The organism is Clostridium sp. JN-9 (assembly GCF_004103695.1).
Taxonomy (GTDB): domain Bacteria; phylum Bacillota; class Clostridia; order Clostridiales; family Clostridiaceae; genus JN-9.
Map to the genome: position 1 here is coordinate 2,364,524 of NZ_CP035280.1, position 114,982 is coordinate 2,479,505.

Genomic DNA, 114,982 nt, shown 5'->3' on the forward strand with positions numbered 1-114,982 from the left:
CTTTCAATCCTAATTTTATGCTTCCCTTTTTAAATTCTCCAACTTTAGGTCCTTTACTTCTTGTGCCTTCAGGAAAAATTAAAAGACTGCTGCCGTTTTTTAAGTACTCAACGCCCTGGTCTATAGACTTTACTGCCTCTCTTATGTTCTCTCTATCCATAAAAACACAGTTCATTTCTTTACACCAGTAAGACAGAAATTTATATTTTAACAGCTCTTTCTTTGCAATAAATCCAATAGTCCTATCAGAATTTGCCAGAATTATAGGTATATCCAGTGCTCCCTGATGATTTGACACAAATAAACATGCTTCCTTAGGAATGTTTTCTTTTCCTTTTATCTCAACTTCAGCTCCAACACTTTTTAAAATGGCCTTAGCCCAGTCTCTGACTTTAAAATACAGATACTGTTTTGCTTCTTCTTCCTTCCCCTGATCTTTAAGTTTCTCCAGCTTGCTTCTCTTAAACATACTTAGCAGCATATATATTCCGAAACCTATGTATTTAATGATTGATCTCATGGCGACTCCCCCTTAATAAAAGCTCCAATTTATTTAAAATTAATATATTGTTTATTTAATAATTATATTGTAATATTTATGTATATTCAAATCAATGACAAATCTATTTGTTACAGGAGGAATAAAATTTGGAAAAGATAAATTCATATTTTATGAAGTACTATAAAAATGTATTATTTATCATTCTTGGAAGCTTTATATCAGCAATTGGAATTAATGTTTTTATTGTAAATGCTAATTTGCTAAGCGGCGGCGTATCCGGTATTTCCTTGATTCTTCAGTACCTGTTAAAGATACCAGCAGGATATACGGTACTTATTATAAATATTCCACTGCTTTTTGTAAGTTATTTTAAAATTAATAAGCGTTTTTCATTTTTAACCTTAGTAGGTACCTTATCCATATCCTTATTCCTTATAATCACTTCACCATTAAAGCAGTATATCCACTTAAATGATACACTTCTGCTATGCTTATATGGAGGAATAATCAATGGTATAGGCCTTGGAATAGTATTCAGCAATCATGGTTCTACAGGAGGCCTTGATATTGTTTCAGCCTTAATAAAATTAAAACGTGAAGATTTTAATATAGGCACCATTTCATTTGCCTTCAATTTAATAATTGTAGCCGTTGGAGCTGTGTTTTTTGGACTTGCCGTGGCACTTTACACCCTTGTATCCATGTACATGACATCTTTTGTTATGGACAAAGTAATTAATGGTCTTAATAGAAGAAAGATGATTTTAATTATAACAAGTAAAGAAAGTGAGGTAAGCAAGGCTTTAATGGATAAATTAAAAAGAGGTGTTACTTTTCTATATGGAGAAGGCGCCTATACTGGTCATAACAAAAAAATACTTTACTGTGTAGTTTCATTGGCACAGCTGCCTTCACTTAAACAGATAGTACGCGAAATTGATGAAAAATCATTTATTTCCATTTTGGATGTTTCAGAAGTTGAAGGCAAAGGATTCTACTCCAGCTTATTTTAGAAAGTTAAGAGCTTCTACAGCTTCTACAGCTAAGAGTTAAGAGTTAAAAGTTAAGAGTTGAGAGTTAAGGTGAGTTTTCCTCCTTACGTCAGAAAACTAATTTATTTTTTAGGCTCGTTTTGCTGAAGCAAAACCTGGCTAAACTTATATAAATTAAAGATTTTACGCAGTGTAACGGAGAAAAATCATCCATAACTTTGAACTTAACACTTACAACTCTTAACTGTAAAAGTTCTGAATTAGATTGATTTCATTTTTAAAACAAGATTATTAATAATTTCAATATTAGTTTGTCCATCATGTGGAAATGAGACAAAAGCCACATTTAGTTTATAATTTGCATACTTGCTGTCACGGGCTTTCAGCATATTAAATTCCTTTTGCATGGAGTTTAACAAAAACCTGGTCTGACTTTCATTGAAATTAGGCAGTACTCCAAGAAAACTGAAAATACCATATTTAACAAATAGCTGATCTTTATCAAATAAACTTTTAAGTTTGACAAACAGGTGATCAGATAATAAAAAATAAGTTTCTTTTAATTCAACCTTTGCTCTTCCTGTACCTGTCCTTGCCAAATTCAGCATAAATACCGAAACTTCCGTATTCTGTGCCTTTGCAATTTCAATTTGTTTTTCCAGATAATTATTAAAATCAGATGGCATTTTTTCCATTACTGTCTTAATATTATTTGTCTTAGGTTTAGGTTTTTCCTCCACCTTTTCTTCTTTCTTTTCTGCTGGTTTGTATCTTGTAATTAAACTTTCTACCCTTTCAAGAAAAAACTTATTGTCAAAGGGCTTCAAAATATATTCTACAGCACCAGCTTTAATACCTTTTATAAAATCATTTCTGGTATTAAGTGAAGTAACTATCATTATTGGAATATTGATGTCTTTACTTTTTATTTTTTTAATTATTTCAAATCCATCTTCTTTGTTCAATCCAACTTCCAATATTATTACTTCAATTTCATCTTTTTTTTCTGCAAGAATATTAAAAAAATCAATGGAATTTGCAGTATCAAAAGCTTCAATACGTTTACTTTCCAGTAGATCTCTTATTCTATATCTTACATAGGCCTTATCATCTAAAATTAATACGCTCATAGTTCACCTTAGTTAAATTATTTAATATTATCTTTATTTAATTCAAATTATACCACCAATTCATTATTTTGTCATTAGGATAGTAAATTTATATAAATCCGCCATCTATTGTAATAATTTGTCCAGTTATATAACCTGAGTCATCCTGTGCTAAAAATGCTGCTAAGTTTGCAACATCACAGGCCTCACCAAATTTCATAAGAGGTATGGAATCCAGCAGATCACTTTTTTCTTCTTCTGTAAGCCATTTATTCATTCTTGTGTTTATGACTCCTGGTGAAATTGCATTAACTCTTATATTGGATGGCCCCAGCTCCTTGGCAAGAGCTTTTGTAAAGGAATTTACGGCACCCTTTGTAGCTGAATATACAGCTTCACAGGAGGCTCCTGAATTTCCCCACATGGATGACATGTTTATGATAACTCCCTTTTTATTATGTATCATATTTGGAATAACAGCATGGCAGCAGTTAAATACTCCCTTTATATTCACATTTATAAGACTGTCCCACTGCTTCTCATTAAAGTCTAAAAATAAGCCTACCTTTGAAATACCTGCATTGTTTACAAGTATATCCACCTTCCCATATGTATCTATGGCAAACTTAATCATACCTTGTACCTGATTATAATTGCTTACATCTGCTTTGTAAATTTCACCATAACCGTGGTTTTTTTTGATTATATTCAAAGTTTCCTCTGCAGACTGTACATCACTGTTATAATTAATTACTATATAGGCTCCTTCCTCTGCAAGCTTTAAAGCTATGCTTCTGCCTATGCCCCTTGATGCTCCTGTTACAATAGCACATTTCCCGCTTAAACTACTCATAATATATAACCTCTTTCATATTTTATCTATTTGATTATATATCTTTGAATGCTTAAAATCAAAGTTCCATACACTTGTTGAACTTTAATAAAATATGGTATAATTAATAGATAATAATTGTTAATTAACTTTAACTTTCTACGAGGTGTTTTCATATGATTAAATTTCAAAAACTACAGCTAGGTGATAAGGCATTATTTGAAAAATTTTTAAAACCTTATAATTTTAAAACCTGTGAATATTCATTTACTAATTTATTTATCTGGAGGGAAGCCTGTTCCATTGAGTATGCATTAATGGACAATTGTTTAATAATAAAAAAGAAGGATTTCAATGGTAAAGAACATTTTATGCAGCCATTAGGTTATACAAAGGATAATCTGGAGTGTATCATAAATTCCCTAAAGGAGTATAGATCAGAACATGATATGATGTATTTATTTAAAGATACTGAAGAAGATTTTGTTCAGGAACTTAAAACCCTTAAAAATATGGATTTTCAAATTACTGAGGACAGAGATAATTTTGATTATGTATACAGCAGTGAAAAGCTTATTAGTTTATCAGGTAAGATTCTTCACAAGAAAAAGAATCATTATAATTACTTTGTAAAAAACTATGAATATGAAACAGAGGCTCTCACTAAGGATTTAGTTCCTGCATGCATAGAAGCCTCTAAAAGATGGTGCAGAATTAAACACTGCACAGGATATCTTCTTTATGAGCTGCAGGCTATTGAAGAAATATTAAAAAATGGCTCAAAACTTGATTTTGAAGGCATGGTAGTGCTGGTGGATGATGTTATCCAGGGCTTTACCATTGGAGAAAAAATGAATGACGAAATGGCCATTATCCATATAGAAAAGGCAAATCCTGAAATAAATGGCTTGTATAACTTTATAAACAGAACTTTTGTGCAGAATTACTACAGTGATGTTCCTTTAATTAACAGGGAACAGGACTTAGGACTGGATGGACTAAGGCAGGCAAAGGAAAGTTATCAGCCTTTAAAATTAGAAAAAAAGTTTATAGTATCTTAATTTTTAAAAGTGTAAACTTTTTTTACAATTATCATTGCATTTAAATTTCTATAGTGTTATTATTAGTTCAAGGGATAATTGATATCAAATAATAATAAATGTTAGGAGAGATAATTGTGAAAGTAAATTTTAATAACAGTCCTGTTACTTTAGTTGGAAATGAGGTAAAAGCTGGAGACACAGCTCCAGATTTTACTGCCTTAGATAAATCCATGCAGCCTGTGAAATTCAGCAGCAATAAAGGAGTAAAAATTTTATTAACAGTTCCTTCACTTGATACACCAGTATGCGATCTGGAAACCAGAACATTTAATGAAAAAGCTACTGAATTAAATAATGTTACAATTTACACAATATCAATGGATTTACCTTTTGCTCAATCCAGATGGTGCGGTGCTCATGGTATAAAAAATGTTATAACATTATCAGATTTTAAGGATAGAATAGTTGGTAAAAACTATGGCACATATATTGAAGAGCTTGGATTATTAACAAGAGCAGCATTTGTTATTGACAGTAATAATAAAGTCGTATATGTGGATTATTTAAAAGAAGTTACAAATTATCCAAATTATGATGAAATATTAGAAGCTGCAAAAAAAGCAAAATAAAGCATACTATTGTTTAAGAGCTGCATCATGGGAAGTTTAAAACTTCTTATGATGCAGCTCCTTATTTTCATATAAAAATTAATTTAAATTTATATATCAGCTGTTTAATTTGGCAATTAAAAACATTGTTTTCATTCCCATGCTTTGGAACTTTTCTTCATACTCTGTTTCAATGTTTTCCTTAAAACCGCTATTATGCAGATCATATGTTATATACTGAATTTTGAAGCCGCTTTCCTTAAAGTACTCCTGTGAATCCATGAATAGTCCTGCATCATCTGTTTTAAACCATATTTCAGTATTTGGTTTAATAAACTTTTTATATTCTGTAAGAAACTTACTATGGGTAAGTCTTCTTTTATTATGCCTTAATTTAGGCCATGGATTGCAGAAATTAATATATATCCTTGAAATTTCATTTTCATCAAATATTTCAGCAATCTGTGCTATATTCATAGTCACAAGTCTTACATTTTCAGTTTCAGCCTGCTGAAGCTTTTTTAAGGCATATATTATTACTTCATCCTTTAAATCAATTCCTATAAAATTTATATCATGATTATTTAAAGCATTTTCTGTTATGAACTTTCCTCTTCCGCAGCCTAATTCCAGATAAATATCATTATTGTTATTAAAAATTTCATTCCATTTTCCTTTATAATCCTCAGCCCTGTTTATAACCAGCTTACTTGCATCAAGCTCTGGTCTTGCCCACCACTTTTTTCTAAGCCTCACAATTGTCCTCCTCCTGTGTTTATGGATTTATTATTGAACCTCTTTATGCTATATTATTGTAACTGCCAGATGCATTATAGCACTATAAAGCATTCTAGTAGGTATTCTAACTATATATCCTGCAAAAAACACTACAAATACTATTAAAATAATTAATTGATACTGATACATAAATCCTGAAATTTTATAAAATGCCTTTGGATACAAATCCCTTAAAATATGGAATCCATCAAGACCAGGTATAGGTATAAGATTGAAAATAACCAGCATACAGTTAATTTGAACAATGCCGTCAAAAATATTCCAAACTACCCATTGTAAATTACTGCCATTGTAAGGTGAAGCTAATCCAATTTTATAAAGCAGAACTGTAACAAATGCAAATACTACAGCTGCAATTAAATTGCCTATAACTCCTGCTGCTGACACCTTTATGTCATCCTTATATCCCCTTTTGTATGCTGATGGATTTGTCTCAATTGGCTTTGCCCAGCCAAATCCAACCAGTATGATCATTAAAAATCCAACAGGGTCTATATGTGCAAAGGGGTTTAAGGTAAGTCTTCCCTGAAATTTAGGAGTCTTGTCTCCCAGTCTGTCAGCTACATAAGCATGAGCATATTCATGAACTGTAAAGGCAATTAATATTGCCGGAATTATTAAAATTTTTCCCAATATGGCTTGTAGAGTCAAAAAAATCATCCCTTCATTTACTCATTTACTATTAATTCAGTGAAATTATAAGTATCTATAATTATACCAAACCAACCTTTAAAAAGAAAGAATAAAGATTAAAGAATAAAGAACAAATAATGTAGATTTTCTGCTTTGGCAGAAAATCTTAAAATTCAATTGATCGAGTGAATCATAAGTTTTGAGAACCAAGGATGATGCTAAATATAAGAAAGGGGCTGTCGCACTAATTAACTTACATGCAATATATTTTGGTATTTATTTTTAATTTTTTTGGTGTAGCTCTATTCCTCTCCGATACTGTTAACTATATAGAAAGTAATAAATATCTTCACCGTGGCTGTCACAAAATATCCAATCCTCAAAGATTTTTGGGACTGCTACGGTGTTTAGATATTTACTTTCTATAGACACCTATGGCTCTTTTAAATAATAATGTTGATGTGAATAGGACTTCATCAAAAGAACAAAGATTAAAGAACAAAGATTAAATAAGGTAGTTTTTCTTTGCAGAAAAACCAAAAACTCAATTGATTAAGTGGATTATAGGTTTTAATAACTAAAAATGGTTTCAATTATAGTTTTATTAGATGATAAAAAAAGATTTGCAAAAATCCTATGCCGGCAGGCAGCCAATTAAAATAAAGAACGTAAATGGATTGCCGAAAACATTGAAGGTTTCTTTTTCAAAAGCAACTATTCAAAACTGCATTGTACATCAAATTAGAAATTCTTTTTTAGTATTACCCATAACCATTATAAATTAGCAGATTTTCTGCCAAAGCAGAAAATCTACATTATTTGTTATTTGTTATTTGTTATTTAATCTTTAGTTTTGCGGCAGCTAGAGAAATTGGCGTTTCTTATGTAACACTATTTTACTGGAGGCATAAGCTGCTTTCTGCCTTGAAAATGGTTAAACAAAATAAAATGCAGGGAAATTTTGAACTTGAGAACTTCTTCTTAAAATTCTCCCGGAGGGGACGGAAAGGCATTGAACATGATGAAAAGAGAGTTCATGATCAAAGCGTAAGTTACATTAATATCAGCAATAGTAAAGTCTGCGTTATTACGGCACTGGATTCACATAAAAATATTTATTCCAGGGCAGTGGGCACATGACGTATGAATGCAATGGATATGGAAAATCATATTGGAAAAATATTAAATAAAAATAAACATGTAATCTCAAGACCGAAAAGCTTTTTTGCCATGTTCTTTAAGAGAAAGAAAATAAGGGAGATCAATAAATATCTTGATAATAGCTCTGAAGCAGTAAAATATAGATGTGACTGCATGGAATGGATGTACCGTTTTAGAGGAGTAGCAACAAAGTATTTAAATAATTATCTGAGCTTATTCAAATTCTTAAAGAGTTCTAATTTTAATAATATCTCATTTGCAATAAATAAATTTATAGAAGCAATAAGTAAAATTAATATTGAAAATACATATACAAATATGAGAAATGCTAAAATATGTTTTAATTAGCCTGTCCCTAACGGGAACTTGTTACTTTATCAACACTATTTAATAAAAGAGCCATATATCTAAAGCAGGAAAGATTAAAGAACAGAAGTTTCAGCCTTCAATAAAAAATGAGCCTTGCATCAGCAGTTTTAACTGCTAATGCGACAGCCCCTTTTATATAATTAATATTTACTTTTATCATTAATTAATATCAACATCATCTGGTTCAGAATTTACAAGTCCTAAAATTCTAAGTTTTTCTGAAAGAAAAACCTCATTATTTAATCTTTAATCTTTAATCTTTGTTATTTATCATTAGGCTGTTTTCTTCTTTTTCTTCTCTTCTCTGTCCCAGATTATGAATACTGCTCCAAGAATAGCTGCTGCTGCACCTATGTCTATTAGCATGTTCATGTCTACCATGGATCCTGTCTTAGGCAGATTACCTTTAGTATTGGTGGTAATGCTTGTGCCATTACCAGTAGTATTTGTGCTATTACCATCTGCAGCTGGTGTTTGTTCTTCTTTTGTCACTGCAGTAGTTGAAAGCTTCCAGTTATCAGCAACTGTAGGTGAAATAGTCTTATTGTCCTGAATGTATTTGAACATCATATTTCTAACCTGTCCGTCGTCTCCTAAAGACTTAGCTGAATCAAAAACAACAATTGAAGGATCTCCGTTTTGTAACCCTGCTGCCTTCATAAATCCTCCTCCGCCGTTAAATCTATAGTTATTTATAGCCACTGTAAACACATCAGTATCTTTAACAAGTTTTCCATTTACCTTTAAGTTAACAATTCTGTCTCCAGATATAACCTTGCCTGTGGAATCCACTGTACATGCAGGTTTGGTCAAATCAACATCATAGGTAGCTCCATACAATTGATCCAGATTATAATCAGGAATGTTTAATACAGGGTCCTTAACTATAGCATCACTGCTGTTTGAAACCTGCTTATAATATCTTACTGACCATTCCATCCATGCCTTTAACTGAGCTCCTGTCATCTTTACACCATATAGGAAGTTTTCAAATACATATACACTCATAATATCCTGTATAGTCACATTGCCCTTTGGAATATATGCTGATGAGCTTAAAGGAGCAGCAATAGACAATTGAGTACCTGCACCCTGCATTTGAACTTTATTTATTAAGTCCATTATGGCTGTAGGTTTTATAGTCTGATTTGCACCTGTAAATTCTCCAGTAGATTGTCCAAGTATAGTTTGTGTATATTTTAAAGTAGCATCTTCATAGGGCTGTGCTAAATTAAGAATAGCCTGATCTGCTGCTATGGTGCTGTCCATAGGTACAGTTTTTGAAGCTATTGTTCCAATGGTTCCATCAGCATTTACAGCTATATCAATCTGTGAAACATTCTGAGCCCATTTCCCTGGTTCAGTTACAACAACATTTTTACCGCTTGGATTTTTATAATTATGCTGAGCAAAAAGTGAATGTGCATGTCCAGCTATTATAGCATCAATTCCATTTACATTTTGTGCCACTGATTTAATCTGATTTTCTGGAATTGTGTCTGTAGCGCCTTCTTCTCCACTGTGGATTGTAGCTACAACTATATCAGCTTTTTCAGTATTCTTTAAAATTGGCACCCACTTATTAGCCTCTTCTACCAAATCATTAAATTTTAATCCACTGTAATTAGAAGTATTCTCCCAGTTTGGAATACATTTTGTAGTTAATCCTAGTATACCAACTTTTATTGTTTTTCCGTTGATATTAAATGATTTAACTATATATGGCTTTACAAAGTTGGTGTTATCTGTTGTATTATAGGTATTAGCTGATAAAACAGCTATTCCCTCAGTCTTTGCATCTTTAATAACTCTGTTTAAAACATCCAGTCCATAATTGAATTCATGGTTTCCAAGAGTCCATGTATCATAGCCCATAGCTCCCATAACCTTCATTAATGGATACTCTGAAGTTGTATCTATCTTGTCAAAATAATAGGATAATGGTGTTCCCTGAATAGTATCTCCTGAATCCACAAGCATAGTATTGGAATTTGATTTTCTAACACTGTTTACATAGGTTGATACCTTTGCAAGGCCCTGATTATAAGGTTTCCCTGTGTTGTAATCTATTGGATATACATTTCCATGTACATCTGATGTACCAATAATAGAAATATATTTAACGCTGTTTTCAATTCTACTGTCCATAGTAGTTATTATGCCGCTGTTTGCCTTTACATTGTCTATAAGAATGTCTCTTACTAAAACATGACTGTCTGTAAATGATGACTTCACTGCGGGGTCTATGAATTCAGCAAATCCATCTCCACCTGTTCCAACGAAGTCATTTGTTGCCACCTTCAAGGTTTCTGTATCAGATATAGCTGTACCGTCTGACCTTGTCAGGCTTACCACTCTGCTTCCGGATGGCTTGGACATATCATATTTAACTTTAATTCCAGACATTTGAATCCCTTTACCGCCTTCTGCAAATGCCTGCTCAAGAGCTTTGGTCAGCTGAGCTTTATTCATATTAACAGTAACTACAGTATTGTCAAAAGGTATCATATAATATATGGTGCCTACAGTAATATCTCCTGCTGGGATATCTATTCTTATGCCGCCATTATTCTGGAATGCCACATCTGCTTTTGCATTTTGCCTTATTACATCTGTGGTCCAGTTTCCAAGATAAGATTCTCCATAAGGTGTTCCATGCTGTGTTCTTGTAAGGTTTTTGTCTGCTGTTCCTATTTTCACATTAAACACTGGTCCTATTTCATCATTGGCAGCTTTAACTATAGCCATAACACCAGCATCAGTAACGGGATTTGCAGCTTTGTAGCCGTTTGCAGCTGTTGTATCTATAGCTGTGTAGCTTGATGATGTATTGAGAAAACTTACCTTATTTGATGAATCTACAGACATCTTTAAATCTATAAATCCCTTTCCTGCGTTGTTAGCAATTACTACGGGAATTCCATTGGCAGCTGTAGCTTGTACCTTTGTGTGTGAATGTCCGCCTAATACAGCATTAACATTTACAAGTTTATCAGCTATATCAAATACAGGACCTGTTGTTAAATCATAGTTGCTTCCTTCGTGAATAACTGCAATAATAACATCAGCTTTATTATTGTCTTTAATATCCTTTGCAGCTGCATTTATTTCTGCAGCAGGATCTGTAAATTTATAATTCTCTACATTTGCAGGAAGCACTATTGATGGTGTTTCTGTAGATATGGCACCAACTAAAGCTATTCTTACACCATCTTTTGTTATAATTTTATATGGGTCAAATGCCCTGGTTCCATCAGATTTTTTATAAACATTGGAACATATTATAGAATAAGAAGCATCTTTCATTGTAGTATTTATTATTTTGTCTAATGTCCAGTCAAATTCATGATTTCCAAGTGCAGTAGCTTCCATTCCAATGCTGCTCATAACCTTTTGAACAGGAACTCCAAATAAAACATTTGAAACTGGCGACCCCTGATATAAGTCTCCTCCGCCTATTACAAGGGTTCTGTTTGGATTGGAAGCCTTGATGTCATTTATATTCTTAGCTAAAACCCCTGCAACTGGATTATTACTGGAGTCCATCAAAGCTCCATGGAAGTCTGTAATTTCAATGAGATCAAATACCTTTGAAGTATCAGCACTTACATTAATGGGCGTAATAAAACTGAAAGTTAAAAGAAATGTAGTAACCAGAGCTGTCAGTTTCTTAAATTTCAAAGACTTAAACAAAGTACCCCCTCCTAAAATTATAATTTAGCAGCACAATTTTATTTGTAATTATTGTTGCATAATTATGTACTGTAATATAAATTATACCTACACTTCTTTTATTTGTAAATCAGTTTTCAGTTGTAACTATTCAGCTATTAAAATAATTTAAATTTACTGTTATTATTAATTTATTGAAAAAAAGCCTTCCATTTATCATTATTTTTTGGTATCATAAAGCCTGTCTTGCAAAAACTAATGATAAGGTGGTGACACATCGTGAGTGAAGGCCAAATCATCGAGATTTACAATCAAGGTGTATCTCAGGTTATAGGTGTTATTAAAGAATTATCAAATCAAATTAAAGAACTACAATCTCAAGTAGAAACACTTTCTAAAGAGAATAAGGCTCTAAACGAGCGTGTAAAATCATTAGAAAGCCAAGTCAACAAAAACAGTAGTAATAGCAGTAAACCTCCATCGTCAGATGGCTTTAAAAAGAAGACTAAAAGTTTAAGAACAAAATCAGGTAAAAAACCTGGCGGTCAAAGGGGTCATGAGGGAACAACATTGTGTTTACATGATACTCCTGATGAAATTGAAATTCACAATGTTGAATTCTGTACTGAATGCGGAGCATCCCTAAAGGATGTACCTCCTGAAAGATATATTGTTCGTCAAATTATAGATATACCAGATGTAAAAGTTAAAATTGTAGAGCATAGAGCAGAAGTTAAAATATGTCCTCATTGTAAAAGTAAAAATACAGCTGCTTTCCCAGAAGAAATAAAGAATACAGTTCAATATGGAGAACGCCTAAAAGCGATAGCTGTTTACTTAACTCAATATCAGTTGATTCCGTATAAACGTGCTGTTGAACTCATTGAGGATTTATTTAACCATCATTTAAGTCAAGGTAGTATGGTAACCTTCAATCAAGACTGTCATGATAATTTACAAGCTATAACAAATAGGATTAGAAATAGCCTTACCTCATCTACAGGAGCAGTTCATTTTGATGAAACTGGTATTTATATAGATAAAAAACGCCAGTGGCTTCATGTTGCTTCTAATAAAAATCTTACATATTATGAATGCCATGAAAAGCGTGGTAAAAAGGCTATTGATGATATTACAATACTTCCAAACTTTACTGGGACGGCAGTCCATGATGGTTTTAAAACTTATTTTAAGTATACTAACTGCAATCATGCTCTATGTAATGCTCATATATTAAGAGAACTTAATGGTATAACTGAATTACAAGGTCAAAACTGGGCAAAGCCAATGAAAAATCTATTGTTAGATATAAAAAAAGAAGTAGATTTAGCTAATAACAAACAAAATGCTTTACCTTTAGATAAAATTCAGGATTTTGAATCTAAGTATGATAAAATACTTAAAGCTGGCATTGACGAAGACTATGCTAAAAACATTGAATTATATTCTAAAAAGAAGGTAAAGAAAAGTGCCAGTCTTAATTTACTCAATAGATTAAATGGCTATAAGGAACAAATACTTGCTTTCATGTATGACTTTGATATACCTTTTGATAATAACTTAGCAGAACGTGATTTACGTATGGCTAAAGTTAAGCAAAAGATTTCAGGCACCTTTAGAAGTTCTGCTGGAGCTAACGCTTTTACTAGAATCCGTGGATATGTATCTACTGTAAGAAAACAAGGCAAAAATGCCTTGGATTGCATAAAATCAACATTTACAGTGAATCAATTTGATCCAACTTTGACGTAAAAGCTCCGCTTAAAAAGGAACGAAGTACCTCTTTTTGGTGAACCTAAAATTAATATTAACACCTTACTGTCAGATGCATAAGAATTTGAAAGTAAGGTGCTTTTTTATATACTTTTTAGGGTAACTGAATAGTTACTTTCAGTTAATTTTTCACTATAAATAATAATTTTGTAATAAAAAAGAACTCCTATTTAAGGAATTCTTAAATTGCACTTATAGTGTTCTAATTAAACAACTGTTTCTGCAGTTTTCCACCACTGGTTGATATTACTCCGTCTGTATACATCTGCATAAAGTTTCCATTATAATTCGTTTCTTTGCCTGAGCCTAATTCAGTGACCACACCGCGCAGATTATCATTTACATGTATTTTGCCATTAGGTGATATATATATATCACTTTGGTTAGCCGGTTCTGTCATATTTTCGCTTTTCCATGAGGAAGTATTTTCAGAAAGGTCTCCGTAATAAACCTTTGTTACCTTATTATCCTCCAGCTGACCTATATATACCTTATCCTCATCATCAACACCTATTAAGCATGTGTCGCTTACTCCCGGAATGGTTATCTGATGGCTGTTTCCTGTTACATATACTCTTTTATGTGTTAAATCCTCATATAGAAGTTTATCCTTATGTGGTAATAAATTTATTTTTCCAATTACATAAGCATTGGTGTCAACTTTTTTCATTTCCTTCATAATGTTTATCCAGTAAATGCTGCTTCTTTTGCCTCCCAGTGCCACCTTAACGTATATTACATTTGTTAAAGGTGAAGCCTGTATATCCACAACCTCTGCATTTTTATCCGCCCAGGCCAGATCTTTAATCTGCTCCTTAACATCCTTATCCACATCGTAATAGGAAAGCTTAAAACTGTTGCCATTACTTGTTGAATGTTTCTCACCAATGAGCATTCTGTTTCTGTCCGGAAGCCACTTGAAATAAGACACTTTAACTCCATCATTAAAATCTACATTATTAACTTTTCCTGTTTTAGTATTAACAACTTTTAAGCTGTCATTATCGTAATAAGCCAGATATTTAGCATCAAAAGACACCTGTGCATTTTTTGCATTGGCAGGTATGCTTATTATAGCATCTTTAACATTTTTGTCGGTTTTCTCCACCTTCTGTATTTTAATTTTAGACTGGGATGCCAATAAATAGTTATTCACATAAATCAATCCTGCAAACTGTAATGCCAGCGATATGGATACCCAGACTAATATTCTCCTGAAAACTTTCATGTTCCACTCTCCCTATTAGGATAAACCTATTTTACATAAATTATAGAAGGTACTGATCTTTCACCTAATGGATCACAAGGATTGTTTATTAATTCTCCATCGTAGTACATTGTTGAAGATGAACCTCCATCAAGATTTGTTGCATTAACTGCTCCATACTGGATCATAATATCCTGTACATCCTTTAATGAAGCTCCCAGGCTGGATGCCTGTCTTCCATCTATTACAAGGAGTATTATGGATCCGTCTTTTTTCTGGCCTACAGCTGTTCTAGGTGCAATACCCCAGCCGCCGTCTCCGGATTTAATAGTACCATGCCCATTTACAACAAGTGCAGGGCCAAAGGAGATGATTTCTGTTACTCCCTTATCCTTCATCTCATTCATGCTGTGAGGCCCTACCAGTAATAGTCCCTTGTTTGTAAGTGCAAGTACATCTACCTTTTTATCATCATCTTTAACATCATTATGTTTTATAGTTCCATTACTCATTATTATTCCCACAGGAGTTCCGCCGGTTCCTGTCCAGTTGCCGCTGCCATCTGCTTTATCTGTAAAGCCGCCGCCGTTTACTGCTGCAATGGCGCCGTTTTCTTTGGCAATCTGGCTTGTCATCTGTCCCTCTGTACCAAGCTTTGCACTGTATCCAACCTTAACCCTTGTTGCATCATGTATAATAAGTACATATCCTTTGTATTTTGTACTCTTAACGTCATATCTTTCTATGCTGTCATCATGACTGCTGTTTAAGTTTATCTCAGCAGAACTGCTGTCCTGAACAGCTGCTTCAACGCTGTTGCTGCTAAGTATTTTGTTTATTTCTGCATCAGATAAGAACATTTTTGCAATATACTGATGTTTCAGAGTTGTCATTGCAGCTCCAACTACAGTTCTCTTAACATTTTCGAAAGGACCGTGAAAAACTATAAGAGGTGCAGTTACCCCTGTAAAAATAATCTCAAATATAATAAATGAAAGAAGAAGCTTCCATGAAAACTTTTTCTTTTTAACTTTCCTTCTTTTTTTAGGCATATGTTTCTTTCCTTTCTCAAAAAATAATTTCCTGACTATTTTACTACAGATAATTAAAAACTTAAATAGAAATGTAATGTCAATACTGTAATATAAATAATAATTTACAAAATATTAATTATTGCTTTTACAGATTATTTTATCATTTTATAATATATTACACAAACCTATTTTATTATAATCAATAAAAGAAAGGTTTACAATTTGGTTAATAATAATAAAAGTACAGAACTTAATGTCTGTACTTTTATTATTACAGCATTTTTGATGCTTCCTGAGACAGTGGTGACCTCTCACATTCATCATATTTTAGTGTTATCTGGAAGCATAGGCTGCTGCCTTTCATTTTTTCTGAAGCATAGCATAATCCATTGGATCTTGAATCTAAAAATGGCTGATCTATCTGGTCAGGGTCACCTATTAATATAAGCTTTGTTCCCTCACCCACTCTGGTTATAACCGATTTCACCTGCTTTGGTGTAAGATTTTGAGCTTCATCAATAATCATCCAGTTCTTAACTATTGATCTGCCTCTTAAATATGCCACAGCCTCTGTGGTTATTATTCTTCTATCAAACAGTTCTTTTATTTTATCTGCCAGTTCCTTTTCATTTTTATACCTTTCCTTTTCATCTGAATCCACTAATATTTCCAGGTTATCAAAAACAGGTCTCATAAATGGAAATATCTTTTCCTCCTCAGTACCAGGAAGAAAGCCTATGTCCTCATCCATAGTAACATTTGGCCTGCACACCAGAATTCTTCTATATTCATCATTTCCTTCTTCTATTATTTTACTTAAACCAACAGCAAGAGAAAATAAGGTTTTTGCTGTGCCCGCAGGTCCTTTAACAATAACTAAGGGAGCCTTTTCAGGACTGGTAAACAGCGCTTCCATCATAAATTTCTGTCCCACATTTCTAGGCACCAGGCCAAGTGGATTTGCTTCTTTAAAAATAAGGGGCACAATATTCCTGCCATCAAACCTGCCTAGTGCTGTTTTCCTGGGATTTTCCAGAGAATGAATTATAACAAACTGATTAATATACAAATTGGGTATGGAATACTCCTCTAACTCACTAGAGTAAATCAAAAGAGAATTAATATTTAAGCTTTTGGTTTGATAGTATTCATCCAGTTTATCAGAAGATGCATATACCTCCATTCTGCCTGTGTACTGGCTTTCATGTTCCGGAACAACCTTTTCATAAAAGTCTTCTACCTCTATATTAATGGTATCGGCTTTTATTCTTTCAAATGTATCCTTAGTAATAAGGCATACATCTTCCCCTTGCTCCTTAATGCCTTTACATACCTGAATTATTCTGTTATCCGGCTTGGTTTTGTCCCATGAAGGAGGTATTTCAGTATCATAATGGTTCATTTCAACTCTGAGTTTTCCTCCTCCAGGCAGCTGCACACCCAAATTGAGCTTTCCTGACTTTCTTAGTTTATCAATCATCCTTGCAGAATATCTGGCATTAGCACCTAAATCACTTTTATCCTTTTTAAAACTGTCTAATTCCTCTAATACCACCTCTGGAATGACTACATCATTATCAGCAAAAGAAAAGATAGCTCCAGGAGAATACAGAATAACATTAGTATCTAAAACATAGGTCTTCTTCAAAACTATTCCTCCTCTCTCTATTACTAATATAATATGCTGGAACATAATAAATGTATTAATTAAAGTATTTTAAAAATTTTTTTATAAACTAGTGTCAATAATTTAAGTTGTGCATACTATAATAACAGAGGTAAATACTATTTGGAGGTTCCTAATGAGTTATAAAGACAACATACAAGATTCCGACAATGTAATGAATAAAAATGTAAGCGAGGAAATTTCAGAGAACCGCAGTAAACATCACGATAAGCACTACAAAGAAATGCCGTACCAAACCTATTCCTGCCCATGGATGTATTCATGTCCTATGATGTACAACTGTCCCATGATGTGCGGGCACAAAACTTCAGACATGGAATATCGTGACATTGACGATGATGATGATTTATATGATGACAGCGAATACAGGCAGCGTCCTAATTACAGGCCTGGCCGCCCTGGTCGCCCTGGTCGCCCTTATCGTCCATACAGACCATATTATAGACCATATTATCGTCCTTACAGGCCATACTATTATCCAATGATCTATCCTATTTATCCTTATTCATATCCATCTTATTATGAGGATTATGAAGAAGATTAAATAACTTTTATCGTATTGCCAGGTTACGCACTTTTTGCGTTTTCATAAGACTGTTTCATGGGTTCATGGAACAGTCTTTCATTTTATAAAAAATTTTTAGAAATATTGCAAGAACACTTGCATTTTATATATACTTAGAGTTATAATTATTCATGAAGAGAAGATACAAGATAATAAATGAATAATTTCAGTTTATATATTATAGCATTTTAATTCTTACAAATCATTTATTTTAAAATAATAAAGTTATGAGCGGGGTGTTAATTATGATGAGTATAATGTTAGTTTTAGCTGGTTTAATAGCTTTATCAATTGCTATTGATCCATCTGAGAAAAGATTTCCAACAGTAAAGGATATTAGTTTAATAGTACCATGCAGATAAAAAAGTCTCAGTACAATATCTTCGAACATTCTAAATTATGACGGATTATGCAAGTAATCTGTCACTTTTTTTATTTTATATTTTTTACATTACATTTTTTCTGTCATACATTGATTCATGATAGAAATATATGTATTAATCAATGTGGGAAAAGTGCAGAGAATTATAAAATAAAAAGCTGTAATCTATTATAATTAATAGATTACAGCTTTTTTGGTAGCCCCTAGGGGACTCGAACCCCTGTTTCTAAAATTATAGGAAAGTACTTCCCTGTCCCCTACTAAAAATGTGATTATATCATTATTTACAAGCTAAAAGTGTACAAGCACCCCTATATAAAAATATAATTAATGTGTTAAAAGTGTGTTAAAATTAATATCTAAGAAAGCCTACGAATTGGCTGCGGTAAATGAGTTATTCCCGCCCAATACCCATCCTCATACGCTAATAAATTAAGCGCAGTAAATCTTTTTAAATGTAATAAATCTTCAAGGGTATATCCCTTATCTTCAAATTCTTCTTTCATTGCTTGAAAATTCTTTTTGTTAGATCCGGCAATAAATGTGTAACTACACATAGCAGATCTTAATTCTTCCTGTATAGTTGGTATTTGAGCTAGATGATGGCATGAAAGCATTAGCTTAGTTCTGTATTTAGGCATTTGACTTAATATCATAGTAAGATACTTCTCACAATTCTTAGTTTGATATAATTCATCTATGAGTATTACAACTTGTTTTAATTTATCCTCTGGAATGTCACAAAACCTTTTTTGCAAGGATCCCCATACTTTAGTCATCCAATAACATACATATATATCTTTCTGCTGCTGAGTTGCAAACATACTGTCATACATACGAATACATATTAGTTTTCCTTTCTGCATTTCGTTTAATAAATTTATATTATTATCAGTAGATTTTTTTAACATCATCTCAATGTAAGTATTCTCTTTGAGCCTATGAACCCTACTTAGTATTGCACTAATATGCCCCTGCTTAGTACCTATTATTTGTGCTGGGCTATCTTTAGTTGCTTTTGACCATTCATCTATTTCCAACAATTCCTCTATATATTCACTCATTAGTTCTTTTAATTCAGCTGGAATGCTATCAATATATTTATGCCTAATAACATGGTTTTTAATTACATTAAAAACATCATTTACGGATCCGTTGCATACAAAAACTACAAGTGAAGCATATTCAAGGTATCGCTCCATTCTTCCTTCAAGGTCACTTTCACCATCATTTACTAAATTTATTAGTTCCTTTAGTTTAGCTGCTTTCATTTTGGCACAATTATAAAGTTCAAAAATAGAATTATCCTTTGGTATAATTTCGTTATAGCCAAACCCTTGTAAGGTATCCCAGACATCACATTTTATATCCAGTATTTTTTCTTTTGGTATTACAGCAGCCAATTCATCTGATAGTTTGCAATTACCGCAGAAATCGGGAAGAATCACGGTCCTGTTATTATTAATAACATCATAAGTAATATTTGCGATCAATGTACTTTTCCCGCTTCTATTTGGTCCGCAAATACATATTGAAGTGTTTTTAAGTTCTTTATCTTCAGTTTGATATACTTTGGTAGACTTACCTTTGTAAGTATTCTCGCCAGCTCTTATCACGCCATTTTGTAGCTGAAATGGCACCTCACTTTCCAACACATTTATATTGCTTATAATTTTATGCTTTTGCAAAAGTTCTCTACCAGGAAGTTCAAGAAAGTTTTGGCATTCATCAACACTCATTTTATTATTAACTGTCCCAATATTGTAATTTGTGTAATTTATATTTTTAGCTTTTAATTCATTATAGATTAATTCATTATCGGCATTTAGTTGATAAAAGGACTGTGCCACTGCATTCGCATTATTAATCTTTCTATTATTATCATTACTATCAGAAAGTACAATCATTTGAGTATTTAAGACTATGCTGTCTTTCTTTTTTATAGTAGCAGTATTGAGTTCTTTCTTAGTATTTCCCATTAAATTAGTTATAGCTATTTCAACTAAGTTTATATCTTTTTTTTCCTTTTTAAATAATTCCTGAAAAGCTTCAAATATTCCATCTAATATTTCTGCAAAAGTTAAAGCAAGAATTTTAATAATATATTTTTTATTTAACACTTCTTTATCCAACGGTTCATTATTTTTAAATCTATTGAATGTGGAATTACATTGATTGGCCCATCTTCTTTGGCTAACAGGTTTAAAATTATAAAATATTGCGACCCTATCTCCTTCTTCTATAATATCTAAAACACTTAAAATGCTTGCAAGAGGTTCGTTACATCTTTTATCCAATGATAAACTTAAAGGATCTTCAGATTTATATTGTACTTGATACTTTAATGCATCATTTGAAAAATTCTCTATTTTATCAATTATGTTTATGGTTATTCTGGGCCATACTTCAAAAATCTTTTCTCTAAAAAGTTTTTCATAAGTTTCAGGTACTAGGAAATAAAAGTCTACACTCGATTTTCTTATATCTATCATAAAACTACATTTAGATGGCGTTTCTATTTTCCAATACTTTGATTCCTTATAAATTCTTTGATTTATACTTTTACCCAAATGATTAATGGTTCTTGCAATATTAGAACTATTGTAATTACGAATTGATGTGTCTGGAATGAGCTTAAGTATTACATATTTTGGCTTCACTAATTTAAAATAATCAGATAACTTTATACTTTTCATAAAAGTCCGCCAAATATAACTATTACTGCATATATTGTTAAGGTCAAAATAGAAGCCTTAAGTCCTTTTCTCCATCCAATAATCCATAGAATTATAAATATTGTTCCTAAAATTAAAGCTACAGAATAAGAGCAACCAACCAATGATTTTATTATATTACCTATAAAATCTAAAATTGATTTTTTAATCACGCTATAGCCCTCCTATTTCCCGAATGATCTTATTAAATCCAGAAAATCTACGAAGAAAAAAATACAAGCGTATCCAATTAAGTACTTAACCCCAGTCTTAACAACTTCTTTTACATCAGAATTGCTCATATCTGCGATCATATCTTTTGTTGCATAAATTGCTGCTGCCCAATAACCAATTGACAATAATATTTTCCAAATGGTTCTTCCCATTTTATCTGCTTTAGCTATACTTACATCTATTGCACTTGGATCAGCTGCTAATACATGAGTACATCCAAATGTTATGCATAAGCCTATTGTTATTGATGTAATATCTCTTAAAATTCTTACATTCTTTCGTGTACAATATCTTTTCTTAAGATTATTAAGTTTATTGTTACAGCATATTATTTCTATTTTCATAAATGCTCCTCCTGTATATTATTAAATTAATTGGCTATAATACTTAAAAAATGGAAAGGATGATTATTATGTTTATAGTTATAGCTGGATTAACTCTTGCGGCAGTAAGTGAATTTGCTTTATTTGTATTATATTAAATGTTAATAATTTGTAAATAAATGTTATAAATGCATGTGTACTAGCATTTTCTCAAATTAACATGCATAAGCTGTAGTGTAGCTATGAAGCGAAGCAAGTAGTTCACTAGAGCGTTTTGGTTAAGTCTATGCATTCAGCACGGGCTTATTTTTTATCCTAAAATGTCCATAAATTCACTTTTATTAAGTGATTTTTCTTCTAATATATTGGTGCTTTGCTCTATTTTCTTTTCTATAATTCCTTTCAAAACATCTTTAACATAGGCAGATTTATCGGAATGCTTTTGTATCTCTTCATATAATTTATTGTCTTCAGGAGTATTCTTAAAACTAATAATTAATCTTCTTGCCATAAACTCACCCCAACATTCTTAAAGCCTAAACAATTATTGAATTGACAATTCCCCATTATTTTTGTCCCAGGCATCTTATTTTGTATTGCCTGGCCGTAGAGATATGTCCCCCCACCAGTAAGATATAATCTTGAAGTCTTTATCGGATAGTTCATAATAAGCTCATTAATGATATTATTTAGATGTGATTCAATAATAGGTTTTAAAAAAGATAGGTTTTGTTTTTCTCCATAGATTGATAAGCCTTTGTTTAATATATTTTCTCCTTCTTCTATTCTTAGGTCCGTTTCAAACTTTTGATTTATTTCCTTTACAACATCAGCGTATAGTGAAAGTGTACCTTCTAAGATAGTAGAATACTTTGTAAGCTTTCTTTTGCCTTCAAAGTATTGAAACAGGCATACATCAAAAGTTCTTCCCCCTATGTCACCAATAATATAATTTTCCATAGGATTAATCGTGTACCCGGCCCCTGCAGCTTGTGGAAATATCTCCACATTGTTTATTATTATGGTTCTTTCTTTTCCATTTATATTGGTTCTATTAAATTTATTGCTTAAAAGTAATTCCTTAAGTTGATTTCTCTGACTTTTATATTGCCCTATTGGAAGGCCAGTAACAACATTAAACTCAACTTCATCATTCAAACTAAGTGCATAAAGTAAACACGCTTTAGTAAGTTCGCAATTGATTTTATTTAATGCTATTGCATTTTCTCCATCACCTATATAGTATTTTATTTTATTCATCTCAATGTAATTGCTTTTGCCAATAAGGCTTTCTTTTGTGGTTACCTTTGCTGGGAATATATGCCCTTCTGAATCCTTAATATAGGTATACCCACCATCATAACCAATTATCATATTTTCACTCCCTTTTTAATACTTATGAGGCTAACAAATGTATTCATTTTTTATCTCTTTTACTATAATGTATGCTCTATTACTTAAAATGTTTCCTAATTTTAGGATTTATTTTAAAAATTAATTTTTATTCCTACTTTTAATATCTACAGACATAAAAAAGCACCTAATCTTCTAGGTACCATATATCTTCTACCTCTCGATTAAGTGCTTTTGAAATTCTTAATAATGTTTCTGCATTCCCCTGCACCTTATTAAGTTCTATAGTATTATAAGTTGTATTACTAATGCCTAACATTTTTGAAAATTCTTTTTGATCCATCATGTATTCACGCATTCTGATTTCTTTTAATTTATTTTTTACCCCAAGCTTATCACCTACTTAACATTAGTTTATGTTAATATTCTACAAATGTTAAATAATTCCTCTAAAAGAATAGCCCCGAAGGACTATAAGATGAAAATATTTAAAAGGAAACATTATGAATAATGAATAAGCTTAGCTTAATTATAGCCATGAATATTTTATTTATACAAAAAATAAAAAAAGTCCCTGGATTTCTCCAGGGTTAAATTTTATTATTGAGCAACTGATGTTGCTGCTACTGTAGACTGGACTGTATTTATTGTCTGCTTTAATTGGGCATTTTCTTGTACTAAGGCATCATTCTTAGCTTGGATAGCTTTTGCTGCTTCCTGTTGTTCTTTTACATCCACCGGTTTATGACCCAATAATAATACTTCCGATTCAATTGTATCCTTAATTAATTGATCAATTTCAGGGGTTACGGTTATTCCTGCAATTTCTAAAGCATTATAAACTGTATCTTTAGCTTTATCACTTCTGGCCTCACCATCTAATTTGGAAGTTAAATATAGTTGTTCAGCGCAACCGGCACCCTTTTTAGCATATGTTTCAATTACATCCAGGGTTTTAACTACTGGATTATTAGGAACTATCTTGTCCGCTACCTGTAAAACGCTATCTGCCATATTCATAGCCTTATCAACTTTGCCAGCAATTTCTTCAACTTTTACGCCCTTTTTCTTTAATAATGGTAAAAGTACCAAAGCTGAGGCACCTACACCGACTGTTATCCCAAAAACGAATAATAAAGTAACATTTACATACATAATACATTCCTCCAAAAATTTATTTTTAATATAAAAAAGTGCCTACATTATAAATAGACACTTAGTTATTTTATTTGGGGCTTTCCATTCCAGGCTCCATCAGGCCCAACTACCCAACCATCTACTATTGTATTGGCTGTCATAATTCCATCAGGCCCTATATAGTAAGATTTGTTATTCCATTTAATCCATTGGTTTGTAGCCATAGCACCATCTGATTTTAAGAAGTACCAATAGCCATTGTTTGATTTAATCCAACGACTTGTCACCATAGCACCATCACCACCGAGGAAGTACCACAAGCCTTTTGAGTCTTTCCTCCAGCCATTAATGACTTTCTTTTTATTCTCAAAGTAGAACCATATTCCATTTATTAAATGCCATCCGTCACATAATGCTTGTACCCCCTTCATAACTGCTTGTTTAATCTCCTGTAGAGGATAGTTAGTTCCAGGACATTCTGTAGCCATTAACTCCCTATGACCATAAACAGCCCTAATTGGATATATACTTTTCAAATATTGGCCTAATTCGACTAAAGCCTGTTTTTGCACCTCAGGCATGTGCTCTATCATATAATTACCCTCTGCACAAATTCCCAAGGTATTTGTATTATGGTGCAAACAATGGCTGCCTATAGCATTATTAGGTCTACCTTTATATATGCTTCCATCCTTTCTAACAAAATAATGATATCCTATGCCTGCCCATCCATTTTCTTTATGCCATTGATGTACGTCATACACTGAGCATTTTGAGGCTTCAGCGTGATGATATACAAGTGCATTAGGCAAATTACCATATGACATAGATCCAAAACTTAAATTTGTTTGAATAATATTCATAAATTATTCCTCCTATTTAAATAAATTGTGTTGGATTCCATAAAAAAAGAAGGTTGCAAACCCTCCTATAATCAGCCCTATAAACCAACGTAGCGTTGTTGTAAGACTAGATAATTGTTGGCAAAGGTTATCTATCTTTACATCTACACTAGCCCCCCTTTGCTCTAATCTATCAAGCCTGCCACTATGATCATTTAGCCTTCTTTCATGAGTATTCAATTTGTCTTTTATTAACTCATCATTCATAAAGCATCTCCTAAAAATTTAATTTTTCCCAAAATAAAAAGACCTCCTACGGTCTCTTATTTTTTAAATGCTTATCTTTATTGGGAATATATTCCAATAGGTCACTTATGTCACACTCTAAAACTTCACATATTTTATCTAATTGTTCCAAACTCACTCTATCTACCAGTTCATTATATAACTCTGAAATAGTATTAGGTCTTATGTTTGTTTTCCTAGCCAAATCAGCTTGTGTCCACCTTTTTTCACCTAAAAGCCTAGATAAATGTATTTTAATCATCATTACAACCCCCTTGTATCGTATTTCAAGGGCATTGTAACGCCTTTCGGGATTTTCAGGCTTAATTTGATATTTAATATCAAAAATTCGATATGTTGTATCACATTTATGATATAAGATAGTAGTTTTATTATTTAAGCTGTAACTTGGCTTCTTTTATCAAGTTCTGCTTTAACTGCATCCCTAAGAAATGCAGGCACCGCAATTTTACCTGTTTCAGGTTCTAATACTCTTAATCCTAATTGGATTAAGTCTGCATATAATTCAACCATTAATATCGCCTCCTTTCATTAAGATGGATTAATTTTTTCAATTAGTTCAGCCAAAGCTAATTGAAGATCAATTTTATCTTGTGCCTGTTTCTCAATACTTTCAGCTAATGCTAATTGCAATTGAAGCTTTTCATCTCCTAGCCTTTTTATTTTTTCCTCATCTGTTTCAGGTGTATTTTTTAATATTTTTCTAGACATTTAGCTCACCCCCACACCAATAGCGTCTACACTAATTTCCCCAGCTGCATCATTTGCAGATATTTGATATTTAACTGCTACTGCCCATTGATTCCCTGTTTTAGTTGTATTCGTAAATACATATGCTTCATTGTAATTATATTGAGTAGTAATATTTTCCCATGTTGGAGCCACATCTAAGGCATTATTACATGCAAATACTTTTATTGTTGCTTTAGAATCTACAGTTTTTTTATCTATTACATTTAATCTTGTAGGCATAAAATCTAATGCGCTTGGAAGCGTAGTGAACTCTAATTTATTGCCAACCTTTATTTGAATAGCAGCACTCCAGGAAGTTGTATTGCTACCTGCGGTATCAATGGATCCAACACGGATATATTTTGTTGTATTAACTGTTAAACCAGTTATGTTAAACTTAAAGCTCTTGCCACTATCAGAATTTGTTGCATTGCTAACATCATCCCAAACTTTAGTTGAACTATTATATCTTTTCAGGCCAGATGTTATTGTTCGAACTCCTGTTGTAAATGCACTATCATCTGCTAATTGTACACATAATGTTTGGGCATCTCCTTCAGCATCTGTTGAAACTGTAAATGCTGCATCAAAACCAGCTGTATCAACCCTTGTTAAATTTACTGGTGAGATTATAATTGGTGCTCTAGGAGCACTATTTGTTTTGGTAAATGTCCAAGTCCTCGTTGCTCCAGCTAATCCCTTTGAGTCAGTTACTCCGATTGTAATTGTATGGCTTGCCAAACTTAAACTTGGCCATTGCGTAGTTAAATCTACGGTCAAGCTCGTTCCACTCGCTTGATTATTTAATGTTCTGATTACACTTCCATCTAATTTTTCAACTACAGTTATTGTGTCGCCTTCAGCATCTGTTACAGTATAAGTTTTTTTCAAAGCTGCAGCATAATTTCCAAGGTTCGCATCAGTATCAGAGACCAGCGGGGCAGTGTTCAGAACTTCAAGGACGGGGCGCCACCCAACGTTACTGTAGTATTACCACTATTGTAGTTATTGAAAAAGCGGGCAGACGAGGACCCACGAAAAACACGAGAGGAAGAATTTCCCTGATATGTCTCTTTGCACCAACTATAATCCCCCCACCAATTCCATAATTGATTATGTGCCCCATCTAAGTCATTGTAATCAAGTGAGGAATCTAAATCATTAGTAGTAGGTTTAGGCAATCCACTAATATTATCTTCATTAACTATAAACCTGTCCCATTCGTTGTTCGTAGGAGTCCCTCCAGAATAACTGTCACTTCCATTTCTATAGTTCTCTCCACCACTGAGTACTCTGCAAAGATACTCCTGACCATCTATAGTTATTTTTTTCCCTGTAATATATCCTGCTTCATTTAATGTATCCCAACTAATAGAATTTAGAATAACCCTATCACAAATCAATAGTGTCTTATTACCATCTTTAATTTTTATCCATTTTAACTTTTTAGAGTCATCTGAAGAACTGTTCCCTATAATCCAATCACTCATATTCCCTGAAAATTGAGATGTGTCTCCATTACCTCTACCTGATAGTGACCCTGGATAATTACCTGAATACCAAGGTCGTTGTGGTAACGATAATGGAGAATTATTATGATAAAACGTACCTAATTTAACTACTCCTAAAAATTCTGCCACTTAAATCACTCCTTAAATTTTGTATTAAAAAAACACCCATTACTGAGTGCTTAAATTCCCAAACTTAAATTTAGGATTTTCTACTTCTATATAATTGTATTTTGAAAATATTTTTTTACTAAGATTGTAGCTATTAGAATGCCTTGCATGTCCCAACCATGAATTTACACTTTGCTGAACTTCTTTTGTAGTCATTTCGCCCCTTTGAACTTTCTTATCCATAGCTTTGATTCTTCTTTTCATTGCAGCTTTCGATGAATCTCTTACTAACTTATGAGTTGTAAATATCTTAAATCCATAAGCATTAACACCCTGGCTTAAAGGGAAAATTTTAGTTTTAGAATTGGTTTCTAAATCAAGCCTTTCTTTTAAAAAACTTGTTATATTTTCCTTAGCTTTCTGTGCTTCTTCTTTTGTCTTTAAGATTACTATAATATCATCCATATATCTTACATAGTATTTAAGGCCTAGATATCTTGTAGCATATTGGTCTACTTCATTCATATAAATATTTGCGAAGTCCTGGCTAGTTACATTACCAAGAGGAATTCCTTTTTCTCCTTCAGGAGAACTGTCTATAATTTTATCTAAAAGATTTAAAAATTTATCATCCTTAATCTTTTTCCTTAGGATCTGCTTAAGTATATCCCTGTTTATAGAATAGAAAAACTTTCTAACATCCATCTTAAGTATCCAGCCATCACCATACTTCCATTTAACATACTTCATATCATGTTGAACCTTCTGTACAGCTTTATGAGTTCCTCTTCCAACTAAGCAAGCATAAGAAGAATCTATAAACTTATTATAATAAACCTCCTGCAGTACTGTATGTGCTGCAAATTGCACTATTTTATCTCTAATCCTTGGTGCGTGAATAACTCTCTCTTTAGGTTCATATACCTTAAATTCTATATAATCACTTGGCATATATGTTTCATTCTTTAATTCTCTCCAAAGCTTAACTAAATTCTTTTCTCTGGCCATATCAAAAATAATAGCCTCTTTCCTATATTTCCTTTGGGCCTGTTGAGTTCTTTTATAACTCCCTTTTAAGTTTTTATAATCCATAGCCTTTTCATATAGAGGATTCGGCATTTTGGCATCTCCTTTCAAAGCTTGGCAAAATACCATTATTCATGTGTTTACACTAAAAGTGAAGGATTAATTCTCCCCTGAAGTTCAAACTTAAGTCCGACTGAACTTAAGGGTCATGTCAATGAAACCGTAATCGCATTGATCTAAAGTCTTACAGGGCGGGGCGCCACCCAACGTTATTGTTAGTATTATTACTATTGTTGTTATTGAAATAGCGGGCAGACGAGTACCCACGATAAACACGATAGGAAGCCCATACAGAATTAACCCTATATTAAATTATTTAACTGCTGCTTTCATTAAGCCTCCAGTTATCCTTCCCAATTCACTTACCCTCTCTTGGAGCTGTAAGCATTTTCTTTCTGTTATATACTTTTGTTCTCGTGAAATTGAGAATAAAACAAGTAATAACTTAAGGTCTGCATCTACTCCCTGAAGATAATGAATTCTATATCTTTTAATATTATTAGCAAGCATGGTATTTCTGATTACTCTATAAAAGGCTTGCTTAATCTCCTGACATAATGCAAACTTTTCACTTTTAGGATATTTTTTTAATACAGGATATACTTCTTTATTTAGAAGTACTTCTGTTTTCTTTTGTAAAATTAATGGCTCCACATGCTGTCACCTTTTCATTTAAATTTCAACTGCTTTAGTTTATCATAAATAGTTAGTTTTAATTAACATTTTGTTATAAAATAACCATATTAGATATAAACTTTACTATTAGCATACATACCTGATATTAAACTCACATCTGCAGAGCTTTCTATTTTATCAACAAATATATGTTTTATATTAGATATATTTATTAAATCTTGTACTGCAAGTTGAAAAATGAGCTGTGTAATATCTTCTAAATGTAATGCAGACTCTTGCTGTAAATTTGCTATTGCAACTGCATTACCTTTTATAGTTTCATTATTCCATCCATTACCTGTTATACTACTAACCTTATTGTCAGCATATGTTTGCGCTGAATTTTGAGCAATAGTAACTTCCGTTTTTAAAGCTCTTTTGCCTATTTCAGTGTCGATTAATAAATTGTCATCTACGAAGTCCTGTCTTTTAGGATATTCGTTGCCCTGCCATTGATTAAGACCAATATTATGAGTTTTATTTACACTTGGCATTTAATCACCTCTATTCTTTATAAGTTTCAAATTTATCCCAAGACAAATTAAGTGTGTCCCAATCATCAAAACTCTTATTATAATTATTAAACTCATCCCAAGTTAAATAAATAAAAATATATTGAAGTATTTTATATGCAGGCTTAATTTGTTCTACTACATCCTTTAAATCATTTAAATTTGGAGGTATACCTCTTATTGCATTAAACTTAACAGTAATTATCCCGTTATAAGTAACTTCTACATTCCCGTTTGTAAAGCTATCACATACAAGCTTTAGCATTACAGAATTAAATTTACCTGTTCCACGATCTTTAGACTTTATTACACTTCTACGATAATCTAGTTCTTTGGTATGATTCGTAACTATTCCTAAGCTCTTCTCATATATATCAAGTGCCCAAGTGGCTGTATCAATATTAAACTGTAACATTAAGTCAGCCATACATTCATCTAATGTATCAAATTCATTTCCCTGGCTGCTGTATATTTCAGTATATGTCCTTGTATTTGATATAAAAGGCGGTACATAGTTTTTTAATTTATCACTATGCAATAGTCACCACTCCTTTTATTGGGACTTCTGTAAGGATTCCAGTATAACTTAATTGTATATTTGCAATACCACCATTTACCTTTAAATTGCTGTAATCTAAAAAACCAGGTGTGCTTATTATCAAAGCTCCTAGTCTTGTATAACTCACTGATGCCTCTTTAAATGCTAGAGATTTTAAATATTCATTTAAGGCATTCTCAAAATTAGTTTGCCGCTGTTCGTCACTATAATTGGTATCCTTAATGGCAGTAAAACTTATATCTATTGATTTTCCAACAGCTCCTTCTATAGTTGTAAAAGCACCGAAAGGAGCAACTCCATAACCTTGCCCCCAATTATCGCCTAAAGGGTCCATATAAGTTTGGACTTTATTAATAAATTCTGAACTTGGCGGTTGCTTATTTGCATCTATAATAATAAGCTTTATAGTATCATTGCCATTCCAAGTGGGATATACTTTAACATCTCCTACTCCAGGATAATCTTTTACTAATTTAATAAATTGTGAAATATTCCCCTGAGTTGATGGAGCTTGTATTGCTTCATAATATCTTCCAAGCAATGACTCGTCACTCTCCTCATCAAATCCATCTTGAGTAGGGCTTCCATTTGTAATTGCAGTTATACCAGGTATGCCAACAGGAAGAGCAGTTATTTGGTTAGCTGGAACCATTCCACTGGATCCTGCTATAACTGCTGTGACATTTGCAGTTCCAGTTCCATTAATAGTTTTATCCTCCGTAAATTTAAATTGTATTCCTCCTGATGTTTGTGCTATATCCCCAATGCTTATATTCCCTGTTCCAGTTAAGGTTATTACAGTATGAGCATAAGTAGCAGGTTTTTTAGTAATACCTGTCTTTTGATATACTCTAGTCGCTAGTTCATCACCTATAAGCTTACTGATATCAAATTTATTGGATACTTCATCTAATTTTACATATATTTGTTCAAACTCATTAGATGCTGGTGAAAGTGCGTCATATGTCAGACTGCCCTCCGATTTATCTACATCAGCAGATGTAGTTTGTAACATTCTATTTAAAATTTCTTTCTGTGAATTATTGTTGCTATACACTCATATTCGCCTCCCCATAGATGGTAGCCACCGTAAATTCTATATTTAATTTACTTTCATCAATAGTTACAGTAACATTTTGTATATCAATTATATAATTATTCATTAATAGGGCTTCTTTTAAATATCTTTCTACTTCGCTTCGTATAAATTCTATACTTAATCCTTTGCCTACTAACTCATTTAACTCATTACCATAGCTCCACGAATATGCTAAATATCTATACCTTTCTGTTTTTAACGCTTTCCATATCCATACTTTTATAGCTTCAATTCCTTCAACTATCTTGGGTTTTCCATTCTCCAATAGTAAATCATTGTTAATGAAATCCCAGCAATATTCCTTTGCCAAAGGCAATCCCTCCTTGCTAGTTGAATGAAAATTCGTTATATCATCAATCTTTGCATCTGCAGGCAGTATGCTCATGGCCTCACCACCCTTGCCAGAACTACATATTCTTGCCTGTCCATCACTGCCAAACAAGCTATGCTATCACCTATCTTAAGTCCTTCAGTAAATTCCAATTCACCGTTAGGTATCCCTATCGATGTTATTCCTTCTTCAGTTGTAGAGCCTGTAGCTTTCGTAGAAGGTATACTCATTTTCCTTTTATATTTCGACAATAAAAAATCTGCAACCCAGATGTCATCTTTCGTGAGTTGAAGATCACCTATTTTAATTGTCAATGGCTCAGCATTTATTACTACACCTATTTCAATAGCTGGAGGATTGAATTTGGTTCCTTGTTTTTGCATGTGCTTAATCAATTCAATGTACTGGTTTTTCATCTTTACCCTCCTAACATGTGGCTAAATTAAGCTGCATTGTATATTTGTTCGTACCAACATCCCATGTATGCGTGTCCCCGTCAATAAGCAGCTTTGCCTCCATTTCTTCGTCCATATAAAATATTTTTACACCAACGAGTGAACCTGTCCTACATTCCCAGTTTCCAAGCGTTTCAACTGACCAAGTGTGCTCAATGCCCTTCAGCAACTTTTGAGCTTCAGTGGCAGGATTCTTGCCATCCTCCATAACATAGTTGTCCTGTAATGTGCCATACTTGTTCTGCCACTCAGTGTTTTCAACCTTGTTATGGTAATTGTTGTCACTATCAAATATCTGCACCTTGTTAACCATACTGTCAAGTGATTCTCCATAACTTACAGATATTGCATTGTTTCCTATACCATTCTTATTAATGGTCACTATATAGTTTGCAACCAACTGGGCTTTCTTTATCACGTTCAGTTTGGTTCCTTGCATTGTCAATATGAAGCCATTTGCTTGAACTTGGTCATACATTTCCAGTATTGCTTCACAACCTGTCTTTTGGGCAATGAGTCTACTGGTCCTTGTCCCCGTACTTGCTATTTCTCCGGTTTCTATCCCTAGGTCACTGCAAACTTTTCTAGTCGCATCTTCAGGTGTAATATTCGTGAAGTTATATGTCACCTTAGACTTGTTAACGTATATAAGATAGTCAAATGCTTTTATTGTCAGTTCCTGTTCGGAAGAACTATCTACAGTCCACACGACACCCCTGAATATCTCTTCTCCATCAAGGATCATCCATATTTTAGAGCCAACCTTTACATCAATTCTTGGTTGATTGGTGTCCCAAATTGGGTACGCAAGTGTTATACTGAGCGCCCTTGCAAATGTCGAACTGTCACCACTATTGCTTACAGATTTCACCAGATTGGTTATGTCCAGAGGAATTATATCAACCATGCAATATATTTTTATCATAATTCCTGCCTCCTACTTCACTTTCGGCTTTCCATCCCAAGCACCATCTGAGCCAACCCACCAGCCATTAATATAAGTGCTAACTGGCATGGACCCATCTGATTTTAGGTAATACCATTTTCCATTCCATAATATCCATTTACTTGCTGCCATTTCGCCCTTAACTGGATCTAAAAAATACCACACTCCACCATACATAACCCAGCCTGTTGCCATAGCTCCATTTTCTTTTAAGTAGTACCATTTACCAGAATCTAATAACCAACCAGTCTTTCTTACACCATTACCGTAAAAATAATACCAAATGCCCCCAGAGTATACCCATCCTTCCTTTGCTACATTGGCTATTCTCTTGTATTCTTTTAACTGCAAGCTAAAATATATATCGCCTGTTCCGTCTCTCTCTCCATATTCAAAACTTTCTATTGTGCACTCCATATTAAGTTTCGTGCCGGTTACCAAGTACCTTATCACGGTACCTTCATTCCTCCATTTTTCTATCATTTCAACACATTTGTTGGGCATTGGGAACGTGCTATACTGACAAAAACTGTATGGATGGTTGGGGAAAAAGCTTTCTATTGCGGGTATTTCAGCAAGCTTGGGAGTGCCAATAAAGCTTATTTCTCCCAATCCAAGAACAGTAACCGTACTGCTGTCATTTGATTTTTTTATTGAATAATTTGGTGGAGGCACCGGCAACTGCAGTCTTTCGTCATTGTTAATCAACCAGAATTCCATATGTGCACCTCCTATCATGCTACATTGGGTTCTATTTCATTTAATTTCTTAACCAGTTTAGTGACTATCTTATCTATATCGGCATCTTCTCTAACTACTATCTGATCTGCTAACTTTGCTATTACTACGCCACCTAACATACTGTTACTATCTCTATTTGAATAAATAGAACTTCCTTTAGATAAGTTTACAAGTTCAGGTCCGTGCTCTCCTACCCAAGTAAGCCCACCTTTCCAATAGTTTGTACCAAGTGCGTTCTTCCCTGGGTCTTTGCCTGATATTTTATCAGATATATTTTTCACAATATCTACTGTGCCCTTTATTGGATGTGCAAAGAATGTTTTTATATTATCCCAATACTCACATATTTTTTCTTTAAATTCTTTACATTTTTCTTTTACTGAATCAAATGTTTCTTTAATACTTTCTATCTTAGTTTTACAAAAATCTATAACTGCCTTAGTCTTGTCCTGTATTCCACCCCAATTATGTTTCCAGGCTTCATACAAAAGAATTACTACTGCTATAATACCCATTATTATTAATACAACTGGGTTAGCCGCTAAGAATGCAAACACAGGTTTTACTACATTTATTATCCCTTTAGCCACATTTTTTACTGTTTTTAATAAGTTATTTTTAAGCACATTTCCTATAACTCCAACCCATGACTTTATAGTCCCAACAACTTTACTTAAGCCTTTTGGAATTGACTTCACAAAGGTTAATATACCTTTTCCAGCAGTTTTAAATACTTTCGCAACACTTTTAAGTGGCCCCGAAGCAATACTTACAATATTTTTAAATACTCCTTTGAACCCGCTTTTAAATGTTCTTGCTGATGTAAGCAATGCCCCAATTTCTTTTTTTATATCTTTAAAATTTTTTTTGATACTAGAAACACCTTTTCCAGCTTCAAACCCAGCAAATAATCCTACGAATAACTTAGGATGTGCTGCTACTGTTTTTATTAAAGGCTCCAAGGTTTTAGCAACTCCAGCTATTGCACTTCCAAATTCTTTAGCTATTCCCCATCCTGCCTTAACATCCTCCATAAATTGCTTAAATGCAGCCTTATATTCTTTTATTTTATTAGGGTTTTCAAAACCTTTTAAAAACTCTGTTAGTTTATTTCCTCCTTCAGTAGCTAAATTGCCTATCTCCTTTTGTAATTGGCTAAATGCACCAGAGGCTTTTATTTTATCAAGTAATGGCATAATTACAGCAAGTTGTTTTTTAAAGTTATCAAATAATCCACCTTTCATAATTTGCCCATTATCATCTATACCGGCAAGACCTCTACCCATTGAAGCAAAAGTATCACCTATGTTTGAAATCATACCTCCAGCAGTATTACTCTTTTCATTCATTAATCCACCATATTTTGAATTAATAATGTTTGTAACCATATCAACTGCTTTTTGTGGATCGCTTACTTGTAATTCACCATTTTTTGAGAACGTGGCACCAGCTTTCATCCAATCTTGATTGCTTACTCCAAAATCTCTAAACATATCAACGCCCATGCCAAGCTGACCACTTTTTAATTTAGACATAGCAAATATTGCCTGCTCCAGTGGTTTATTCATAGCTGCGGCAGCATCACCTAATGGATTTAAATATTTTGTATAATCTAATCCACTTGTAGCTAATTGAGTAACACCTGAAACTACTTGTCCAGCATCAAATGGGGTTTTAGCAGCGTCATTATAGGCCCACTTTAAAGCTTCAGTTCCTTTTTGCTTACTGTGCAAAACTGTATTTAATGTAGCTGAATAATCTTCATTCTTCATAGCGTTACCAATTGTCCAGTCATAAGTTTTTTTGCACCAGCTCCAAATACGATTCCTGCTGCAAGTGTTTTAAGATTGAATATGCTATTTGTAATACTTTGTATGACAGATTTTGTCTTATCTATTGCATTTACAATAACCCTATAAGGTTTATCTACTAAAAGTCTTACATGACCTTTTATTCTCTGCATACTTTCTGTAGCTGTGTCTTTAGCTGCAATCATAATAGCTACATTGGTTTTTATATCATTCAAGGCTCTTTTAGTTTTTGTTATCTGTTCGGTGGCTTCATCTTTAGCTTTTATTGTAGCTTCATATTTCTGTTTGCTCATGTTTTGTAATTCGTTTTTAGCTTTTAATACTGCTTGCTGGAAGCTATCTGTGCTGCTTATAGCTGACTTGATTTGAGTTGAAAAGTCATCCTCTAAATTAATGACTGCTTTTAATTCTGCCAAGCTCTCACCTCCTTTTATAATTCACTGCATAAAAAAAGAACCACCAAAGTGATTCTCTTCATTATGGAGTAACTATTAATTTTCCATCCAATTCATCATTACCATCAGGAGATTGATAGTACACAAACCCATTATATTCCCCAAATGTAATGACAGTTTCATATTCTCCCGGTTCATTAGCAGAGGCTATAATATTAAAAGTTCTCTTTTCTTTTGGTGGAATCTCAATATTCCAGTTTATATCTCTGCCATTTTTTGTACCACCATTCATTATATTAGTAATTACTAAACCTTTTTCTAATAAATCTTTATTACTAAAGACTAATTTGATACCTTTTATCGATTTATTTTTACTTGTATTTTCAATTTCAACTGATATTACTACCTTTTCTCCTGTTTTAGCAATTTGCGGATTTATTTTCCCCGTAAAATTAATTTTAGGCATTTCTTCTTGAATTTTTTTAGCTTCTGCTTGTTCCTTCGCCTTCTCTTCCGTGGCTTTCTTTTTCTGTTGTTCTTGTATTGCAACAGCTTTCTGATGATTTACATTGGCAATATGTTTATGTATGCCAAATCCTATAGCGATAATAATTATTAATAATACTATAAAAAAGCCGCAACCTATTCTAGTATTCCTCTTATCCTCTTCGCTTTCTTTTGTATTCTTTAAATTATTATTTATTTCACTCATAATAACCCCTCCCAATAACCATTATACAATAGTTGTTGGGAAAATTGGAGCATTATTCCTCTCTAAATCCATCCTAATTTTATTTTTTTCTTCTATTTCGTAATCGTGGAATGCATGTAAAACTAATTTATCGCCTACAGACATATTCCAAAACTCAGATGGCGAAGTTATATGTTTATCTTTCCACAAATCATACATAAGTCTAACTTCACCATCTGAGTTTATTAGTTTTTTACTTCTTTTACTGCATCCTTACCAAATCCGCTTAGTTCAGTGATTGTTGTGTAAATTGCGGATATTTCACCTGGAAGGAATATTTTATTAATTGCTTCGGCTGCTGTTACAGCTCCAAAATATTCAACTATCTTCTGGTTTCCAAAATCAGGGTCCTTTGACCCGATTAAAACTGTCTGTACTTGAATATTTTTATCTACGCTTATATCTCCATCAACACTTAAAGACACACTATTTTGTAATTCTGCAAATTCGTCTGCAGTTACAGCTTGGCATGTAATGGTAAAAGGCTCTCCAAGTATATTAGAAAGCCTTGTAATTTCAATTTCCTTTGTTGGTCTAATTAATTTATTTACGTCTATTTTTAATAATAAATCTAATTTATTCATGTTTTGCCCCTCCTATACAGTGCCTGGATCTATTGTATCTAGTATCTCAAAATCCTCAAATGTAAATGGAACAGATTCTGTCCCAAGCTTTCCAGCACTCCAATCTGCTAGAGTTAGTTCGTCTACTTTGCAACCAATAAATTTAATTCTTTCAGTTCCACCATTGCCTGGGTCACTCATTTTACTAATTATTGTAAATACAGTTTCCTTACCGTTTCTCAAATCATCTGCAACAAGCAATATCATTCTTGAGCTTGTCTTATTTAAAGTCAGCGTTCCACTACCATCCCAACCAACGATTTTGTATTTTTTACTCATGGTACCGCACATTGGCACATCAACTTTATTTATTTTTGCTTTAGCCTGTATTCCTGTGGCTTCAGCTGCTTGACTGTCATTTATAAACACAGCTCCGAAATTACCATATAATGTTTTTTCTTCATTGTAATTACCTGTTCTTGACATAATTTACACCTCCTATATACCAATGGACATATTAAAATCTTCCATGGCATCTAAAATTTTAGCTTTTGCAGCAATAAATACTTTATCTTCTGTATTAGCCTCTTTAATCTGCTGCACACTCATAGTAGATGTATCAACTCCAATGCTCTTTAAATAAGCTTCTTGAGCTTCTAAATCTATATACACGCTGCTTTTGCCTTTATCTAGTAACCCATCTAGTTCTAGTTGGTCAAAATAACCGCCTATTGCACTTATTAGCAATACTTTGTGGTCATAATCATTTTGGATTTTACCAATGTAATTGTCACTTACAGTAGCTTTTATATCATCATGTATTTGGTCCATAATATCTACAATTTTAATTTTTTTGAATAGTGATCCTTTACCTGTGGTTGTAGTAGTTAAGCTATTTACTGCTCTTACTATTTTAACTTTCTCACCATCATTCATTAATATTAATTTCCCGGCATCTACTGCAGTGTCCATTTCAGCTTTTGTTAAATGGTCACAATCATTTAACTCACTAAGTGGTGCATAAGTTGCACTTATAGTAAGCGGTGTTCCTGCAAGCATACCTGCTATTCTACTGCAATATTGCTTTGCTGTATAAGTAATTGAGCCTTCTACATTTTTTTCATTGGTATAGTTTATAATCCCCTCATGGTCTCCAACACAATTAGGTAAAACTGCTTTTACTCTCTTATCAATCGTATCTCTTAAAGATTTAATCCAAGTTGCAAAAGCTGTCACATCTGCATCTGCTATTTCCGGAAAAGCTAAATAGTTCCATTTAATAGTCTCAAGATAATGCTGTGCAATTGTGTAATCAGTAGTATCTACTGGAACTATATAAGCTATAACATTTTTAGGCGAATTTACATATCCCATAAATGCTAAAGTTATTTGTGCTTTATTATCGGCAGTCAATGCACTTGGAATGTCTGCCACAGAAGCCATTTTTATAGGGTTAGTCAAAGGCGCTGGAACTGTATCTTTTAAAATTAATACTACAACACCTCTATCGCCACGTTTTATTGCTGTGGCTCCTGCTTGTTTAAAAAGTATATTAATGCTTGGTGCTCCCATTAATTAACTCCTCCTTTTAAATTAATTTCTTTCATTGTTGGTACTGTAGGATCTTGTCTAGTTCCTATTGTTGTGTCCAAAACAAGTTGTAAAAATATATCTTTGTCACCTGTATAATCCGAATTTATTTGTTTTATCTTTGCCCATTTTCCATCATATTCGATTGCTAAATCAGACATAAATTTATATTTTAAAGTTTCAATGGTGCTTGCTTGGTCTGCTCTGCTTTTAATGTTCCCGTAATCGTCTATAGGGCTAAAATAAACAATCTGAATTATTGTATTATTGTTATAGGTGTATCTGTTCATAGGCATGTCTAAATCGCTTATTCTGTAAATAAAAAAAGAAGGCCTTTTAAATCCTTCTCCCATTTCGTCTACAACAATATCATATCCAAATTTACTAGCTATAACTGCTGCTATAGCATTTATTAATTCATCCATAGGTTATTCACCCAGCCTTCTTAACAATTCGTCTAGCCAGCTGTTTAGTTCCAACATTATCTTAGGCTCTGCATTTTGCATTCCTTTTTCCATAAAATGCTTGCCTAAAATATATTGAGGATGTAGCATAATACCTTTATCATTTCCATTTTTTAAATACTTTCTTCCTGCTGGCGTATCTAAATATTTAGCTGGTAAAAATCTTTGATTTACTAAGTGTCCATTATTAACATCTATCGCATAATCTGTATCAACACCCACCTGTGCGGTATTTTTATCTAAGAGCTGTGTATTCAACGAAGCTCTTAACCTTCCAGTGTCGACTGGTATAAATTGTTTGATTTCTCTCTCTGCCATATGTCCGATTTTCTGTAATTCTCTTTGCTTTTCATTTGGAAAAGTTTCATTTGTTATCTTTAGTAGTTCTTGCTTCCACTCCTCTAAGCCTTCAACTTCAAAACTCATATCACACCTCTTTTATTTCAACAATGTTAAAGGTTTTTATATAGGTTTTATCGTTATCTTTTTCAAATGTCGCAAAGTAACCATCTACCCCTATTAGCTTTGCTATGTCAAAAGTATTCCATACAGTCTTATAAGTAACCATTTTCCCTAGATATTCTTTAACCTGTTTACTTTTCATTCATTACACTTCCTCTTTATAGGTAACATCAGCTTCTATGTGATGATTGTTTGGCTTGTATGGATTGCTTACTATATACCTGGTAGTGCCATTTATAGTGGCTATGTCACCGGCTTTTACATTTGCATTAACATCGGGTACATATAACTTCAATTGCTGTATAAAAGTCCCTTGTGGCGACATTTGAACCAAGCTGCCATTTGCTCTACCTAACCTGCATGAATAAAAGCCTGTACTTGGAAATGTTTCCGTTACTGGTTTAACTATATGAGTCGCTGGATCCTTAACAGTAGATGTTCTTGTAATAACAAGTTTATCATTATGCTTCATAGCGACACCTTCCTATATCTATCAAGAACACGAGATATATTAAGTGGCATTTCTGAATCCTTCTTTGAGTAAGTATATCTTACATCGCCCTCTGTTTCCTGCTCTATACCAAGCCTATTCTCTCTGCTATCCTTATACTCAATAACTGCTAGCTTAGTTGCAGCCATAGCTAAATCATTTGGTATAGTATCATATCCTGCAATATAAGTTATTGTTGTTTCTATCGAATTATCTGTTGCATAAACAATGCTACCGCCCATGGTAAACCCTTTTAAATCATTAAATTGAATGTAATTTCCCTTTATCTTAAAATCTGTATCTTGATTTTGTGGCATTCCATCTCTTATTACAGATATAACTGATTTTAACGGTGTATTTCTAGGAAAACATTTATGCTTACACATATGGGTTTCGGTATAAGTAGCAACATCAAATTTTCTACTGCAGTAATTTTCAATTTGTTCTGTAACATAATCTACTAAATCCTGTATAAATGTATAATCAGATGAATCACTTATTTGTAGGTAACTTTTTACCTTTTCTACCGTTGTCAGAGACATTTTTTACACCATCTCCTACCTTCTCTACTACCCCAGCCCTTTCAAACCAGTCCGCCTGGTTATTATCAAATCCTGCTATGTCTCCCTTCGCATAAGGAGAATAATTTTTTATAAACTTTACTGTTGCATCCACTTTTGTCACCTCCAAATGGATTATAGGCCATAGAATAAACTACAGCCTATAAATTATATTAAGATGCGGCTTTGCCTGTTGGAACACCTGTTAATTTAACGAATGCCTTTGGTACTGCAAGTTTCCCATCAAGTCTATTTGATACTTTTACAATTATTCTATTCTGGAAGAAAGCAGTATCAGAAGTTGTGTTTATTTCTGTACTCATTTCTCCTCTATCAAACAAGTAATAATGCTTAAAGTTACCAAATAGGACCTCTGTTTCGTTGTGACCAGTGCCTAAATTTTCAGGAAGTATTCCATCAAGCTCTTCTACTGGGAAACCATTAAATGTAGGAAGTTGTCCATCAGTTACCTTACTGTTATCTGCCCATAACGGTCTGCCCTGTAAATCTTTCATTAATCTCATTTGTTTTATTACAGAAGTGCCGGCAATATAAATAGAACCTTGTCTGTAAACAGAAGCTATGCTGTAAGGCATTGATATAAGATCATCAATTACTAATTTTCCTCCTGTTAAAACTGCTGCTGATATTATATTAGCATTTGCTCTTATACCTTCAGGCTGGTTTGAATCACTTCCAGCACCGCAAAGTATTGCAGTATTTTCAGCTTTTACAAATGCATCAGCATATAAAGTTAATAAGAAATTATAAACTGCAATAGGAGTATCTGATATCATATCTTTACTTAATGCAGTATATCCATCAAGTCTATGAACTTTGTAACTTAAGTTATTAAATTTAGGATCTTGCTTGTTTTTACTTTCAGAATCATTATCTGACCATTGCATTACAACTCCGCCTTCAGCAGTTGGAATTGTACCACTTCTGAAGCCTACTGGAACAATAGTAACCTTACTTCTTAGTGCAAGTGGCTGCTTTATAACTCTGTCTATTATATCATTTTGGAACTCAGTTGGTAGTAAAGTTTCTCCCTGGTCTGATATTCCTCCTGATAAGTCTTTAGCTGTAGCCATGTCCCCAATCATCAAGGCCTTGAAATATTTAACTGTTTTTACTTCTTTGGTGTCTGTCCCATTTGGATTATTTGGGTCTATACCACAACTTAAATCAATTTTGTTTATCACTGCTTTCATAGCTGGAGAATTTAATAATCCCTCAGTTGTCTTATTTACTAAGTTATTAAATTCTTTCTGTGTCATTTTAGCCATTATTATTTACCTCCATTTAATGCTTTTTCGATTTTTTCTTGAACTGCTTTTTGAATATCTTCTTCTGAGTATTCCTTTTCTTCATCACCTTTTGGATCATCATTATCGCCTAACATTTTTTCTAATGTTGCTGCATGAGATTTAAGTCCCTCACAAATATCTTTTAATGTTTCTTTAGACTTTGTGCTTAATGTTGCACCAGCCTTTTGTTCTAATTGGACCTCTAAATCCTTATTTTTTGATGATAGAATTTCAATTTCTTTTGTTTTGTCATTTATTTCAGTTTCATAATTTTTCTTTATGTTACCAACTTTTGATTCTACTGCTTTATCAATTAAAGCTTGAACATCTTTCACTTTCATATTTTCAATATCCTCCTCATTGTTTTTATTTATTGCATCAAAAAAAGCTTTTGAGATTTTTCCATCTTCAAAAGCTCTTTGAATTGCATTTGGATTACATGGTACTGCTACTAAACTTAATTCAAGTAGCTCCCATTCCTTGAAGTCATATCCTCCTTGGTCATTAGGTTTATATTTTAGTGGAATAAATCCTATGGAGCTTGCATTCATGTAGCCATTTGAATATAGATAAAACCATTCACGGCCATTGTCTGTATCTGCAAATTGAATTTTAAATATAAGCTGCGAATTTTGTATTACTACACTTAAGGCCCTGCCAATAACCGTAGGCCTTTCACTGTCACCATAATTATGATTAGCTAGTATTACAGGGTTCTTAAGATAATTCTGCAACTTAGCCCCTGTCATGAGCATTTTGTCGCCAACTCTGTCATAGTCCTCGGTGCTACCTACCATTTCAATTATGTGGTTAGCTTCATCAAGTACCTTGACTTGCCAGTTAAATTGTTTTTGCTGCTTATTCAATGTCTCACCTCCTTTAAGGCATAATAAAAGCACCTACTATTTTTTTCTTAGTAAGTGCTTTTATATTATATGGCTTCCTTCTCTTTTTTCTCTATCTCTTATTGCCCTATATTTAGCAAATGACTCTTTAGCTTCCTTTGTAGCTTTATCTGTTAGAATATAGTCAATATCATCATCTTCTTCATCTTCTATTATTTTATACCAATCTAGATTTTTCTTGAAATAAAATATTTCTTCTGGATTTGTTATCATATTAATCACTCTCCTCAATCTTAGCATTAAATTGATTGATGATTGTTTTACTTAATTCCCTTGGCTTATCACTATTATAATACTCAGCAAAAGCTTCTGCAATAGTTTCCTTATAATTATTTGTTGCATATTCTGATAAATTATTTTTTATAATGTCATCAATTTTACATTGATTAATAGTATTATAATCATATTTCATTATATGCTTAATTAATTTTCGTGAAGAAACCTCACATATATTCGTAGTTAGGTGTCCAAATTCATGGCTAATTATAGCTCTATAATCTGTTCCACTAGTAAAGAATCCTGACTTTGAGAGTTCATCATATGAATTTTTTAAGAATTCACTATCATCATAAATTCTTTTATTTAATGTTATTGTATTTTTTATCGTTTCTGCAAAGTCTGATGTATTATTAAAATCTTTATATTTTAAAATCAAATTATTTTGAGCATTAGGATATTGTTTAATTAATGTACTTAGTAATTGAGTTATTTCATCTAATACTTTGGTGTCTCCACAATAATTTTCAAAACCTTCTGTATCAACTTCTAATTCTTTTAAATTGTTGATATATTCATTCAGTTTGTCATCTGATATTTTATCTCCAGGTATAGGCATTTTCTCATCATTGCTAGGATTGCTCATCCTTTGATTGTCATTGCTTTCTTTATCAAAATTAGGAATAATAGTACATCTACAATTAACTACATTCTCGGCACTAGCCCCACCATCACCAGGACAATCCATATCCTCACCAGCAACTATAAACTTTTCATCTATGCCTACTGTTTGTCCATCTGCCTCTCTGTGCCATTCCCTGGTCCTTTCATCAATAGCAGTAAGCCATTCTTTATTATCAACTACACCGCTCTGCTTATATCCCATAAGTGAAGCATTATTACTGGCTCCTATAACCTCTGTTCTAGCTATTCTTTGTACTCTGTAATCTTTCATATTATCAAAGTATTGAGCAATTCTATCACATAATTCTGTAGTGCTTTCTCCGGCTTCTTCTCCAGCTTTTAATTGCTCTCTTATCATTGTTTCAGTAGTGGTGTTTATGTTAGTTATTTGGGTACCACAGTATTTAGAAAGCCAATCTGTTACCATTGGATTATGCAAATCAAAAGATATATTAGTTTCTAATTCATCCATTATTTGATTACCTTTGTCCTCAATTATCTTTTTTAATGCCGGTAGCATTTTATCCAACATATATCCTGCTTCATCTTTCCCAAATAGGAACCTTAATATATCATCTTTATTCAAAGCTTTAGTGCTCTTATGAGCTTTTATGTTAGATATAATTCGTTCCTTTTGATGTATAAGTATGGCTTCCCATTCTGGCTTCAGTTCTTTTTCCCATTGATCTGTTTTATTAACAAAAGCTTTCCAATAAGCCTCCTTATCTAGGCTTTGAAATTTGCTTTTAAGTTTTAGTAAATATTGTTTTTTTTTAATACCTTTCTGTGGTTCCTGAGTAGGTTCTTTATTTGCATTTGCCACTATTGGAATTGGTGTTCCCATGGGCTGCAGACTAACAGGTTGGTATATTACATCTCCGCCCTCCATAGGCTCTAATTTAAGGCCTAAAAGCTTATTAATAATGTTCCTGGCTTCATTCTTAGTTATAGATTTATCTGTTTGGCTATCTACTACAGATTTAATAAAATCCTTATTTTCGGGAACAACATCAGTAAACCTTAGTTCTACATCTTCCTCTCCAAATAGTTGGACAAATTCATTATTAAGCTTATTTTGGATTCTCTTAATCTTAGGAGATATAGTATGCTTCATGTATGTATACTCCGAAGCTTCTGCATTAGCTCTATTTACATCTTCGACTATACCTAATATACTTTTAGGTACGCCAAATATGCCTAATATTTCATCCCTATTTGAAAGCCTTAAATTATAAAAATCCATATCTTTCTGAGATATTTGAATAGCTGTATATGAAACCTGGCCGCCTCTAATAAATGCAGTTTTCTTAGCATTACCAAGTCCCCCATATTTATCATTCCATTTTTCAATCCAGGCTTTAAAATCATCTTCCTCAACTCCATCTGGAAATGATACTATCCCCTGAGGCTCTGCATTGTTGTAAAAAAAGTTCCTGTTCCAGGTTGCTGCATATTTATCCGATTCTAAAGGCACTGCTGCAGCATTGGCTGGACTTATACCATTGTAAGGGTTATTAGGATCCTGGTACTTAAACATGATTACTTCATCAGTTGATAATGGAACTCTTTGAGCTCCTGCCTGATATACATAACCTTTTATAAAATTATCTCTGTCTGGAATTATAGTTATATTTAAAGGACTTATAACCCATATTTGTGCGGGCCTATTTGCTCTGTCTTTTGCTATGTACCAATAGCACTTGCCTACCAGGTCCATATACATCTGAGTTAACTCTATTGTTGTAAACATATCAAAATAAGGATTAGGATTTAATAATAAATCTAATGCCTTTGAACTTTTTAAAGGATCTTCCTCACCTTTTCTGTATGCTTTCCATTCTGTATCTGCTACATCCTGTGCTACTTTTGAAGTACATGCAAAAAGCCAACCTATCTTCCCATATTGAATTAAATAATCTTGTGTATTTAAGGCCGGTGGTATTTGATATACCTGGCTATAATACCCTTGAAACATTTTTCTTACTGTTCCTTTTGCTTTTTTGCTTATTGTATTCCAAAGTCCCATTTAATTTTCACCTTCTTTCACTATAAAGTTATGCAAAACCAAGCTTTATTTTTGGTTTGTCTACCATTTCTACAATACCTGTTGTCGCATCAGGTGCATCATCATGCTCGTTTTTACCCTCTCTTTGATATGTGCTCATAGCTTTATAGTACTCTGGCCATTTGTCCATCCAGTTCCAAGGGAAATAAACATGTTCCATAACAAAATTACTGTTTGAAAGTATTCTTGACTTTTTATTATTGCTTTGATGGAACCATTCAATGCTTACCTTCCTTGTTTTAAATGTTTCCCATAATTCTCTTTCTACATTTCTGGCAAATCCTCTGCCGCCATTATTACTTTCAATTTTTGCTTTTGTAAGTCCATGATTAAGATAATTTTCATAAAAGAATTTAGCAGCTCCTGGCTCTGTTACTTCCATCCCCTTATTACTCATATAAACATCAAGCAGCCATATCTCGCCTTTATATACGCCACCTACAACAGAAACAAGGCTATCTTCTCCAGTATCGGCTGTATCTGTATAGCTTATTACCCTTTCAAACTTTTCAGGAAGCTTTTTATATGTTTTAAAATCTTTATATAATTTGCCTCCAATGTCTACGGGTTCCTGTTGGTAGTTAGCCTCAATAATTTCAGTTGAAGTTTTTGATTTCTTATCCTCATAACTTTTCTTTGACAAAAGCTCAGGGCATAACATTTCATCTTTTACTTTGTCATATGCCTTCATCTTAAGTTCATACCATTCCCCTGGTTCCTTTTCCAGAAGCTTACCGCATAAATCCTTAGTTGACCATCTTGTCATTATAACTATTTGCATAGCTCCTTCTTCAAGTCTTGAAAGGTACGTGTTAATATACCAATCCCAATGGTTTTCAAGAATGTTATCATTATAGGCCTCGTATTTGTCCTTGATAATATCATCTATAATACCAATATTACATCCAACACCGGTTAATGTTGCAGTTGGTGAAGTAGCAAGGTAATTGAAATATTGTCCCTCTAAGGACCACATTTGATAGCTTCCATCACCTTGTTTTATCTTTGTAGTAGGGAATATATCACTGAATATTATTTTGTCATGCTTACCATCTTCAATCCTTATTTCATCAATGCCGTCTCTAACAGACTTTGCAAATCTACCAGAAAGTTTTTCATTGTATGAAACTGTTATAAGCCTGTTTTCATTATCTTTGCCTAAAACCCACTTTGCAAAATTAGTAGCTGTGAAGGACTTACCGTGTCTTGGCGGCATATTGAGCATTAATTTTTTACAAGTTATTTGTCCTGTTATACCTTCAAGGCTGTCTACTATTCTCCATTCGGTTTCAGGTGGTATCTTAATAATTCTTCCTTCATACAAGGCCTGTAGAGTATCAGATATCTTTTTAAGATGGTGCCTGTTACCTTTATAAAATTTAGGATACAAAATTTGATTAAAGTCCCAGAAACTTCTTCTTGAAAGTTCGCATTTGGCCATCTTTGCTATTTGTTTTTTATCCATCCTCATCACTCATTTGCGCCAACCTCTTAAGTTCTTCAGTTGACAGGTCCTTATATGGGTTATTCACTGTCATATTGCCTGAGTGTTCAATATCTTGCTTATCTCTCCATTGACCAGGTTTCCTGTTCTTAAGCCAGAATATCTGTGCCGTAACATCTGGGGGAACCTCCTTTTTGATTATCTTTGTGGTTATTAAACTTGTTGACTCTCTAGTTTCAACACTCATAAGCCTATTTATGAATCCTACATACTCATATATTTTATCAAGCCTGTCTTGGCTGAAAAATGGCTGTTTTTCATACCACTCAAGCATGTCGTTGCTGTTCTTTGAGCTATTGCAACTTTTACAGCAAGGGATAATGTTGTTTCTTGTATATGCCCCCCCTGCCTTTACAGGAATAATATGGTCCTTGGTTAAATTGCTACTCTCTCCACAATAGCAGCACTGATTTTTGAAATATGCTAATGCGAAAAGCCAATCCTGCTCTGTTAGTTCAACTTTGCCCTCAACGTGTCGGCTTCGTTGCCCTCCATCAATAGTCCTTTCCTTAGTTATCTCTTCATAAGTGTACCCCAATGCTCTTTTTAGAAGTGCATTTTCAACTTCGAAGTCAACGACTTCTTTTCCCTTTTTTAGGGTGTTCGCAAACTCCGTATGTTCTTTTTTATACTTGTAGAATGCTGTTTTACCAATGCCCAAGTTCTTTGCAATTTGTTCATCGGTGAGCCCATCTCTTGCCCACCCTTCTACAAGTACTAATTTATCTTTTACAGTTTCCCATTTTGGTTTTGACATAAGCTCACCTCCAATCATTTTCCCCAAGTCTTTTGTCTAAAAGCTCCTCCTGAAGTCCTCACATAACTATCATGCTTCATTAGGTTTTCCACATCAGAGAAGGTGAGCTTTTCTTTTTCAGGTCTCCGTCTCCTTCTATGGCGTTTCTTCTTACGCTTTTTATTAAGCCCCTTATACACATCACTCTGTGTATCACGTATAACTGCCCCAATTTTCACATTGCCCCCTCCCTTTTTTAAAAATAGAAAAGACACCAGCTATTAAACTGATGTCATAAGTCACTATAAAATAAAAGAGAGGTAGCAGATTACACTGCAAACCTCTCGCTATATTTTTGCATAAATTTATAGCATAATTATAACATACATTATTTAGTCACTGCAATGACATAAAACTGACATATGGGCATATCATATTAAATGTAATGTGCATTTACAATTCTGAATTCCAAACTTTATTAACTGTAATAATGCCTCTTCCTTCTTATCATCCGTTAAGCTTTCGTTAAGTGCAATTGCCTTACTTTTTTTCGCATAAAAGTACATTCCATTTACCCGTTGTGGTAATTGTGATGTATAAACAAGAAAGTTCATGCGTTCTGCTAATTCATATATGCTATTAGTTTTATACTTTTTAAGAAGCTTCTGAACATCTGTAGTTAGCATGTTACAGCTGCCTCCTTTTCTGACATACTTACCTGATTGTTACAATCTTCAATCTCTCTAAGGATTTTGCCTTGAGGCTTCCAGTTCTTTAAATACTCTCTTGCCTTATCATATTCTTTTTTAGCTGTGTTTTTATATGAATTAACTTGAAAATAATCTTTGTAATCCTTCCATACTGCTGAAAATACCTGACTTCTTAAGCTCTTGTTTTTATATGCAGGACTGTCTTTGCCACTCATAGCTTCAATTGCTTTATACTTTGCCATCTCTTGAAGTATTAACTGCTGACCATAATCTATTGTCATTGTATTTTCAAGAGTTATTACTCTGTCTTGTATTTCTTCAACCGTACCTACTAACATTCCAACTTGATTATTTACAAGCCTTATTGCATCTAATGAATTCCCTTTTAATTGAGGCCCTTTAAGTTTTTTCTCCATTTCCTCGAATTTAGTAACATATTCTGCTGTAAATAGCACACCTTTTCTACCAGTAAGTTTATTGGCTACCATATCGCAACCTTTCCTTGTTAGTAAATAGCATGAATATTTTTGTCCTGTTGAAGCTTCATAGTCGCTTTCTATAAAGAAATTAGCAGAATCCAAATTTGGATTTTGGTCTATAACCTCCTTATAACCTTTAATGTCTCTTAATAAGTGTGCATGTTGTTTACCTATCATTTCAGCAACTTCTCTGCTGTCTGTAACTAATTTACCGTTTTGATTGATAATTGTTAAATCGTTCATTATTTTTCCTCCTACAAATCATTTTAAATTTTTCAGGAGTATGCTATAATAAACATGAGAATTATTTATTATAGTTCTCCTGTGTTTAGGAAATCTGCAAACTTTGGTTGGGGAGCAGGTTTCCTTTTACTTTTTGCTTTTACTTTCTTTTTCTTTCAAGTCTTTCTTAATAAGGTTAATTACATATTCTTGAATACTGGTATCTAATTCAACCATCTTGTGTTTAACTTTCTTATGCAATTCATCATCAAGTCTTATGGTTATAGCTTTAATTGTTCTCACCTCCTTTAATGGTAGAATACCACCATGCCACCATAATGTCAATGGTATTTTAAAATATTCTAATTTATTCCTTTGTAAAATATGCTTGTCCAATTACCCGATAAAAAAAGAGAGACTTATATCTCTCCATTTATTTAACCCCTGCACAATATTCTTGAAATGCGAACTATTTTTCAAACCAATCACATTTCTTAACATCTGTTTCTAATTCTTCTCTTGTCTTATCTCTATCTATGAGTTGACATACAGAGTCACAAAATCTTATATGTGCACAATCCAAGCAACATGCTCCATTGCCTTTACATTCAGTTTCAAAATTACATTTGCTCATTTTATACTCCTTTCAAATTCGTAATATTTTTAAAATACGTATTAATCTTCTATGATTTCTTTTCCACAGAAAGGACAATACTTAATTCCATTATCTTCTCTGTCTCCTTCTGGGGTTGTAAATGTATTACTACACTCAGTATCATAATATTCTCCATCAACATATGTCCATTTACATTTTTCTATTTTAATAACATCCCATTTAATTTGTGTTTCAATTCCAATTTCCACTTTATCCTTTGGGATTATCTTTCCTAAAGAAAGTCCCTCAGATAGCAATTCAATTAAAGCTTCCTTTTGCTCTTTAGTACATTTAATTTCAATTCCTGTCATGTGCATTTTCATTCCCCCTCCACCTTATTTCCGTTGTAATCATTGCTCATTTCTCCGCCATTTTCATCATCAAAGAAAGTAATTTGCCCTTTTATCCGTCTTTTGGAGGCTCGCCTTGCCTTCTTCCTTTCTTTATCCTCCTTTACTACCTTCATGACTCTATGCCAACAGGTCGGCCCCATTCCCCTTTGTCTACTGTTTTCATCTTTTAGCTTCCTATGGCATATTAAACACCGGTCCATATAATCACCTTCCGTTTAACATAACCAGGAGCCTAAGCTCCTAGTTATTATTCTCCTAAACCTTTTATGCCAAATAGCTGAACAGCTAATCTTCTTATTGCAATACCCTTAAGCCTATAACAATGTCTTTCAGAGCACTCTAATGCTTCTTCCAAGGCTTGTCCTCTTGCACCTTCAATATAAAATAGTCTTAGCACCTTCTCATGCTTTTCATTGCCTTCACCTTCAGAGAGTTTTTTCAATACATAATCAATCCTGTTTATAGCCCTTGATGTTTTCTTAAGTTCTTCTATTGCCTTTTGTTTCCTGTATAGTTTATTTACCAGGATATCATCTGGAAGTCTGCTTCCGGATCCATGGGGCATTCCTGAGTAATCCGTATTCTTTATACATGCTAATTCTGCATTTATTTCAGATATCTCTCTTTTAAGATTATCTACTGAAGATGTTAAATCGTTGTAACTTCTTAAATAATTTTCTGCTTCTTTTACGTAATCCATAATGTACCTCCGTCAATAATTAAGTCTCCCACCGCATTGTTCAGGATCATCTTTGCAAGCTAATTTACATATGTTTTCTAATTCACAGTTTCTGCAGCATTTGCCCTTGCACCCTGCCAACGCATTATATTTACATTCTTCAGAATACTGATCCCCTCTCTTAGCTACAATACATAGGCTGCATGTTATTAGTGCAATTATAAAAAGCAATATCCCAATAACAACTTTAATCATCACTTTCACCTTCTAATTTTTCAAAATAAATAAAGGTATCATAAATTATTATTGTGCCTTTCCCTATAAACTGTTTAACCAATTGAAGTCTTTCCTTAAAGCTGTGGAAAGGTACGACTTCAACTACTTGCATACACTTTCCCTCCTACCTTTCAATTACTTCACAGTCTGATTTTCTTATAATGCCATCTTTAGTTATCCAACTCTCATGCCTTGGTTGGCTTTCCCCTTCTGCCTTATAAGTCTTTCCTATCTTATTTTTATACCAATAATTTTGGTTTTCACATTCCATTATCATTATTCTCATAGGATACCTCCTTAATATTTACCCTCATTTAAATCATCTTTTGATTTATTCCATACCATACGGCTTGAGGTATAGATATTATTTAAGATTCTCATTACATCCTCAACTCTGTCTTTCCATGGTGGATCCTTTTTCTTTCCTATTTCTACTCTTCTTACTTCAAAATATATCTGACTCCATCTGTCATACTGTGCTAATGCATCCTTGTGGAGCTGATAAGCTGTAGTATAATCGTTATCCTGTAAATACTTGAACCTGTCCACAATATCTATAAAATTATTAACATCCTCCTGGTACATCTCTTCTGGCTTCTCCATTGCTGCTTACCAACTCCATTCGCTCTATTTTCCCTCTTACTGCCAATGCTGACCTCTTTTCTCCGAGTCTTTGTGCGATTATTTCAGGGCTGTAACCTTTACTTCGTAAGTTAAGTAATATTTTTATTTCTTCATTGGTCCATGGAATATGATTGTCAGCTTTCAAAGGCCTTTGCTTTAATCCTAGATCACACATTCTCCTTTTAATAGCTCCTCCGGTTCTTCTTAATCTGTCCGAAATGTCCCGATAACTGTACCTATATGAATTCAGCATATTTATAAGTGTATTATCTTCTTCCCTTGTCCAAGGAGTCTTTTTATACTTTACTGCAGCCATATCAGCCTCCCTTTTTTCGTCTGCCCATTTTGGTTCAGCTCCTAACATATCTTTTTCAAATTTACTAAAATCAACAATATCTTTATTCTTTTCTGCCCATTTCCAAAACTTATCTATATCTATCACTTTATATTCTTTATTTATGCTTTTTTTCATTTTCACAGGAAGTCCATATCTGCACCATCTATCAAGAATCCATGAATAACTTGAGCCTTTCCCTAAAGCCTTAGCAAGTTCATTAATAGTTATCTCTATACCGGAATGTAAATGTCTACGCAGCCCTATTTTATATGCTTTAACTTTTACAGCTTGTACAGTCCTGCCAAGATTAGCAGCTATTGAAGGAATTGATATCATGCCCCATTTATCCTGAAGGTAATCACATTCTTCCTGTGTCCATTTCCGATTTTCCATTTTATAAGCTCCTTATTTTAAATTTACAGGCTTGTACATGTTTCATTTAGCTTGTCTACAAGGATGATTCTTATTTTTGGCATTTCTTATTCTCCCTTCTCTTTTTTTCTCTTACTATAAATCTTCTTTAATTCTTCATAAATAATCCAACCGTCTGCATCTCCGTACTTTTTATTTCTGCATACCCAAGTCAACATTAATTCAGGGTATTTATAATCAAACATCTTGCGGCGTAGCTCCCCTTGTTGTGTAGCCGTTCCCAACGATTTGACATCAATTAATTCTTCAGACCCATCAAGATGATATATAAGAAAATCCGGAGTATAGGTTGTAGCTCTATAGCTTTTACCACACTTTTTAAATTTAGAAATTAACTCATATTTAGGCTGTAACTCAAAATTTAAAATTTTGTCTTTAGCTTTTAAACCCTTGAGATACTCATAATATTTAGCCTCATCTTTGCTTTGAAATTTTATGCCATCAACGGTAATCCAATCGTTTCTATATTTACTCATATAGCCTTCCCCCCATTAGCCTGCGAATTATTTCATCTTTTGAATATCCCTCCGGATAAATCCTGAACCTTCTGAATATTTTATCTGCCTGTTTTTTACTGAGTCCTATTAGTTTTCTTATTTCATCCTCTGAATAAAATTCTTTATCCAGGAGAGCTTCAAGTTTCCTTTGAAGCTCAATCTTATAACTTAAATCAGTCCTCCTGCAGCAATGTGGGCCTTTGTCCCCTTTATGGTCCTCAAAACAGAGATATTTGAAATTTAGAGGGAAGTCCAGGCCTAATTGAGAACGAAAGATAATATGATGACGTTCCACATTAGGGTTCCCACAGGCTTCACACTCTTCCAATGTTTCGCACCTCGATTTCAATAACACCCTTAGGTTTCAATCCTCTATCTATTAATTTTTTCTCATGCCTTAAAAATACTTGGCTTATATCAATTCCATTAAGCTGTAGCTTGTCCAAAATTCCTATACAAACTTGGATTATATCTAATGCTTCCTCTGCTATGTTTGCTAGATCCTTTTCATTAATACCTTTAACAAGTTCGCAAGTTTCTTCACACAGCTTATATTTATGTTTTAACCAATTATAATCTCTATCTAAAACCATTAATTTAGACTTCATTCCTAAACCTCCTAACGCTCTGCATTGACCATTCTCTTAACTTAATAATCATCCTAGTAAATTTTTCTTTTTGTCTGTCATTAGAAGAATTTATTTTAGAATTTACTTTTAAGTTAAACTCTATATAGTTAATAACCATTCTTATCAATCCTTTTTATATTTTCTTCTTTCACCATATCGATTGCTTTCTGTAGGCTCATACCGTTTTCCCACAGTTTTAGTATGAGCTCTACTAATTCATAAATATTATTTTTCATCTAGTATATCCGAAAGTTTTAACGCTTCTACTGCCTTTCTTCTATATGAGTTAATCTTTGATTCTAAAGCTTCATTGTCCCTGAATTCTGCATAAACTACCATGCCACATAATGTACCTTCCAGTGCTTTTTTTAATCTGTCCCTATCATCTTTAACTTCTATATAAGCTTTTTCAAGTTTCTCATTTTCCTTTCGTTTAAGATATTTTAACTTAAGATATTTCAAAAAGTTCTTTCCCATGGAACTCCCTCCTATTTAAACAATAAGTTTGTTAAATCTTCGTTTTCTTTTTTGGATATTATTGACCTTATACTTTCATCAGGAAGATATATTGGAACCGCCATTTTCTCAATTCTGTTCTTAATTCTGTCATCATGCTTAAGCTCTTCAATCTTTCCGTTGGAAGTAAATAAGGTTACTTTTTGTCTAGTCATCCTATAATCAAGTATTGAGTAAAATATTTCGTTGACCCAATCACTCTCTTTTTCTACCCCTATATCATCTAAAATCAAGCATTGAACTCCTCGTATTGCTTCAATTAAATCGGATTGTGTAAACTCCGATTTTTTATCATAGCTCTTTTTTATTTCTGCTAATAAATCTATTGTTGTAGTAAACTTTACTCCTGCTTTCTTGGAAGTCATTAAGGCATTCCCAATGCTTACAGCTAACCTTGTTTTACCGGATCCTTTTACATAGCTGTAAAAATACAATCCTTTTCCTCTCTCTTGGAATTCTTCAAAATTCTTAACAAAGTTTACTGCAGCTTTTTTAGCTCTTGCAGCTCTAGCCTGTGAAACTTCATTCTTATACCAGTCAATCCTAAAGGAATTCACTGTAAGGCCTTTAAATTCATCAGGAATATTAGCAAAGTTTAATCGTTTCTGCATAAGCATTTCATCTCTGCACCTGCAATATCTTCCGTAACTTTCTCCTGTCTTTTCATTGACTACAAAGCTCATTCCAGAACCGTCACATTCACCATAAGGGCAATTAGAAGTCGCATTCAGTATCTTGAATGTCTCCATCTTTAATGAGTCCGTTTTCCCTTGCGATTTCTTCAAGTCGTAAAGTTTCTTTGCTTGGTCCTGAGGTATAATTTTTTCTATCAGGTTTTCCATTGACTCCACTCTTTTTTTCCTCCTTTGATGTCCTGCCATCAGCTTTCCAATTCCTTAATATGCCTTCAACATATCCGAACTTATATCTATTTTGCCTTACCGCTTCTTTCATGGCATCCAATACCCACTTTTTTGTATATATCTCAACATCTGCATCAATTAGCTCTATAAGTGTTGCATTTAAAAATCCAAAACCGCTTTGTTCATATAAGGTATACACATCTTTGTTAGGTAGTTCCTTACTACTACAGATAGTATTGTTATTAATAGAACTGTTAATAGTAATACTGTTACTATTACTACCCTCATTTTGAAAGCTTTCATTTTGAAAGCTTTCATTTTGAACACTTTCAAATCGACTGTGTTCAATAGGTTCAGCTACTATTTGATATATATTTTTTTCTCGTCTATTGCCATTCCTTTGTTTTAATATGCTGATATATCCTTTATCTGTTAGCTCTTTTCTAAATTTATAAAATCTCTTATCACCCATCTTAAGCTCATGCATCATTAACTCTGCACTTGGGAAAGCTGTAGTACCTGAACCTGCAAAACTGCATATATACGCATATATTGCTTTTGCTTCAGGACTTAAGTCTTTATCTCTCATAACTAACTTAGCTACAATGCCATAACCTTCTTTATATACAGACCTTTTCCCAAAATTCAGCTGATCGCTCATTTAATCATCTCCTTTACTGGAGCTAATCCATCCCATCTCCCTGGTATAAAATTCTATTTACTGCATATAATAAATAATGGTGGAATATAAAATAAGCTTATATAAGGTTTTATACTCCGTGATATAATGGTGGTGGGTACTTTGCCGAGTACTCACCGGTACAACTAAATATTTTCAATGTTGACCCCTTTGCCGAGGGGTCTCATTACTCATCTTCTGAGTGCATTCTTTTAAGCTCTTCCAAATCTTCATCTGTTTTGAAAATTAATTTATCATCTTCCTGGTTGTATTCAATGCCAGTGATAAAGTATTCCGGATTTTCGGCATCATACACCTTTAAGCTATTTTTGTTCAAAGCTTGTATTTGCGAATTGATGCCTTCAATTAAACTATTAAATGCTGGGTTTGCCATAGTTTCACCTCCTTTCAAAGACTTAGTTCATTAATAAACTGACTTTCCTTCGCTAAAACTTCCCTATTCCCCCATCCTAATGCCTTCTTTGACCTGCTTAGGTATAATCTATCCTTTGCTCTTGTAATCGCTACATAGAAAAGCCTACGCTCTTCTTCAAGGTCTCCACGCTTACTTGGGAAAACATCTTTATTCATGCCAGCAACAAAGACTGTTTTAAATTCAAGCCCTTTTGAAGCATGAACTGTCATTATTTTTACTGCATCTCGTTCCTCAATAAGTTTTTCCTGAATATCTTTTATATGGTTCCATTTTAAAAAGCTTGAAATATCAATATTTTCCCCTAATTCTATTTGATGGTTCTCCCATCTTTCTATTACATCTAACGCCAGTTCAAGGTCTTGAATTTTATTGTTTCTATGTTCCTCCAAATATTTTGTATTTAACCCTATGGCATTTTGAACCATATAAAATACTTTAGAGGTATCTGAGTTTTCTTCTGTTATATAACTATGGATTTTATCTAATTGCTGCATAAATTCTTCAACTTCTTTTACATCTTCTAACGCTTCCATGAAACTAATACTTTTGTCTACCATGTCCTTTTCAATTACTTGTATCTTTAAATCGCTTATACGCTTCGTAGGGAAGTTTATTATCTTTTTTAATGTTCTACTATCATTAGGATTTAAAACAGTTTCTATGACGTTTAAAATCATTTTTACATCATATTTTTTTAATGGATCATCTTTGCTTGTTACAATCTGATAAGGTATATTAAAAGCTTTAAATGTTAAACTGAAAGGTTCCATTTGCTTATTTGTTCTAGTTAACACTGCATAGTCGCTATAATTTCCACCTTCAAGTATTTTTCCAGCTATTAAATTAACTTCATTCATTACATTTTCAGCTTCTAAATACTCTATTTCAGGGCCATCCTTATGTGCCTTTAATACCTTTCTGGTTTGATTTTCATTATGTGCTATCAAACTATTAGCTGCTGTTACTATCTGTTCTGTGCTACGGTAATTATCCTCTAGCTTTATAACTTCACAACCAGGATAATACTTTGAAAAATTTATAATATACTCTGGTTTTGCTCCTCTCCAACCATAAATACTCTGAAAATCATCACCTACAACAAATAAATTACTTGGATTTAAAGCTTTTATAATCTGCATTTGAATATCATTTGTGTCCTGAAATTCATCAACAAATAAATATTCATACTGACTATGATAGTTTTGTTTGACCTCATTAAATTGTGTTAAAAGCTTCAGCGTTTCAGTTAATAACATATCCATGTCTATTGCATTATTTCTTTTTAAGGTCCAGTGATATTCTTTAATAACCTGCTCTTCTTCTCCACAATCCAGTTCTCTTTGACCATCTAAAATTAAAATAATATTTTTTGTTTTTGTATATTTACCATATTTAAATTCTTCAATTATCTTATCAATTATAGATTCTCTATCCTCCTGGTCATAAATAGTAAATTCTTTTCCATAGCCAAGCAGATAGCCATATTCTTTAAGAACCTTAACGCAGAAAGCATGGAAAGTATTACAAAACAGTTTTTCACCTGCGGCGCCTATTAATTTAATGACTCTCTCTTTCATTTCTTTACCTGCTAACCTTGTAAAGGTTAAAGCTAACATGCTGCTGCAACCTATTCTGTTATTGTACAAATGAGCAATCCTATTAGTTAAAGTACTTGTTTTGCCTGTTCCTGCGCCTGCTAAACAAAGAATAACTTTGCTTTCACTTTCAACTGCTTTTCTTTGCGATTCATTAAGCTGACTGTTCATTTTCTACACCTGCCTCATCCAAATTCCATACTTTAAAACCTTCTACTTCACTTACGTCCACAACACCCGAAAGAATTATATTGTCTAATTTATCACTTATTTTATTTAATCCATCTATAACCTTAGGGAAGTTTTTGCTGTCCAAATTTTCAATGTTATCTATTGCAAGTATTTTGCATTTTGGGTTTGATTTTTCTATAAATGTTATAAGTATTGCAATTAGTAACATCAACTGTTGCCCTGTAGAAAGCGCATCAAAATTTCTTTTATCTCCAAAATCATTCTTCCAACCAAATTGGAATATCTCTTTTCCACCTTCACTTTCTGTCGAAAAGTAGAATTCGTGATTTATTCCCATGGCGTTTAAATTTAATTGAATATCATTTTGGATAGGCTCTAATGTTTCTTTCATAAGTTTCCCCTGAAGTCCTTTTGCCCCTAAAGCTTCATCAATGCTTTTAAAGTTTATATAGTTATACTCTGCGGTTTTACTATCTATCATTGATGATTTTAAATTAGATAAAGTTGTTTTTGCTTTCTCCTGCTCATCTATTTTTTCATTTAAAGTTTTTGTGTTTAATCTAATGCTTTCACATTGTTTCTCTAAAACATCTAAAGGGGCGATAGCTTCTATTGGTTCATTTTGAAGTTTACTTAACTCCTCATTTAATCTAGCTATTTTCTCAGCTTTAAGGGTATCAAATGATTTAGCTTCATTAAGAGACTTTTCAAGAGTATTTATGTCTGCAGTTATCGAATTATTTGTTCTATTTGCTTGTACTTCCTCATTCTCTAAAGCCTTTTTATCAGCTTCAAGCTTCTTATATCTTTCATTGAAGGCTATATCCTTGCCATTTAATTCTTTGTATGTGTCAGCAAGTATTTGCTTTTGGACAGTAAGGGTCTTTATTTTTCCCTCTGTATATTCAATAAACTTACTAAAATCCTTATTACAAGCTATTCTTTTATCCAATACACAGCAGTCTTTTACATTTTTTACCCTGTCTAGTGTCTCCTGATTTGCTTTAATTTGAGCTGCTAATTCAATGCCTTTTATCTTAACTTCGTCTTTATCCTTAATTATTGGCTCATCTTCATACTGAATTTTTAATATTTCATCATCTACAGTTTTAATTTTTTCTTTATTATCAACCGATTTAATACCAACTTTTAGATTCTTTATTTTATTTTCAATTTCACCGGCATTTATAGAACATACTTTTAATTGCTCATCTGCTATAGCCTGCTTTAACTGCTCTATTTTCTTTAGCCTTGCATCAATATTCTTTTTCTTTTGGGTATCCTCGCTAATCTGCTTTTCAATAGTTATAAGCTTAGTTTGAAGCTCTTCCAACTGTTCTTTGTTGGCCTTAAGGTTTCTGTCTGTTTCAGTTAATTTATTTTTAAGTTCTCCTATTTTCTGTACAGCTGCAGCAGATCTCTTTTTTTCATCATTCCAGTAACTAAGCTTAGTTTTAGTCCAATCAATCATGCTTTGCAGCCCCATTGAAATATCATACTTTTCAGGATATTCCTTAAGTACATCTGCTATTAGTTGCTCCATAATCTCAAATTGCTCCGGATTATTAATTTCTAATTCAACGGTTAATAACTGTTTCTCAAGGTACTGCTTAGCTTTTTCTTTAGTCCAATCTTCGCTTTTAAACCCTGCCAAGTTATATATAAACTCTCTTCTTTTACTATCAGATAAACTTAAAAATTCGTTAAAATCTAGCATCACAGGAAAACTGCCAAGTTCACTTAAAATCCTTGCTTCTTTTTCATTTATTTTGCTTTCCCCTTTTGAAGGAGATACATTTAGGTCTTGTTGGATACTAATTTTTGTTGAGCCATCTTTTGATTTACTTACTTTTTTCTTAAATTCTCTAGTAAAATTAAAATCATTTGTGCCTAATCCAACCATCATATTGTCTGAGCTTGAAAGCTTAAATGTTTCATCTGACTTTTTACCTTTACCAGGTACATATCCTAATAATGCTATGCCCAATGCCTGAAGTCTTGTTGTCTTGCCAATCCCATTAGAGCCTATAAGTATGTCTTTTCCTGTAAGCATCTGTGTGTTACTTTGGCCTTTAATATTTTTCAATAAAATACTTGATATCTTTACCATAATTAAAACGCCTCCTGGCTATCTATCTTTGAATTTATAAGTGTTTTAGCCATCGCAAGCTGTCCAGGTGTTAACTGATCCAATGGCTTTCTGAAGTTATCATGTATTATTTTATTGAATTCTTCTTCACCGATTATTCCTTTACTATTTTCCAAGTCAGCTTTCATAGTATTCACTCTTTCAGCTTCATTGTTTTTAGTCACAGATACTTTCTCTTTTTCTTTAACATCAATGTGCTTAACTGGTACAGATATAGATTCAGGTAATTCATTAGTTTCCTCTTCATCTCTTGCTGCATATACATCATCTTCAGTAACATCATCAATTACATTGGCATCTACATAATCCACTCTATGTCCTTTAAATTCTTCAACCATCTTTCCTTCATCTGCCATTTGTGATAGCTTTAACAAATCATCTCTTGTTAAATCACTATTGAATCCTATTACATCTACATAACCGTAATGTGCTTTATCCGGTCCTTGAGCATCTACATATACCTGGCAAAGTGCAGGGTGTTTCTTTAAAGCGTTCCTTTCAGCTATCGTCTGAGCCTTTCTTTCTGCAAATAATTTGTTCTGAATGTAAGTATCCATGCATTTAAGTATGTCTGTGTTAGTTAAATCAACCCAAATTCCCATAGTCCCTTGAATTCTTAAAAACATTCCTTTTTTCTTTTCATCATCTGTTAATGTTTCCTCCATGCACATACGTCCTACGCCCTTGTTATATTGCACCTTTTTATTAAGGTCCTGAATAAAGTACATTTTAATGTCATAAAGCAGCGTGGAAGAAGTCATTACTAGATTACCTGTAGGACTATACCCAATTGCGGTTTTCTTTACCCATACTTTGTCTATGGTCCCACTTGCAGGATCTATTATTGGATAAGGATTTACTACAACTTGGTTATCAGGTAATGTTAATTTCTCAGGTGTAATAATACTTATACCTGCGAACTGATTCATTGCATTGTACCCAGCTGCAGTAATCATTGCTTTATTCTGAATTATTGCTAAATGCCCTTTCTTTTCTTCAAGCTTTACCTTTCCATGAATTGCTTTTATACCACCTCTTGGAGTCCTTTTTACAAAGACATTTCCATCTCCCAATTTTGCTATTTCATTTTTATTTTCCATAGGTTTACCCTCCATTGATTTATTTCTAATTTTCATCGGTTTATGCATGATGCCTTTCTTCCTTAGCTGACATGCTTTGTTTTGAACTGTCTTTTGAGTTCTTTCTAATGCAAAACTTATTTCTTCAGGGGCCGCAATGTCATACCAGTTAATAAGATATTGTAAATCTTCTGTAGTCCATTGCTTTCCGTTATTAGCATGAAACTCAGGATTATAAAACATTCTTCCATAACGGTCATATCGAATTTCATGTTCTTTCATTTAATCAACTCCCCTCATTTTTTCTTTAAGAAACTCCGATAAGTCTGCTGACTTGCCGGTGAATATCATTGCAATTCTTTTCTTCTGTCCTGCTACCTCTAATGGTTCCATGGCTTCATCTTTAGTTATTTTTTTTGAGTCTATATAATGTCCCATGCATTTCAAATCAATTAAAATTTCCCTGTATATTTCTCTTTTATCACCTAATGATGATTGCTGCAGTCTTTGATATCTGTCTATTAAAGCTTGTAAATATCCTTCCATTGTCTTCTCCTTTCAATCTAATTCTTTTTTTATAGTTATCAGCATAAAATAAACTGTAAAGTATTTGTTTAAGCTGAATAAAGGTTTTTTATAAAAGGCTTTTCAGCCTTTATAACTTTAATACCATGTATGTGGGCCAGTAACATGAAGCCATTGTTTTTTCCCATAGATCTTATAATCAAACCTTAGATATTTACCTTCTTTATTTTTACAAAACTTAACTGATATAGGCTCTATGGTTGCTCTAGCTTCTGTCCCCCAGCCGGCATAAAAGTTATTTAAAAATTGTTTAAACATTTCTGCATTTACTGTTAGATTCTCAAATCCTTTTACATTTTCAGCTTTCATCATTTTTGCCTCCATCATCTCCTCATCTCCTCAACTCTTATAAAGTTCTGCCCTCCTTTGTAATTTTATCTAGCCAGGCCATAAGCATTTCCTTATTGATTAAAAATTTTGCACCAACTTTAAAACATGGGAAATCTGAATTTTTACTGTGTGCAAGTTCCATCAGTTTATCTCTGCCAATACCAGTAAAATTAGCACATTCCTGTATAGTCAATGTTGCCTTTTCTTGTTTAGGCATCAAATCCAATAGGACTTCTTTAAATGTTTCTTTTAAATTCTCATGTGATAATGCTGTTTCAGTCATTTGCTTTAACCTCTCTTTCTATTGTTAAATTTGTTATACAGCCACAACGTGTGCATTTAACCTGGACTTTTAAGCTGCCTTTTAGCTTATATTTGAATAACAATTTGTTGCACTCCAGGCATCTAAACTCATTCATATTTTCAAGCATTTATAATCCTCCTAAAGTTTAGTGCCCTCCATCTTTCCCCTATTTAGTACAAGCTACTTCATTTTCTGTTTTTTCTCGAATAAACTTATTTATAAAATACATCTGACCCTTACCTGTAACTTTAGGTGTTTTACTTACGCTTATGTGACCATCTGAATGTGTTATAGATGTTTCTTTTACCTCAAACAATTCAAACTCCATTGAATATTGTGTTGGCATATTATAATCAGTCCCTTTTCTTTTAATTAAGTAACCATTATCTCTTAGCCATTGAAACAGCCTGTTAGCTCCTGCATTAACTCCATTTTGCTTAAGTATCTTTGCTAAGTCACCAACTAGGATTGATGTATGTGAAGCTGTAACGCTATCAGCAAATAATACTTTTGGCTTCTGTTCTTCTAGTTGTTTCTTTTGCCCCTCATTCTCTAATTTCAGATTCTGAACATTTCTATTAGCAATTTCTAAAGCTCTCTTCATTATCATTTCGGGACTGTTCCATGCTTTTTCCACTGCTATAAAGTATTGTCTTGCCTGTTTGCCTTTTTCATTTCTCTGTATCATTGCTATTTCTTTTGCCATGTCTAGCTTAATTGCATGATCTACGATTTCTTGTACTCCTCCTTGGGTAGGACATTTTTGGGACACCCTTATATAATCTTGATTTTCAATAAAGCCATAACCAGCCATTCGTGGAAACCATTTTCTATATTCAGTTTTAATCTCCAAAAACTCATGTAAATCTCTACCGCTAATTATTACCTCGCCAGATTCATTCTGATTAATTGGTATAAGTTGTTCATTCCTAAAAATCTGTAAATTACTCAATCTATCCTCTCCTTTGTATTATTTATCCCACAATGGTAAAATCCTCATGAAAGGGGGTGTTTTTATGCCAATAGTTAAAACTTATTCAGGTTATTGTCCTGAACTTAAAAAGCAAAATTTTTTATCTGTGGAATATAAGCCGATAAATCTCTGTGGTGATCCTAAAACGTATTATAAATGTGTTAGTTATACTTGTGAGCATCAAGCCTTTAATGGTTGCCAAACTGCCGATACAGAATGTGGATGCCCAATTTTTGCAGAAGTACCTAGGTCCTTTTAGAAAATGCAGGAAATTTGACACCAGTAAGTTTTGTAAGTCCTCCTGTTTTAGAATAAAAATCAAAATCACATTGCCTTGAGTATTTACATGTTTCACAAGGTTTTGAAAAATTCGCTATTGATTCGGTTTTTGCATCCTCAATAAAACTTTGTAGATGCCATGCTATACAATACAAATCATTCCGCTGCTCTTGAACTGGTACTTCGGGGGCAGCTGCTTTTTTCACTGGCTCTTCTATTTTTCTTTTTGAATTTTCCACTTTTCCATCCTCCTGTTTATAAACTTTTCAAAGACTCTCTTCCACGAAACCCATAATTTTTTATTTTGTTTTTTAAATAATTGCATATACTATAACTATGTTGAATTTGTGTCACTTTCCTGCAACACACAAGTTAAAAAAAATTTATCAAATTCTTCATTAGGGAAAGAAGCTTTAAACCCTGCTATAAATTGTTCGCCTGGATTGCTTTTATTATTTAAAACTCTCCATAGCTGAGCCCTAGAGATATTTAATTTTTGAGCTAAATCAGATTTATTTAAGCTGTTTACTTTCATTAACTCGGTAAACTTTCTTGTATTTACTTTAATTTGGGATTGCACATTATCACCTCCTTATGTTACATCAGTGTGACACTTTATGTTTATATTATATGCCCATATGTAACTTTTATGCAACACTTTTTTAAAAATCTTTTATTAATATGTTCCATACATGCAACAAATAAAGTAAAATATTACTAGAAGGAGGTTTTTACATGTTAAAAAAAATGGATAACGAAACATTTGGAAAATATATTGAAAGACTAAGAGATCATAAAGGGTATTCACAAAGGAAATTAGCACAAGTGACTGGCATAAGTAATACTACTATAAATCGAATTGAGAAGAATATTACAAACAATCCTGACTTGAATACTTTAAAATTATTAGCTAAGCATTTAGATGTAGATGAAATTTATATGTTAGAAGCTTCCGGATATAAAAGAGAAAATAAAAGCACTGACCTAAATGATAAGGATGAAAGAGATATTGAAAAAGCTACAGAACAGTTTCTTAATGGTCTTGAAGGTGGGGTTATGCTTAATGGTGAAATACTAGATGCAGAGGATCTTGAGTTGTTTAAGCAAGCCGTTAAGAACGGACTTACCTATGCTAAGATATCAAACAAGAAAAAATACACACCGAAGAAATATAGAAAAAATAAAGATAATGAAGACAAATGATTATAGGGGGTAATGGTCGTAAAAATTGGAGGAGTTAATCTTGAAAAATGATATAGAATGTATAGTTAAGAAATTAATTAAAAAATATAAAACAAGGGATGCCTTTGAAATAGTAAGTGGTTTAAATTATAAAGTTATGATGGAACCTTTAGGCAAAAATATTAAAGGTTTCTACCAATCATGCCCTAAAAATAAAATTATACACATTAATCAGGATTTAGATGAAAAGGAAAAAGATTTTATCTGCTCCCATGAATTGGGACATGCTATACTTCATGCAAAGTTAAATATTTTGTTTTTGGAACGCAATACATTTTATGTTAAAAACAGCTTTGAAATTGAAGCTAATAAATTTGCTTCTCAATTAATGATTCCAGACAATTTAATTAAAGAGTATCCAAGCTATTTTAGTTTAGAGGAAATTGCTTTAAGTGAAGGACTTCCAGTAGAATTATTAGAACTCAAATTTAAGATTTGAGTATTTTTTAAATACTTTGCAGAAAATTTTAGCATAAATGTATTATGTTGAAAAATGTCTAAAACTGTAGAAATATATTTTAAACTATGCCTTGAAAATAAACGACCATTCAGAGAGCCTTTGAGCACCAGCCCTATATATAAATTTGATACACACTTTAGGGTGAATATAATATAAATGAGGAATTAATATGCAAATTGAAAAATATTATGAAGATACAACCGCCCAACTTAAAAACTCATTAAATATAAAAAATATATTTGTAGCTCCGTTCTTAAGTGTGATTGGACTAATAAGTGCTTATGTTACCATTTATTCATACTATAAAGATAAGGACAAAACAATTTATATTTACTATGCAATCATTGTAGTAATAGTAATTTTATGCAATATTATTTATATACTCTTTAAAACATATAAAAATCAAACAGCTGTAATGGATAATTTTGTAAAGGATTTTAAGAATGTGGAAATCAATAGGAATGCTCTTATAGAAGAACTCAATGACAAAAACTCCAAATTAAAAAAATATAAACGGCTATACTGGGCCACTAAAACATTCTTCTTAAATGCCGTAAAAACCTCAAATGATGAAGAAAGAAATAAATTATTAGCCATGTATACTGAATTAAAGGAAAGGGATGATGATGATGAATAAACAATTTAAAGTTGTAAAAATTATTAATGATATGAAAGTTGTAGTAAATGCAGGTTCTAGTGATCTTATAGAGAGAGGCTCTAAACTTGAAATCTACACTATTGGAGAAGAAGTTATAGATCCAGATACTAATAAATCTCTTGGTACATTAGATACCATTAAAGCATATATAGAGGTTGTAGATGTGTTTCCTAAAATGTGCATTTGTAGAAATACTGAAACTAAAACATATAATGCATTATTGGGATTGCAAAGCTTTGTAAAAGAGGAGATTAAGCCATTAACTGTTGATCCTAAGCAAATAACCGGAGGTCTTAACAACACTGATAAGGTTATACAAATAGGCGATTTAGTAAGAAAGTCAGCAGGCTAATTCTATTTCACCTGTTGACTTTTACATAAAACATAATCAGATATTTGTTCTTTTAATAAATTTGATTTTATGTTATCGTAATCCTTTAAAATACTAATTAATAAATCAGAAAAAAGTCTAGCCGTTTTACTTTCTTTACCTTCAAATTCTATCAACGGCCTATATTTTTCTATTGTCTCAATTACAGCTTCAAGTTTTGCATTTTCCATTATTAAATTTTTTTCAACCTCAGATAGGTTGCTATATTCCTTTTGTATATAGCTCATAAATTCACCACCAAATATTTATTTGATTTAAATATATTATATTACATTTAGAGCAAAGATAATAGCATATATTTTGAAATAATTATCTTTAAAATAAATTATATTGACATACAAACATTAGTTTGCTATATTATAAACAGAAACCCAAAAGAGATTCAACTAAAATCCTTATTATAGAGGTTCCACGAAACCCGCACATTTATTGTGCTGGGTTTTTATTTTTTGAAAGGAGCCGATATAATGGCAAATAAGCCAAAGACTAATACAAAGGTAAATGGTACGGAATATTATAGAATTACAGTTACAATAGGCCGTGATAGCAATGGTAAATTATTGAGGAAACAATTCTATGGTAGCAGTAAAAAAGATGCTGAAAATAAAAAGCAAGATTATTTAAATAAAATAAATAGTGGAATAGTTGAAACCAAAACCATGTGGTTAGGGTCAGCTATGAAAAGCTGGCTATTCGAAGTAGTTAAAGTTGGCCAGATAAAATTAGCTTCTTTCTCCAGATATGAAGGAGTATATAGAAATTATTTTGAGAATTCTCCTCTTGCGTGCCTGCAATTGGATAAAGTTAAATCCATAGATATACAAAGATATTATAATCAGCTTTTTAAAAGTGGTAAGAGCAGCAATGTAATTAAAACTGCTAATAAACTTTTAAAGCAGTTCTTAAAATATTGTGTTGATTGTGGATATATAATTAAAAATCCCACTGATGGCAAAAAAGTAATTATTCCAAAAGACTCTTTAGCAGTTCGAAGAGAGGATAAAATATTGCCTGTATTTTCAAAAGAAGAAATGGTAAAAATATTAAATCAAAGGGAAAATACAAAAATTAGATGTATTGCTTTAATTTCTTATGCAACTGGTATGAGAAGAGGAGAAGTTTTAGGCTTAAAAGAAAGCGACATTGACTATATAAATAAGGAAATTCACATAAGAAGAGCTATGGTAACAACTTATGAATTCGATGATAAAGGTAAAAAGCATAAAAAAACATTTTTAGATGATACAAAAACATATACTTCTTTTAGAGATATTCCTTTACCAAAGACATTAATTCCGATAATTAAGCAAGCTATATCACTTAAAAAAAGAGAAATGTTAAAAGCTGCAGGTAGCTTTAATGAAAATAATAAGGACTTAATATTTTTATCAGAAAATGGAGAATATATTGAGGCTAGTAATATAAATAAATCCTGGATATACTTTCTTAAAAGATGTGGAGTAAAACATAAAAAATTTCATGCTCTTAGACACACTTACGCAACCCTACAATTTGAGAATAATAGACCATTATTAACTATATCTAAACTATTAGGTCATGCTAATATTGATATTACTGCAAGCACCTATACTCACGTAATGAAAAAAGAAAAAGAAAAAGCTGTTGATACTTTAAGCTTATTAAATAATTCTGTTATTTAATAAATATAAGTTTCTATAAATATTTATGGCTGATGTGTTAAAAGTGTGTTAAAAACAAAAATAGATAGAGAGCTTCAAAGCTTGAAACTCTCTATCTATAACATTTGGTAGCCCCTAGGGGACTCGAACCCCTGTATCCACCGTGAGAGGGTGGCGTCTTAACCGCTTGACCAAGAGGCCATATCAACATGACTTTTACATTGTATAATATATATCCCAGATTGTCAATAGATTTTTGTAATTTAATTATTTTCAGCTAAATCCGGGGGTATTTTATTTTTATCTATTATTTTAATATCCTGCAAAAACTGCCTTACTTTGCTGGAATATTCCTGCTTGTCAGTTAGATAAGCCATGGCATGGCCTGCATTTTGTGCTATATATATACTTTTAGGAGCCTTCTTTTGAAAATACAGCTCCATGGTCATGGTTGGAGGAATGAATTCATCATCTGCCCCATGGATAAACATAATAGGTGTACTCACATCCTTTATGGCTTTTATTGGTGATATTGAGTAAATAGAAAAACCTGACTTATATAAAGCCACTAAACTGGTGTAAAAAATTATACCATTTACTAAAATATCTGTATGGGGTTTCAATTCTTCTTTCAACTTCATGGCAAACAGCTCTGTAAGATCAGAATATGGGCAGTCCACCACATAAAAGCTTACTGTTTTCTTGTCCATATTCATCTTTGACTGAAGCAGGGCTGTAGCAGCTCCCATAGACTCCCCATGGACTCCTATAATGCCCTTTGGATTTTTCTGTCTTACCCATTGAACACAGTTGTTTAAATCATATTTTTCAAAATAGCCCAGGGAAACATCATTACCGCCGCTGTTTCCATGATATCTTGAATCATAAATTAATATATTAAAGCCTAAATCCAGATACATGTCAGCATATTTCATAGCTTCCCATCTGCTTCCTGTAATACCGTGAAGAATTATAACTGTGTTCTGAGTTTCAGATGGATTTTTTATATATGTGCCATCTAGCTTGTATCCAAAATTTGATTTAATGCTTACATCCTCCTGATCCAGTACATTCAATCTGCCATAGTTAAATGACTTTTTAAATGTTTCATAAGCATCCTGAGTTCTGTCAATGCTTATTTTACAAACCATGTTATAAAATATGTTTCCAACGTAAATTCCGGCAATATTTACTATTACAAATATAATTACAGAAATAATAATAACTGCTTTTAATATAAACTTTTTATGCCTTAATTTCATTTATGTTCATCTCCACATATTTCAAAACAGTCTGAATCGCAATTAAATAGATGCTTCAACCCTTCTTATTACATTGTACACACCATTGTCATTATTGCTGTCTGCAACAAACTTGGCATGTTTTTTAACATCCTCTGGAGCATTACCCATAGCATAGCTGTAAGCTGCATTTTTAAACATTGTGAGATCGTTGTAGTAATCCCCGAAAACCATAGTGTTTTCCTTATCAATACCGTACGTCTGCTGAAGTATTTTTATTGCATTTCCCTTGCTTACTCCATTATTCATAATATCTACCCACTTTTCACCAGATTCTACAAAGTCCAGATCTTCATTTAAATTATTCTTTAAAAACTCCATGATTTTTCGTCTGTTTTCAGGTGCTATATAATATGAAACTTTATATATAGGTTTCTTTATTTCATCATATGAGTTCAATATTACATATGGAACTCCGCCTTCATTAAATTCTTTCAATAGTTTATGTGAGGGTTTTACAACAAATGCCTCATCATCAGCAGATAAAAGCATTTCCTCACCAAGTTCAGGCTTAAGGCTTAATATAAGTTTTATATTTCCCTCTGAAATTGAATTTGAATATATTGGCTTATTTGACCTATTTCCCTTTATCAAAGCTCCATTATGAGCAACAAATACCATATTACCGTTAACATTTTTGAAATTATTTTTCAGCTGCAAATAAGTTCTTCCGCTGGCTGCTGCAAATTTTACACCTTTTTTATTTAATTTTGGAATCATATCATATATTTTATCGCTTATTTTGCCTTGGTCATTAACTAATGTTCCATCTAAGTCAGATGCAATTAACTTTATCATTTATATTCCTCCGCTTTTATATTTTCTATTATATAATAACATAATATAACCATCATACCAAACAGGCAGGCAATAACTTTGCCTGCCTGTTCAGCGTTCATATTCTCTTATTTTTTCTCTATCTATTTTTTAAGACTGCATTCTGTATGGAATGTTCTTTTGATAAATTCTAGTTAATATCATTAATCTATAATGCTATTATACAATTTTCTTAGCTCTGTATCAATATTATTTTTTATTTATTTTATGCCATTTTCAAAAATATATTAGTACAGTTCATTTATCTGTTATATTATTATTTTCACCTGTATGGCTGAACATTTAAAATCTTATCCAAAGTTACGATTTCATAGCCCATTGCTTTTAATTTTTTAATAATAATAGGAAGAGCTGCTACTGTAGCAGATTTATCTTCATTTGTATGCATTAAGATAATTTCACCTGGGCGCACATTATCTATAACATTGTTAACAATATTGTCAGGTTCCTTTTGTGACCAGTCCAATGTGTCTGTTGACCAAAGCACAGAGGCCTTATATCCAAGTTCTGTTTCTATTTTTATTAAATTATCATCTATCTCCCCATAAGGCGGCCTTATTATATCAGGTTTTTCACCTATAACAGAATAAATTGCATCCTCTGTTTTTACAATTTCATCTTTTATAACCTGATCCTTAGCTTTTGTCAGCTCAATATGACTATAGCTGTGATTTAAAATAAGATTGCCATCATTATATGCTTTTTTAACTATGCTGCTATTTTTTATAACAGTGCTGCCAATTACAAAAAAACTGGCTTTAACATTATTCTCCTTCAATATTTTCAATATGTCTGGAGTTATTACTGGATCTATTCCGTCATCAAAAGTAAGTGCTACCTGCTTTTTCATGGTGTTTCCATTAATAAATACCTTGCCAGGATATTTAACAGCCATGGCTTTGTTACTTTCTCTGGATTCATTCATCAAAGTAAGATTTTTTCCAGTAATATTATCTGATTTACCCTTAATAGAATAAATAGTACTACTAGAATTACTACTAGACTTAGTGTACTTTACACTGACCTTGCTGCTGACTTTTGCTTTAGAATCTTCATTTTTTATATGTGTTACATTTTTATTAAGATTTATATATAATAAAAATGTACACAATAAAGCAAATAATGCTACTATAATCTTTTTCATATTTACACCTTTTTCATAATAATTATTTGATTATGACTAAATTATAGCCTAAAATATACATCAATAAATTAATTTATAATTACATTTTAATAAAATTTTAAAGGAGACAAGCCCTTATGGAATCAAAAACAAGTAAAATTAAGAAAATTAAAAGATTTATGCCACTATTATTAATCCTTGTAATAATACTATTATCCATTTTTACAATAATAAGCATAAAACAGAAAAACGCCGTAACCAGCAGTATAGTTCAGGAGAAGCTGGTTAAAATCAAAGAGCTGGCAACTACAAAATATTCATATACCAAGGTTTTGGAGCTTAAGAATAATAAAGCAATAGGCGGAATTGATATGCCCTTTACAGAAAAATATTTTCTTCTTCAATATGACGGATACATAAAAGCCGGAGTTGATCTTACAAAGGCAAAAATTGATATAAAAAATAAGGATACCATAAACATAACACTGGAAAAGTCTAAAATACTTGATCATGTAATAGATGAAAGCTCAATACATTTATATGATGAAAAATCCAGCGTATTCAACAAGCTTCAGCTTCAGGACATAATTACTGAAATTTCAAAACAAAAATCTGCAGTGGAACAGGATGCTATAAAAAAAGGATTGTTAACTGAAAGTGACAGAAGTGTAAAAACTCTTTTAACTGAATTCCTGCAGTCACTGGGATTTAAAAATGTAAACATTTTACTTAAAGACTAAAGCCAAAGAACAAAGATTAAAGATTAAAGATTGTGGATTTTCTGCCCTAGCAGAAAATCTTTAATTGTTCTTTAATCTTTCCTGCTTTAGTATAAGTATATGGCTCTTTTATTCAATAGTGTTGATACGTTAGCAAATTCCCGTTAGGGACAAGTCAATTAAAACTGACTTCAGCATTTCTCATATTTATATATGTATTTTGGATATTAATTTTACTTATTTTTTCTATTAATTTATTTATTTCAAATGAGATATTATTAAAATTGAAACTCTTTAAGAATTTGAATAAACTCAAATAATTATTTAAATATTTCGTTGCTACACCTCTAAAACGGTACATCCATACCATACAGTCACATCTGTATTTTACTGCTTCAGAGCTATTATCAAGAGATTTATTGATTTCCCTTATTTTCTTTCTTTTAAAGAACATGGCAAAAAAGCTTTTCGGCCTTGAGACTACCTGCTTATTTTTATTTAATATTTTTCCAATATAATTTTCCATATCCATTGCATTCATACGCCCTGTGCCCACTGCTCTGGAATAAATATTTTTATGTGAATCCAGTGCTGTAATAACGCAGACTTTATTATTGCTGATATTAATGTAACTTACGCTTTGATCATGAACTCTCTTTTCATTATGTTCAATGCTTTTCTGTCCCTTCCGGGAGAATTTTAAGAAGAAATTTTCAATATAGATTTCAAAGTAAATCAGCTATTTAAGCTTCTCAAAAAACTGTAGAAGCATCAGTATTTCTGCTCGCTTAAATAGCGATTTACTAAATGAAATTATAAAGTTCGAACTTTCCCTGCATTTTATTTTGTTTAACCATTTTTAAAGCAGAGAGCAGCTTGTGCCTCCAGTAAAATAGTGTTACATAAGAAACGCCAATTTCCCTTGCTGCCGCCTTAAGGGACAAGCCTTCAAGGGTACACCTAATGAATGATTCCCATTTATCAGGGAAATGAGTCCTTGCAATTGGTGTGTTTGTAAAGTCATTAAAGGTTTTTTTGCAGCTTTTGCATATATATCTTTGTTTACCATTGTATTTTCCGTATAGCACTGTATGGGCGCAATTACAATACGGGCATTTTCTTTCGGAATCATGTCTTAACGAAGTAAAATAAGATAACATATTTATATCAGCACATTTTTTCTTCTCCATGGTAATCCAATCCCTTCGGTAATAAGTACTTAACTTAATTATTGCCAGCATGGGTTTGTCCTATTCACATCAACACTATTATTTAAAAGAGCCATAAGTGCTTATATAAATTCATTAGTGCGACAACCCCAACAATATTTGTTCTTTGTTATTTAATCTTTTTTCTTTGTTAAAAGGTGTTATAATAAAAGTATAAAATACATAATTTAGAAAATACACTATTAATATATTTGTAATTGAGGATGGAGGGTTATATATGACTCAGAGTTTAAATTATGCACATAGAGGTTTTAGCGGAGTATATCCTGAAAATACCATGCTTGCTTTTAAAAAAGCTGTTGAAGCAGGCTGTGACGGCATTGAAACTGATGTCCAGCTTACACGGGACGGGGTGGCAGTGCTGTGCCATGATGAAACATTAGACAGAACCACTACAGGCAAAGGACTTCTCTCAAAATATACCTATGCAGAATTATGCAAACTGGATGCTGGAATTAAATTTGGGAAAAAGTTTAAGGGTGAAAAAATACCTACACTAGATGAACTGCTTTTACTTTGTAAAAATAACAACATACTTATAAATATAGAATTAAAAAATGGTATTGTAATGTATGATAACCTGGAAAAAATAGTTATAGATAAGGTAATTGAACATGGGATGCTGGACAAATGTATACTTTCATCTTTCAATCATTATTCCATGGTTGCCTGCAAGGAAATCAATGCCAATATAAAAACAGGACTGCTTTATACTGCGGGTTTATATAATCCCTCAATGTATGGAAAGTACACAGGAGCAGATGCCCTGCATCCTTACTTCTACAGCGTTTTACATAAAGAAGTTGTGGATGATATTAAGTCTGCAGGTTTAAAAATCAATACATATACCGTTGATGAGGAGGTGCACATGAAGGCTTTGATCAATCTTGGCATTGATGGAATAATAACAAATTATCCAAATAAGCTGGCTTCTATTTTAAAAAATAAATAAAGGACGGTGTAATATGAAATTTAGTTATAAGAAAGTTTTCCTTTTAGGCTTTGGATTTTTTGCTGTAAGTATTACCTGGTCTGTTTATAATTCTTTTATGCCGAGATAATACTGTTTATAAATATCAACGAAAAAAGAGATTCAATATATGTAAACGATTCAAATGAAACTTCACCAGTGAGCTTTAAGGATATTATTTATATTCTGTGGATTCTTCTGGGCATTAATAAACATTAATTCCTATCCTTTTGTGGTACAGATGGCAGATAAATCCACCATTGGAGCATACACAGGATTTTATTATACAGCTTCCTCCATTGCAGCAATACTTTCACCAGTACTTTTGGGAGCAATAATAAATATTTTCTCCTATAGATATATGTTCTTTTATGCAGTGGTATTTATGATACTTTCCCTTATGCTGCTATTAAAAGTAAATAATTCCGGAAACTAAATAAAAGAACAAAAAAGGATTTTAAATTAAAGTTTTGCCCCCGGGCAAAACTTTCCTTCTTTGTTCTTTGTTCTTTAATCTTTAATCTTTATATAAACACATTCATGTGTTTATATGTAGAGTTTTCCTTCAATTCTTCTGTCATATGGTGACCAGGTTCCCGGTTCTACACCCTGTCTTATCTGTCCTATCTTATTAAATACAGAATCCGCATAGTCTGCAAAGTGCACAATATAAGATTCTTCCATATTAGGCTGTTTTGGAGATCCAAATTCAAGTTTACCATGATGCTGTATTATGCATCCCTTCACTCTTTCCATAAAGTCCTCAGTGTAAAAACCTGGCTTTGCTTTAAAGGCCTCCTCCAGCATGGAGTTGCCTATAACAATATGCCCTTCCATTTCACCTCTTAAAGTATAGGAAAAAGGTCCGTCCACATAAAGCTCTTCTGTCTTTCCAATATCATGAAGCTTTGCACATAAAACTGCTATTTCCTTATTTCTGCAGTTATATCTATATGCAAGTATTCTTGAAAGGTACATTACATTTAAAGTATGCTCTGCCAGACCTCCTCTGTAATTATGGTGCTGGCTTACTCCTCCAATGCCTTTTTTAAATTTCTCTACAAAAGATTCATTTTTAAAAAAGTAATTGTTTAATTCAATACACTGCGGGGATTTAAATTCTTCTGAACTTATTTTTTCTATTTCATCCATTATAACATTAATGGAATCCCCAATAGAAGGAAGAAAATCATCCAGGTTTCTTTCCTTTAATATTTTAAATTCATTTATTTCAAGAAGGTTTGACATAGCTGCTTCAGCCCTTATAACGTCTCCAACCTTAAGTACATCATCAGCATCGCTAATGGAAGCTTTAATGTCTCCTGTTTTGTTCCCTATGTATGCAATGGTTCTGTTTCCTTCTCTGGCCAGCTTCTTCATTATCATAAAATCAGTTTTTAAAATATCTCCATATTTAACTGTCTTTAAATTTATAATTTCCATTTATTCACCTCATTTGTATTTTCCATTAAAAATATTACATTGTATAGTGTTCTCATTTTTAATGATTATTACCCCAAAAATCATTTAAACAATTTGTCAATGCTTTAATATTTCCAACTGTATAATTTGGAAACCATTCCATGGGAAGCAGTTTTTTATATGTATTTGTATTATATCTTTCATCAATTAATAAAATAATACCTTTATCCTCTTCTGTTCTTATGACTCTTCCTCCTGCCTGAAGCACCTTATTCATTCCAGGATATATATATGAGTATTCATATCCCATATTATTTTTGTCCCGAAAATAGTTTTTAATAATATCCCTTTCTGTGCAAATCTGAGGAAGACCAACTCCAATAATAATTGCACCAATTAATTTATCAAATTTCAAATCAATTCCCTCTGAAAAAATACCACCAAGCACTGCAAAGGCAATGAGAGTTTCCTCAGGCTCTTCTTTAAATTCTTGAAGGAATTTTTCTCTGTCTTCTTCTCCCATATCAGGCTCCTGCAGCAATATCTTTGAATCAGAATATTTATTGGAATAGGTCTCACAGGTATCCTTCATATATTTATAGGAAGGGAAAAACACCAGATAATTTCCCTTTTTTAAAGATGTACACTTATGAATTATCTGCACAATTTCATCAATGCTTTTATCCCTGTTTCTAAACTTTGTGGATATATTTGTGCACATAAGCACCTGCCTGTTTTCAATGCTGAAGGGAGAATGCAGCCTTAATATGTAATCTCCTTCTTCTCCTCCAAGAATGTACCTGAAATAATCTATAGGTGTAAGTGTGGCAGAAAAAAATATAGCGCTTTTAACCCTTTTCAAAGTTTCCTTTAAGAGATATGATGGATCAACACAGAAAAACTTTACTCTTAAATTCCCATCATTCTCCTGAATAATAGTAACATATCTTTCGTCATAAAGCTCGCTGGTTCTTATAAAGGCACTGCACTGAAAATACAAATCCAAAAGCTCCTGAAAATCCTCACTTTTATCCTTGTTTTCTGCAATAAACTGTTCAATTATTTCATTAAGCCTTCTTAGCTGAAAAACCAGCTTATCCATGCTTTCATGAATAACCACAGTTTTATCATTTCTTATTACAATGTTTCCCTGCAGTTCCGCGGCAGTTTCATCAATATTCCCGCCTTGATGCAGTTCTTTTTTAAGATTAAGCATGTATAAATTTATTTTATTCAATTCTCTGCTTACCTTTTTTGACTTATCCTTTATAATCTTTTTAACATTTAAAAAACTTTTTTTATCAATTTCAGCAGAAAACATTTCTCTTGCTCTGTCTACTAAATTATGAGCCTCATCAATAAGCAGGGTAAAATCATTGCTGGTACCCTCGAAAAATCTCTTTAAATATACCCTAGGATCAAAAACATAATTGTAGTCACATATAACGCAGTCTGCCCATATAGCTAAATCCAGGGAAAATTCAAAGGGACATATATGATACCTTTCAGCATAGCCTTCAATTATTTTTCTATGGAGAATATCCTCATTATTTAAAATATCCAAAATTGCTTCATTAACTCTGTCATAATGTCCTCTGGCATATTCACATTCATTTGGATTGCAGCCTTTGTCAGGGTTAAAGCATATCTTATCCTTGGCAGTTAAGGTAATACTTTTAAATCGCAGATTGCACTGCTTCATTTTAATCAGTGCATCCTCGGCAGCTTTTCTTGTAATTGTCTTAGCAGTTAAATAAAATATTTTAGAGGTAAAGCCCTCTCTCATGGCCTTTATACTTGGGAATAAGGTGGAAATGGTTTTACCTATGCCAGTAGGCGCCTGAATAAAAATTTTCTTTCCCTCTTTAATGGTGCCATAAGCTGCCACTGCCATCTGTCTTTGTCCTTTTCTATATGTTTTAAAGGGAAATTCAATTTCTTTAATGGAGTTATCTCTAACTTCAATCCAGTTACTGGTAAACCTTGCCCAGATTAGATATTTATCAAGAAGGTCATAAAAAAACTGTTCCAGCTCTTTAAGGCTGAACTGTTTGTTAAAATACTTGATTTCCTCAGTATTAATCTGAAAATAAGTAAGCTGTACATTTATTTCCTCAAGATTATTCTGAAATGCATATATATAAGCATAGCACTGAGCCTGGGCCCAGTGCAGCAAATTATAATCCTGTTCTATTTCCTGCAGGGGCTTTGCAGTGCTTTTAATTTCATCTATGGTAACAAAATCATTTTTTATGATTATGCCGTCTGCTCTTCCCTCCACATTAAAGGTAAATTCCTTATACTCAGTTATAAGTTTTAAAGGCACCTCGGCACTGTAGGATATTTTTTCTTCTGCTGCATTAATTAAATCAGCTTCCTTTGAATACAGCTTTTTATATGACTTCTGAATTTTTTGATGTATTCTTGTACCCTCAGCTGCCCTGCTGCTGCCGGTAAATCTGTTATCTAAATCTCCTGCTCTTAGTACAAATTCTACTAAATTTCTTATGGATATTTTAATTTGCTTTTTATCCTGCATATTACCAACAACCTTACATATGATTATTCAGCCATGTTCCAATATCAGTCATAACTTCATCTTTATTTATTTCATTTAGAATTTCATGTCTTCCATCTTTATATAGTTTATACTTTACATCTTTTATATTCAAGCTTTTATACATGTTATCAGAGATTTCGCATCTAAATTCCAGTAAAAGATTTACTTTTACTGGAATTGTATTTTATTGTACTTTCTTACATGGCTGGTAAATCAACAGACCGATATGTCGAAAAAATAGTTATAATTACCCTTACCCTAAGAAATTTTAATAATCGATTTCCAATTTTATTTTTATATTAAGTCTTTTTAAATATTGGATTATTCCAGTTGTCATCTATAGTAAATCTTTCATCTTTTATATCTTCAATAATATCTATTTGAAGCATCCGTTTCTTTCTAAAACCTCTGATACATCTAAAAAAATATAACTGCATCAGATTAAACGCTATAATTATAAACATCAGTACTGTCTCTACGCCCGTAGGGCTATGAAGAAAGCAATGATCTAAATGCCATTCTGTTTTAAGCTGATGAAAGGCATTATTTTCTATATCCCACCTCTTGTGCATTATCTTCCACAAGGTTTCTACTGAGGCAAATTTGTCTGTTGTTATAATCCAGCCTTCTTTAATTTCTACCTTATCTCCAGTATGAATTTCTTCTATAAACCTTATAAATCTAACTTTGATAGTCGGATCTGATATTTCAAAATTATCTTCATCCCAAGCTTTAATTTTGGTATAGTCTTTACTTCCCTGCTTTACAATCCATTTCTTATCAGCCTCACGGCGCTTAAATAGAGCTAATGCATCCTTTACAATGAGAAGACGCTCATCTTTAACTCTTACTACTGCATTCATTCCTATTGAAAGGACTTCTTTTATCCAAGTAGATTTACAATATAAAGCATCAGCTACTATAATATCGGCAAAATGGTGATATTTACGATATAATTTTTTTATTAATCTTATACCTCCGGTGATTTCACCTTCATCTTTATTCGAACTATCTTTCTTAGGTTCAAGCATTTCTTGTCCTAAAATAACATGGGGATCCGAACCTACGGTAATACAAACTACAGATCTGTGGAAATGACGAGTAGTGCCATCCTTATTCTTTCGTGAAAGACATTTGTCACAAAATTTTTTAGCACTTTCAAATAATTCTACACCATCTACAGCAACTACCTTTAAGCCATCTATGGTACCATTTCTAAATATCTTATTTTTTATCGTAGTTCTAATTATACTATCATGAATATTTTTCAAACCATTCAAATCAAAATCACTTAAGCAGCGCCTAACGGCATCAATGTGAATCATTTTAGTGTTTTTAGGTAATACTTTTTTAAATTTACCTTTTTTAAGCCAATGCTCTAACCTGTTGAAACTTCTTATTTGAAGCATAAATCCAAACAAAACTACAAAGGTGATTGTTGAAATTTTTACTAGAGATTTTATCTTTTTATCCTCTAAGGTATTGATTTTTTCACCTATATCGTATACTTTATTAATATAGGTGAGCATTTGTTTTAAATAACTTTTATTCATCTTAAGGCATCCTTTCTATTGTGTTGTGCAAAACTATTATAAAAAGGATGCTTTTATTATGCAAATTTTTTTTATAATTTCCAGTAGAAATCGGATTTTACAATGTTTTTATTAAATACTAGCAAATCAATATAAATCAGCGGGCTGCGCCCTAAAACTTTTTTAGGTGCTAAACTTCTGACATGTTATAAAGCTTAATAACACCCTTTCCCTTATTTCCTACAGGGTCCATGGTCCCAGCCATGATGTATATTGGAAGCTCCTTTGGAATAGCATTAATATTTTTAGGCCTATACATATCCTTAAGTGCCCTTAATAAATCATAATAAAAGGATGTGGTAAAAACTGTTCCGCAGTAAGGGTCCTTAATATATTTATCAACTTCAGCCTCATCTCTGTTAAGCCAGTCAAAGTCAGTCCTGCATGGTTTAAATGCCTTATTATAGCTTCCAAAGGACATATTATTTAGTAGTTCGCTTTTTTCTTTTCTGCCATGTTTCTTTATTTCAATACTTGCTACAAATATTCCTAAATCTATAATTGGTCCCTGTTTACCATTTGTACCTGATAAAATAACACCTTTAAGATCCTTACCGTAAAGCTGTATATATCTTTGGCTTAAAAATGATCCCATGCTGTGCCCAAATAAAAAGACAGGCATATTTTTATATTCATCTCTTATTATGCAGTTTAATTCATGCATATCCTTTACCATCCAGTTAAATCCATCCTCATCTGCAATATATCCAAGCTTTTCAACGCTGCCAGCGGTTTTACCATGGCCTCTGTGGTCATTAGCAAACACAACATAGCCATTTTTCGTAAGAAATTCTGCAAATCTTTCATATCTTGCTGCAGTTTCTGCCATACCATGAGCAATCTGAATTACCCCTTTAATGTCCCCTTCAGGCATCCACTTATACACAAATATATTCACTCCATCTGAATCCTTAAAATAAAATGTTTTATTACCCATAATATACCTCCTCGTATATAGATTTATATTCTTTATAAAGCTCATATATCCTTCAATATTTAAAATGAAAATAAAAAAGTTAAATTTTTTCCAGTAAAGCTATGATATTTTCATAAAAATCTTCGATAATTTAAATGAAAAAACTAAGGAGGCTTTCAGCATGAAAAAATCAAAATCACTGGTTTTTGCATTTTTAATTGCTTCAGCTCTAGTGGGAAATACGGCATTAATGCCAAATCCTGTACAGGCTGCTGGAACACCTAACCTTCCTGATCTTTCAAGTAGTGCTTATAATAGTAATAATATTTTTACTGAAAGCGGTTATAAGGGTCAGTGCACATGGTTTGCATATGGAAGGGCAAAAGAAAAACTGGGCATAAGTCTGCCTAGCGAATTTTATGGTAATGCCATAGATTGGTGGTATGCCAATTTAAGGGATCATGTTTATAATTATGGTACGGAACCTAAGCCAAATTCCATTGTGGTATGGTATGGCGGTCCGAGAGGTTATGGACATGTTGCTTATGTTGAGGATGTAATTGGAGACACTGTTTTTTTCAATGAAGGTAATTTTCAGGTAAGAGGAAATTATGAAGGTCATTTGAAGGCATTATCCAAGGAACAGATTAAAAACAGAGGAAATATATTTTTAAAGGGATATATTTATATAGGAGAAGGAAAATCATCAGGCCATACTGATAATTCTAATACTTCTCAGGGTTCTAATTCAAAAACATCAAAGGTTTCTTTAAGCAATGCAGGTTCCTCATTAAATGTGAGATCATCCAGCAATACCAATAGTTCTGTTGTTGGATCACTAAGGAATGGTGATTCAGTAAAAATAATTGAGCAGCAGGGCAGCTGGTATAAAATTTCCTATGGCAGCGGCTATGGATATGTATATTCAAAGTACATAAAGGATGCAGGAAATGACATTTCAAATGGGCAAAGCAATACCACCCCTGTTGTTTCTAATAAATATGGTACTGTAAATTTAAAAAGCCAGTCATCATGTTTAAATATCAGAAGCAGTGCTTCATTAAATTCTTCAGTAATTGGTACCCTGCAGCATGGTTCCAAGGTAGCCATTATTGAAAGCACTGGTGAATGGCTTAAGATAAGCTCAGGCTCTAAAACAGGATACGTATATAAAGACTATGTTAAGGAAGATAATTCGGGCAATGAAAACAACCCTGTAAAAAATCCGAATTATGCTACAGTGTCATTAAAGGATTCATCATCTTTTCTAAACCTTAGGACAAGTCCTTGGTATGGAAGAATATTAAGTACATTAAGTAATGGTACAAAGCTGCAGCTCCTTGGTACCGACGGACTTTGGTACAAGGTTCAGTATAACAACAGCATAGGTTATGTTCACAGTGATTATATAAAAAAATAATATTTATAAAAATGGCTTACACTTTCGTAAGCCATTTTTATCTATTAGTTAAATAAAATGCTGCTTCTTACCTCTTACCTCTTACCTCTTACTTATTGTCACATTACCTGATGTAGTATTTACATTAACAGAATTTTTGCCGTTTCCCACAACTCCATTTAATTCATTTCTCTTTTCGCTGTTATCAACAGTTATAGGAAATTTGCAGCTTACCCTGCCTGAGGTTGCCTTTGACTGAAGCTTGAACTGTGCATAGTCAGGAAGCCTTAATTCTATATTTCCTGAGGTAGCTTTTAAATCCACATTATTGTCAAAGTAACTGTAATCTATAAATATTTTTCCCGATGTGGTTCCTCCATTTAAATTTCCTTTAAATGATGTTAAGTTAATGGTTCCAGATGTAATATCCACATCTGAAGATTTTGTTATAATATTTTCTCCATTTATAGTACCTGAGCTGCATTTTGCAGTTAAATTTTCGCAGGTGAGATCCTTTAAGGTCACATTTCCTGAAGTAAGATTAAAGGACACATCCTTTAAATTCATTTTATTTATAACATTGATCTTTCCTGAGGAGGTGTTTACCTTTAAATTGTTATTATAGCTTTCAGGCACAAAAATATCTAATTTTAAACTGGATCCAAATACACTAAAGGAGCCAATCCTCTGCTTATCAGTGGAAATTTCCATAGTGCTTCCGCTAGAATTAAGGTACAGCTTTGTTTCAAAGGTTGCTGTGATGTTTCCATACAAATGAGCCTTCACATCATTTCTTTTTTCAGGAATAATGTTAATATCAGCATTGGAAGCCTCTACTGTGATTTCATTTATTCCCTGAATTGCTGCTGTCTTTTCATCATTTACAGAGTATTCCTTTGAGTCCTTTGAAGTTATCAGGCTGCCAGAATTAAATCCACCATAATTTCTCTTATATCCGCCTGTTATACTAAATATTAAAAAGCCAATTCCAAAGCAGACCAAAACCACAACTGTAAGCCACAGTACAACCTTTTTCATGTTTTTGTTTTCAAACATATTCTTCACCTCTATTTTTTTATAATATTAATATTCCAGTTTAAATATTTTACTGTAACCTTGTAAAAATACTTCGCCACATAGCATACTCCTATAAACATCAATGCACCTAATGCTGTTAAGCCAATGCCAAAGAAGAAAAGTGCAAAGCCGTTAATCCCATTAAAATGAACATACATTGGCAGAAATGGAGCAGCGGATATACCTATTATTGAAGCTATACCTGATATAAAAATTCCAATGGAAGCTGCAAAAAGTCCAATTATTATACCCACTACAGCTAAAAAAGGACCAAGAACTATTACTAAATTGAAAAAGCCAAGAGCAATTGCCGCCAGTACAGCTGAAAATAAATTTTTTGTGCTTGGGTTTTCTTCTGCTCTTTCTACAGCCATGGATGCTCTGTAGGATTTTGCAATAGCTTTGGGATCTCCAAGTTCTCTGCATATTTCCTCTTCAGTTTTACCATTATCCATTCCAATTTGAAAATGTTCATTGTAATCATATAAAATATCATTTATTTCATCCTGAGGCATATTGCCAAGAGAAGATTTTAAAATTTCCATAAATGTGTGTTTATTCATGGTAAAATTCCTTTCTTAATAAATTTATTATTAATCAATAACTACTCTGTTTACAATTTTGCTAACACCACCTGAAAAATTTTTCCATTCCTTTATTAAGTCTATGCTTCTCTGCCTTCCTAATTCAGTAATTTTATAATATTTTCTGGGAGGACCTTCCTGTGATTCCTGCAGATAAGTTACCACATTGCCTTCACTTTTAAGCCTCCGCAGCAGCGGGTATATAGTGCCCTCAGAAATATCTATGTCCTTTGAAATTTCTTCTACTAATTCATAACCATAGCAGTCTCTTTGATAGAGTTCAGCTAAAACGCAAAGTTCAAGAACTCCTTTTTTAAATTGAACATTCATATGCACTATTCCTTCCTAAGTTTTACATTTATTGTTTAATTATATTATAGTACATGGTATTGTATATTGCAAGGTACTATATAATTTCATTTAGTAAATCACTATTTAAGTGAGCAAAAATACTGATGCTTCTACAGTTTTTTGAGAAGCTTAAATAGATGATTTACTTGAAATCTATTTATATAATATTTCTTAGATAAATATGTTTATATACATAACATAAGGCTCTGTTAAACAATAATGTTGATAATTACATTTATATACTATCAACACTATAATATAACAGAGCCATATTAAAGATTGCATCATGATAAAATCTTAATTAAAACCGGCAGTAAAACTATGGCAAGTATTAATCCTACTAATACAAGAATGCCTCCCAGACTTCCAAAGTTCATTGTCCAGCCTACTCCAAATCTTTTTTCAACAAATATGGATGGGTCCTCATGATTAAAATAAATGCACCCAAGCTTCCAGTACTCATCATCATTCTTTGAGCTACTGTTAACCTTTTTCTCATGAAGCCTGCTGAGATTAATCCTGCTTCCGCCCTGTCCAAGCTTTACAGACAGATAAACTGATCCAGCCAGCATTACTCCTGTAATTACAAGTATTATGGGCAGCATTAGTTTTGAGTCTATTTTTAAAATACCAAGTACAATCATATTCATAAAGGTAAACATAATGGTCAAAAGTATTGTGCTTAAAATCATATATACTGACCAGGCATATCTGAATATCCTGTTTTTTTCCTTTGATTCTTCAGGATTTGAGGTATCAATCTGCTGTTTTGCCCATCCAATAGTTTTATAGGATATATACATTATAATTACTAGAAAAAGCTGAACTACAGGAAGCTGCATTATGGTTCCATAGGACTTTCTCTGCCATCCGTTAACTTCTCCAGCTGCATTCCAGTGTGTTGCAATTCTATCAGGAAGAGTATTGTAAACTGCAAATCCCATTGTTACATTTAATGCTATTAAAGCTAAGGGAATCAAAAACCACCACTTAGATGCCAGCATTTTTCTGCTTTTATTTTTGCTGAATTCAGTGTCCACAACCACTATCTGCTTTTTGCCTTCATCCCAGTGATTGCTGTGCTTTATTTTTATAACTTCCCTGTGGTAATAATAATATATTAATGTGTTAACTAAAGTATAAAGCAATATGCCTGCTATAAAAATGGCAACAGCCTGCTGAGATTTAAAAAATAAAATCACATTAAAAATTAAAATATAGGGAATGCAGACTTTTAGGTTAGCAGAAATAAATCCTGGATAAACCTTTTTTAATTTATCACTGTCTAATTTTTCCTCAGGTATTCTTACCCCGAAGTAAATTTCCTTTCTTGTAATTTTAGGAGTTATTAACTGTAAAACTAATAATAGTATTAATATTGGTACATTCATAAGTATTAAAAATATATTATCACTCATTTATTTATTCCCCTCATATTCAATAAATATGTCATGACAGATTTTTTTAAATTCCTCTCTTTTAACGCCCTTTGTATATGCCTCAGCTATTATTGCACTAAGCTCTTCCTTAAGCTCTGACATATAATCCTCACCAGGCTCTCCTATAGACCTGTTCACCATGGCACCTTTTCTTCTGTCAATTGAAACATATCCATCCTGCTTTAGTAAATTATATGCTTTATTAACTGTATGCATGTTTATTCCTATATCCTCTGCCAGCTGCCTCACAGAGGGAAGGCTCTCCCCCTGCTTCAGCTGCCCTCTGGCAATACCCTGAATAAGCTGCCTTTTTAATTGTATATATAATGGTGTGTCACTTTCAAAATCTATTTTTATCAGCATTTTTACCTCCATTTACAGCCAGACAATACGTAAAATTAAAGTTATTAATATAGAAAGTAATAAATATCTTCACCGTAGCCGTCACAAAATATCCAATCCTCAAGGATTTATGGGACTGCTTAAGGTGATTAGATATTTACTTTCTATTTAGCCAAATTTGGAGACTTAAAGTACAATCCGTCTACCATGTTTTTTCCGTTATTATCAGAGAAGGTTATAGTTATAAGCACATCTCCTGTTTCCTTTGTATATTTTGCCTTATAAACTACTACAGTATATTCCTTGTTGTCCTTCTTAGTTTTAGATGCACCGGAAAAGGCTTTGCTCTTATAATCGCCTATTTTAGTATTTAAATTGCCTGTCAGTGAATTAAAGGACTGCTCCGTTATGGCATTTTTCATGGTGTCACTGAAGTCCCTGGAAAATTTGTTATAATTCTTATCCTTTATGCCCTCCAGTACATTATCTGTGATTTCAGATCCATAACTCACGTCTGCCTCTGTAAGCTTTTGTCCGCAGCCTGTTAAAAGTACCCCTGCCATTATTGTTATTAATGCAAATATAAATATTCTGCCTAAATAATTCTTTTTCATAAATTCCCCTCCATTTTTATTTTATATAATGCATTCATTATCAATTTTATTTTTCAGTTTAATAATTATAAATAAAGCCGCCAAGGTTAAAATAAATATATAGCCTTCAATTTGCCATGTAGATAAACCTGCCATTTTAAAAATTCCTAAAGGGCTGTCTATTAATGAATGAAATAAGATAGCATAAAATAAATATATTTTTCTTCTATATTTAACTGCATAAAGTACCAGTAATGTCATTGCTATATGGCATATAATTGCCATGACTCTCTCCAAAGTACCTGCCAGATATAAATTAGGTGCTGCAGTAATTAGTCCTCTGTTCAAAAGCAGGGTTAAATATCCAAGCCCTACAAAAATTAAAGCCTCTATGCCCCCATGTCCAAGGCCAAACACAATGCCGTTTTTCCACTGCAGCTTATCCTTTAGAAAAAACTTAAATCCTATATATCTCCCAATCTCCTCAAACAAACCCGCAGTAACACCAAGTATTATAGAATATGCCGCCATGTTTGTAGTGCTAAATAAGGTAAACCAGGTTGTGGTATTTAAATACCTTAAAATCTGCAGTCTAAGCAAAGGCTGAGATATTACAAACACGGCTGCTCCAACAAAGAAGGCCTTCCAGCTGGCTTTGTACCTCTTGATCATAAATATTGCCAGAGCAGCTGGAACAAACATTGAAAATATCATTCCCAAAATTACATAAAAAACAGATAAATCAGAAACCACAAAATCCCCCCCATTTTTTATTTAAATACAAAATAAATAAGTTATACTTGTTATACACATAATATAACAAATATAACTTAAATGCAATATAAATAAAGAGATGCAAAAGCACCTGCTACTCAAAATATGGTCAAATATATCCATACTGAGAAGATTCCTGTTTCATTGTACCCTACCTTGCCTAAGCTACTACAGTTTGTATAGCACTCCACAGGCGTAAATTCCCGAAATAGCCTTCGGTACACATATAAGCGCTTGTTTAATTAAGCTATCTTATATTCCTTAGCATTAGCTAAATTGATTGAAGCATTCAAATCTTCTATTGTTATAAAGCTTGGTTTTTGCTTTATTAACTCACTTACTGTTTTATTAATATAATCAGTTCTAATATTTGTAAGTCTTTGATGAAGTTTTTGTACCTTGACTATTTGTTTTTGGATATTTTGACGAGCAGCTTCTCCTTTCTCTTTTTTATTTCTTAATTTCAAACTTTCATATTTCCTTGAGAGTTTTCTTTGCTCATGTTTTAGTTTCTTTTCTGCTTTTTTAACTGTTTTAGTTTTATTAATATTCTTTTTAGTTATTCCATTAGAAAAAATTGCAAGATTTTTGAGTCCAAGGTCTACACCTATTCCTTCTGAATGGGGTTTATTGTTTACTTGAGTATCTTCTTCAACTAATATAGAAACATAATATCTATCAGCTTTTTGACTTACTGTTCCACTTGTTACTCTGCCATTAGCTGGTATGTAACCGTATTCCTTGAGTCTAACCCAACCTAAAGTTGGCATCTTAATTCTATGCCTTTCAATAGTCCAATCAGTTTTATTGTTCCTGGGGAAGTAGGCTTTAACGTCTTGATTTTTCTTCTTTTTAAATTTAGGGAAACCACTTTTACCTTTGAAGAACTTCTTAAAAGCTTTTTCTCCATTCATAATAGCCTGTTTAACTGATTTTGAAGATACTTCTTTTATCCAAAGTTTATCTTGATTATTAGGTATATACTCATTATTAAGCCATTTAGAAAAATCCATGCCGCTTACAAACCTTTTTTCTTTTTCATAAACTTCTTTATTATGTGAAATGTAAAAGTTATATATGAACCTGCTTACACCAATTGTTCGATGAATTTTTATTATCTGTTCTTTGGTTGGTTTAATCTCTGTTTTGTATGCTTTTTTCAACTTCTTCATCTTCCTTTATCTCTTTTTTATACTTTCTTAAACAATAAATCCTGCAGCTAAAAACATGAAGTATTGAGATTACAGATGTCATTCACTCATCAATAAGTTTATCCCATCTTTGCGATTATAATTCAATCCACTCCCATAATCTTCAATCACTTCATCTACAGTAATTCCTTTTGCATTAGCATATTGTTTAAGAAATATAACTTGATTTTTTAAATCATTTTTTTGATTAGAAGTTGAAACTCTTGTATATATAACTACCTTTTTTCCAGAAGATTTTATACCCGTAAACTCTTTATACTATTCATAGGTATAAAACCGCCCATTTGTTGGTGTTCCAAATGCTTTTAATTTTCCTGCGTTATCTCATCGTTGCAGCGTTAAAACTGATACATTTAATAATTCAGCAAATTTTTTAGGCTTGTAGTTCTTACTCAAATATAATCACTCCCTTTTTGGCGATTATATTATATCATGTCAGAATATACTTGTATATAAATTTATAAACTATTTTATTGCTCCTTTTATTTATGTTCTGAAAATAACATCTTCTCTGCTGAACATATATCTTGCAAATAAGATTGAAGCTAACACATAAACTGCTATCCAGCCAAATGTTATAAACATATGCTGAACATTGTATATTCCTGATACAAGTTCTTTAATAAGACATGATGCATTGGCCAGAGGAATGTGAAAATACATTGGGTCTATGGATTTTGCATCCAGCATATAGGTTCCGTAAGCTGGTATAAATGCAACAATCATCAGTGGTGATAAATAAGTCTGAGCTTCCTTAAAGGAGCGGGCATATATGCTTATGGCAAGCTCCAGTGCCCCAAACACCATTGTTATAAGCACGGAAACCAGTGCTATTAATAATACTGCTTTTAAAGGAAACTGCACAGAAACTCCTGAAAATATGCCATTCTTCTGGGACATAGCAATAAACAAGCCTGTCAATGAGGCTGCTGTTGTTATAGCACCCATTATAGTAATTGCAAGGAATTTACCCCATAAAAGAGAAAGCCTTCCTGCCTGAGTTGTTAAAAGAGGCTCCAGAGTTCCTCTTTCCTTTTCCCCAGCACCTAAGTCAGTGGCTGGAGCTATTGGTCCTGATACACTGTATATTATGAGCAGCAGAGGAAGCATTAATGAAATCACCATTTTGCCCTGGCTGTCCTTTTCCTTTGCTGAGGTCTTTGACTGTATTGTCACAGGTGTTAATATATTTGTGTTTATATTTCTTTTATCAAGTCTTGTCTTTACAACAACCTTTGAATATTGATCTATATATGAATTTATTATATTCATTGCCTCTGAAGACTGCTGGCTTACATTATCATATGTTATATTGACGTTTATGTCCTTTTCCTGTTGAATATCTTTGTCAAAATCCTTTGGGATTTCCATTCCAACATATATCTTTCCATTTTTAACATCCTCATCAATGTTTGATGAATCCACAACCTTTATATTCTTCTGGGATTTAATAAACTTGGAAAGTGAGCTGTTGCCGTCATCCTTTACGGCTATCTTAAGGTTATTTTCAACACTTTTTGTGGTGTTATCCATGCTTCTCCCCATAACACCAAATATAACAGGGAAAATTATAATAGGAATTAAAATACCAATAATCAATGTTTTTTTATCCCTGAAAATATCCAGTAATTCCTTTTTTAAAACAATGAGGGTTACATTATTTTTCATTTTTATCACCTACCAGTCTCATAAATATATCTTCCATATTGTCACTGTTATATTTTGATTTGAAATCATCCACAGTGCCAGTCTCAAGTATTGTTCCCTTGTGGATTATTACAATTCTATCACACAGTTTTTCAACTTCACTCATGCTGTGGCTTGAAAAAATTATGGCTTTTTTATCCTGTCTGCACTTAAGAATAAAGTCCTGTACTATTCTGGATGCTGTAACATCCAGTCCTGCAGTTGGCTCATCAAACAGCATTACACCAGGCTCATGTACAATGGATCTGGCTATAGCAACTTTCTGCTTCATACCCCTTGAAAACTTGCCTACTCTTCTGTTTAAGTATTCATTCATTTCAAGCATATTAGAAAGATATTCAATGCTCTTTTCTGTTTCTTCTTTGCTCATGCCATTTAATTCAGCAAAATATTTTATATTTTCCTTAGCTGTGAGCCTGTCATACAATCCCACTTCTCCACCAAATAAAATGCCTATGTTTCCCCTTACCTTTGATGGCTCCTGAATTATATCAAAGCCATTAATAATAGCTGTGCCTCCTGTGGGCTTCAGCATGGTGGCAAGTAATCTTAAAGTAGTGGTTTTGCCTGCACCGTTCTCCCCAAGAAGTCCCACAATTTCTCCTTCATTAACAGTAAAGCTAATGCTATCCACTGCATTTACTTTTTTAAACTTCTTGGAAAGATTTTTTACTTCTATCATTTAAGTCACCTCCATAAAATAAATGTAAAAGAGTATATAATTATACCACATATGTAACAATATGTATACACAAAAAAGCTTAGTCAGAATTAACCAACTAAGCTTTTTAATTATAATTTAGATTCAACTATGTTTAAAATATGATCTCTCCTTTGTATTCCTTCAGTGGCCAGCTTATTTATCTGTTTTGAAATTTCAGCTTTATAAGCTTCATCCTTAAGGCTGGAAAGATTTATCTTTACATTCAGCACAGCACCTTCAATGGCTGCCTGAGTAAGAAGAGCCGCAACCCCTGCATCTGAAACTGCATTGATATTTCCAAGTTCACTGGCAGTTAAAATATAATCATAAATCTTAAAGGCACAATCAGCCACCTTAAGTGGTACTTCAATGGCTGCCTTATAGCCCTGCTGTATTTTTTCTTTTCTTACATTTTTATTTTCTTCAGTATCCTTTGGAAGTTTGAAGGCTGACATAAGCTGCATAAATGATTCTGTGTCCTCCTCCATGAGCTTTAAAAATTCATCACTTCCATTTTTGGTTTCATTAAGGCTGTTTTGTATTTTATTTTTATCTGCTTCACTTAATTCTTCATAATTCTTTTTCCCCACAGTAAGGTTAAATACCATGCTTCCAAGAGCACTTGCAAGAGCTGCTGAAAGTGCTGAAACACTTCCTCCTCCTGGTGCAGGGGAAGAAGAACCAAGCTCTTCAATAAAGTCCTTTATCATCAAGTTTTTAAGCATTTGTTATCCCTTCCTTAATATAAACTTTTTATACTAGTCTACCATGATCTGCTACCACTTTGCCATTCTTAATGACAGTTTCTGCTGCATTTATGCCGAAATGATATATTAAGTAGTTTAGATTCTTACTGTTGAAAATAACTATATCCGCTTTTTTCCCAACTTCAAGGCTTCCTATTTTATCCTCTTGGCAGACAGCACAGGCAGCATTATATGTTACAGCATTAATTATCTCCTCAGGCAGCATTTTCATACCATAGCAGGCAAAAGTCATAACATTTTGCAGTGATTCCGTTGGTGAGGTTCCTGGATTGCAGTCCGTAGCCAGAGCCACAGGCACTCCCATGTCAATCATAAGTCTTGCTGGTGCATATTTATTAAGCATTAAATAAAATGAAGTAGTTGGAAGAAGCACTGCAATTACACCACTTTGTGCCATTGCCTTAATTCCTTCTTTTGATGCAGCCACCAGATGCTCTGCAGAAACGGCACCAAGCTCTGCTGCCAGTTCTGCTCCTCCCATGGGCTCAATTTCGTCTGCATGGAGTTTTACCTTTAAGCCATGCTGTTTACCTGCATTTAAAATCTCTCTTGTTTCATCTATGCTGAAAACTCCCTCCTCGCAGAAGCAGTCAATGAACTTGGCCATATTATGAGATTCCACATATGGAATATGCTGATTTATTATGCTGTCAATATATGCCCTTCTGTTATTTTTATATTCCTTTGGTACAGCATGAGCCCCCAGATATGTTGACTCAATGGTAATTGGATGACTTTCGTTTAATATTTTATTTATATGAAGCATCCTCATTTCATCACCAAAGTTAAGTCCATATCCTGATTTACTTTCTACAGTGGTTGTTCCATGCAGAAGCATTGTATCCAGCCTGGCTTTTGTTTCACTTATAAGTTTTTCCGTAGAGCTTTTTCTGGTTTCATTTACAGTGCTTAATATTCCTCCGCCAGCATTTAATATGTCTATATAGCTTACCTTTTTTAATTTAAGAGGCAGTTCAAACTCTCTGGAGCCGCCGTATACCACATGGGTATGGCTGTCTATAAGCCCAGGTGTAACTGTTTTCCCCTGTGCATCAATGACCTTGTCTCCCTGCTCATAAAACTTTTTGTATCCATCTCCCGTGCCAATTTCAGCTATTATATTTTTTTCTATTACAATAAACCCATTTTCAATTATGCCGGCGTCCTTCATTTCATCCCTGACTTTTTTATGGCTTCCCTTGCAGGTAACTAAACATCCGATATTTTTTATAATAGTTCTCATGTTAATTCCCCCAATCACAAAATTGAACAAACCTAACTCTAGAACTCATAACTTTTAACTCATAACTTTAAACTTATAACTGTAGAATTGAATTATTTTTCGTAAATCCTTTTTTCAAGTATCTGATCCTCAGAGAAATTTTCAATCTGCAGATAATATTCAAGGCTTTGCACCAGGGCTGACATTGGAACAAGTCCAACTATTTCACTGCCCACCACAGGCACTCCATATCTCTTTGCCTCCATTTTAACCATTTCATAGGCTCTGTAAATTGAGGTCTTTTCATAATTCACAAGGTTCATGGACACCTGTACTATGTTTCTGTCCTCAATTTTCACTCCCATGGCTTTAACAAATCTAAGGCCGCCTCCTATGTTTCTCACTATTTTAGCAATGCTATTGGCAATATCTATATTGTCTGTACCTAAGTTTACATTAAAAGCAACCAAAGGCACTCTAGCTCCCACAGCAGTACAGCCTCCTTTAACATTCATCACTGCAGGTCCGAAATCAGGCTTCCATGCAGGGTCCTTTATTTTTTCAAAGAAGCCTTCATACTGTCCCCTTCTAACAGCAGCTAAATTCTTTCTTTCAGGCTTTGATGCAGAATCCTCATAGAGATAAACAGGAATGTTAAATTTCTCTCCTATGGCCTTTCCAACTCTTTTAGACAATTCAATGCATTCCTCCACTGTCACATCCTTAATTGGAACAAAAGGAACCACATCCAATGCTCCCATCCTTGGATGTCCTCCAGTATGCTTTGACATATCTATATTTTCATAAACCTTTTCTGCCATTTTAAGAATAGCTGTTTCAACGCCCTGAACTGATCCAATAAAGGTTACCACTGTTCTGTTGTGATCGCTGTCAGATGAATAATTTAGAAGCTTTACATCATCTGCTTTTCTAACTGAATCAACTATTCTCTCAACAACCTCCATGTCTCTTCCTTCACTAAAGTTTGGAATGCACTCTACGATTTTTGACATTGCTCATCTCTCCTTTTCCTATGATTAGTATTTTATTTTAACTTCCTTTTCGGTATTTCTAAGCAGTTCTCCTGTGGATATTAATTTTTCGCATTTATCCAGTTCTACATACATTACCTTATCATTATCAATAAAATCCACATATTTTCTTACGGTGTCATAGGCTGCCTGGGTACCTTTGCCAAGCTTAAATCCTTGTCTGAAGTCTATTGCCTGACAGGCTGCCATAATTTCTGTGGCAAGCACTCTTCTTGCATTTCCAACTATGTCTCTTGCCTTTCTTGCAGCTATAGTTCCCATACTTACGTGATCCTCCTGATTTGCAGAGGAAGGTATGGAATCCACTGAGGCAGGATGAGCCAGCACCTTATTTTCTGAAACAAGAGATGCTGCAGCATACTGTGTTATCATAAATCCTGAATTTAATCCTCCATGCTTAACTAAAAATGGAGGAAGATCATTTAACTGATAATTAATAAGTCTTTCCAGTCTTCTTTCGGATATATCAGCAAGTTCAGCACAGGCAATTCCAAGAAAATCAAATGGTAATGCCATAGGTTCGCCATGGAAATTCCCTCCTGAAATCACATCTCCTTCTCTTGTAACAATAGGATTATCCGTAGCTGAATTTATTTCAATTTCAACTTTTTCTTTAACATAATTAACTGCATCTTTGGATGCACCATGAACCTGAGGTACACATCTTAGTGAATATGCATCCTGTACTCTAAGCTGACCCTGTCTTGTTATAAATGTACTGCCTTCAGTAAGACTCAGCATATTTGCAGCTGTATCCATTTGTCCTTTATGAGGTCTTATTTTGTGTATTCTTGGGTCAAAGGCATCCTTAATGCCCCTAAGTGCTTCAATAGTAAGTGCTGCTGCAATGTCGCTTACTTTTAAAAGATCTATAGCTTCCATTAAAGCCAGAGAACCTACACCTGTCATTACCTGAGTTCCATTTATAAGAGCAAGGCCTTCCTTAGCAACCAGCTCCACTACATTTATATCTGCCTTATGCATTGCATCTTTTCCATCCAGAACTTCTCCTTTATATTCAGCTTTTCCATAGCCAAGCATAGGAAGCACCATATGTGCAAGAGGAGCAAGATCTCCTGAAGCTCCCAGTGATCCTTTCTCTGGTATAACAGGATGAACACCCTTATTCAGCATTTCTATAAGTGTATTTAATGTACTAAGTCTTATTCCTGAATATCCTTTTGAAAGTGCATTTGCTCTAAGCAGCATAACACATCTTACAACATCCTTTGGCAAGGGCTTTCCAGTACCGCAGGCATGAGACAATATTAAATTTTTCTGTAAAGTCTTGCTGTCCTCCTTTGAAATAGTCACATCAGCAAACTTTCCAAATCCAGTTGTAATACCATAGATAACCTTATTATTTTCTACAATGTCATCAACAATTTTCCTCGAACTGGTTACCATTTTTTCAGCATCTTCACTTAATTCTACCTTTGCATTGTTTATGCATACATCTTTTATGTTTTCTAATGTTAAATGATTCCCATCCAAATAAACAGTATCCATATTTTATCCCCTTTTCATATATATTTTGTGCTTATACTATTTATATTCTTTAAAAAATTGCATTAACCTTTATTTTATCTCATTTGAATATTCTGAATATTTTTAACACACTGTCACTTTATCATAATAATGCAATATATATTGCTTTATTTTAAATTTTATTTTAAAATATAAATAGGAAAATATTGGTACACCACATAAGCATTGATTTTAATGCTATAATGGTATAAAAGATTAATTTATAGAAAGGCAAGGCTATAAAATGCTTGATAAATTTATTGAAAAGTCCAAAAATTTAAATCTATACAGCATTGTAGTGCTGAAAAACGGGGAAAAAATAGCTGAACATCACTGGGCTAAGGAGATTAGAAGAAATCAGTATTCAGCTACAAAAAGCTTTACCTCTACAGCTATTGGAATGGCTATAGATGAAGGACTTCTTAAGCTGCAGAATAAAATTATGGATTATTTTGAAAATGACATTCCAGGCAATCTGCCAAAGCTTCAGCTTCAGAGACTTAAAAAATTAACTATTGAAGATCTTTTAATGATGGCAGCAGGGTATAAGGATCCAGGCTTGATGGCTGAAAGAAAAAGCTTAAAAAACAAAAACTGGATTCAGTTTGCTTTGTCAATGCCTCTTTACTTTGATGCAAAACAACAATTCACATATACTAACTGTACTGCTTATCTGGCTGGAGTTATTTTGGAAAAAGCTGCAGGCTGCTCCTTAATTGACTACCTTATGCCAAGATTATTTAAGCCTCTTGGAATTCCACGTCCTGACTGTGAATTCTGTCCGCAGGGTCACGTTTTCGGAGCCAGTGGTTTAATGCTGACGGCAAATGAACTTGCTAAGTTTGGACAACTATACCTGCAGAAGGGTGAATATAATGGAAAACAGTTAATTTCTAAAGATTGGGTGCAGCAGGCAACAAAAAAACAGATAAACACAGGCTATGGCCCTTTGGATAACCGCATGGGCTACGGTTACTTTTTCTGGAGAGGCAGTCATAACTCATACAGAGCCAGCGGAATGAATGGACAATCCGCCATTGTTTTAGAGGATAAAAATGCAGTTATTGCCATTAATGCAAATGAGAAAAATACTCAGGCCATAAGGGACTGCATGTGGGAGAACATATATCCCGAACTATAATATGACAAAATATACGGACTATATCACTATTTTTATGATATAGTCCTTTTTTTAATTTTCTGCAGGTTCTTTTAAAGTATTATCTTTTACTAAAAGCAGTACTGAAGCAATGACCAGTGCACTTCCTATTATCATATTCAATGATAATTTTTCCTTTAAAATCAAAAATCCCAGTATTATACTTACAATAGGCTCCAGAGTACTTAAAATGGCTGCCCTGGATGGTCCTATAATTCTTACACCTTTCAAAAATGACATAAGAGCTACAACTGTAGATATAAATGCCAGTAAAATAATGCATATTAAAGCATAAAAATCTATTCTTAAATCCAGTGCCGAAGTGGACACTCCAAGTAAAAACATTATAATGCTGGAGGTTACGGAAAGATAAAAAATCATAACATAGCTGTTAATTTTCTTTGCTTTATCTGTGGAAATTCCAAGCACATAAAGTGAATAAAATATAGCTGAAGCAAATGCAAATGAAACTCCTGTAATGTTAATGCTCTGATTTTTTATCTCAATTAAAATAAATACTCCAATTAAGGACAGCAGCAGGGATACAATTTTTCTGCCATAAAGCTTTTCCTTATATAAAAATCTGGACATTAGTGTAACTATGGCAGGATATGTGTAAAGAAGATTTGTAGCCACGCCAACTGATACATAGTTATAAGAAATAAATAAGCACAAAGCAGTGGCTGAATATCCAAATAACCCCAGCATAATTACCATTAAAATCTGTTTCATGTTTAATTTAAGTGATATCTTTTTATTTAAAATTATATAAAGTAAAATAAAGGCTGCAAATAAAAATCGTAAAAACAGCACTGTATATGTAGTTGCTCCTCTTCCATAGGCTAACTTTGCCAGAACGGGCATTACACCAAATGCCGTTGAGGCTAATATTATGTCCAAATCACCCTGTATGTTTTTCATTATGACCTCCATCTTATTCCCTAATTTTCAGCTCCATGAGAGCCCATATTAAATATATCCTTTAATTCTTTTACCTTAAGCATATAAGCACTAATAACATATACCGGCACAGCAGCTATTACTGATATTAAAATAATAATTAAATTTCCCTTCATGGTTAGTGCCAGGTGTGCACCAAGGAACTTGTATATTATGTATACCACTGCCCCCATAACTGCTGAAGCTATTAGTATTTTAACAAATTCAGTAATTATATTTTTTACATTTATGCCTTTTACCTTTTTATTAAGATTGTAGAAAAGTAAAAGTGTTATCATACCCGTGGAAATTGATGCTGCCAGAGTTAATCCAGAAACATTCATGAATTTTACAAGTATAGAGCTTAGAATAAAATTAAGTATTATGCCGAAAAAACTGTTTATCATGGGGGTTTTTGTGTCCTTTAAGGAATAAAAGGCTCTGCTTAAAATATCCCTTAAGCCGTAAAATATTATAGCCGGTGAAAAGAAAAGCAGTGCTTGTGCAGTTTTAACTACTGAGCTCTCCAGGAACTGGCCTCTTTTAAATATTACACTTATAATAGGTACTCTTAAAACAATTATTCCAACTGCTGCAGGTATAAGAATTAGAAATATCATATTAATGGATTTTCCAAGAGCCTTATTGTATTCAGAATTATTTCTGTTGACAGCATGAGTAGCCAAAGTAGGATATATCACTGTTGAAATTGCTACTGCAAACACCTCATATACCAGCATAGTTACTTTATTTGAGAAATCAAGTATTGAAACTGCTCCCTCATATAAATTTGTGGCAAAGGATCTGTTTATAAACATATTTATCTGAATTAAGGATGTACTTATAATAATAGGAAGCATTAATTTAAATAATCTTATAATGTCCTTGTCCTTAAAATCCAGTATAAATTTATATTTATATCCTAAAGCCTTAAACCTTGGCACATTTATTATGTACTGTGCGAAAAATCCAAGCACTGTTGCCACTCCAAAACCTAAAATGCCATATTTATCAGGTAAAAAAACAAGATAAATCACATATATTAAATTTGATGCTATGGACATGGCTGAGGGTTCAAAAAAATACTTATGAGCCTGCAGCACTCCTGTAATAATGCTCTGCATGCCAACAAATATAAGAGAAAGGAACATAATCCTTATAATCTGCACTGCCATACTGAATACAGCAGGATTTTTAGTAAATCCGGGAGCACAGATAATAATAATATATTTTGCAAAAATAATCCCAAGAATGGTTACAATTATTGTAAACAGCATGAATATATTTAACAGCTTATTTACATATTCATTTCCTTCTTTAAAGGTCTTTTTTTCAATATTTTCCGTATGTATTGGAATAAAGGTGGTGGTCAGACCGTAGCCTATGCTTGTTAAAAGCATCACTGCACCAAAGGCAAACATATATATATCTGTCTCAATGGTGGTGCCGAACTTGGCTGCAATTAATGCATCTCTTACAAATGCCAGTACCTTTCCAATAACAAGTAAAATCATTACTATAATAGAACTCTTAATTAATCTGCTGTTCTTTAGCATAACTACTCTCCAATTATTTATTTACACAAGTCATGATAAAAATTATAATAATCTGTGCAAAACCTGTGTAATGTAAAATTCTTTTGTACTTCACTGTACAAATTATTCCCCAGGAAATTTTCCTTTAAATTCTCCATTGCCTTTTTCATACTGCTGTACACAGCATCTGCGTTATTTTCGATTATAATCATTTCATTTTCAGTGAAGTTTAAATCCACATCTCCAACTTTTGTGCAGATAACAGGCTTTTTTAAAGCACCGCTTTCCAAAACCGTCAAAGGGGGCGCTCCACCCTCACTAATTGAAGTTAAAATGCTTATATCACAGGCATTTAATATGCCATAGGGATTGCTTTTAAAGCCTGTAAATATAACCTTATTTTGCAGATTTAAATCACCGCACTGCTGCCTCAGCTGATTTTCCAGAGGTCCGTCTCCAACTATAATAAGCTTAACATTCTCAAACTCACTGCTGAGCTTTTTGAAAGCATTTATTAAAAGCTTTTGATTTTTTACAGGATGCATCCTTGCTATATTAACAAATGCAATATCCTGCTCTGACATATTATACTGTGACCGTATTTCACTTCTGGTTTCCTTTATTTCAATCTCATTAATATTTATTCCATTGTTAATTACGTACTTACTGCCTTTAAAGCCCTTGTCATTAAGCAGTGTTTTAATGCTTTGAGAAACACATACAAAGCTTTTAAAGCTCTTTAAGCCTATATAACTCAGAGGAGTATATAAATATTTCTTCATTTTATTATTCATAAAATCATATCTGTAATCGCTGTGTATGGTGGCAGCAGTATGGCAGTTCAGCCTTCCATTTATAAACTTATGTATGGCAAAAGCTTTAGCTCCATGAAAATCCGCCACATCTATATTATTGTCATTAATGTAATTGATTATATCATTATTATTAAGAGCATTGGGAAATAAAACATAATCATAATTCAAATGCTTTAATTTATCATAAAAACAGCCTGAACCTATACAGCCTATTATATTATTGTAGTTTTCAAACTTGGACTTGCAGATATTTAAAACATGATTAGCTCCTCCACCGTTGTCATTTCCAGAAATTATATGTAATATTTTCATAACATCACCACATTTAATTTTTTCTGCTTTTAATTACCATAAATAAAAACTTAGGTATACTCCATAGTCTTTTTATTCTCCATGGCTCCTTAAAAACCCTGTAAAGCCATTCAATACCCAGCTTTATCATCCATCTTGGGGCTCTTTTAACCTCACCTGCAAAAACATCAAAGCTTCCCCCAACTCCCATATATATTTTGCATGGAAGCTTATGCATATACATTGAAATAAATTTTTCCTGTCTGGGGCTTCCCATAGCAGCAAATATGGCATAGGGTCTTTTTGTATTAATTTCAGAAATTAAATCATCACAGCTGTCTAAGTTAAAAAATCCATTCCTGTATCCGCAGATGTTAAGCTTGGTATACTTGTTAGTAAGGTTTGAAACACATTTTTCAAGGGTTCCCTGTTTTGTTCCCAAAAGATAAACAGACTTATTGTTTTCCTCACAGTATTTAAATATATCCTCTGTTAACTCTATACCTGCAATTTTCTCCTTTACAGGTTCTTTAACAATTTTTGCAGCTAAAACCACACCAACTCCATCTGGTATAATTACTGACTCAGGTGAGTTAAATTCATCAAACAGTTCCTTATTATATAATCCATTAAATAATACTTCAGGGTTTCCTGAAATTATATTAACCTTATTAAATTTCTTTATGTAATTAAGCAGGCTTGATTTATCTTCATTATAAACTTTATATCCTAAAATGTTTGAAAACATATCTTCCTCCATTATCTATCGCATAAGCCTATGAATATCCAGAAAAATACTGCTATTTTAGGAACAAATAAAAGATTATCTGAAAAATTCATAAATAAGAATGCCACTGCTGAAGCAAAAAAACCTGTATAAAAAGTCTTTTTAACAAAGCTTTCAGAATACTTTAATGTATTATATATCTTCATAAGTAAAGTTATAATCACTGCTGCAAAAGTTATTCCTCCTGGAATTCCAAGCTCTGTTTCCACCTTCAGATAGGAATTGTGTACAGGATACCTTGAAAAATCAGCATAAGAGAGCTCAGGATATTTCTTCACATATTCATCATAATAGCTCACATAATTGCCATTTCCTACACCAAATACAGGGTGATCCTTAATCATTTTAATAGCTGTTTTCCACAATTTTAATCTTGCTGCATCCAATGTACTGTTGCCTATATCTTTTATTCTGGAACTGATCCTGGGAATAAAATACGCTGCTACTCCTAAAATTCCAATAGGAATAAGGAGTTTTATGCTGTATATAATAGTCAGTGTCAAAAGTCCAATACCAACTCCCACAAAAGCATTTCTTGACCCTGTCAATACTATGCTGCATAAAATTAAAACAACTAATACTGAATACATTATCTTAAGTAACTTTGCTTTTTCCTTAATGGCAAACATAATTACAGGGAAAATGCTCATAACAAGAAAGGCAGCAAAGGAATTAGGATTTTCAAAGGTAGATGCTATTCTTTCCATTTTAATTCCATTAAAAACATAATAGTATTTGTGTTCAAGTCCAAGGCCTGTTACAGCTTGAATTATTCCAATTAAACATGTAACAAATACTGATGAGAAATAACATAATTTTATTTTCTTAAAGTACTTTTCCTCTCCATAATTAAGCTTAAGCATAATAATCAAGACAAAATAAGAAAAAAATCTCAGTGTTTCAGATAATGCCAGTGATTTTTCCTTTGCGTACAGCACTGAAAAAGCCATTACAATGGTAAGACATAACATGGATATGAGAAAAATATCACTAAACATGCATCTAATTATATCCTTCACTGATACCCGTTTTTGAAGCAGTGCGGCAAAAAAAGTTAAAAATATTATAAGCAGCAGCAGATCTGCCACTGAGCCTTTGTTCTTTATAGTTAAATTATACGGTATTACTGGTACAATGAATATATAAATACAAATAAGTATATAGCTGATTTTATACATTTGCTTTTTCATGGCCATCACCCTTTTACTATTATTTATTAAAAAAGAATAGAGGTTAACCTGATTATTGATGGTTTAACCTCTATCCTATATTAATAAGAGTTACAAAAACTTGAACAACAAATTAAACTTACCTAAATTTACTAATATACGAATATTATAACACATCATAGTTTAAATTAGAATAGGTATTATGATTTTTCTATGATTTTTAATATTTATTTAAATTCTACCCTGCACTTAGTAAAATCAAACCTTCCAGGCCTGACTTCAGCCTGTTTGAACAAAAAGCTTACAACCTTAGCCTTGCCAGGATTTATGCTGTCAAGTTCAGGTACATTTGCAAATACCTTGCGGCATATTAGATTATTTGTTCCATCAAAAATGCTTACAGGCAGCTTTTCAACCTTAACAGGTTTTGTATTGCCATTTCTAAACAGCAGTGTACACATTATATCATCCTCAGGTGTAAACTCCAGCTTAAATAAAGAAATTGAAAACTCATTTGCCTTAAGTGTAGGCAGATTGTGAGCAAAATCCCTTAAAACACTTTCCTGTTCAAAAGAAAGGTCTGCAGGCATATTTTCAATTTCTGTATCCACAGAGTTAAATGCCTTCATTTGCTTGGTTGTATTGAACTTAATAGTGTAATCCTTGGATTCATCAAATACCACATCCTCTGGAATCTTAAAATTCACTGTAAAGTGCCTTGCACCATGGCCTTTAATTAATCCCTCATCTTTGAAATTAAAATTCTGGCTCATTACTGGGTTTTCTTTATCATCCATTATAACAAGAGGAATTTCCTCCATGGACAAGTTTGATTTCAGTCCATTTCTCACAAAAAATCCTGCCTCTAAATCATCATCATTTTTAGTAAAATAAGTAACATGAATATCTATGTCATTTTCCTTCAAAGGATGTTTATCATTTATTTCCTTTAATTCCTCTTCAAATACACGTTTCTTTAGTTCTGACAATGATTGATTATTTCCTAAATCTAAAAATATTTCGCATTTGTTTTCCATAAATGCCTCCCGCAACTATTTTATTTGTTACTTTATCCATGCACCGCTGGCATCTAATTTATAGGTTCCTATTGTAGTGCCGCATGCCATGGAACCATCGCTGTAAAGATAATACCACTTTGATCCTAACTGAATCCACCCAGTTGCCATTGCTCCACTTGATTTTAAGAAGTACCATTTACCGCCTGACTTAATCCAGCCTGTAGCCATGGCACCGCTGTCATTCAGAAAGTACCAGGTTGTACCATCTTTAATCCATCCTGTATCCATAGCACCGCTGTTATCCATGAAGTACCAGGTTGTGCCGTCCTTAAGCCATCCTGTTTTCATTATACCTGTACTATCTAGATAATACCACTTATTATTCACTTTTTGCCACCCTGTTAGATAATTATTGTCTGCATACAAATACCAGCTGCCATCTTTTGATACCCAGCCATTTAGTGTAGTTGGTGTTGGCGGTGTAACTGGTGGTTCAGGTGGTGTAACCGGTGGTGTTGGTGGTGTGGCTGGTGGTTCAGGTGGTTCAGGTGGTGTTGGCGGTGTTGGTGGTGTGATTATATCCCCAGCTACATTTGCCACATTTGTACCAGGATAATAAAAATTCAATATATCGCTATATGTTTTTCCGCTAAGTGCCATCTGCTGAGCACCAATTTGGCTCATTCCTATACCATGTCCAATTCCTTTACCTGTAAAAGTATAGGTCTTCCCATCAAAAGTTACAGTGTATAATGAACTTGGTAATGATAAAAACATTCTGGCACTTTCTTTTGAATATGCTGCCATCTGCGGTGTACCTGCTGAATTTACATAATTAATTTCTATATTGCTTACTCTTCCACTTTGATATTTGGTAATTGTATTTGTGTTGATGCCTGTAAATGTATCAGTGGATGAAATAAGTTTTTTACTTTTTAAAATTTTATCTATATCCGCTGTAGTAAATTGTCTAGTCCAGCTGTCTTGTGGGTCAAATGGGTCTTGCTTTTCCTTATAATATGGGAAGGAGCCTGACCATACATTGCTGCTGTCTTCAATGTATCCTCCATTACTGGCTGAATACAATGCTTCAATAAGATTTGACTGATACTGAAGAACCATTCCCCTGGTTTCATCAACAGCCTTATTAACATTAGTTAATGTCCCATAGTATCCCTTATATGCCTGGCAGTTCGTTGTGTCATCTAAATCATAGCCATTTGTTAATTTCCTTAAAGCGTAGCTTCTTGCTGCTATTGCCTGGGCTTTTAACGCCTCAATATTATAAGTACTATACATTTCTGAGGGTACAACACCTTTTAAATAATCCTCTATATAAATACTATTTATAGGTAAAATTGCTGAATTCTTAATTTGAAAACTAACAATTCCTAAATATTTGTTCTTACCAATGCTTATTGTATTTCCAGTTTGTGAAGGAACAAAATTCACTGAATCCACTGTGATTCCATTTAGATTTATCTTGTCATTATTTTTTAAAAGAGTAAGGCTTGTCCCGTCTTTATAACGCACATTATTAATGTAATAGTCTCCATTAAGGGTTACAGTAATATTGTTATTCTTCATACTCTCCAAGCCAACCTTAACATACTGTCCATTGTAATAAGTTGCACTGCCTGCAGCCTTTACATTAATCCCGCTGAACATTGTAAAAATGAAAACAGCAATTAAAAATCTGACAGCATGTTTAATACAGCTTTTTTTTGCAAATTGCCTTTTTACTGAAAATACCATAAATAGAAATCCCCCTGTTAATAATTATTTATTTAAATAGATCCCAAAGCAAATTATTTAGTTGCGGCTGCCTGACTTTATTATTCTATGCCTGTAACAATTAAATCAGTACTTACCCACACTCCATTGGCATCAAAATTGTATATATCTACCTTTGTATTTGCTGCCATTTCACCTGAGGTGTAATATAAAAAGTACCATTTATCATTATATTGAAGCCAGCCCACAGCCATATCTCCGTTTTTATTCATATAATACCATTTACCATTATATAAAACCCAGCCAATAGCCATATCTCCGTTTGGATTTAAATAATACCACTTGCCTCCATAAGAAAGCCATCCTGTTTTCATTGAACCGTTAGGATTTAAATAGTACCATTTGCCGCCTAAATTAATCCATCCTGTTACCATTTTACCATTCTGGTTCATATAATACCAGGTTCCTCCAATATGTATCCAGCCTGTACTCTTTGTCCCACTATTGTTCATGTAGTACCAGCTGTCCGAAGTCTGCACCCATCCGCTGGCCTTTACCTGAAAAGTTGAAAACATTAGAGCAGACGCTGTTATTATGAAGCTTAATAAAAATGCTGCAACTCTCTTTTTAAACAAAGTTTAACCCCCCAGAATTATATTTGTCATAAGTAATTATACCTTATTTTTATTTTATATTAATTTACAATTTAGTATCAATATAAATTTAACCTATAATTAGTTTACATTAAAATTCATCACAACAGGCTTCAGTATTTTACTGCCTGATGCAGAAGCCACATTGCTGCCTACCACCAGTGTATAGCTTTGTCCTAATTTGTATGTGCCTGATGGAACGCTTACATGAAGTGTTTTTCCATCACTGTCCAGTACCACACTGGAATTTATTTTATTAAATAAGCTGTCATAAATATATACATTATTATTGTTTATTGTGGATGGATTCAGTTTATCACTAAACTTAACATTCCACACCTTATTTAAATCAGTAATGGTTTTTGAAGGCCATTTAGATGCATTCTCAATATCTGCAGATGATACATTAGTACTGCTTGCACTATTCACAGTATATGCCTTTAAAGCCACGTTTTTGTTAATACCAGATGTATTAACATCTTCCCAGTTTACACCATCTTCAGATACAAAGCTTCTTCCACGGGCTGTATCTACGGTTATTCCAAGGGTGTAGTCATTGGTTTCAATTGGGAAATCAGCTGTATATCCTGGAGAAATTAACTTAACAGCTACAGTATATTTTTCACCTGTTTTTAAGTTAAGAGGTTTGTCTAGCTTTATTGTTCTATAACCGCCTTTGTCCATAGTTCCCGATTTTATTTTAGTAAGGTTGTTAAACCCGTCGCTTCCTGTACTGTAGTATACCTCATAATATGTGTTCTCATAATCGAAATATGTGCCTACAGCAGCCAGACTTTCAGGGCTGGAAGAGCTTTGGAACACATTGGCAAACCATATCTGATTGCTATTTACAGGGATTTCTACAATAAGTCCATTTTTATCATACTGATATATATGGTTATAATTGCTGCTTTTCTCTGCAGTGAAACTTGTTAAATCTGTACCAATGACTCCATCATAATAGGATACATAAAAATATCCATTATCCCCCCAGTCTTTTCCCCAGCTGTTTTTACAGATAAAGGCTCCATTCCCGGCAGGCTGATTCAAAAACTTTTCCTTGGGATAATTGTCATCCCATCCCACAATAGCAATATCATGATTAGCATTATTTCTATCTGAAGTGTAAGGGTCATAATAGGAATAATTGCTGTCATTATAATAATAATCATCATAATATAATGAGCTGTCTACAGCACCATATGTGATAATCTGATTTTTCAGCTCTGTATTGTCCAGTGAGGATTTTCTGTCCTTAAGATAAATAACATCCTGTACATGAAATGCAGGTGTATAAGAACCTCTGTCTACAATTGTTGATAGTGAATCAGGATCCCTGCTTTGAAGCACTGGTCCTGACCATCTGGCAAAATAAGCTGCTGCCATATCCCTATTTCCGCCCATTTCGTAATAGTCTGGTGAAGAGCCTCCTGTTACCACATTGTTTTCAGAAAAATTATATATTCCATAGCCCTTTTCAAGAAGATAGGATTCCAAAGAACCTGTAGCTGCAAATGCCCAGCATGTGCCATTAATGCCCTGATTGTCCACAGGTGTTACCATATTAAGTGTTCTTAAATCATAAGATGCAGGCAGATTGCTTGTACTTTTTCTTAAACTGTTTTTAGAATCTAAAATCTTGAATTTAGACGGCTTTGCTCCAGGAAGTGGAGATTTTACTGAGGATGAAACAGATTTTTCACTTATATCAGCTGCATTATAAGTACTACCTATATTGCCAGCGGCCTTAGCAGAATAAGGGAACTGCAATAATGAAGCTGCAGTAAACAGACATAATATTATTTTTGCACCCTTTTTCATAATTACCATCCTTTTAATGTAAAGTTAAATTAATTTAAACTTTATAATAATTATATCATATGTAAACAAAAAGAGAAGATTAATGTATCTTCCCTTTTTGTTGTTTTTTGTATAAAAATGCAATGCAAATTCCCCAGATTATAAATTAGTATGACCACACTCTTGTGCCTGTTGGCATTTTGTCATAAATAAACCATGCATCATCAATAGCAAGTCTTACACATCCGTGAGATGCAGGGACTCCAAGTGTTGGATCCTGTATATTGCCATTATTGTCTAATAAAATTGTATGAAAAAGATAGTTATCGTAAAAGCCTGTCCAGTATTTGCAGATGGTATTGCTTCCAGCTCTAAACCAAGGGCCTCTTCCATAAATGCTGTATAGTCCCCTGACTGTTGGGGTTGCAGCTGTTCCTGATGCACATCTCATGGATCTTATTAATGACCAGTGTCCCTTAGATCCTGTATACACATTTACCATCTGATTGTTATTGTCTACTGTGATAAAATATTTGGTTGCACTGCCTAGGCCTGATGAATTCAATGATGACTCCATATCTGACTTTGATGCCATAGCTCCATTTTTGTACAAGCAGTACCAGGTTCCGCTGCTCTGTACCCATCCTGTGGCCATGGCTCCATTGGAATATAAATAATACCATTGTCCATTTTTGTAAATCCATCCTACAGCCATATCACCATTTGGATTTAAATAATACCATTGTCCATTTTTATAAATCCAGCCCACAGCCATATCACCATTAGGGTTTAAATAATACCAGTGTCCATTATAAGAAAGCCATCCCATTGCCATAGCCCCATTTTGGTTTAAATAATACCAGTGATCATTGACCTTCTGCCATCCTGTTTTCATCTCTCCATTGTCCAGTAAATAATACCACATTCCTTTGTCATTAAGCCATCCAGTTTTCTTTATGCCTGTTGCAGCATCGTAATAATACCATTTTTCATTGGTTTTAACCCAGCCTTTTAAGCCATTTATGGTAACATTACATACTGCAGTTTTCTGTCCGTCTGATGTGGCAGCTGTAATCACTGCAGTTCCCTGCTTTATAGCAGTTACTAAACCATTTGCATCCACTGAAGCTATGTCAGCATTACTGGTTGTCCATAATATTTGCTTATTAGATGCATTTTCCGGAAGTACAGAAGCATTTAATTTTAATGTGCTACCTGCTTCCAGAACTGCATCCTTTTTGTCCAGTATAACTTCAGTTACTGGAACTGCTATACCATTTGTATCTAATGGTACATCATTGCCATCTGCCATTACCGTTAAAGATGAGCTTAAGGCAATACATGAGGTGAAAAGTAAAGTTAGAAATAGTTTTAAGACCTTTTTCATGGTTACCCCCTTGATGCATTATGCATATTATTTCCCCTTTTAAAATAATATTTCTACTTCTAATATATTATCACTTTTTTTATAATTTTAATATGATTTTGACAGAGATTTCGCATCTAAATTCCAGTAAAAGATTTACTTTTACTGGAATTGTATTTTATTGTACTTTCTTACATGGCTGGTAAATCAACAGACCGATATGTCGAAAAAATAGTTATAATTACCCTTACCCTAAGAAATTTTAATAATCGATTTCCAATTTTATTTTTATATTAAGTCTTTTTAAATATTGGATTATTCCAGTTGTCATCTATAGTAAATCTTTCATCTTTTATATCTTCAATAATATCTATTTGAAGCATCCGTTTCTTTCTAAAACCTCTGATACATCTAAAAAAATATAACTGCATCAGATTAAACGCTATAATTATAAACATCAGTACTGTCTCTACGCCCGTAGGGCTATGAAGAAAGCAATGATCTAAATGCCATTCTGTTTTAAGCTGATGAAAGGCATTATTTTCTATATCCCACCTCTTGTGCATTATCTTCCACAAGGTTTCTACTGAGGCAAATTTGTCTGTTGTTATAATCCAGCCTTCTTTAATTTCTACCTTATCTCCAGTATGAATTTCTTCTATAAACCTTATAAATCTAACTTTGATAGTCGGATCTGATATTTCAAAATTATCTTCATCCCAAGCTTTAATTTTGGTATAGTCTTTACTTCCCTGCTTTACAATCCATTTCTTATCAGCCTCACGGCGCTTAAATAGAGCTAATGCATCCTTTACAATGAGAAGACGCTCATCTTTAACTCTTACTACTGCATTCATTCCTATTGAAAGGACTTCTTTTATCCAAGTAGATTTACAATATAAAGCATCAGCTACTATAATATCGGCAAAATGGTGATATTTACGATATAATTTTTTTATTAATCTTATACCTCCGGTGATTTCACCTTCATCTTTATTCGAACTATCTTTCTTAGGTTCAAGCATTTCTTGTCCTAAAATAACATGGGGATCCGAACCTACGGTAATACAAACTACAGATCTGTGGAAATGACGAGTAGTGCCATCCTTATTCTTTCGTGAAAGACATTTGTCACAAAATTTTTTAGCACTTTCAAATAATTCTACACCATCTACAGCAACTACCTTTAAGCCATCTATGGTACCATTTCTAAATATCTTATTTTTTATCGTAGTTCTAATTATACTATCATGAATATTTTTCAAACCATTCAAATCAAAATCACTTAAGCAGCGCCTAACGGCATCAATGTGAATCATTTTAGTGTTTTTAGGTAATACTTTTTTAAATTTACCTTTTTTAAGCCAATGCTCTAACCTGTTGAAACTTCTTATTTGAAGCATAAATCCAAACAAAACTACAAAGGTGATTGTTGAAATTTTTACTAGAGATTTTATCTTTTTATCCTCTAAGGTATTGATTTTTTCACCTATATCGTATACTTTATTAATATAGGTGAGCATTTGTTTTAAATAACTTTTATTCATCTTAAGGCATCCTTTCTATTGTGTTGTGCAAAACTATTATAAAAAGGATGCTTTTATTATGCAAATTTTTTTTATAATTTCCAGTAGAAATCGGATTTTACAATGTTTTTATTAAATACTAGCAAATCAATATAAATCAGCGGGCTGCGCCCTAAAACTTTTTTAGGTGCTAAACTTCTGTGATTTTGAAAGATCATGTATTAATGATTTTATGTCTACCTTTTTAGTGAGCATTCCATTTTCCTTAAGGAAGTCCTGAGTCTTTTCCAGATCCTCTATGTCCTTATCTGTAATTTTAGGATTAAAATCGTACAAAGCATACATTTGCTTTACCTGATCCAGTGACATTTTAGTTTCCTCTGAAGCAAGCTTATATGTTTCATCAGGATTATTCTTCATGAATTCAAGACTCTTTTGATGAACACTCATATATCTTTTTGCAATGTCCTCATGTTTAGAAAGGAAATCTCCGCTGGCTGCTATTACAATAGTGGCATCCAGTAAGCCTTCTCCTGTAGTTACAATATGAGCACCTTTAGCTTCTGCCTGGGTCACAGCTGCTCCTGCTACTAAAGCTGCATCTGCACTGCCTCCCATCATTGCTGCTACTGCATCAGGTATTCCCATATTGATAAACTGCACATCGCTGGCCTTTAGATTTTTGCTTTTCAGTGCTTCTAATAAAAGCTGATGTAATATGGTTCCCTTTGGCCCCACTACTTTTTTTCCTTTAAGATCTGCAGCTGTCTTTATAGCAGGGTCCTTTGACATGATAGTAAAAGACTTTGGTGCCCTGCTGTACATGCCTATTATCTTGATATCCACACCGTTGGCTGCTGCCAGTATAACTGATGTGGCACCAATGGCATTGCAGAAGTCCAGTGATCCTGCAGCCACAGCTTCAGTCATCTTTGAACCTTCTGTTATTTCAGGAAATGTAACCTTTATATTATCTTTTGAAAATTCATTTTCAAATAAGTTTTCCTTTTTTTCCACTATAGATGGCACATTAAGAGGTGCCTTAACATAAGAAATATTTATGTTTTTAACTGTTTCCTTTTTCTGCTGATTATTTGCATTACTTTGATTTTTCCCTGCAGCACAGCCTGTTAAAGCAGAAGCTGTCAATATGCTTATGCAAAGTAATGCTACTGTCTTTTTAAAAATTTTCATTTTGTATCCTCCAAAAAAGTTTAATTTTTTAATAAAATCCTATTAAGTATATGCTTTCTGAGTTTTATGAAGTCAATGCTTGCTGTATCTCTTAGATAATCCATATTTACAGGCACCTGCTCCACCACAGTTCCCTGATCCATAATCACCACATTTTCACCTAAATATATTGCTTCTTCCACATCATGTGTTACAAATACAATAGTTTTTTTATATTTTTTAAAAATGTTAATAAATTCATTCTGAAGCTTTCTTCTATTGAAAGCATCCAGGGCCCCCAGAGGTTCATCCATTAATATTATGTCAGGATTATAGCACAAAGTTCTTCCAAGGGAAACCCTCTGTGCCATGCCCCCAGAAATCTGAGAAGGATATGCATCCTTAAACTTCTCAAGCCCCAACATATTAAGATATTTATTAACAGTTTCATCTATATTATTTTTATTCCTGTCCTTTGTAATGGGAAAAGCCATGTTTTGCTTAACAGTAAGCCAGGGCATTAATCTAGGTTCCTGGAAAACAATGCCCACCTTTCCAACGCCCTTTTCATTTAAAAAATTTATTTCACCGCTTGTTTGTGTCTCCAAGCCGCATATCATTCTGAGAAGGGTGGTTTTACCGCAGCCGCTTTTTCCCACAATAGTTGTGAAGCTTTCATTTTTTATGCTTAAATTTACATTTCTTACTGCCTTTATTTCCTCATTATTTATGTAAAATGATTTGCATAAATCCTTAATCATTAATCCTGCCATGTTCCACCCCTTTTCCATAATAATTTATTATGCTCATAATAATATAATCTATAGCATACCCTGCTAATCCTATGGAAATTATGCCAACTATTATAATGTCCGGCCTTGAAAGCTGCTCAGCATCCATTATCATATAGCCTATTCCTGAGGAAGCTGCTATTAATTCTGCTGCAACCAGAGATCTCCAGCTGTAGCCCAAACCTAACTGAATACCTGTAAGTATAGATGGGACAGCCTGTGGCAGTATTATTTTTATAAATTTATCTCTTGAGCTGAAGTTGAATACATCTCCAACCTCCAGGAGCTTTTTATCATAGTTGGTTATTCCATTTAATGTGCTTGAAAACACAGGAAAGAAAGTAGCAAGAAAAATTACTGCAAGCTTAGAGGTTTCCCCTATTCCAAACCATAATATGAGCATTGGTATAACTGCTATAGGCGGCACATGTCTTCCAAATTCCAAAATTGGCTCCACATAGCTTTGAAACCTTTGATTTATCCCCACCAAAATGGCACAGGGAAATGCTATAACAAAGGTAATAATAAAGCCTAAAAACACTCTTTGAAGACTTACAGCTAAATTTTTTAATAAAACTCCATTCAGTAACAAGGCATAGGCAGTTTCAGCCACCACCCTTGGACCCGGTATTATGTAATCATTAAATAAATGCAATGCAGAACCTGCCCACCATATAAATATAATTATAACAGGCAGTACTGCTCCTTTTAACCTTCTCATAAAATCTCTCCAGTAAAAAATTTATAAATTTCCTAGAGTATTATAACATACTTTAAAACTAAAGATTAAAGAATAAAGATTAAAGAATAAATAATGTGGATTTTCTGCTTTGGCAGAAAATCTTAAATTTAAGTTTTGTCTAAGGGCAAAACAACAATGTCATAGAGTGCGTGAAAACGTCTTTTCTTATTGGTCTTGGCACTTAGGTATAATTTTCTTTGAAGTTCTCGAACTTTATCTATGGTGTTGTTAGCTTTCGCATTCACTCATTCTTACCTCCTCTGAAAATATGAATAAAGTAGAGCTCCTTTCCTAAGCATAGTTTTGATGTCTATACTATCATTGGTACTATAAGCTCCTCCGACTCCTTCTTTGCAGAATAACAATTTCGCTAATTCAGCTTATATGTCTTCTCTTTATGGTTATAATCATGCAAAGGAAGGTCTCTCCAGTTCCGAACTATACTATAAATACATGTCGTCTCCCTTATACCGAAGAATTCCTCAGTGCTGTTATTCAAGTTCTGCACACCTTCCATGGCTTTCGCCCATTTTCTCAAGGCTCAGCATTCTTTTGCCCCTTTATTTATAAAGAGGTGCTACTTAACGATACGGCAGAGTTCATTTTATATTACGACCTGTATTCTTGTTAGCACTCTTTCGAGTTACATTATCTTCACGCTTCATACCCAGTATTTCTACTACGCATGGTGATTAACTACAAGGCTCCTTGACGATTACCTTGACTGGACTTTCACCAGTAAGCATAGTCCAGCTTTGCTGGACGCACAAAAAATAGAAGCCCTTGGATATTTGGTTACTATTCAAGAAGCTTCAGTTTAATTAACAAATATATATCTATATATTATATTGCCTAATTTAAAAAGTTTAAACATTGGGTTTTATTAAAGTTTTATTTTTTTAACAAAATTAATGATTAATAGACGATTTTTTATTTTCGGAATAGCTATATACTATCTGCTAACTTAAAACTAAAGATTAAAGATTAAAGATTTTTCGCAGTGTAACGTAGAAAAATCATCCATAACTGTGAACTTTCAACTCATAACTCTCAACTGTTAATTATGTCTGTCATGATAAACATAAGCAGCTATTTGTGAAATCATTGAAATGTTAAATATCAGGCAAATTCCTATAAAAACACCAATGAAGCTGTTATGTCTGGTTATAGCAAATGCTATCATAAACAATAACATAAAAATGAAGCAGGATACTATTGTAATTTTTAATGCAGTAGTGTTTGCTTTAAATGAAATTAATTGTTCT

138 protein-coding genes, 1 tRNA gene and 7 pseudogenes (2 of these 146 cut by a window edge) are annotated in these 114,982 nt (G+C 33.1%); 19 read left to right on the forward strand and 127 right to left on the reverse strand.

The genetic code is table 11. The features are described from left to right. Positions 1-520, reverse strand: the 5' portion of a protein-coding gene (locus EQM05_RS11280; protein ID WP_128750125.1) for a lysophospholipid acyltransferase family protein. Its footprint begins 191 nt before the window's first position; the window shows 520 of its 711 coding nt (coding positions 1-520); the start codon lies at positions 518-520; its stop codon lies off the left edge, out of view. Positions 521-672: 152 nt separating this feature from the next. Between EQM05_RS11280 and EQM05_RS11285 the strand changes: the two genes are divergently transcribed. Next, on the forward strand, positions 673-1,515 hold the full coding sequence (locus tag EQM05_RS11285; protein WP_128751108.1) for a YitT family protein: 843 nt from the start codon (positions 673-675) through the stop codon (positions 1,513-1,515). Between the two features lie 239 nt (positions 1,516-1,754). Here the strand turns inward: EQM05_RS11285 and EQM05_RS11290 are convergent, their stop codons facing one another. Beyond that, on the reverse strand, positions 1,755-2,624 hold the full coding sequence (locus tag EQM05_RS11290; protein WP_128750126.1) for a response regulator: 870 nt from the start codon (positions 2,622-2,624) through the stop codon (positions 1,755-1,757). Between the two features lie 88 nt (positions 2,625-2,712). After that, entirely contained in the window at positions 2,713-3,456 is a 744-nt protein-coding gene (locus EQM05_RS11295) for an SDR family oxidoreductase (RefSeq protein ID WP_128750127.1), read from the reverse strand. 155 nt (positions 3,457-3,611) lie between these two features. On the opposite strand from EQM05_RS11295, the gene EQM05_RS11300 reads away from it, so the two are divergent. Then, a complete protein-coding gene (locus tag EQM05_RS11300; protein ID WP_128750128.1) occupies positions 3,612-4,496 on the forward strand; it encodes a phosphatidylglycerol lysyltransferase domain-containing protein in 885 nt (294 codons plus the stop codon). 98 nt (positions 4,497-4,594) lie between these two features. After that, positions 4,595-5,107, forward strand: coding sequence for a thiol peroxidase (gene tpx / locus EQM05_RS11305; RefSeq protein WP_205694137.1), 513 nt, complete (start codon positions 4,595-4,597; stop codon positions 5,105-5,107). Positions 5,108-5,203: 96 nt separating this feature from the next. On the opposite strand, the gene trmB is transcribed toward tpx, so the two are convergent. Further along, on the reverse strand, positions 5,204-5,842 hold the full coding sequence (gene trmB / locus EQM05_RS11310) for a tRNA (guanosine(46)-N7)-methyltransferase TrmB (RefSeq protein WP_128750130.1): 639 nt from the start codon (positions 5,840-5,842) through the stop codon (positions 5,204-5,206). Between the two features lie 48 nt (positions 5,843-5,890). Continuing rightward, positions 5,891-6,544 carry a site-2 protease family protein gene (locus tag EQM05_RS11315; protein ID WP_128750131.1) on the reverse strand — a complete coding sequence of 218 codons (654 nt, stop codon included), beginning with the start codon at positions 6,542-6,544 and terminating at the stop codon, positions 5,891-5,893. 581 nt (positions 6,545-7,125) lie between these two features. Between EQM05_RS11315 and EQM05_RS11320 the strand changes: the two genes are divergently transcribed. From EQM05_RS11320 to EQM05_RS11330, 3 genes are read left to right on the forward strand one after another with little or no spacing between them, the layout of a single operon-like run. After that, the gene (locus EQM05_RS11320; protein ID WP_128750132.1) at positions 7,126-7,302 is read left to right on the forward strand and encodes a transposase; all 177 of its coding nucleotides are present in this window, start codon (positions 7,126-7,128) and stop codon (positions 7,300-7,302) included. A 34-nt stretch (positions 7,303-7,336) separates the two neighbouring features. Beyond that, positions 7,337-7,657 (forward strand): hypothetical protein, encoded by a 321-nt coding sequence (locus tag EQM05_RS11325; RefSeq protein WP_128750133.1) that lies wholly within the window; start codon positions 7,337-7,339, stop codon positions 7,655-7,657. A 3-nt stretch (positions 7,658-7,660) separates the two neighbouring features. Continuing rightward, positions 7,661-8,026 (forward strand): hypothetical protein, encoded by a 366-nt coding sequence (locus EQM05_RS11330; RefSeq protein WP_128750134.1) that lies wholly within the window; start codon positions 7,661-7,663, stop codon positions 8,024-8,026. A gap of 294 nt (positions 8,027-8,320) precedes the next feature. On the opposite strand, the gene EQM05_RS11335 is transcribed toward EQM05_RS11330, so the two are convergent. After that, the gene (locus EQM05_RS11335; RefSeq protein ID WP_128750135.1) at positions 8,321-11,740 is read right to left on the reverse strand and encodes a 5'-nucleotidase C-terminal domain-containing protein; all 3,420 of its coding nucleotides are present in this window, start codon (positions 11,738-11,740) and stop codon (positions 8,321-8,323) included. A 258-nt stretch (positions 11,741-11,998) separates the two neighbouring features. Between EQM05_RS11335 and EQM05_RS11340 the strand changes: the two genes are divergently transcribed. Further along, the gene (locus tag EQM05_RS11340) at positions 11,999-13,471 is read left to right on the forward strand and encodes an IS66 family transposase (protein WP_128748030.1); all 1,473 of its coding nucleotides are present in this window, start codon (positions 11,999-12,001) and stop codon (positions 13,469-13,471) included. Between the two features lie 223 nt (positions 13,472-13,694). Here the strand turns inward: EQM05_RS11340 and EQM05_RS11345 are convergent, their stop codons facing one another. From EQM05_RS11345 to EQM05_RS11355, 3 genes are all read right to left on the reverse strand, one after another. After that, positions 13,695-14,720, reverse strand: coding sequence for a hypothetical protein (locus tag EQM05_RS11345; RefSeq protein ID WP_128750136.1), 1,026 nt, complete (start codon positions 14,718-14,720; stop codon positions 13,695-13,697). Between the two features lie 26 nt (positions 14,721-14,746). Beyond that, positions 14,747-15,751 (reverse strand): phosphodiester glycosidase family protein, encoded by a 1,005-nt coding sequence (locus EQM05_RS11350; protein ID WP_128750137.1) that lies wholly within the window; start codon positions 15,749-15,751, stop codon positions 14,747-14,749. Between the two features lie 253 nt (positions 15,752-16,004). After that, positions 16,005-17,381 carry a PhoH family protein gene (locus tag EQM05_RS11355; protein WP_128750138.1) on the reverse strand — a complete coding sequence of 459 codons (1,377 nt, stop codon included), beginning with the start codon at positions 17,379-17,381 and terminating at the stop codon, positions 16,005-16,007. 154 nt (positions 17,382-17,535) lie between these two features. On the opposite strand from EQM05_RS11355, the gene EQM05_RS11360 reads away from it, so the two are divergent. Continuing rightward, complete coding sequence (locus tag EQM05_RS11360; RefSeq protein WP_128750139.1) at positions 17,536-17,964, forward strand: hypothetical protein; 429 nt, start codon at positions 17,536-17,538, stop codon at positions 17,962-17,964. Between the two features lie 762 nt (positions 17,965-18,726). On the opposite strand, the gene EQM05_RS11365 is transcribed toward EQM05_RS11360, so the two are convergent. The 72 genes and pseudogenes from EQM05_RS11365 to EQM05_RS11675 all read right to left on the reverse strand — a co-directional run bounded on the left by EQM05_RS11365 (position 18,727) and on the right by EQM05_RS11675 (position 64,110). Further along, the gene (locus EQM05_RS11365) at positions 18,727-21,063 is read right to left on the reverse strand and encodes a hypothetical protein (protein ID WP_243108056.1); all 2,337 of its coding nucleotides are present in this window, start codon (positions 21,061-21,063) and stop codon (positions 18,727-18,729) included. After that, the gene (locus EQM05_RS11370) at positions 21,060-21,254 is read right to left on the reverse strand and encodes a hypothetical protein (RefSeq protein WP_128750140.1); all 195 of its coding nucleotides are present in this window, start codon (positions 21,252-21,254) and stop codon (positions 21,060-21,062) included. Before EQM05_RS11370 ends, EQM05_RS11365 begins: the two co-directional genes overlap by 4 nt. A gap of 12 nt (positions 21,255-21,266) precedes the next feature. After that, positions 21,267-21,659 (reverse strand): hypothetical protein, encoded by a 393-nt coding sequence (locus tag EQM05_RS11375; protein WP_128750141.1) that lies wholly within the window; start codon positions 21,657-21,659, stop codon positions 21,267-21,269. A gap of 289 nt (positions 21,660-21,948) precedes the next feature. Beyond that, entirely contained in the window at positions 21,949-22,149 is a 201-nt protein-coding gene (locus EQM05_RS11380) for a hypothetical protein (RefSeq protein ID WP_128750142.1), read from the reverse strand. Continuing rightward, on the reverse strand, positions 22,134-23,012 hold the full coding sequence (locus tag EQM05_RS11385) for a ParM/StbA family protein (RefSeq protein WP_128750143.1): 879 nt from the start codon (positions 23,010-23,012) through the stop codon (positions 22,134-22,136). Before EQM05_RS11385 ends, EQM05_RS11380 begins: the two co-directional genes overlap by 16 nt. A gap of 166 nt (positions 23,013-23,178) precedes the next feature. Continuing rightward, complete coding sequence (locus EQM05_RS11390) at positions 23,179-23,355, reverse strand: helix-turn-helix transcriptional regulator (protein WP_279222137.1); 177 nt, start codon at positions 23,353-23,355, stop codon at positions 23,179-23,181. 236 nt (positions 23,356-23,591) lie between these two features. After that, on the reverse strand, positions 23,592-24,146 hold the full coding sequence (locus EQM05_RS11395) for a hypothetical protein (RefSeq protein ID WP_128750145.1): 555 nt from the start codon (positions 24,144-24,146) through the stop codon (positions 23,592-23,594). A 65-nt stretch (positions 24,147-24,211) separates the two neighbouring features. After that, entirely contained in the window at positions 24,212-24,991 is a 780-nt protein-coding gene (locus tag EQM05_RS11400; protein WP_128750146.1) for an N-acetylmuramoyl-L-alanine amidase, read from the reverse strand. A 12-nt stretch (positions 24,992-25,003) separates the two neighbouring features. Further along, positions 25,004-25,237 (reverse strand): hemolysin XhlA family protein, encoded by a 234-nt coding sequence (locus EQM05_RS11405; protein ID WP_128750147.1) that lies wholly within the window; start codon positions 25,235-25,237, stop codon positions 25,004-25,006. Between the two features lie 46 nt (positions 25,238-25,283). After that, positions 25,284-25,520: a helix-turn-helix transcriptional regulator gene (locus tag EQM05_RS11410; protein ID WP_128750148.1), complete on the reverse strand. Its 237-nt coding sequence runs from the start codon at positions 25,518-25,520 to the stop codon at positions 25,284-25,286. A 131-nt stretch (positions 25,521-25,651) separates the two neighbouring features. Next, a complete protein-coding gene (locus EQM05_RS15815; protein WP_164917272.1) occupies positions 25,652-25,789 on the reverse strand; it encodes a CD1375 family protein in 138 nt (45 codons plus the stop codon). A gap of 18 nt (positions 25,790-25,807) precedes the next feature. Continuing rightward, positions 25,808-25,987 carry a hypothetical protein gene (locus EQM05_RS11415; protein ID WP_128750149.1) on the reverse strand — a complete coding sequence of 60 codons (180 nt, stop codon included), beginning with the start codon at positions 25,985-25,987 and terminating at the stop codon, positions 25,808-25,810. Next, complete coding sequence (locus tag EQM05_RS11420) at positions 25,988-26,899, reverse strand: hypothetical protein (RefSeq protein WP_128750150.1); 912 nt, start codon at positions 26,897-26,899, stop codon at positions 25,988-25,990. It lies immediately after the preceding gene. 56 nt (positions 26,900-26,955) lie between these two features. Further along, a complete protein-coding gene (locus EQM05_RS11425; RefSeq protein WP_128750151.1) occupies positions 26,956-27,648 on the reverse strand; it encodes a hypothetical protein in 693 nt (230 codons plus the stop codon). A 39-nt stretch (positions 27,649-27,687) separates the two neighbouring features. After that, positions 27,688-28,746 carry a reverse transcriptase/maturase family protein gene (locus EQM05_RS11430; protein WP_128750152.1) on the reverse strand — a complete coding sequence of 353 codons (1,059 nt, stop codon included), beginning with the start codon at positions 28,744-28,746 and terminating at the stop codon, positions 27,688-27,690. A gap of 279 nt (positions 28,747-29,025) precedes the next feature. Next, positions 29,026-29,367 carry a four helix bundle protein gene (locus tag EQM05_RS11435; RefSeq protein ID WP_128750153.1) on the reverse strand — a complete coding sequence of 114 codons (342 nt, stop codon included), beginning with the start codon at positions 29,365-29,367 and terminating at the stop codon, positions 29,026-29,028. Between the two features lie 89 nt (positions 29,368-29,456). Then, complete coding sequence (locus EQM05_RS11440) at positions 29,457-29,882, reverse strand: hypothetical protein (RefSeq protein WP_128750154.1); 426 nt, start codon at positions 29,880-29,882, stop codon at positions 29,457-29,459. A gap of 10 nt (positions 29,883-29,892) precedes the next feature. After that, the gene (locus EQM05_RS11445) at positions 29,893-30,438 is read right to left on the reverse strand and encodes a putative phage tail protein (protein ID WP_128750155.1); all 546 of its coding nucleotides are present in this window, start codon (positions 30,436-30,438) and stop codon (positions 29,893-29,895) included. Next, positions 30,431-31,516 (reverse strand): baseplate J/gp47 family protein, encoded by a 1,086-nt coding sequence (locus EQM05_RS11450; protein ID WP_128750156.1) that lies wholly within the window; start codon positions 31,514-31,516, stop codon positions 30,431-30,433. The genes EQM05_RS11445 and EQM05_RS11450 overlap by 8 nt, the downstream gene beginning before the upstream one ends. Continuing rightward, positions 31,509-32,000: a DUF2634 domain-containing protein gene (locus tag EQM05_RS11455; protein ID WP_243108057.1), complete on the reverse strand. Its 492-nt coding sequence runs from the start codon at positions 31,998-32,000 to the stop codon at positions 31,509-31,511. The genes EQM05_RS11450 and EQM05_RS11455 overlap by 8 nt, the downstream gene beginning before the upstream one ends. Continuing rightward, complete coding sequence (locus tag EQM05_RS11460; protein ID WP_128750158.1) at positions 31,940-32,305, reverse strand: DUF2577 domain-containing protein; 366 nt, start codon at positions 32,303-32,305, stop codon at positions 31,940-31,942. The genes EQM05_RS11455 and EQM05_RS11460 overlap by 61 nt, the downstream gene beginning before the upstream one ends. Before the next feature lie 10 nt (positions 32,306-32,315). Beyond that, positions 32,316-33,269 carry a terminase gene (locus tag EQM05_RS11465; protein ID WP_128750159.1) on the reverse strand — a complete coding sequence of 318 codons (954 nt, stop codon included), beginning with the start codon at positions 33,267-33,269 and terminating at the stop codon, positions 32,316-32,318. 12 nt (positions 33,270-33,281) lie between these two features. Then, entirely contained in the window at positions 33,282-34,010 is a 729-nt protein-coding gene (locus EQM05_RS11470) for an N-acetylmuramoyl-L-alanine amidase family protein (RefSeq protein WP_128750160.1), read from the reverse strand. A 14-nt stretch (positions 34,011-34,024) separates the two neighbouring features. Then, a complete protein-coding gene (locus EQM05_RS11475; protein ID WP_128750161.1) occupies positions 34,025-35,803 on the reverse strand; it encodes a hypothetical protein in 1,779 nt (592 codons plus the stop codon). Beyond that, positions 35,800-36,258 (reverse strand): hypothetical protein, encoded by a 459-nt coding sequence (locus tag EQM05_RS11480; RefSeq protein WP_128750162.1) that lies wholly within the window; start codon positions 36,256-36,258, stop codon positions 35,800-35,802. The genes EQM05_RS11475 and EQM05_RS11480 overlap by 4 nt, the downstream gene beginning before the upstream one ends. A 61-nt stretch (positions 36,259-36,319) precedes the next feature. After that, positions 36,320-36,949 carry a hypothetical protein gene (locus EQM05_RS11485; RefSeq protein WP_128750163.1) on the reverse strand — a complete coding sequence of 210 codons (630 nt, stop codon included), beginning with the start codon at positions 36,947-36,949 and terminating at the stop codon, positions 36,320-36,322. 21 nt (positions 36,950-36,970) lie between these two features. Beyond that, the gene (locus EQM05_RS15820; RefSeq protein WP_164917273.1) at positions 36,971-37,147 is read right to left on the reverse strand and encodes a hypothetical protein; all 177 of its coding nucleotides are present in this window, start codon (positions 37,145-37,147) and stop codon (positions 36,971-36,973) included. A 26-nt stretch (positions 37,148-37,173) separates the two neighbouring features. Beyond that, entirely contained in the window at positions 37,174-37,572 is a 399-nt protein-coding gene (locus EQM05_RS11490) for a hypothetical protein (RefSeq protein ID WP_128750164.1), read from the reverse strand. Positions 37,573-37,584: 12 nt separating this feature from the next. Further along, positions 37,585-38,037, reverse strand: coding sequence for a phage tail tube protein (locus tag EQM05_RS11495; RefSeq protein ID WP_128750165.1), 453 nt, complete (start codon positions 38,035-38,037; stop codon positions 37,585-37,587). A gap of 12 nt (positions 38,038-38,049) precedes the next feature. Next, positions 38,050-39,123, reverse strand: a complete 1,074-nt coding sequence (locus EQM05_RS11500) for a phage tail sheath C-terminal domain-containing protein (RefSeq protein ID WP_128750166.1) — start codon at positions 39,121-39,123, stop codon at positions 38,050-38,052. Continuing rightward, positions 39,123-39,566, reverse strand: a complete 444-nt coding sequence (locus EQM05_RS11505; RefSeq protein ID WP_128750167.1) for a DUF6838 family protein — start codon at positions 39,564-39,566, stop codon at positions 39,123-39,125. The genes EQM05_RS11500 and EQM05_RS11505 overlap by 1 nt, the downstream gene beginning before the upstream one ends. A 3-nt stretch (positions 39,567-39,569) precedes the next feature. After that, entirely contained in the window at positions 39,570-40,031 is a 462-nt protein-coding gene (locus EQM05_RS11510) for an HK97 gp10 family phage protein (protein ID WP_128750168.1), read from the reverse strand. A gap of 1 nt (position 40,032) precedes the next feature. Next, complete coding sequence (locus tag EQM05_RS15825; RefSeq protein ID WP_164917274.1) at positions 40,033-40,209, reverse strand: hypothetical protein; 177 nt, start codon at positions 40,207-40,209, stop codon at positions 40,033-40,035. 3 nt (positions 40,210-40,212) lie between these two features. Continuing rightward, positions 40,213-40,539: a hypothetical protein gene (locus tag EQM05_RS11515; protein WP_128750169.1), complete on the reverse strand. Its 327-nt coding sequence runs from the start codon at positions 40,537-40,539 to the stop codon at positions 40,213-40,215. Then, the gene (locus EQM05_RS11520; protein ID WP_128750170.1) at positions 40,536-41,099 is read right to left on the reverse strand and encodes a phage head-tail connector protein; all 564 of its coding nucleotides are present in this window, start codon (positions 41,097-41,099) and stop codon (positions 40,536-40,538) included. The genes EQM05_RS11515 and EQM05_RS11520 overlap by 4 nt, the downstream gene beginning before the upstream one ends. Next, complete coding sequence (locus tag EQM05_RS11525) at positions 41,050-41,232, reverse strand: hypothetical protein (protein WP_128750171.1); 183 nt, start codon at positions 41,230-41,232, stop codon at positions 41,050-41,052. Before EQM05_RS11525 ends, EQM05_RS11520 begins: the two co-directional genes overlap by 50 nt. Positions 41,233-41,290: 58 nt before the next feature. Continuing rightward, positions 41,291-42,406 (reverse strand): phage major capsid protein, encoded by a 1,116-nt coding sequence (locus EQM05_RS11530; protein ID WP_128750172.1) that lies wholly within the window; start codon positions 42,404-42,406, stop codon positions 41,291-41,293. A gap of 2 nt (positions 42,407-42,408) precedes the next feature. Continuing rightward, on the reverse strand, positions 42,409-43,293 hold the full coding sequence (locus tag EQM05_RS11535; RefSeq protein ID WP_128750173.1) for an HK97 family phage prohead protease: 885 nt from the start codon (positions 43,291-43,293) through the stop codon (positions 42,409-42,411). Between the two features lie 60 nt (positions 43,294-43,353). Then, positions 43,354-43,545, reverse strand: coding sequence for a hypothetical protein (locus EQM05_RS11540; protein WP_128750174.1), 192 nt, complete (start codon positions 43,543-43,545; stop codon positions 43,354-43,356). Position 43,546: 1 nt separating this feature from the next. Continuing rightward, entirely contained in the window at positions 43,547-46,258 is a 2,712-nt protein-coding gene (locus EQM05_RS11545) for a phage portal protein (RefSeq protein ID WP_128750175.1), read from the reverse strand. 28 nt (positions 46,259-46,286) lie between these two features. Further along, positions 46,287-47,762, reverse strand: a complete 1,476-nt coding sequence (gene terL / locus EQM05_RS11550) for a phage terminase large subunit (RefSeq protein WP_128750176.1) — start codon at positions 47,760-47,762, stop codon at positions 46,287-46,289. Beyond that, positions 47,755-47,934, reverse strand: a pseudogene (locus EQM05_RS16235) (transposase); the annotation flags it as partial. The pseudogene EQM05_RS16235 and the gene terL, both read right to left, overlap by 8 nt. Positions 47,935-48,090: 156 nt before the next feature. Further along, positions 48,091-48,576, reverse strand: a pseudogene (locus EQM05_RS16240) (HNH endonuclease); the annotation flags it as partial. Then, positions 48,573-48,776: a hypothetical protein gene (locus tag EQM05_RS11560; protein WP_128750178.1), complete on the reverse strand. Its 204-nt coding sequence runs from the start codon at positions 48,774-48,776 to the stop codon at positions 48,573-48,575. The gene EQM05_RS11560 and the pseudogene EQM05_RS16240, both read right to left, overlap by 4 nt. Positions 48,777-48,968: 192 nt before the next feature. Beyond that, the gene (locus EQM05_RS11565; RefSeq protein ID WP_128750179.1) at positions 48,969-49,223 is read right to left on the reverse strand and encodes a hypothetical protein; all 255 of its coding nucleotides are present in this window, start codon (positions 49,221-49,223) and stop codon (positions 48,969-48,971) included. Further along, positions 49,217-49,969 carry an ORF6C domain-containing protein gene (locus EQM05_RS11570; RefSeq protein WP_128750180.1) on the reverse strand — a complete coding sequence of 251 codons (753 nt, stop codon included), beginning with the start codon at positions 49,967-49,969 and terminating at the stop codon, positions 49,217-49,219. The genes EQM05_RS11565 and EQM05_RS11570 overlap by 7 nt, the downstream gene beginning before the upstream one ends. Positions 49,970-50,095: 126 nt before the next feature. Further along, positions 50,096-50,344, reverse strand: coding sequence for a hypothetical protein (locus EQM05_RS11575; protein ID WP_128750181.1), 249 nt, complete (start codon positions 50,342-50,344; stop codon positions 50,096-50,098). A 73-nt stretch (positions 50,345-50,417) separates the two neighbouring features. After that, positions 50,418-50,582, reverse strand: a complete 165-nt coding sequence (locus tag EQM05_RS15830) for a hypothetical protein (RefSeq protein ID WP_164917275.1) — start codon at positions 50,580-50,582, stop codon at positions 50,418-50,420. A 41-nt stretch (positions 50,583-50,623) separates the two neighbouring features. Next, complete coding sequence (locus EQM05_RS11580; protein ID WP_128750182.1) at positions 50,624-50,926, reverse strand: hypothetical protein; 303 nt, start codon at positions 50,924-50,926, stop codon at positions 50,624-50,626. Beyond that, positions 50,923-51,069, reverse strand: a complete 147-nt coding sequence (locus EQM05_RS15835) for a hypothetical protein (protein WP_164917276.1) — start codon at positions 51,067-51,069, stop codon at positions 50,923-50,925. The genes EQM05_RS11580 and EQM05_RS15835 overlap by 4 nt, the downstream gene beginning before the upstream one ends. A 134-nt stretch (positions 51,070-51,203) precedes the next feature. Beyond that, entirely contained in the window at positions 51,204-51,656 is a 453-nt protein-coding gene (locus tag EQM05_RS11585; RefSeq protein ID WP_128750183.1) for a DUF1492 domain-containing protein, read from the reverse strand. Between the two features lie 12 nt (positions 51,657-51,668). Continuing rightward, complete coding sequence (locus EQM05_RS11590) at positions 51,669-51,890, reverse strand: hypothetical protein (protein ID WP_128750184.1); 222 nt, start codon at positions 51,888-51,890, stop codon at positions 51,669-51,671. Next, positions 51,883-52,023: a hypothetical protein gene (locus tag EQM05_RS15840; protein WP_164917277.1), complete on the reverse strand. Its 141-nt coding sequence runs from the start codon at positions 52,021-52,023 to the stop codon at positions 51,883-51,885. Before EQM05_RS15840 ends, EQM05_RS11590 begins: the two co-directional genes overlap by 8 nt. A gap of 12 nt (positions 52,024-52,035) precedes the next feature. Beyond that, positions 52,036-52,197 carry a hypothetical protein gene (locus EQM05_RS15845; protein WP_164917278.1) on the reverse strand — a complete coding sequence of 54 codons (162 nt, stop codon included), beginning with the start codon at positions 52,195-52,197 and terminating at the stop codon, positions 52,036-52,038. Between the two features lie 11 nt (positions 52,198-52,208). Continuing rightward, positions 52,209-52,514 (reverse strand): hypothetical protein, encoded by a 306-nt coding sequence (locus tag EQM05_RS11595; protein WP_128750185.1) that lies wholly within the window; start codon positions 52,512-52,514, stop codon positions 52,209-52,211. Then, entirely contained in the window at positions 52,477-53,265 is a 789-nt protein-coding gene (locus EQM05_RS11600) for a hypothetical protein (protein WP_128750186.1), read from the reverse strand. The genes EQM05_RS11595 and EQM05_RS11600 overlap by 38 nt, the downstream gene beginning before the upstream one ends. Before the next feature lie 86 nt (positions 53,266-53,351). Further along, the gene (locus tag EQM05_RS11605) at positions 53,352-53,780 is read right to left on the reverse strand and encodes a DUF1064 domain-containing protein (protein WP_128750187.1); all 429 of its coding nucleotides are present in this window, start codon (positions 53,778-53,780) and stop codon (positions 53,352-53,354) included. Beyond that, the gene (locus EQM05_RS11610) at positions 53,773-54,129 is read right to left on the reverse strand and encodes a hypothetical protein (protein WP_128750188.1); all 357 of its coding nucleotides are present in this window, start codon (positions 54,127-54,129) and stop codon (positions 53,773-53,775) included. Before EQM05_RS11610 ends, EQM05_RS11605 begins: the two co-directional genes overlap by 8 nt. Then, positions 54,116-54,409 (reverse strand): MazG nucleotide pyrophosphohydrolase domain-containing protein, encoded by a 294-nt coding sequence (locus EQM05_RS11615; RefSeq protein ID WP_128750189.1) that lies wholly within the window; start codon positions 54,407-54,409, stop codon positions 54,116-54,118. The genes EQM05_RS11610 and EQM05_RS11615 overlap by 14 nt, the downstream gene beginning before the upstream one ends. A 128-nt stretch (positions 54,410-54,537) precedes the next feature. Next, a complete protein-coding gene (locus tag EQM05_RS16355) occupies positions 54,538-54,666 on the reverse strand; it encodes a hypothetical protein (protein WP_279222116.1) in 129 nt (42 codons plus the stop codon). Next, entirely contained in the window at positions 54,656-54,907 is a 252-nt protein-coding gene (locus EQM05_RS11620; RefSeq protein ID WP_128750190.1) for a hypothetical protein, read from the reverse strand. Before EQM05_RS11620 ends, EQM05_RS16355 begins: the two co-directional genes overlap by 11 nt. A gap of 11 nt (positions 54,908-54,918) precedes the next feature. Then, positions 54,919-55,695, reverse strand: coding sequence for a DnaA/Hda family protein (locus EQM05_RS11625; RefSeq protein ID WP_164917279.1), 777 nt, complete (start codon positions 55,693-55,695; stop codon positions 54,919-54,921). After that, positions 55,661-56,470 (reverse strand): helix-turn-helix domain-containing protein, encoded by an 810-nt coding sequence (locus tag EQM05_RS11630; protein ID WP_128750192.1) that lies wholly within the window; start codon positions 56,468-56,470, stop codon positions 55,661-55,663. The genes EQM05_RS11625 and EQM05_RS11630 overlap by 35 nt, the downstream gene beginning before the upstream one ends. A gap of 205 nt (positions 56,471-56,675) precedes the next feature. Beyond that, a complete protein-coding gene (locus tag EQM05_RS11635) occupies positions 56,676-56,882 on the reverse strand; it encodes a hypothetical protein (RefSeq protein WP_128750193.1) in 207 nt (68 codons plus the stop codon). Between the two features lie 14 nt (positions 56,883-56,896). Beyond that, positions 56,897-58,690: a UvrD-helicase domain-containing protein gene (locus tag EQM05_RS11640; RefSeq protein ID WP_128750194.1), complete on the reverse strand. Its 1,794-nt coding sequence runs from the start codon at positions 58,688-58,690 to the stop codon at positions 56,897-56,899. Continuing rightward, positions 58,674-60,821 carry a hypothetical protein gene (locus tag EQM05_RS11645; protein WP_128750195.1) on the reverse strand — a complete coding sequence of 716 codons (2,148 nt, stop codon included), beginning with the start codon at positions 60,819-60,821 and terminating at the stop codon, positions 58,674-58,676. Before EQM05_RS11645 ends, EQM05_RS11640 begins: the two co-directional genes overlap by 17 nt. Positions 60,822-60,823: 2 nt before the next feature. Continuing rightward, the gene (locus tag EQM05_RS16030; RefSeq protein ID WP_205694139.1) at positions 60,824-62,221 is read right to left on the reverse strand and encodes a hypothetical protein; all 1,398 of its coding nucleotides are present in this window, start codon (positions 62,219-62,221) and stop codon (positions 60,824-60,826) included. Next, a complete protein-coding gene (locus tag EQM05_RS11655) occupies positions 62,222-62,485 on the reverse strand; it encodes a hypothetical protein (protein WP_128750196.1) in 264 nt (87 codons plus the stop codon). 117 nt (positions 62,486-62,602) lie between these two features. Further along, entirely contained in the window at positions 62,603-62,851 is a 249-nt protein-coding gene (locus EQM05_RS11660) for a hypothetical protein (RefSeq protein WP_128750197.1), read from the reverse strand. A 19-nt stretch (positions 62,852-62,870) separates the two neighbouring features. Then, on the reverse strand, positions 62,871-63,137 hold the full coding sequence (locus EQM05_RS11665; protein ID WP_128750198.1) for a helix-turn-helix domain-containing protein: 267 nt from the start codon (positions 63,135-63,137) through the stop codon (positions 62,871-62,873). Continuing rightward, the gene (locus EQM05_RS11670) at positions 63,130-63,285 is read right to left on the reverse strand and encodes a Com family DNA-binding transcriptional regulator (RefSeq protein ID WP_128750199.1); all 156 of its coding nucleotides are present in this window, start codon (positions 63,283-63,285) and stop codon (positions 63,130-63,132) included. Before EQM05_RS11670 ends, EQM05_RS11665 begins: the two co-directional genes overlap by 8 nt. Positions 63,286-63,324: 39 nt before the next feature. Further along, positions 63,325-64,110, reverse strand: a complete 786-nt coding sequence (locus EQM05_RS11675) for a phage antirepressor KilAC domain-containing protein (RefSeq protein WP_128750200.1) — start codon at positions 64,108-64,110, stop codon at positions 63,325-63,327. Between the two features lie 64 nt (positions 64,111-64,174). Between EQM05_RS11675 and EQM05_RS11680 the strand changes: the two genes are divergently transcribed. Further along, positions 64,175-64,390 carry a hypothetical protein gene (locus tag EQM05_RS11680; protein WP_128750201.1) on the forward strand — a complete coding sequence of 72 codons (216 nt, stop codon included), beginning with the start codon at positions 64,175-64,177 and terminating at the stop codon, positions 64,388-64,390. Here the strand turns inward: EQM05_RS11680 and EQM05_RS11685 are convergent. Both EQM05_RS11685 and EQM05_RS11690 read right to left on the reverse strand, forming a co-directional pair. Next, positions 64,377-64,649 (reverse strand): hypothetical protein, encoded by a 273-nt coding sequence (locus EQM05_RS11685; protein WP_128750202.1) that lies wholly within the window; start codon positions 64,647-64,649, stop codon positions 64,377-64,379. The two genes, EQM05_RS11680 and EQM05_RS11685, sit on opposite strands and share 14 nt — an antisense overlap. A gap of 95 nt (positions 64,650-64,744) precedes the next feature. Beyond that, positions 64,745-64,990: an XRE family transcriptional regulator gene (locus EQM05_RS11690; RefSeq protein WP_128750203.1), complete on the reverse strand. Its 246-nt coding sequence runs from the start codon at positions 64,988-64,990 to the stop codon at positions 64,745-64,747. 155 nt (positions 64,991-65,145) lie between these two features. Between EQM05_RS11690 and EQM05_RS11695 the strand changes: the two genes are divergently transcribed. The 4 genes from EQM05_RS11695 to EQM05_RS11710 all read left to right on the forward strand — a co-directional run bounded on the left by EQM05_RS11695 (position 65,146) and on the right by EQM05_RS11710 (position 67,122). Then, on the forward strand, positions 65,146-65,613 hold the full coding sequence (locus tag EQM05_RS11695; protein WP_128750204.1) for a helix-turn-helix domain-containing protein: 468 nt from the start codon (positions 65,146-65,148) through the stop codon (positions 65,611-65,613). Positions 65,614-65,653: 40 nt separating this feature from the next. After that, complete coding sequence (locus EQM05_RS11700; protein ID WP_243108058.1) at positions 65,654-66,091, forward strand: ImmA/IrrE family metallo-endopeptidase; 438 nt, start codon at positions 65,654-65,656, stop codon at positions 66,089-66,091. A 190-nt stretch (positions 66,092-66,281) separates the two neighbouring features. Continuing rightward, positions 66,282-66,749, forward strand: a complete 468-nt coding sequence (locus EQM05_RS11705; RefSeq protein ID WP_128750205.1) for a hypothetical protein — start codon at positions 66,282-66,284, stop codon at positions 66,747-66,749. After that, complete coding sequence (locus tag EQM05_RS11710) at positions 66,742-67,122, forward strand: hypothetical protein (protein ID WP_128750206.1); 381 nt, start codon at positions 66,742-66,744, stop codon at positions 67,120-67,122. Before EQM05_RS11705 ends, EQM05_RS11710 begins: the two co-directional genes overlap by 8 nt. Before the next feature lie 2 nt (positions 67,123-67,124). Here EQM05_RS11710 and EQM05_RS11715 read toward each other — a convergent pair whose 3' ends face one another. Further along, complete coding sequence (locus tag EQM05_RS11715) at positions 67,125-67,388, reverse strand: hypothetical protein (RefSeq protein WP_128750207.1); 264 nt, start codon at positions 67,386-67,388, stop codon at positions 67,125-67,127. Between the two features lie 240 nt (positions 67,389-67,628). Between EQM05_RS11715 and EQM05_RS11720 the strand changes: the two genes are divergently transcribed. Further along, a complete protein-coding gene (locus EQM05_RS11720) occupies positions 67,629-68,822 on the forward strand; it encodes a site-specific integrase (protein WP_128750208.1) in 1,194 nt (397 codons plus the stop codon). Between the two features lie 105 nt (positions 68,823-68,927). Here EQM05_RS11720 and EQM05_RS11725 read toward each other — a convergent pair. The 4 genes from EQM05_RS11725 to EQM05_RS11740 form a co-directional block, all read right to left on the reverse strand. Continuing rightward, positions 68,928-69,002 (reverse strand) — tRNA-Glu (locus tag EQM05_RS11725). 62 nt (positions 69,003-69,064) lie between these two features. Continuing rightward, positions 69,065-70,063, reverse strand: coding sequence for an alpha/beta hydrolase (locus EQM05_RS11730; RefSeq protein ID WP_128750209.1), 999 nt, complete (start codon positions 70,061-70,063; stop codon positions 69,065-69,067). A 42-nt stretch (positions 70,064-70,105) separates the two neighbouring features. Then, a complete protein-coding gene (locus EQM05_RS11735; protein WP_128750210.1) occupies positions 70,106-70,900 on the reverse strand; it encodes an HAD family hydrolase in 795 nt (264 codons plus the stop codon). A gap of 301 nt (positions 70,901-71,201) precedes the next feature. Next, positions 71,202-72,083: a polysaccharide deacetylase family protein gene (locus tag EQM05_RS11740; protein WP_128750211.1), complete on the reverse strand. Its 882-nt coding sequence runs from the start codon at positions 72,081-72,083 to the stop codon at positions 71,202-71,204. Between the two features lie 116 nt (positions 72,084-72,199). Between EQM05_RS11740 and EQM05_RS11745 the strand changes: the two genes are divergently transcribed. After that, the gene (locus EQM05_RS11745) at positions 72,200-72,802 is read left to right on the forward strand and encodes a DUF4230 domain-containing protein (RefSeq protein WP_128750212.1); all 603 of its coding nucleotides are present in this window, start codon (positions 72,200-72,202) and stop codon (positions 72,800-72,802) included. A gap of 154 nt (positions 72,803-72,956) precedes the next feature. On the opposite strand, the gene EQM05_RS11750 is transcribed toward EQM05_RS11745, so the two are convergent. Together EQM05_RS11750 and EQM05_RS11755 are read right to left on the reverse strand one after the other, a co-directional pair. Further along, positions 72,957-73,322: a hypothetical protein gene (locus tag EQM05_RS11750; RefSeq protein WP_128750213.1), complete on the reverse strand. Its 366-nt coding sequence runs from the start codon at positions 73,320-73,322 to the stop codon at positions 72,957-72,959. A 262-nt stretch (positions 73,323-73,584) separates the two neighbouring features. Continuing rightward, complete coding sequence (locus EQM05_RS11755; RefSeq protein WP_128750214.1) at positions 73,585-73,971, reverse strand: IS1 family transposase; 387 nt, start codon at positions 73,969-73,971, stop codon at positions 73,585-73,587. A 256-nt stretch (positions 73,972-74,227) separates the two neighbouring features. On the opposite strand from EQM05_RS11755, the gene EQM05_RS11760 reads away from it, so the two are divergent. Together EQM05_RS11760 and EQM05_RS11765 are read left to right on the forward strand one after the other, a co-directional pair. Beyond that, positions 74,228-74,962 (forward strand): glycerophosphodiester phosphodiesterase, encoded by a 735-nt coding sequence (locus tag EQM05_RS11760; RefSeq protein WP_128750215.1) that lies wholly within the window; start codon positions 74,228-74,230, stop codon positions 74,960-74,962. A 199-nt stretch (positions 74,963-75,161) separates the two neighbouring features. Then, entirely contained in the window at positions 75,162-75,416 is a 255-nt protein-coding gene (locus EQM05_RS11765) for an MFS transporter (protein WP_279222138.1), read from the forward strand. A gap of 110 nt (positions 75,417-75,526) precedes the next feature. Here the strand turns inward: EQM05_RS11765 and EQM05_RS11770 are convergent, their stop codons facing one another. The 5 genes and pseudogenes from EQM05_RS11770 to EQM05_RS11785 form a co-directional block, all read right to left on the reverse strand. Beyond that, complete coding sequence (locus tag EQM05_RS11770; protein WP_128750217.1) at positions 75,527-76,423, reverse strand: HD domain-containing protein; 897 nt, start codon at positions 76,421-76,423, stop codon at positions 75,527-75,529. A 58-nt stretch (positions 76,424-76,481) separates the two neighbouring features. Then, positions 76,482-78,941 carry an ATP-dependent DNA helicase gene (locus tag EQM05_RS11775; protein ID WP_128750218.1) on the reverse strand — a complete coding sequence of 820 codons (2,460 nt, stop codon included), beginning with the start codon at positions 78,939-78,941 and terminating at the stop codon, positions 76,482-76,484. Positions 78,942-78,954: 13 nt separating this feature from the next. Further along, positions 78,955-79,089 (reverse strand): annotated as a pseudogene (locus tag EQM05_RS16245) (alpha/beta hydrolase); the annotation flags it as partial. 172 nt (positions 79,090-79,261) lie between these two features. Further along, a complete protein-coding gene (locus tag EQM05_RS16250) occupies positions 79,262-80,515 on the reverse strand; it encodes a transposase (RefSeq protein WP_128749244.1) in 1,254 nt (417 codons plus the stop codon). Positions 80,516-80,684: 169 nt separating this feature from the next. After that, on the reverse strand, positions 80,685-81,491 hold the full coding sequence (locus EQM05_RS11785) for an alpha/beta fold hydrolase (RefSeq protein ID WP_128750219.1): 807 nt from the start codon (positions 81,489-81,491) through the stop codon (positions 80,685-80,687). Between the two features lie 160 nt (positions 81,492-81,651). Between EQM05_RS11785 and EQM05_RS11790 the strand changes: the two genes are divergently transcribed. Continuing rightward, entirely contained in the window at positions 81,652-82,890 is a 1,239-nt protein-coding gene (locus tag EQM05_RS11790; RefSeq protein WP_128750220.1) for an SH3 domain-containing protein, read from the forward strand. Between the two features lie 81 nt (positions 82,891-82,971). Here the strand turns inward: EQM05_RS11790 and EQM05_RS11795 are convergent, their stop codons facing one another. The 15 genes and pseudogenes from EQM05_RS11795 to hutH all read right to left on the reverse strand — a co-directional run bounded on the left by EQM05_RS11795 (position 82,972) and on the right by hutH (position 96,200). After that, a complete protein-coding gene (locus EQM05_RS11795) occupies positions 82,972-83,925 on the reverse strand; it encodes a DUF4097 family beta strand repeat-containing protein (protein ID WP_128750221.1) in 954 nt (317 codons plus the stop codon). A gap of 11 nt (positions 83,926-83,936) precedes the next feature. Then, a complete protein-coding gene (locus EQM05_RS11800) occupies positions 83,937-84,509 on the reverse strand; it encodes a DUF1700 domain-containing protein (protein WP_128750222.1) in 573 nt (190 codons plus the stop codon). Positions 84,510-84,539: 30 nt separating this feature from the next. After that, positions 84,540-84,860 carry a PadR family transcriptional regulator gene (locus tag EQM05_RS11805; protein ID WP_128750223.1) on the reverse strand — a complete coding sequence of 107 codons (321 nt, stop codon included), beginning with the start codon at positions 84,858-84,860 and terminating at the stop codon, positions 84,540-84,542. 305 nt (positions 84,861-85,165) lie between these two features. Continuing rightward, a complete protein-coding gene (locus EQM05_RS11810) occupies positions 85,166-86,299 on the reverse strand; it encodes a DUF1648 domain-containing protein (RefSeq protein WP_128750224.1) in 1,134 nt (377 codons plus the stop codon). Continuing rightward, complete coding sequence (locus EQM05_RS11815; protein WP_128750225.1) at positions 86,300-86,683, reverse strand: GntR family transcriptional regulator; 384 nt, start codon at positions 86,681-86,683, stop codon at positions 86,300-86,302. A 143-nt stretch (positions 86,684-86,826) separates the two neighbouring features. Next, positions 86,827-87,276, reverse strand: a complete 450-nt coding sequence (locus tag EQM05_RS11820) for a DUF3887 domain-containing protein (protein WP_128750226.1) — start codon at positions 87,274-87,276, stop codon at positions 86,827-86,829. Between the two features lie 21 nt (positions 87,277-87,297). Next, positions 87,298-88,008 carry a YhfC family glutamic-type intramembrane protease gene (locus tag EQM05_RS11825; RefSeq protein WP_128750227.1) on the reverse strand — a complete coding sequence of 237 codons (711 nt, stop codon included), beginning with the start codon at positions 88,006-88,008 and terminating at the stop codon, positions 87,298-87,300. A 308-nt stretch (positions 88,009-88,316) separates the two neighbouring features. Next, positions 88,317-89,201 (reverse strand): annotated as a pseudogene (locus tag EQM05_RS11830) (transposase); the annotation flags it as partial. Beyond that, positions 89,164-89,636 (reverse strand): annotated as a pseudogene (locus tag EQM05_RS11835) (recombinase family protein). The pseudogenes EQM05_RS11835 and EQM05_RS11830, both read right to left, overlap by 38 nt. 90 nt (positions 89,637-89,726) lie before the next feature. Further along, the gene (locus EQM05_RS11840; RefSeq protein WP_128750228.1) at positions 89,727-90,908 is read right to left on the reverse strand and encodes an ABC transporter permease; all 1,182 of its coding nucleotides are present in this window, start codon (positions 90,906-90,908) and stop codon (positions 89,727-89,729) included. Continuing rightward, on the reverse strand, positions 90,898-91,629 hold the full coding sequence (locus EQM05_RS11845; protein ID WP_128750229.1) for an ATP-binding cassette domain-containing protein: 732 nt from the start codon (positions 91,627-91,629) through the stop codon (positions 90,898-90,900). The genes EQM05_RS11840 and EQM05_RS11845 overlap by 11 nt, the downstream gene beginning before the upstream one ends. Positions 91,630-91,739: 110 nt before the next feature. Further along, entirely contained in the window at positions 91,740-92,375 is a 636-nt protein-coding gene (locus EQM05_RS11850) for a cyclodeaminase/cyclohydrolase family protein (RefSeq protein ID WP_128750230.1), read from the reverse strand. A 28-nt stretch (positions 92,376-92,403) separates the two neighbouring features. Then, positions 92,404-93,660: an imidazolonepropionase gene (hutI, locus tag EQM05_RS11855; protein ID WP_128750231.1), complete on the reverse strand. Its 1,257-nt coding sequence runs from the start codon at positions 93,658-93,660 to the stop codon at positions 92,404-92,406. Between the two features lie 92 nt (positions 93,661-93,752). Beyond that, positions 93,753-94,652 carry a glutamate formimidoyltransferase gene (ftcD, locus tag EQM05_RS11860; protein ID WP_128750232.1) on the reverse strand — a complete coding sequence of 300 codons (900 nt, stop codon included), beginning with the start codon at positions 94,650-94,652 and terminating at the stop codon, positions 93,753-93,755. Positions 94,653-94,676: 24 nt separating this feature from the next. Beyond that, positions 94,677-96,200, reverse strand: a complete 1,524-nt coding sequence (hutH, locus tag EQM05_RS11865; RefSeq protein WP_128750233.1) for a histidine ammonia-lyase — start codon at positions 96,198-96,200, stop codon at positions 94,677-94,679. A 262-nt stretch (positions 96,201-96,462) separates the two neighbouring features. Between hutH and EQM05_RS11870 the strand changes: the two genes are divergently transcribed. Beyond that, a complete protein-coding gene (locus EQM05_RS11870) occupies positions 96,463-97,359 on the forward strand; it encodes a serine hydrolase (protein ID WP_128750234.1) in 897 nt (298 codons plus the stop codon). A 51-nt stretch (positions 97,360-97,410) separates the two neighbouring features. On the opposite strand, the gene EQM05_RS11875 is transcribed toward EQM05_RS11870, so the two are convergent. The 17 genes and pseudogenes from EQM05_RS11875 to EQM05_RS11945 form a co-directional block, all read right to left on the reverse strand. Further along, positions 97,411-98,298, reverse strand: coding sequence for a DMT family transporter (locus tag EQM05_RS11875; RefSeq protein ID WP_164917280.1), 888 nt, complete (start codon positions 98,296-98,298; stop codon positions 97,411-97,413). A 20-nt stretch (positions 98,299-98,318) separates the two neighbouring features. After that, on the reverse strand, positions 98,319-99,872 hold the full coding sequence (murJ, locus tag EQM05_RS11880) for a murein biosynthesis integral membrane protein MurJ (protein WP_128750236.1): 1,554 nt from the start codon (positions 99,870-99,872) through the stop codon (positions 98,319-98,321). A 17-nt stretch (positions 99,873-99,889) separates the two neighbouring features. Further along, complete coding sequence (locus EQM05_RS11885; RefSeq protein WP_128750237.1) at positions 99,890-100,978, reverse strand: glycosyltransferase; 1,089 nt, start codon at positions 100,976-100,978, stop codon at positions 99,890-99,892. A 13-nt stretch (positions 100,979-100,991) separates the two neighbouring features. Continuing rightward, on the reverse strand, positions 100,992-101,705 hold the full coding sequence (locus EQM05_RS11890) for a WecB/TagA/CpsF family glycosyltransferase (RefSeq protein WP_128750238.1): 714 nt from the start codon (positions 101,703-101,705) through the stop codon (positions 100,992-100,994). Between the two features lie 11 nt (positions 101,706-101,716). Continuing rightward, positions 101,717-102,934: an O-antigen ligase gene (locus tag EQM05_RS11895; RefSeq protein ID WP_128750239.1), complete on the reverse strand. Its 1,218-nt coding sequence runs from the start codon at positions 102,932-102,934 to the stop codon at positions 101,717-101,719. Between the two features lie 206 nt (positions 102,935-103,140). Beyond that, positions 103,141-103,950 (reverse strand): SLAP domain-containing protein, encoded by an 810-nt coding sequence (locus EQM05_RS11900; protein WP_128750240.1) that lies wholly within the window; start codon positions 103,948-103,950, stop codon positions 103,141-103,143. 27 nt (positions 103,951-103,977) lie between these two features. Next, complete coding sequence (locus EQM05_RS16255; protein ID WP_128750241.1) at positions 103,978-105,687, reverse strand: SpoIID/LytB domain-containing protein; 1,710 nt, start codon at positions 105,685-105,687, stop codon at positions 103,978-103,980. Positions 105,688-105,767: 80 nt separating this feature from the next. Then, positions 105,768-106,301 (reverse strand): hypothetical protein, encoded by a 534-nt coding sequence (locus EQM05_RS11910; RefSeq protein WP_243108061.1) that lies wholly within the window; start codon positions 106,299-106,301, stop codon positions 105,768-105,770. 99 nt (positions 106,302-106,400) lie between these two features. Further along, a complete protein-coding gene (locus EQM05_RS11915; protein WP_164917281.1) occupies positions 106,401-108,140 on the reverse strand; it encodes a lectin like domain-containing protein in 1,740 nt (579 codons plus the stop codon). A 145-nt stretch (positions 108,141-108,285) separates the two neighbouring features. Continuing rightward, on the reverse strand, positions 108,286-108,714 hold the full coding sequence (locus EQM05_RS16260) for a L,D-transpeptidase (RefSeq protein ID WP_347560233.1): 429 nt from the start codon (positions 108,712-108,714) through the stop codon (positions 108,286-108,288). Beyond that, positions 108,715-109,143: pseudogene (locus tag EQM05_RS16265) on the reverse strand (choline-binding protein A); the annotation flags it as partial. It abuts the gene before it with no gap. 15 nt (positions 109,144-109,158) lie between these two features. Continuing rightward, a pseudogene (locus EQM05_RS16270) lies at positions 109,159-109,506 on the reverse strand (Ig-like domain-containing protein); the annotation flags it as partial. A gap of 272 nt (positions 109,507-109,778) precedes the next feature. Continuing rightward, entirely contained in the window at positions 109,779-111,032 is a 1,254-nt protein-coding gene (locus tag EQM05_RS16275) for a transposase (RefSeq protein WP_128749244.1), read from the reverse strand. A 162-nt stretch (positions 111,033-111,194) separates the two neighbouring features. Further along, positions 111,195-112,205: an NrtA/SsuA/CpmA family ABC transporter substrate-binding protein gene (locus EQM05_RS11930; protein WP_128750244.1), complete on the reverse strand. Its 1,011-nt coding sequence runs from the start codon at positions 112,203-112,205 to the stop codon at positions 111,195-111,197. A 20-nt stretch (positions 112,206-112,225) separates the two neighbouring features. Beyond that, entirely contained in the window at positions 112,226-112,945 is a 720-nt protein-coding gene (locus EQM05_RS11935; RefSeq protein WP_243108062.1) for an ABC transporter ATP-binding protein, read from the reverse strand. Beyond that, complete coding sequence (locus EQM05_RS11940) at positions 112,938-113,696, reverse strand: ABC transporter permease (protein WP_128750246.1); 759 nt, start codon at positions 113,694-113,696, stop codon at positions 112,938-112,940. Before EQM05_RS11940 ends, EQM05_RS11935 begins: the two co-directional genes overlap by 8 nt. 1,078 nt (positions 113,697-114,774) lie before the next feature. Further along, positions 114,775-114,982: the end of a hypothetical protein gene (locus EQM05_RS11945; RefSeq protein ID WP_128750247.1), read on the reverse strand. It continues 233 nt past the right edge of the window; 208 of the gene's 441 nt are visible here — the last part of the coding sequence; its start codon lies beyond the right edge, outside the window — the gene reads right to left on this strand; the stop codon is at positions 114,775-114,777.

Excerpts from the sequence above, each read along its gene's own strand:
- EQM05_RS11285 (WP_128751108.1), top strand. The coding sequence starts at position 673 with ATGAAGTACTATAAAAATGTATTATTTATCATTCTTGGAAGCTTTATA.
- EQM05_RS11290 (WP_128750126.1), bottom strand. The coding sequence starts at position 2,624 with ATGAGCGTATTAATTTTAGATGATAAGGCCTATGTAAGATATAGAATA.
- EQM05_RS11295 (WP_128750127.1), bottom strand. The coding sequence starts at position 3,456 with ATGAGTAGTTTAAGCGGGAAATGTGCTATTGTAACAGGAGCATCAAGG.
- EQM05_RS11300 (WP_128750128.1), top strand. The coding sequence starts at position 3,612 with ATGATTAAATTTCAAAAACTACAGCTAGGTGATAAGGCATTATTTGAA.
- tpx (WP_205694137.1), top strand. The coding sequence starts at position 4,595 with ATGTTAGGAGAGATAATTGTGAAAGTAAATTTTAATAACAGTCCTGTT.
- EQM05_RS11315 (WP_128750131.1), bottom strand. The coding sequence starts at position 6,544 with ATGATTTTTTTGACTCTACAAGCCATATTGGGAAAAATTTTAATAATT.
- EQM05_RS11320 (WP_128750132.1), top strand. The coding sequence starts at position 7,126 with ATGATAAAAAAAGATTTGCAAAAATCCTATGCCGGCAGGCAGCCAATT.
- EQM05_RS11330 (WP_128750134.1), top strand. The coding sequence starts at position 7,661 with ATGAATGCAATGGATATGGAAAATCATATTGGAAAAATATTAAATAAA.
- EQM05_RS11345 (WP_128750136.1), bottom strand. The coding sequence starts at position 14,720 with ATGAAAGTTTTCAGGAGAATATTAGTCTGGGTATCCATATCGCTGGCA.
- EQM05_RS11350 (WP_128750137.1), bottom strand. The coding sequence starts at position 15,751 with ATGCCTAAAAAAAGAAGGAAAGTTAAAAAGAAAAAGTTTTCATGGAAG.
- EQM05_RS11360 (WP_128750139.1), top strand. The coding sequence starts at position 17,536 with ATGAGTTATAAAGACAACATACAAGATTCCGACAATGTAATGAATAAA.
- EQM05_RS11365 (WP_243108056.1), bottom strand. The coding sequence starts at position 21,063 with ATGAAAAGTATAAAGTTATCTGATTATTTTAAATTAGTGAAGCCAAAA.
- EQM05_RS11375 (WP_128750141.1), bottom strand. The coding sequence starts at position 21,659 with ATGAAAATAGAAATAATATGCTGTAACAATAAACTTAATAATCTTAAG.
- EQM05_RS11380 (WP_128750142.1), bottom strand. The coding sequence starts at position 22,149 with ATGGCAAGAAGATTAATTATTAGTTTTAAGAATACTCCTGAAGACAAT.
- EQM05_RS11385 (WP_128750143.1), bottom strand. The coding sequence starts at position 23,012 with ATGATAATTGGTTATGATGGTGGGTATACCTATATTAAGGATTCAGAA.
- EQM05_RS11395 (WP_128750145.1), bottom strand. The coding sequence starts at position 24,146 with ATGTATGTAAATGTTACTTTATTATTCGTTTTTGGGATAACAGTCGGT.
- EQM05_RS11400 (WP_128750146.1), bottom strand. The coding sequence starts at position 24,991 with ATGAATATTATTCAAACAAATTTAAGTTTTGGATCTATGTCATATGGT.
- EQM05_RS11405 (WP_128750147.1), bottom strand. The coding sequence starts at position 25,237 with ATGAATGATGAGTTAATAAAAGACAAATTGAATACTCATGAAAGAAGG.
- EQM05_RS11410 (WP_128750148.1), bottom strand. The coding sequence starts at position 25,520 with ATGATGATTAAAATACATTTATCTAGGCTTTTAGGTGAAAAAAGGTGG.
- EQM05_RS15815 (WP_164917272.1), bottom strand. The coding sequence starts at position 25,789 with ATGGTTGAATTATATGCAGACTTAATCCAATTAGGATTAAGAGTATTA.
- EQM05_RS11415 (WP_128750149.1), bottom strand. The coding sequence starts at position 25,987 with ATGTCTAGAAAAATATTAAAAAATACACCTGAAACAGATGAGGAAAAA.
- EQM05_RS11430 (WP_128750152.1), bottom strand. The coding sequence starts at position 28,746 with ATGCCGAATCCTCTATATGAAAAGGCTATGGATTATAAAAACTTAAAA.
- EQM05_RS11440 (WP_128750154.1), bottom strand. The coding sequence starts at position 29,882 with ATGCCAAGTGTAAATAAAACTCATAATATTGGTCTTAATCAATGGCAG.
- EQM05_RS11460 (WP_128750158.1), bottom strand. The coding sequence starts at position 32,305 with ATGAAAAACCAGTACATTGAATTGATTAAGCACATGCAAAAACAAGGA.
- EQM05_RS11465 (WP_128750159.1), bottom strand. The coding sequence starts at position 33,269 with ATGATAAAAATATATTGCATGGTTGATATAATTCCTCTGGACATAACC.
- EQM05_RS11470 (WP_128750160.1), bottom strand. The coding sequence starts at position 34,010 with ATGGAATTCTGGTTGATTAACAATGACGAAAGACTGCAGTTGCCGGTG.
- EQM05_RS11475 (WP_128750161.1), bottom strand. The coding sequence starts at position 35,803 with ATGAAGAATGAAGATTATTCAGCTACATTAAATACAGTTTTGCACAGT.
- EQM05_RS11485 (WP_128750163.1), bottom strand. The coding sequence starts at position 36,949 with ATGAGTGAAATAAATAATAATTTAAAGAATACAAAAGAAAGCGAAGAG.
- EQM05_RS15820 (WP_164917273.1), bottom strand. The coding sequence starts at position 37,147 with ATGTATGATTTGTGGAAAGATAAACATATAACTTCGCCATCTGAGTTT.
- EQM05_RS11490 (WP_128750164.1), bottom strand. The coding sequence starts at position 37,572 with ATGAATAAATTAGATTTATTATTAAAAATAGACGTAAATAAATTAATT.
- EQM05_RS11495 (WP_128750165.1), bottom strand. The coding sequence starts at position 38,037 with ATGTCAAGAACAGGTAATTACAATGAAGAAAAAACATTATATGGTAAT.
- EQM05_RS11500 (WP_128750166.1), bottom strand. The coding sequence starts at position 39,123 with ATGGGAGCACCAAGCATTAATATACTTTTTAAACAAGCAGGAGCCACA.
- EQM05_RS11505 (WP_128750167.1), bottom strand. The coding sequence starts at position 39,566 with ATGGATGAATTAATAAATGCTATAGCAGCAGTTATAGCTAGTAAATTT.
- EQM05_RS11510 (WP_128750168.1), bottom strand. The coding sequence starts at position 40,031 with ATGAGTTTTGAAGTTGAAGGCTTAGAGGAGTGGAAGCAAGAACTACTA.
- EQM05_RS15825 (WP_164917274.1), bottom strand. The coding sequence starts at position 40,209 with ATGAAAAGTAAACAGGTTAAAGAATATCTAGGGAAAATGGTTACTTAT.
- EQM05_RS11515 (WP_128750169.1), bottom strand. The coding sequence starts at position 40,539 with ATGAAGCATAATGATAAACTTGTTATTACAAGAACATCTACTGTTAAG.
- EQM05_RS11520 (WP_128750170.1), bottom strand. The coding sequence starts at position 41,099 with ATGTCTCTGACAACGGTAGAAAAGGTAAAAAGTTACCTACAAATAAGT.
- EQM05_RS11530 (WP_128750172.1), bottom strand. The coding sequence starts at position 42,406 with ATGGCTAAAATGACACAGAAAGAATTTAATAACTTAGTAAATAAGACA.
- EQM05_RS11540 (WP_128750174.1), bottom strand. The coding sequence starts at position 43,545 with ATGATAACAAATCCAGAAGAAATATTTTATTTCAAGAAAAATCTAGAT.
- EQM05_RS11545 (WP_128750175.1), bottom strand. The coding sequence starts at position 46,258 with ATGGGACTTTGGAATACAATAAGCAAAAAAGCAAAAGGAACAGTAAGA.
- terL (WP_128750176.1), bottom strand. The coding sequence starts at position 47,762 with ATGGATAAAAAACAAATAGCAAAGATGGCCAAATGCGAACTTTCAAGA.
- EQM05_RS11565 (WP_128750179.1), bottom strand. The coding sequence starts at position 49,223 with ATGCTAACTACAGATGTTCAGAAGCTTCTTAAAAAGTATAAAACTAAT.
- EQM05_RS11570 (WP_128750180.1), bottom strand. The coding sequence starts at position 49,969 with ATGAACGATTTAACAATTATCAATCAAAACGGTAAATTAGTTACAGAC.
- EQM05_RS15830 (WP_164917275.1), bottom strand. The coding sequence starts at position 50,582 with ATGAGCAAATGTAATTTTGAAACTGAATGTAAAGGCAATGGAGCATGT.
- EQM05_RS11580 (WP_128750182.1), bottom strand. The coding sequence starts at position 50,926 with ATGAAAATGCACATGACAGGAATTGAAATTAAATGTACTAAAGAGCAA.
- EQM05_RS15835 (WP_164917276.1), bottom strand. The coding sequence starts at position 51,069 with ATGAAGGTAGTAAAGGAGGATAAAGAAAGGAAGAAGGCAAGGCGAGCC.
- EQM05_RS11585 (WP_128750183.1), bottom strand. The coding sequence starts at position 51,656 with ATGGATTACGTAAAAGAAGCAGAAAATTATTTAAGAAGTTACAACGAT.
- EQM05_RS11590 (WP_128750184.1), bottom strand. The coding sequence starts at position 51,890 with ATGATTAAAGTTGTTATTGGGATATTGCTTTTTATAATTGCACTAATA.
- EQM05_RS15840 (WP_164917277.1), bottom strand. The coding sequence starts at position 52,023 with ATGCAAGTAGTTGAAGTCGTACCTTTCCACAGCTTTAAGGAAAGACTT.
- EQM05_RS15845 (WP_164917278.1), bottom strand. The coding sequence starts at position 52,197 with ATGAGAATAATGATAATGGAATGTGAAAACCAAAATTATTGGTATAAA.
- EQM05_RS11595 (WP_128750185.1), bottom strand. The coding sequence starts at position 52,514 with ATGGAGAAGCCAGAAGAGATGTACCAGGAGGATGTTAATAATTTTATA.
- EQM05_RS11600 (WP_128750186.1), bottom strand. The coding sequence starts at position 53,265 with ATGGAAAATCGGAAATGGACACAGGAAGAATGTGATTACCTTCAGGAT.
- EQM05_RS11605 (WP_128750187.1), bottom strand. The coding sequence starts at position 53,780 with ATGAGTAAATATAGAAACGATTGGATTACCGTTGATGGCATAAAATTT.
- EQM05_RS11615 (WP_128750189.1), bottom strand. The coding sequence starts at position 54,409 with ATGAAGTCTAAATTAATGGTTTTAGATAGAGATTATAATTGGTTAAAA.
- EQM05_RS16355 (WP_279222116.1), bottom strand. The coding sequence starts at position 54,666 with ATGAAAAATAATATTTATGAATTAGTAGAGCTCATACTAAAACTGTGG.
- EQM05_RS11620 (WP_128750190.1), bottom strand. The coding sequence starts at position 54,907 with ATGGGAAAGAACTTTTTGAAATATCTTAAGTTAAAATATCTTAAACGA.
- EQM05_RS11625 (WP_164917279.1), bottom strand. The coding sequence starts at position 55,695 with ATGGAGACATTCAAGATACTGAATGCGACTTCTAATTGCCCTTATGGT.
- EQM05_RS11630 (WP_128750192.1), bottom strand. The coding sequence starts at position 56,470 with ATGAGCGATCAGCTGAATTTTGGGAAAAGGTCTGTATATAAAGAAGGT.
- EQM05_RS11635 (WP_128750193.1), bottom strand. The coding sequence starts at position 56,882 with ATGGCAAACCCAGCATTTAATAGTTTAATTGAAGGCATCAATTCGCAA.
- EQM05_RS11640 (WP_128750194.1), bottom strand. The coding sequence starts at position 58,690 with ATGAACAGTCAGCTTAATGAATCGCAAAGAAAAGCAGTTGAAAGTGAA.
- EQM05_RS11645 (WP_128750195.1), bottom strand. The coding sequence starts at position 60,821 with ATGGTAAAGATATCAAGTATTTTATTGAAAAATATTAAAGGCCAAAGT.
- EQM05_RS16030 (WP_205694139.1), bottom strand. The coding sequence starts at position 62,221 with ATGAAAGAACATGAAATTCGATATGACCGTTATGGAAGAATGTTTTAT.
- EQM05_RS11655 (WP_128750196.1), bottom strand. The coding sequence starts at position 62,485 with ATGGAAGGATATTTACAAGCTTTAATAGACAGATATCAAAGACTGCAG.
- EQM05_RS11660 (WP_128750197.1), bottom strand. The coding sequence starts at position 62,851 with ATGATGGAGGCAAAAATGATGAAAGCTGAAAATGTAAAAGGATTTGAG.
- EQM05_RS11665 (WP_128750198.1), bottom strand. The coding sequence starts at position 63,137 with ATGACTGAAACAGCATTATCACATGAGAATTTAAAAGAAACATTTAAA.
- EQM05_RS11670 (WP_128750199.1), bottom strand. The coding sequence starts at position 63,285 with ATGCTTGAAAATATGAATGAGTTTAGATGCCTGGAGTGCAACAAATTG.
- EQM05_RS11680 (WP_128750201.1), top strand. The coding sequence starts at position 64,175 with ATGCCAATAGTTAAAACTTATTCAGGTTATTGTCCTGAACTTAAAAAG.
- EQM05_RS11695 (WP_128750204.1), top strand. The coding sequence starts at position 65,146 with ATGTTAAAAAAAATGGATAACGAAACATTTGGAAAATATATTGAAAGA.
- EQM05_RS11705 (WP_128750205.1), top strand. The coding sequence starts at position 66,282 with ATGCAAATTGAAAAATATTATGAAGATACAACCGCCCAACTTAAAAAC.
- EQM05_RS11710 (WP_128750206.1), top strand. The coding sequence starts at position 66,742 with ATGAATAAACAATTTAAAGTTGTAAAAATTATTAATGATATGAAAGTT.
- EQM05_RS11715 (WP_128750207.1), bottom strand. The coding sequence starts at position 67,388 with ATGAGCTATATACAAAAGGAATATAGCAACCTATCTGAGGTTGAAAAA.
- EQM05_RS11720 (WP_128750208.1), top strand. The coding sequence starts at position 67,629 with ATGGCAAATAAGCCAAAGACTAATACAAAGGTAAATGGTACGGAATAT.
- EQM05_RS11730 (WP_128750209.1), bottom strand. The coding sequence starts at position 70,063 with ATGAAATTAAGGCATAAAAAGTTTATATTAAAAGCAGTTATTATTATT.
- EQM05_RS11735 (WP_128750210.1), bottom strand. The coding sequence starts at position 70,900 with ATGATAAAGTTAATTGCATCTGACTTAGATGGAACATTAGTTAATGAC.
- EQM05_RS11740 (WP_128750211.1), bottom strand. The coding sequence starts at position 72,083 with ATGAAAAAGATTATAGTAGCATTATTTGCTTTATTGTGTACATTTTTA.
- EQM05_RS11745 (WP_128750212.1), top strand. The coding sequence starts at position 72,200 with ATGGAATCAAAAACAAGTAAAATTAAGAAAATTAAAAGATTTATGCCA.
- EQM05_RS11750 (WP_128750213.1), bottom strand. The coding sequence starts at position 73,322 with ATGAATGCAATGGATATGGAAAATTATATTGGAAAAATATTAAATAAA.
- EQM05_RS11755 (WP_128750214.1), bottom strand. The coding sequence starts at position 73,971 with ATGGAGAAGAAAAAATGTGCTGATATAAATATGTTATCTTATTTTACT.
- EQM05_RS11760 (WP_128750215.1), top strand. The coding sequence starts at position 74,228 with ATGACTCAGAGTTTAAATTATGCACATAGAGGTTTTAGCGGAGTATAT.
- EQM05_RS11770 (WP_128750217.1), bottom strand. The coding sequence starts at position 76,423 with ATGGAAATTATAAATTTAAAGACAGTTAAATATGGAGATATTTTAAAA.
- EQM05_RS11775 (WP_128750218.1), bottom strand. The coding sequence starts at position 78,941 with ATGCAGGATAAAAAGCAAATTAAAATATCCATAAGAAATTTAGTAGAA.
- EQM05_RS16250 (WP_128749244.1), bottom strand. The coding sequence starts at position 80,515 with ATGAATAAAAGTTATTTAAAACAAATGCTCACCTATATTAATAAAGTA.
- EQM05_RS11785 (WP_128750219.1), bottom strand. The coding sequence starts at position 81,491 with ATGGGTAATAAAACATTTTATTTTAAGGATTCAGATGGAGTGAATATA.
- EQM05_RS11790 (WP_128750220.1), top strand. The coding sequence starts at position 81,652 with ATGAAAAAATCAAAATCACTGGTTTTTGCATTTTTAATTGCTTCAGCT.
- EQM05_RS11795 (WP_128750221.1), bottom strand. The coding sequence starts at position 83,925 with ATGTTTGAAAACAAAAACATGAAAAAGGTTGTACTGTGGCTTACAGTT.
- EQM05_RS11800 (WP_128750222.1), bottom strand. The coding sequence starts at position 84,509 with ATGAATAAACACACATTTATGGAAATTTTAAAATCTTCTCTTGGCAAT.
- EQM05_RS11805 (WP_128750223.1), bottom strand. The coding sequence starts at position 84,860 with ATGAATGTTCAATTTAAAAAAGGAGTTCTTGAACTTTGCGTTTTAGCT.
- EQM05_RS11810 (WP_128750224.1), bottom strand. The coding sequence starts at position 86,299 with ATGAGTGATAATATATTTTTAATACTTATGAATGTACCAATATTAATA.
- EQM05_RS11815 (WP_128750225.1), bottom strand. The coding sequence starts at position 86,683 with ATGCTGATAAAAATAGATTTTGAAAGTGACACACCATTATATATACAA.
- EQM05_RS11820 (WP_128750226.1), bottom strand. The coding sequence starts at position 87,276 with ATGAAAAAGAATTATTTAGGCAGAATATTTATATTTGCATTAATAACA.
- EQM05_RS11840 (WP_128750228.1), bottom strand. The coding sequence starts at position 90,908 with ATGAAAAATAATGTAACCCTCATTGTTTTAAAAAAGGAATTACTGGAT.
- EQM05_RS11845 (WP_128750229.1), bottom strand. The coding sequence starts at position 91,629 with ATGATAGAAGTAAAAAATCTTTCCAAGAAGTTTAAAAAAGTAAATGCA.
- EQM05_RS11850 (WP_128750230.1), bottom strand. The coding sequence starts at position 92,375 with ATGCTTAAAAACTTGATGATAAAGGACTTTATTGAAGAGCTTGGTTCT.
- hutI (WP_128750231.1), bottom strand. The coding sequence starts at position 93,660 with ATGAGAACTATTATAAAAAATATCGGATGTTTAGTTACCTGCAAGGGA.
- ftcD (WP_128750232.1), bottom strand. The coding sequence starts at position 94,652 with ATGTCAAAAATCGTAGAGTGCATTCCAAACTTTAGTGAAGGAAGAGAC.
- hutH (WP_128750233.1), bottom strand. The coding sequence starts at position 96,200 with ATGGATACTGTTTATTTGGATGGGAATCATTTAACATTAGAAAACATA.
- EQM05_RS11870 (WP_128750234.1), top strand. The coding sequence starts at position 96,463 with ATGCTTGATAAATTTATTGAAAAGTCCAAAAATTTAAATCTATACAGC.
- EQM05_RS11875 (WP_164917280.1), bottom strand. The coding sequence starts at position 98,298 with ATGAAAAACATACAGGGTGATTTGGACATAATATTAGCCTCAACGGCA.
- murJ (WP_128750236.1), bottom strand. The coding sequence starts at position 99,872 with ATGCTAAAGAACAGCAGATTAATTAAGAGTTCTATTATAGTAATGATT.
- EQM05_RS11885 (WP_128750237.1), bottom strand. The coding sequence starts at position 100,978 with ATGAAAATATTACATATAATTTCTGGAAATGACAACGGTGGAGGAGCT.
- EQM05_RS11890 (WP_128750238.1), bottom strand. The coding sequence starts at position 101,705 with ATGTTTTCAAACATTTTAGGATATAAAGTTTATAATGAAGATAAATCA.
- EQM05_RS11895 (WP_128750239.1), bottom strand. The coding sequence starts at position 102,934 with ATGAAAAAGCAAATGTATAAAATCAGCTATATACTTATTTGTATTTAT.
- EQM05_RS11900 (WP_128750240.1), bottom strand. The coding sequence starts at position 103,950 with ATGGAAAACAAATGCGAAATATTTTTAGATTTAGGAAATAATCAATCA.
- EQM05_RS16255 (WP_128750241.1), bottom strand. The coding sequence starts at position 105,687 with ATGGTATTTTCAGTAAAAAGGCAATTTGCAAAAAAAAGCTGTATTAAA.
- EQM05_RS11915 (WP_164917281.1), bottom strand. The coding sequence starts at position 108,140 with ATGAAAAAGGGTGCAAAAATAATATTATGTCTGTTTACTGCAGCTTCA.
- EQM05_RS16260 (WP_347560233.1), bottom strand. The coding sequence starts at position 108,714 with ATGGCATCAAAGTCAGATATGGAGTCATCATTGAATTCATCAGGCCTA.
- EQM05_RS16275 (WP_128749244.1), bottom strand. The coding sequence starts at position 111,032 with ATGAATAAAAGTTATTTAAAACAAATGCTCACCTATATTAATAAAGTA.
- EQM05_RS11930 (WP_128750244.1), bottom strand. The coding sequence starts at position 112,205 with ATGAAAATTTTTAAAAAGACAGTAGCATTACTTTGCATAAGCATATTG.
- EQM05_RS11935 (WP_243108062.1), bottom strand. The coding sequence starts at position 112,945 with ATGATTAAGGATTTATGCAAATCATTTTACATAAATAATGAGGAAATA.
- EQM05_RS11940 (WP_128750246.1), bottom strand. The coding sequence starts at position 113,696 with ATGAGAAGGTTAAAAGGAGCAGTACTGCCTGTTATAATTATATTTATA.